The following is a 110,144-nucleotide window of genomic DNA, read 5'->3' as shown; positions in this document are numbered from 1 at the left end:
GAGAGCGGCAGATGGCCGACCAGGGGGATGACACGTTCGATCGCTGGCATACTCAATCTTCGCGCTTCGCGATTAACCCAGGGTTTCGACCAGGCGATGCATCGCCTCGGCCGTCGATTCACTGTCGGAGACGAGCGCAAGGCGGACATAGCCCGCGCCCGGATTGGAACCGTCGGTCTGCTGGCGCGCCAGATAGCTGCCGGGAATCACGCGCACGCCGGCGTCGCGATAGAGCCTGACCGCCGCAGCCTCGTCGCCGCCGCGCCCGGAGACGTCGAGCCAGACGCAGAACCCGCCGGCGGGACGCTTGTAGCCGTAGCGGTTGCCGAGGATCTGGTCGGCGAAATCGAACTTGATGCGATAGAGCCTGCGGTTCTCCTCGACATGCGCCTCGTCGCTATAGGCGGCGACCGCGACATGCTGCAGCGGCACCGGCACCTGCGGTGCGGCGACATTGCGCAGCTCGTGGAATGCGGCCAGAAACTTCCTGTCGCCCGCGGCGAAGCCGACCCGCATGCCCGGCAGGTTCGAGCGCTTCGACAGCGACTGGAACGCCACGACATTGCTGAAGTCGGGACCGGCGCATTCGAGAACGCTGCCCGGCGCCTCGCGGGTGTAGATTTCCGAGTAGCACTCGTCGCTCAGGATGATGAAGCCATAGCGATCGGCGAGCTCTTTCAGCCGTGTGAAGTAGGCGCGCGAGGCGACCGAGCCCTGCGGATTGGCGGGCGAGGCGATGAAGAACGCGACGGTGCGCGCCAGCGTCGCCTCGTCGATCGAATCGAGGTCGGGCAGGAAACCGTTAGCGAGCGTGGTCGGCAGGTAGATCTGCTCGCAGCCGGCCGCGCGGGCGCCGGCGCCATAGGCCGGATAGAACGGGTTCGGCATCAGGATCGCCGGCCGGCCCTTGCGCGGCGCGACGTAGCGCGAGGCTGATATCGCGGCAAAGAACAGCCCCTCGCGGCTGCCGTTCAGCACCATCACCTCGCTCTCGGGATCGACCGGCCGCGGCAATTGGAACCGGCTTCCCAGCCAGGTCGCGACGGCGCGGCGGAATGGTTCGATGCCCTTGGCGATCGGGTAGCGGCCGAACTCGGCGGTATGCTTTGCCAGCACCGGTCCGACGAAATCGGGCACCGGGTGCTGCGGCTCGCCTAATGACAGCGTAATCAAGGGCTTGGCAGGCTGATACGGCGCCAGCAGCTCGGTCGTGCGCAGGAAAGGGGAACGCTCGGCCTGGCCGGCGGATGCGACATCGCCGGCGCCCTGCGCCAAGCCGGATGAGGCGGTCATTGCCATGATTGAAATGCCAGCACTTTCACTGCGGTCGGAGGGTAGGGGCGCCGACCGTAAACCGATCAAGTCACCATAGATAGGGCGAGGTTAAGACGCGATTAACCATCGGCGGTGCGGCACGATCGGCCGACGCGTGATATCCGCGCTGATCCCAAGGCACCGCATCGAAATTGCTCCGAGACATGATCCACCGCCGCGCCGTCCGGGCGCTCCTCATCACCGGCGAGCGCGAAGTCCTGCTGATGCGGATTCGCTCGCCGCACGGCGGCGACTGCTTCTGGATCGCGCCGGGCGGCGGCGTCGAGGGCGACGAGACGGCTGAAGCGACGTTGCAGCGGGAACTGGCCGAGGAGTTGGGGCTGATCATTTCGAGCCCGGGCCCGCAATATGGCGGCGGCACCACACCTTCAACTGGGGCGGCAGGCGGATTTCCCAGAAAGAGGAATACCGGATCGTTCACGCGGATCGCTTCACGCCGGTGATGGCCGACGAGGCCGAGGCGCGCGTGCTCGATTGCTTCCGCTGGTGGCCGATCGCCGACCTATCCGGTGCGAGCGAGCGCCTCACGCCGCTGTCGCTTGCCGACATCCTGGAGCGCTATTTGTGCAACGGCGCGCCAAGCGAGCTGCCGGATGAGGAAGTTTTGATCGACTGACGCGGCTCCATGGCGTGACCCACAACTTGTCATGCCCGGGCTTGACCCGGGCATCCATCGACTAAGCCAGAGTCTTGCGAAGCGGGATGGATGGCCGGGGCAAGTGTTTAGCCCGGACAGATCACTGACGGGTGTTCGGAGACATAGCTGACACATCAACATTGGCTGGATTGGTCCGATTCGGGAGGCCGTCCATGCCGTGGAGTGAGGTGTCAGTAATGGATCAGCGCCACGAGTTCGTGCGGCTGGCATTGCAGGAAGGCGCCAACCGGCGCGAGCTGTGTCAACGGTTCAACATCAGCCCTGACGTTGGCTACAAATGGCTGCGGCGCTGGCAGGCTGGTGATCGGGAACTGGCTGACCGCTCCCGGCGTCCGCATGCGATGCCCAAGCGCAGTGAGGCTGCCATCGAGGAGCAGGTGCTTGCGGTGCGCGACAAGCATCCGGTCTGGGGCGCGCGCAAGATCGCCCACTGCCTGAAGCGGGACGGCAAGACGGTGCCTGTGCCCTCGACGGTGCACCGGATCCTGTGCCGGAACGGCCGCGTCAAGCCGAGCGAGAACGCGCCGCCAAATCCAGGGCACCGCTTCGAGAAGGAAGCTCCCAATCTACTGTGGCAGATGGACTTCAAGGGCCACCTGCCGCTCGCCGACGGAACGCGGTGTCATCCGCTAACGATCGTCGACGATCACTCGCGCTATGTCCTGTGCCTGAAGGCCTGCGCCGACGAGCAGCGTTTCACCGTGCAGGATCACTTGACGACGACGTTCCGCTGCTATGGTTTGCCGGAGGCCTTCTACACCGACAACGGCTCACCATGGGGCGATACGTCCGGCATTCGCTGGACCGGATTGAAGGTCTGGCTGCTCAAGCTTGGCGTCAGGGTGGTGCATGCCAGGCCTTGCCACCCGCAGGCCCGCGGCAAGAACGAACGCTTCCATCGCACCCTGAAGGCCGAGGTCTTTGCGATGCGCCGCTTCCGCACCCTACCGGAAGTCCAGCGTGCCTTGGATGCCTGGCGGCCGATCTACAATCTGCAGCGCCCTCACCAAGGCCTTGATATGCACGTTCCCGCCGATCGCTTCCGACCCAGTGCCCGCGCTATGCCGGCCCGCGTCCCGAAAATCGAGTACGACAGCGGCGAGACCGTGCGCAGGGTCTCATCGACGAGGCCCTACATCTCCTTCAAGGGACGCTTCTGGAAGGTTCCACAGGCCTTCGCGCGCGAACGGCTTGCCATCAGGCCGCTGGATCGCGACGGCCATTACGGCGTCTTCTTCGCCAGCTGGCAGGTCGCATCAATCGACTTGACCAACCGCCAACCTGTCAGTGATGTGTCCGAACAGGTGTCAGCCATGTCCCCGGACTAAACAGCAAGCCCGGCCATGACGATTCCAATTTTCCGGTCCATCCGGGCTACGCGCGCGATGGGTGACCTCTACCGCGCCGGCAGCTTCTCGAACGACGGCTTGCCATCGGGCACATGGTGGAAGGTCTGCTTGTCGCAGGTGTAGATCGTCATCTGCGGGGTGAACACCGAGGGGTCGTCGAAGGTGCCGACCTTCAGGATGGTGGCGGGCAGGCCCGGCACCTTGGTCACGAGATGCGTGCCGCATTCCGGGCAGAACTCGCGGGTCACGGCGCGGTCGAGATCCTTGCGGGTGAACTGCTTGGGCTCGCTGGCGGTGTATTTGAAGCCGGTGGTCGGCATCGCCATGAACATGTTCGGTCCGCCGCCCGTGATGTACTGGCATTCGCGGCACAGGCACTGCGCCGCGATCATCGGCTCGCCCTCGGCCTCATAGCGCACGTTGCCGCAATAGCACCTGCCTTGCACCTTCATGACGTCCTCCCGTTTTCGTTGTTTGTAGCCTGTCATTCCACAATGGCAGGCAATTCCGACAATATTTTCTCAAGCCGCGGAAAAAAGAAAGGGGCCCCAGCTTGCGCTGGAGCCCCTCAACGGCCCGGACATTGCCGGGTATGTGTCCGGACCGTAGTTCTGGACCCGGCCCCGGAGGGAGCCAGAGTCCCGGGAGAACTCACATGTTGTAGGCGCGCTCCGTATGCTCGGTGATGTCGAGGCCTTCACGCTCGGTCTCGACGTTGGCGCGCAGGCCGACGATCACGTCGACGATCTTGTAGAGGATCGCCGAACCGATGCCCGACCACACCAGCGTGGTGCAGACGCCCCAGACCTGCGAGATCATCTGCGCTGCGAAGTCGTAATCGGCGACCTTCGGCGGGATCGCGGTGTAGTCGATGATGCCTGCACCGCCGAGCGCCGGGTTGACCAGGATGCCGGTGCCGAGCGCGCCGACGATGCCGCCGACGCAGTGGACGCCGAACACGTCGAGCGAGTCGTCATAGCCGAGCGCGTTCTTCACGACCGTGCAGAAGAACAGGCAGACCACGCCGACCACGAGGCCGAGCACGATGGCGCCCATTGGGCCGGCATAGCCGGCCGCCGGGGTCACCGCGACGAGGCCCGCGACCGCGCCCGAGAGCGCGCCGAGCAGCGAGGGATGGCCCTTGATGATCCATTCCGCGAACATCCAGGCCAGCGCCGCCGCGGCAGTGGCCACGAACGAGTTGGTCATGGCGAGCGCAGCGCCGCCATTGGCTTCGAGGTTGGAGCCGGCGTTGAAACCGAACCAGCCGACCCAGAGCAGCGAGGCGCCGATCATGGTCATGGTCAGCGAGTGCGGAGCCATCAGCTCCTTGCCGTAGCCGGTCCGCTTGCCGATCAGCAGCGCGCCGACCAGGCCGGCGATACCCGCGTTGATGTGCACGACGGTGCCGCCCGCGAAGTCGATCGCGCCCTTCTTGAAGATCCAGCCGGCATCGGCGTTGATCTCGTCGAGCTTGGCCTGCGCCGCGGTCTTGGCCGCGCCGTCAGCCGCGGCGGCGAGCGCCTTGGCGGCATCCTGGATCGCGTCCGGGCCCGGCCAGTACCAGACCATGTGCGCGATCGGGAAATAGATCAGCGTCACCCAGAGCGGGATGAACAGCGCGATCGCCGCGAACTTCATGCGTTCGGCGAAGGCGCCGACGATGAGGGCCGGCGTGATCGCCGCGAACGTCATCTGGAAGCACATATAGATGAGTTCCGAGATGTTGGCGTCGACCGAGAAGGTCGCCGCCTTCGAGTCCGGCGTGACGCCCATCAGGAAGGCCTTGGAGAAGCCGCCGATGAAGTCGGAGCCGCCGGTGAAAGCGAGGCTGTAGCCGTAGAGGGCCCAGAGCACGGTGACGAGGCAGACCGTGTAGAACACCTGCGCCAGCACCGAGAGCATGTTCTTGGAGCGGACCAGGCCGCCATAGAACAGCGCGAGGCCCGGGATGGTCATCAGCAGCACCAGCACCGTCGAGGTCAGCATCCAGGCGTTGTCGCCCTTGTTGACGGTCGGCTCGGCGTAGGCGGCGGTCGCGGCGAACAGGCCGACTGCAAGGGCCGCCAGTCCCGCGCCATAGGGACGCTTGAACGTCATGTTATTTCACTCCTGAGGTCTTAAGGTTTGAGCGCGAAATCAGAGGGCCGCTGCATCGGCCTCGCCGGTGCGGATGCGCACGGCGTGTTCGAGGCTGATGACGAAGATCTTGCCGTCGCCGATCTGGCCGGTCTTGGCGGCGGAGGTGATGGCGTCGATGGTCTTGTCGACCTGATCGGAGTTGACCGCGACCTCGATCTTGATCTTCGGCAGGAAGCTCACGGCATATTCGGCGCCGCGATAGATTTCCGTGTGACCCTTCTGACGGCCGTACCCCTTGACTTCCGTCACCGTGAGACCGTGAACGCCAATGGCGGTCAGGGCGTCACGGACCTCTTCCAGCTTGAATGGCTTAATGATCGCCATAACAATTTTCATGAGTCCTATCCCCGCTTGGGCCCGGTGCGAATGAACACCGGGAGTTTCGACTGAGGTTCACCACGCGGAGGACATCCACTACGCGGGCACAGCCTGGAGCCTTAGAATCAAATGCCGTGCCAAACGGCCGGAGCTCGCTAATGGATTATGAATCCGGACCTTTTCCCGCTTTACGGGTGGGAGGTGCCCCTGCGCTATTCCGCCGCGCCTAAAATATGGTCAGACCTGTCTAGAACGCAGGCACGGCTAACTCCGGACACAATTCTGCTCAGCCGCGGGGCAGCAGGCGGTATCCGGCGAGGGCTTCCGGGCCCGCCCCGCGGTCCGCGAACACCCTCTCGATCATTTCGCCATTGGCGTCTGTCGGACGATTGCGCGATGGGAATTTGATGTTGGGCTTCATCGGCTTGTTTGGGTTCCCACCCGAAACGGGACCGGCGCGAAGACAGTTGCGGGCATCCTCGCCGCGTCGTTCTGCGCGAAGCGGACAAGGGCTCGCATCAGGTACGCCCGCCCGGACAGCAATGCTGGACTTTTGCCGGCGCTCGTTACCGATCGTTAGCTGTCTGTAACATTGTCGTTCCGGCGTTAACGCCGCGGTTGCCGTCGTTGCGCTATTGCCGCCGCATAAGAACTTCAATGACAGGTGGGGCAACCAATGATTGATCGTATCCGCGCGCTGCTCGAGCAGCAGCCGATGATTTCGCTGGATTTCAACACAATCACCGACGACACGAATCTCTATGACGCAGGGCTGACATCCTTCGCCACGGTGCAGGTGATGCTGGCGCTCGAGGAAGAGTTCAACATCGAATTTCCCGAAGCGATGCTCACGCGACGGACCTTCTCGTCGCTCGCCAACGTCGCGGACGCCGTTTCACGGCTGACACAGCGGGCGGCGTAAGACCATGAGCGTGGTGAGAAAGATAGAGCCCGTGCCGGCCTCTGCCGCCACGCCGGCCGAGCGCATGCGTCGGGTCGCCAAGGTCGCGGCGCAGCAGGTCGATGCGGTAGACCGTGAGGGCCGCTTCCCGGCCGATACCATCGAAGCATTGAAGCGCGAGCGCCTGCTCGGCGTCGCGATTCCCGTCGAGCATGGCGGGGAGGAATTGGGCACGATGGAGATCGCGGAGCTGATCGTTCAGCTCGCCCAGGCGTGCGGCTCGAGCGCCATGATCTACGCCATGCACCAGATCAAGACGTCGAGCTTCGTCAGCCATGGCGGCGCCAGCGACTGGCATCTGGCCTATATGCGCCGCATTGCGGCGGAGCAGTTGCTGATGGCCTCGGCGACCACGGAAGCCGGCATCGGTGGCAATCTGCGCAATTCGATCTGTGCGGTCGAAGTGGCAGACGGCCGCTTCTCGCTGACAAAGGAAGCAACCGTTATTTCCTACGGCCGCCACGCCGACGCGATTCTTGCCACGGCGCGGCGCGCTCCCGACGCGGCAAGCTCCGATCAGGTGATGGTCGTCATTCCCGCGGACCTGAACCGCACGCTGGAGCGCACCTCCGTATGGGATACGCTCGGAATGCGCGGCACCTGTTCGGACGGTTTTCATCTCGTCGCGCACGGTGACGCGGCGCAGATTTTCCCCAAGCCGTTCTCGGAGATCGCGGCACAGTCGATGCTGGCGAGCTCGCATATCTTCTGGGCAGCGACCTGGTTCGGTATCGCCACCGATGCCTTCAATCGCGCGCAAGCATTCGTCAGGGCTGCGGCGCGCAAGCAGGCGGATGGAAGTCTGCCGCCGGGTGCGCTTCGGCTCGCCGAGGCAGCCGCCCTGCTTCAGGAGATGAAGGGTCATCTCACGGCCGCCATTGACCGCTTCGATGCGGCCAAGGGCAATGACGACGCGCTCTCCTCGATTGGCTTTACCGCCGAGATCAACGCGCTGAAGGTCGCTGCGAGCGAGAAGGCTGGGGCGATCGTGCGGCTCGCCATGCTGATCAACGGCATCGTCGGCTACAAGAACGGCACGCCGTTCAGCGTCGGCAGGCATCTGCGCGATGTGAGCTCAGCGCCGCTGATGATTTCGAACGACCGTATTCTTTCCAACACCGCGACGCTCCTGCTGATGAGCCGCTTTGACACCAGCCTGAGAGGTTGAGATGGACGCCAAGACGTTCGATGCCAAGAGCCTGCTCGACACCCTGTTCGACAAGAGCATCCTGTTCAAGACCGGAGTAGACGGGCTTTATGGCCGCTCCGGCGTTTTCGAAGACGTGATCGAGCGCTTTGAGCGGCTCGTGACCAGCATCGGAGCGCCAGACAAGGCAACCCGCATCCACTTCCCGCCGGGCATGAGCCGCGCCACGCTTGAAGGCAGTGGCTATATGAAAAGCTTCCCCCAGCTTGCAGGCTGCGTGCATTCCTTCATGGGCGGCGAGCGCGAGCATGCGCAGCTTCTCGGCATGATGGCTGCGGGAGAGGACTGGACCGAACTGCAGCAAGCGACCAACGTCGTGCTGACGCCAGCCGCCTGCTATCCGCTCTATCCGACCGTTGCCGCGCGCGGTCCGGTGCCCGATGACGGTGTGCTGTTCGAGCTTTCCTCTTACTGCTTCCGTCATGAGCCTTCCCAGGATCCCGCGCGCATGCAGCTGTTCCGTATGCGCGAATTCGTCCGCATCGGTACGGCCGAGCAGGTGTGCGCCTTCCGGGAAAGCTGGCTGGAGCGCGGCAAGGCGATGATCGAATCCCTCGACCTGCCCTGCGAGGTTGATCTCGCCAACGATCCGTTCTTCGGTCGCGGCGGCAAGATGATGGCCAACAACCAGCGCGACGAGGGACTCAAGTTCGAGCTGCTGATCCCGGTGACCAGCATCGAGAAACCGACGGCCTGCTTGTCCTTCAACTATCATCGCGACCATTTTGGCCAGACCTGGGGCCTCAAATTCGCGGATGGCAGCCTGTGCCACTCGGCCTGCGTCGGCTTCGGGCTGGAGCGCGTGGCGCTCGCGCTGTTCCGCCATCACGGCCCTGACGTCGAGGCATGGCCGGCTTCCGTGCGTGACACGCTTTGGGGCAACTGAAATGCAGAGTGCCATCGCCGGGCTCGATCCGGCCGACTACAAGCCGCACCGGCTACACGATCCGGAGCGGCGATGGCCGCAGACCAACTGCTATGTCGATCTTCTGATCGAAGTCATGCATGCGAACGGGAATGACCCGGTCGCTGCGCTCGGCTTCACCGTGGCGCAGGATTTCGAAGGCGACCAGTTCACGTTCTTCAAATTCCCGACGGCCGACCTGCAGCGATTGGCCGGCCTGGATATCCAGGAACTGTCCGTGTTCGATCGTCTGGAGGCGCACGTTCTCAATCAGATCGAGCGCGGGCGGCTGCCGCTGGTCGAGGTCGATGCCTTCTACCTGCCCGACACGAAGGGCATCACCTATCGCAGCGGCCATTCCAAGACGACGATCGGCGTCAACGTGCTCGATCCCGGGCGCCGCCACATGGCCTACTTCCACAACGACGGCTACTTCGCCCTGGACGGCGAGGACTATGACGGCATTTTCGGGCAGCGCAACGGCGCGCAGGCCGGCGGCCTGCCGCTGTTTCCCTATGCCGAGTTCGTCAAGTTCGATACCACGCGCCCCTCGCGCGATCCGGTCAGTGCGGCCACGGAAATCCTCGCGCAGCATCTGCGGCGCAGGCCGAAGCGCAATCCGCTCGATGCCTATGCGGCCGTGTTCGGCGGCCATGCCGAGGCACTGGCCGCCCGGTCACCGGAGTATTTTCACATCTACGCCTTCAACACGTTGCGGCAGGTGGGCGCCAATTTCGAACTCCTCTCCAGTCATCTGGAATGGCTGGGACGGCACGGCGAGACCGGTCTGGCCGAGGCGATCGAAGCCGCCGCGGCAATCGCCGAGGGCGCCAAGGTCATGCAATTCAAGCTCGCCCGCGCCATGGCCCGGCATCGGTTCGATGGGCTCGCGGACGCCATCGGGCCGATGGCCAAGGCCTGGCAAACGGTGATGGACGCTCTGAACAGTCGCATGGCGGATCTCGCCAGCAAGGCAGCGTAGGACCGGCCTGCCGGTCATGGGAATGCATGGGTATGGACGCTTTGGTGTCGACGACCGACACGGCCGAGCCTCTGGACAGCGGCTGGTGCATGGTCGTCTCGCCGGCCGGCGCGTGGGCGTCTCCGGCGGCGATCGACGGCAGCGCCGAATGGCTGGAGGCGGCGTGCCCCGGCACGGCCGCTGCTGCGCTGGAACGGCTTGGCCGCTGGGACCGCAACCATCCCACTCCGCTGCACGACCAGGACGTCTGGTATCGTCGCCGGCTCGATGTCGCCGGCCCGGCCCGTCTCGTATTTGACGGCTTGGCGACGGTTGCAGAGGTCTGGCTCGACGATCGCCTCGTGCTGTCCTCGACCTCGATGTTCGAGCGCCATGATGTGGCCCTGACGCTTGCCGGCGGCGAGCAACTGGCCATCGCATTCCGCAGCCTCGACCGCCATCTGGAAACCCTGACCGGTCCGCGCGCGCGCTGGCGGCCGCGCATGATCGACGATCAGCGGCTGAGGCTCGTACGGACCACGCTGATCGGCCATATGCCGGGTTGGTGCCCTGGCTTCGACATCGTCGGACCATGGCGACCGATCAAGCTGATCCGCGATACCAACCGGCAAGGCGTGCGCGATGTGCAAATGCAGGCCGACCTCGACGGCACAACAGGGCATCTTTCCATCGCGATCACGCTGGTCGAGCCGTTTGATGACGCGCCGGCCACGGTCGCCTGTGCGGGCGCTGTCGCCGCATTGACCTCGGAGACAGCGACGCGGCTGACGGCGAAACTGGATATTGCGAACGTTGCGCCATGGTGGCCGAGCAGCCATGGCGATCCGGCGCTGCACGAGGTTGTCGTCACGCTAGGCTCGATGCGAGTAGCGCTCGGCCGCGTCGGTTTCCGGCATATCGAGATCGATCGCGGCACCGACGGACGCGGCTTTCGGCTGGTCGTCAACGGCGTATCCGTCTTTTGTCGTGGCGCGGTGTGGACGCCGTCCGACCTGGTGCGGCTGCCGTCCTCACGCGAAGAGATCGCGCGCGACCTCGATCTTGCACGACGGGCGGGCGTCAACATGCTCAGGGTCGGCGGCACGTTCGTCTATGAGAGCGACGCATTTCACGAGCTCTGCGACGAGATGGGCATCCTGGTCTGGCAGGATCTGATGCTCGCCAATTTCGACTATCCGGCGAAGGACGAAGCCTGGCAGGCGTCGCTCTCGCGCGAGGTCGGGAATTTGCTCGGGCGGCTCAGGCATTCGCCGTCACTCGCCGTTCTGTGCGGCGGCAGCGAGGTGGCACAGCAGGCGGCGATGATGGGCATGCCGATGTCGATGGATCCGACGCCCTGGTTCGACAAGGTGGTGCGCCCCATCGCTGAAGCGAAGCGTCCCGACCTGGTGCTTGTGACGTCATCGCCATCCGGCGGCAACCTGCCTTTCACGGCTGATGGCGGGCCGATGCATTATTACGGGGTCGGCGCCTATTGCCGGCCGCTGGATGACGCGCGCCGGGCCGAAGTGCGCTTCGCGAGCGAATGTCTTGCCTTTGCCAATGTGCCTGACCAGGCAACGCTGGATGCGCATCTGCCGGTGCCGCCGGTGCACGATCCGCGCTGGAAGGCGGGTGTGCCGCGCGACGTCGGCGCGTCGTGGGACTTCGAGGATGTGCGCGAGCACTATCTGGAAACGCTTTTTTCCGTCGACGCGCGCCGGCTGCGCATCGAAAATACCAGACGCTACCTCGAGCTCTCCCGTGCGGTGACGACCGAGATAGTGGAGCGCACCATCGACGAATGGCGCAGACCCTGTTCGCCGACGGCTGGAGCGCTGCTGTTCTTCTGGAAGGACTTGCGGCCGGGCGCGGGTTGGGGCGTGGTCGATTCGACCGGCCGGCCTAAGCCCGTCTGGCATGGGCTGAGGCGGGCATTTGCCCCGCTACGGCTGATCCTGAGCGACGAGGGCGTCAACGGGCTGACCGTCCATGCCGTCAACGATACCGCGCAGACCGTTCGGGCGACATTATCGCTGACCTGTCTGCGGGACGGCGTCACGCCGGTGGTGTCGGCGCGCCAACCGATCAGCGTGCCGGCGCACGGCGGCCTGTCGCTTTCGGCCTTCTCGGTACTCGGCGCCTTTTTCGATATTTCCTACGCCTATCGCTTCGGGCCGCCCGGCCATGAAGTCACCGTTGCAAGGCTGGAAGGCGACGACGGGAAGGTCTTTGCCGAGGCCTTCCATGTGCTGCCAGGTGTCATGACCGCGCAGCGCGACGTCGGCCTGACTGTGAGTTTGGTGCGTCGGAAGGACGCGTGGCGGCTGCGGCTGGCCTGCAAACGCGCGGCCTACCACGTCTCCATCCAGGATGATCGGTTCGTTCCAACGGAGAACAATTTCCACCTGATGCCGGGCATCGAGCGGGAGGTCGGCCTTGACGGTCCGTCCCTGGCGACGCCTGGCGGCGCGGTGACAGCGCTCAATGCCGATCGCGACGCGAGCTACGAGGTGCCGAGAGCGGAAGAATTGGAAGTCGTGCGGACAAGGGAGTCCGCCGGGAGCATGACATGAAACCAGTTGTCTTTGCCGATACCATCGGCTGGCTGAACGTAGCGAAGGGGCGGCGGGGCGTTGTCATCGCCGGCGCGCATGGTCATGAGGATCTGTGCAGTCGCCGATTCCTGAAGCTGTTGTCCGACAGGGCGGCCGCGGCGGGCCTGCCTGTCCTGCTGTTTGACTATCCCGGCTGCGGCGACGCCGCCGGCGACCATTCGGCGCCGGGCCGGGTGATGGCCTGGACCGCCAGCATCGGCGCGGCGATCGACCGGTTGAAGCGGGATTGCGGCGTGGAGGATGTCATCCTCGCCGGCTTCCGTCTCGGCGCGCTGCTGGCCCCGCTCGCTGCGGCGGGGCGGGACGACGTGGCAGGCCTTGCGCTGCTTGCGCCACCGAGTTCCGGCAAAACCTATGTGCGCGAAATCACCGCAATGTCGCGCGTAATCGATGGGTCGCTCGCCAACAGCGCCGCAAGCGACGCGACGTTCGCCGAGGGCCGCGAGGTCGTCGGCTTCCGGCTTTCGCATGAGACGCTCGCCGATCTGTCGAGGCTGGATTGGCGGCGGGCCGTCGCGGCCCTTCCGCCCCTGCCGATGCTTTTGATCGCGAACGGAAAGCCGTTGGCAGGCTCTGAAATCCGCGACGGTCGAACTTCTTTCGAAGGCGCGACAATCGCGGAGTTCAAGGACTATCACCTGCTCATGTGCGACCCGACCGCGAACCGGATCCCGGCCGACGTTGTCGATTGCTGGGCGGATTGGTTGTCCGACCGGGCCGTCGCCGGCGTAGCTCAGGGCGTCGAGTCCCTGACCGGCCGCGAGTTATTGGAGGGATCGCGCTACACGGAAGAGCCGGTTGTGATCAGGCAGGCGCCATTGATCTGTGGCGTGCTGACCCGGCCACGTGACGGCCATGCTGCGGCCGATCCGGTCATCTTCCTCAACTCTGGCGGCGTGCCGCATGTCGGTTGGGCGCGCGGCACGGTCGAGGCGGCGCGCGAGCTTGCCGCCGCCGGCGTGGCGTCGCTACGCATTGACCTGCCGGGCCTCGGCTTGAGCGACGATGCCGGGAGCAATCGTCTGTTCCTCTATGATTCCCGCACCCGCTTCGACGTCAGCGCGGCGATTGACTGGATGCAGCGGGCGGGCTTTGCCAAAGTCGAGCTTGTGGGCACATGCTCGGGCGCCTTCCAGGCCTTTCACACTGCGCGCGCGGACCGCCGCGTCCGCGCCCTCACCATGATCAACCCGCTCTGCTTTGCCTGGAACAGTTCCTACGCGCTGGAGCTTACGGCCTGGAAAGCATACGAAACCTCCAAGGCGAATCGCGGGAGCCAGCAGCAGATCGGTCCGGCGGACAGGCCTGCGATGACGACCAGGTCCGCCTGGAAGCTGTCAGTGTCAGATAGCGCCAGGCGGCTGGTGCGGCGCGGATTGGAAGCCGTCAAGTCGACGCTGTCGGCGATGCATCCGTCCGCCTTGCTTGGTCGTAACCGCGTCGAGCGCTGGATGCGCGAGCTTTGTAGCCGCGGCGTGCGCGTCCTCATGGTCACCTCGGACGGCGATCTCAGCCTGCAGGAGATCGCACGGCATTTCGGTCAGGACGGCAAACGGCTCACAAGTATACCTGGAGTGACGCGGTTGACGCTGCCGAACGCCGACCATTCGCTGACGCCTCGTCATGCGCGGCGCGCTGTCGTCGCGCGCCTGATCGACCACCGCGGCGGCGGCAGGCGCGGAGGATCGAGCCGTCCCGATGCCGTGCGGGTCACGGTGCAGCATGCCGAGGTGAAGCCTAAATCGATGGCGCTGTCATAAAACGGTTTGGCCGCTCCGCGACGAAGATCAACGCGGCACCGGATCATGTTTTTCGGCGGCGTCGCGTGCCGCAAAGACCTTGTCGATCAATCCCCATTCGAGCGCCTGCTGCGCGGACATGAAGTGATCCCGATCCAGGGTCCGTTCCACGTCGGCTTCGGTGCGCCCGCAGTGCTGCGCATAGAGTCGGATGATGCGCCGCTTGGTCTCCTGCATCTCGGTGGCATGGATCAGGATGTCGGACGCCTGGCCCTGGAAGCCACCGAGCGGCTGATGCACGTGGAGGCTCGCATTCGGCAGCGCGGCGCGGTGACCGGGCTCGCCGGCCATCAAAAGGAACGACCCCATCGAGCGCGCCGTGCCCATGCACAGCGTGTGCACCGGCGCCTTGATGAACTGCATGGTGTCGTACATCGCAAGCCCGCTGGTGATCACGCCGCCATAGGAGTTGATGTAGAGGTTGATCGGCTTGTTGGGGTTGTCGGCTTCGAGGAACAGCAGCTGCGCGCAGACCAGGCCGGACATCGCATCATTGACCTCGCCGTTCAGGAAGATGATGCGCTCGCGCAGCAGCCTGGAATAGATGTCGAAGGAACGTTCGCCGCGGCTCGACTGTTCAACGACCATAGGGACGAGTTGCATCATGTCGCGCATCGGCGACCTCCATTGCTGCAGGTGATGAAGTTTCAGCGGGTGACGAGGTTTGTGATCAGGCCGCGCGCATCATTGTGCGGTTGTTGCTGTTGGCCGGTTGCGGCTGTTTTGTCCTGATGTCGCAGGCTTGCTGGATGATGCGAAACCTTGTGCCGCCGGCCTCGTTCGGCTCGATCCGGAAGGTGACATGGCTTTCGCGAAACGGCGGCTCGGACTCGCGCAGCCGGAAGCGCACCTCTTCGCCAGCGATCGATGACAGGGGTTCAGCGTCCGCGAGATCGCAATCCGGGAGCCAGCGTTCGCGCAGAGCCGGAATGGTCACCGCACGCCATACTTTTTCAGGCGGTGCATCGAGCTCGTATTCGAGCATCAGGTCGGCGTCGGCATGATCAGGCTCAACTGTGTCGCTCATTGATCCATGTCCTTCAGCAGATCGGAGAGCGCTTCGATGCGCTTCGGCCAATAGGCGCGGTAGCGGGCAAGCCAGGTCCCGATGCTGGCGATGCCGTCCGGGTCGACCTCATAATTCACGAAGCGGCCCTGTCGCTGCTCGCGCACCAGCCCTGCCGCGCGCAGCACCGCCAGATGCTGCGACATCGCCGGCTGGCTGATCTCAAGTCCGTCGCGCAAGGCGCTGGCGTTCAGGCTGCCGCCGGCCAGCTTCTCAAAGACCTTGCGGCGGGTCGGATCGGCCAGCGCCTTGAAGATGTCGGTGTCGACCATGACGACACATAAGCATACACTTATGTGTCGTGCAAGCCCGAACCTTGCTCGCGCAGTACTTCGTGACGTCGCGGCGCTCGGGTCCTTTGCATGGGGTTGTTTTACAAATTCGCCCTCGCGGTGGCCGGTGTCGTCGTCCTGGCCCCGTGAGTCCGGCTGCCACCGCCGCCTCGGCTACTTACTGCAGCGCCTCGCCATGCTGGGAGATGTCGAGACCTTCGAGCTCCTGCTGCATCGAGACGCGCAGCGGGACGAAGGCGCTGACCAGCTTGAGCAGCACGAAGGTGACGCCGCCGCACCAGACAAAGGTGACCGCGACGCCGTAGAGCTGGATCAGCAGCTGCTTCGGATTGCCCTCGAGCAGGCCGGACGTGCCGCCGATCGCCGAGGCCGCGAACACGCCGGCAAGCAGCGTGCCGGTCAGGCCGCCGATGCCGTGCACGCCGAACACGTCGAGCGAGTCGTCATACTTGAAGCGATGCTTCAGCCAGGTGCAGGCCCAGAAGCAGACCAGGCCGGCAATGATGCCGATGACGACGCCGTGCCACGGCGCGACGAAGCCGGATGCCGGGGTGATGGTGCCGAGTCCCGCGACTGCACCCGAGATCATGCCGAGCACCGACGGCTTGCGGCGCGTCGCCCATTCGATCGCGCCCCAGGTCAGCGCGCCGGCGCAGGCCGCAAGATGGGTGGCGGTGATCGCCATCACCGCGCGCGAATTGGCCGCGAGTGCCGAACCGCCGTTGAAGCCGAACCAGCCGACCCAGAGCAGGCCGGTGCCGACCACCGCGAGCGACAGATCGAACGGTGAAAGATTGTCATGGCCATAGCCGTGGCGGGTGCCCATCACCTTGGCCGCGACCAGGCCGCTGATGCCGGCGGAGAGATGCACCACAAGACCGCCGGCGAAATCCAGCACGCCCGCTGATGCGAGGAAGCCGCCGCCCCACACCCAATGCGCCAGCGGCACATAGGCGAAGATGAACCAGCCGATCGAGAACAGCACATAGGCGGAGAACCGCATGCGGTCGGCGACCGAGCCTGCGACCAGCGCCACCGTGATGATCGCGAACGTCATCTGGTACAGCATGAACAGCGCTTCGGGGATGGTCTTCGCCGCCGGATTGATGCTGTCCATGGTGATGCCGGTCAGGAACCAGCGATCGAGCGAGCCGAGCCAAGGACCGTCGCCGACGAAGCTCAGCGAATAGCCGAAGGTGACCCAGAGGATCGAGACGAGCGCAACGGCGGTGAGGCTCTGCGCCATCGTCGCCAGCACGTTCTTCTTGCGCACCATGCCGGAGTAGAACAGCGCCAGTCCGGGGATCGTCATCATCAGCACCAGCGCGGTGGCGACGATCATCCAGGCGGTGTCGGCGGCGTTGACGCCGGCGCTGGATGCCGAGTCTTGCGCGAAGGCCGGCGTGGCTTGCGCGAACAGGATTGCAGCAGTGATCGGCGCAGCTGATATCGCTGCACGAAGAGCTCGTGCCCCCATCATCATTCCCCGGCGGTCGTCGTTTCTTGGTGTGCGGTTGTGGCGTGCGCCGGCGTCGTTGCCGGCGATGATCTCGATCGTTTTGTTTGGGCATGATATCCGCGCAAACGCTTTCCGCGTTTGTCGCGAGGGATCAGGCTCCAGGGTTCAGAGCGCGTCGTTGTCGGTCTCGCCGGTGCGGATGCGCAGCGCATGATCGATCGGCGTCACGAAGATCTTGCCGTCGCCGATCTGGCCGGTGCGGGCGTGCTCGGTGATGACGCTGACCGCCTTGTCGGCGAGCTCGGTATCGACGGCGATCTCGATCCGAAGCTTGGGCAGGAAGTTCACGACATATTCGGCGCCGCGATAGATCTCGGTGTGGCCCTTCTGGCGGCCATAGCCCTTCACCTCGGTCACAGTCATGCCGTGGACGCCGATCGCGGTCAGCGCCTGGCGCACCTCATCGAGCTTGAACGGTTTGATGATCGCGACGACGAGTTTCATGGTTCAGGCCTTCATTCCCTTGAGGTTTTCCGTGTGCGCCCGTCCCGGAGCGGCACTTGCCGTCCCGCGAGCCGGCACCTGCTGCCTCCCGGAGCGGCAATTTGCCATCCCCGAGCGGCACTTCGCGTCCGCCAAATCTGGCAGCTTTCTGGGCAAATGGCATAAAAAACTTGCAGGTTGAAGCGGAAAACATGCGCAGCGCGTGTGCTCCCTCACTGTACGGAATGGAAACGCTCGGCCACAATGTGGCTTTCCCGCCCCGGCCAGCGCTCTTGCTGGTTCGTTTCGCCTATCGCGTGTCCCTGTGCGCGCGCCCCGAGGAAACAAGAAATGTCGAACCGAAACTGGTTTTATGCATCCGAAGGCCAGCAAAAGGGCCCCCTGCCTGAAACCCAGCTCCGCGACTTGATCACCCGGGGCACGGTGGGGGCCGACACCCTGGTGTGGACCGAGGGCATGGCCGGCTGGCAGAAGGCCGGGGAGATTCCGGGCCTCGTCCCGAGCGCCGGCGCGCCGCCGGTATTTCCGCAAGCCGGCGGACCGCCGCCGGTGGTGGCGTCCGGAAGCTATAGCGGCGGCACGCTGTCCGCCGACTTCCCGATCTGGGGCCTGTTCGGCCGCAGCCTCCTGATGTTCATCGGCCAGATTCTCGTCATCCCGGCGCCGTGGACCGCGACCGGCCTGTACCGCTTTGCGATCCCCTATATCCGCGTGCCGGGCCGGCCGCATTTCGCCTTCACCGGGCAGCCGCTCGACATCTGGTGGGTCTTCATCGTGCTCGGCCTTCTGACCTATGCCGGCGTGGCCGACAGCAACATCGTGACGCTGCTCTCGCTGCTGTTGCAGGGCTTCCTGAGCTGGATGATCGTGCGCTGGATCATCGGCCATCTCAGCTCGAGCGGCCAGGACCTGCCGATCTCGTTCAAGGGCAGCCCGGTCGCCTATGTCGGCTGGTACGTGGCGATGGTGGTCTCGGCCATCACCATCATCGGCTGGGCCTGGGTGCTGACCGCCTGGATGCGCTGGATCTGCCGCAACATCGACGGCACGCGCCGCGAGGTCAGCTTCAATGCGTCCGGCATCGAGGTGCTGTGGCGAACCATCGTGTTCACCATCGCCTGCGGCTTCCTGATCCCGATTCCGTGGGTGCTGCGCTGGTACGGCAACTGGTTCGTCTCCCAATTCGCGCTGACCGAGCGCGGCGCCTACGCCGGCCAGTAAGCGCGATCTCATCGTGCCCACCGGCTCCGTTCGAGCGTGAGGCCTCCGGAAACCGCTCCGCGCTTTTTCCGGATCGCGCTGTGAGCGCTACGCCTTTCGCTCGCGCACCGATCCTTCCTGCGCGACGGACGCCACCAGCGTGCCGTCGGGCTTGAAGATCAGGCCGCGTGTCAGGCCGCGGCCCGACTGCGCGCTCGGCGAATCCTGCGCGTAGAGCAGCCATTCGTCGGCGCGGAACGGGCGATGAAACCACATCGCGTGATCGAGGCTCGCAGGCATCATGCGCTTGTCGAACAGCGTGCGGCCGTAGCGCGCCATCACGGCATCGAGCAGCGAGAAATCCGACGCATAGGCGAGCGCGCACAGATGCAGCGCGGGATCGTCGGGCAGCTTGGCGGCGGTGCGGATCCAGACATGGATGCGGCCGTCGTCGATCTTCTGGCCGAAATAACGGCCGAGCTCGACCGGGCGCAGCTCGATCGGCCGGTCGCTCTCGTAATAGCGGCGGATGAACTCCGGCATCTCCTTGAACATCGGCTGCTTCGACACTTCCTCCGCGGTCAGCTTCTCCGGCGGCGGCACGTCGGGCATCTTCTCCTGATGATTGAAGTTGCTCTCCTCCTCGGCATGGAACGACACCATGATGGAGAAGATCGCGTTGCCGTGCTGGATCGCGGTGACGCGGCGGGTGGTGTAGCTCTTGCCGTCGCGCAGCCGCTCGACCTGGTAGATGATCGGGATCTGCGGATCGCCGGGCAGAATGAAGTAGCAATGGATCGAGTGCGGCAGCCGGCCCTCGACGGTGCGGCAGGCCGCCACCATTGCCTGGCCGATCACCTGGCCGCCGAACACGCGCTGCCAGCTCGTCTTCGGGCTGTTGCCGCGGAACAAATTCACCTCGAGCTGCTCGAGATCGAGGATGGACAGCAGGTCGATCAGGCTCTTGGACATCGGCGGCTTTCGGTTTGACTTGAACGGTCATTCCGGGGCACGGGCAAGCGTGAACCCGGAATCTCGAGATTCCGGGTTCGATGCTGACGCATCGCCCCGGAATGACGTCCGTTAGGTTCGTGACCTTGTTTCTGGCCCCTGTTTCGCCCAGCTATTATCAGGTAGCAAGCATAGTCTGAGAGCGTGAGGCGCGTAAGGGAAGGGCAATGCCGGCACAGCGAAGTATTGTCATCTGCGGGGGCGCATTTGCAGGGTTGGCGCTGGCCGTGGCGCTGCGCCAGGGGCTCGGGCCCGACATCCCGGTCATCGTGGCCGATCCGGCGCTGAGCCAGCGCCCGAGCCGCGATCCGCGCGCGACCGCGATCGTGGCGGCCTGCCGGCGGCTGTTCGAGACCCTCGGCGTCTGGGGCCAGGTGGCGCCGACGGCGCAGCCGATCACGGATATGGTCGTGACCGACTCCAAGCTGGAGGACGCGACGCGCCCGGTATTCCTGACCTTCGCCGGCAATGTCGCGCCCGGCGAGCCGTTCGCCCATATGGTCGAGAACCGCTATTTGATCGATGCGCTCGCGAGCCGTGCCGAAGCCGAGGGCGTCGAGCTGCGCGCCGCCGCGGTGTCGAGCTTCGCGTCGCGGCCCGACGGCGTCAGCGTTACGCTGGCCGACGGCACCGTGATCGATGCGAGCCTGCTGGTTGCCGCCGACGGCGCCCGCTCGAAGCTGCGCGAGCGCGCCGGGATTGCGACCCATGGCTGGGACTACGACCAGTCCGGCATCGTGGTCACGGTCGGGCACGAGCGCGAACATCACGGCCGCGCCGAGGAGCATTTCCTGCCCGCCGGGCCGTTCGCGATCCTGCCGCTGACCGGTAATCGCTCGTCGCTGGTGTGGACCGAGACGCGCAACGATGCCGCGCGCATTGTCGCGTTGAACGAAGAGCAATTCCACGCCGAGCTCGAGCAGCGCTTCGGTCTGCATCTCGGCGAGATCAAGCCGCTCGACAAGCCGCGCGCCTTCCCGCTCGGCTATTTCGTCGCGCGCTCGTTCATCGCCGAACGGCTGGCGCTGATCGGCGACGCCGCGCATGTGATCCATCCGATCGCGGGGCAGGGGCTCAACATGGGCCTGAAGGATGTCGCTGCGCTCGCCGAGGTCGTGGTCGATGCGGCGCGGCTCGGCATGGACCTCGGCCAGGCCGACGTGCTCGAGCGCTACCAGCGCTGGCGCCGCTTCGATACGATGGCGATGGGCGTCGCCACCAACTCGCTGAACTTCCTGTTCTCCAACGAATCGACGCTGCTGCGCACCGTGCGCGACATTGGCCTCGGGCTCGTCGATCGCGCGCCGCCGCTGAAGGAGATGTTCATCCGCCAGGCGGCGGGACTGTCAGGCGAGGTGCCGCGGCTGCTGAAGGGCGAGGCGCTTTAGCCCTCGTAACCCGGATGAAGCGAAGCGAAATCCGGGGCCGGCCTTTCAGCGGTGCGACTTCCCCGGATTTCGCTGCGCTCCATCCGGGCTGCGCGCTGACATCAATCGATCTTCCTCGCCTCTTCCGGCAGCATGATCGGAATGCCGTCGCGGATCGGATAGGCGAGCTTGGCGGAGCGCGAGATCAGCTCCTGCCGCGCGGCGTCGAATTCCAGCGGCCCCTTGGTGATCGGGCACACCAGGATTTCGAGCAGTTTTGGGTCGGCAGTGCTCTCGAGATGGTCGGTCGTGGAATTCATGGGAGTCTCCGGCTCGCCGTGATGTAGCACATCCAAATAAGCGCTGTCAGCGTTTGGCAATCCGCAGCAATTCGTCGATCGCGGCCTGCTGACGCGGCTTCGGCAGCGCCTGCTCGGACAGCGCGTAGCCGATGAACGCCCAGTAGAAGATCTGCGCGCGGCCGCGCGCCACGTCGTCCGGGAATCCGGCCTGCCGTAGCAGGGTTTCGATATAGCCGATCCGGCGCTCGTCGACCTCGAGCACGGCGGCGCGCGCCACGGCATCGGCGGTGGCCCAGCTGCGCACCGCGCGTTCCAGCGCCAGCCGCGCCGAGAAGGCACGGCGCAGCAACAGCGCCAGCGCGTCGCCGCCCTCCGGAATGGTCTCGAGCTCGGCGATCACCTGCTCGGCCGCGACCTCGCGCCAATGGGTCAGGATCGCGGCGCGGTAGGCGCCGATGTCGGCGAAATGCCAGTAGAAGCTGCCGCGCGAGACGCCCATGGCCTTGGCCAGCGGCTCGGCCTTGAGCGCCGTGAAGCCGCGTCGCGCCAGCGTCTTCAGGCCCTGATCGAGCCAGTCCTTGACCGAGAGCTGTTCCGTCATGGTTCCCCGTCCCGCCGCCACCATACACAAGTGTATTGACAGGCGCCAGCGGCCGGTATCATATCCATACAGTAGTGTATGGAGGCATCGCGATGCGTGATCTTTTGCTGCAGGGCGCCGGCGTCGTCGCCATTCTGGTCAGCCTGATCCATGGCGTGCTCGGCGAGACCAGGATATTCGCGCGCGCCACCGTCGAGCCGCCGCGGCTGCGGCTCTTGCTCCGCCTGGTCTATCAGGCCGGTACCATCGCCTGGATCGGCGGCGGCGTGCTGCTGATCGCCGCGCCCGCGATGGCCTCCGATGCCGCGCGGCACTGGATCGTGGCGACGCTCGGCGTCGTGTTCGGCATCGCGGCGCTCGCCAACGCGGTGGCGACCCGCGGCCGCCACTTCGGCTGGATGGCGATGAGCGCCGTGGTGGCGCTCGCCGCCGCCGGCTATTAGCGAGGACGACCATGACGACTGATCGCATTAGCCTCAACATCGCCGATGGCGTCGCGGACGTCAGGCTCAACCGCCCCGACAAGCTCAATGCGCTCGATCCGCCGATGTTCGCCGCGATCGCCGAAATCGGTGCGCAGCTCGCGGACAACCGCAGGCTCCGCGCCGTGGTGCTCTCGGGCGAAGGGCAGGCCTTCTGCGCAGGCCTCGACATGGAGCGTCTGGTCGCAACGACGACGGGCGAATCCATCCTGCCCTTCGCGGATCTCGGCCAGCGGACCCACGGCATTGCCAACTTTGCGCAGCATCTGGCGTGGCTCTGGCGCGAGTTGCCGGTGCCGGTCATCGCTGCCGTCCACGGCATCGCCTTCGGCGGCGGCTTTCAGCTGATGCTTGGTGCCGACATCAGATATCTCGCACCCGGCACGCGCCTTGCGATCATCGAAGCCAAATGGGGGTTGGTGCCCGACATGGCCGGCACGCAGCTGATGCGTCATCTCGCGCGCGAGGATGTGGTCCGTGAACTCACCTACACCGCGCGCATCTTCTCCGCGGAGGATGCGCTTGGTCATGGCTTCGCCACCCGCATCGTCGAACAGCCGCGCGAGGCCGCGCTGGAGACGGCGCGCGCGATCGCGGACCGCAGCCCGGATGCGATCCGCGCGGCCAAGCGGCTGCTCAATCTTGCAGCCGATCGCGATGCGGCGACCGGACTCGCGGCCGAAACGGCCGAACAGGCGCTTCTGCTCGGCTCGCCCAATCACATCGAGGCCGTCAGAGCGAATCTCGAACGGCGCCCCCCGCAATGGAGTTTTACATGACGACTGGCCCGGGCTTCGATCTCGAACGTCTCGTTGCGACCAATGCGTCGGCGGCCTTCAATCGGCTTGCCGGCTTTGAGATCGTCTCCACCGGCACCGGCACGGTGGAACTGCGGATGCCCTGGCGCGACGATCTCACCCAATATGCGGGTCACCTCCATGCCGGCGTGATCGCGGCGCTGCTCGACACCGCCTGCGGCTTTGCCGCGGCGTCGATCGCAGGTTCCGTCACGGCATCGCATTTCTCGATGAATTGCCTGAAGCCCGCGCTGGGCCGCTGCTTCATCGCCAGAGGAACCACATTGCGTGCCGGACGCAGGCAGGTCTTCGCGCGCGCGGAACTTTTTGCGGAGAACGAGCAAGGTGAGACCTCGCTGGTTGCAACCAGTGAAACCGTGCTCGTTCCGCTGCCAGGCTGAGCCGCGCGGATCGCGCATGACTGTGAAATTTATGGAGCCATCAATTTCGGTGCGGAATCGGCTTACGCGCGGATAACCATGCCACTGAAAGTTGCAGAATATTATCGAGAAGACAATTCAATCAGCCTAGCCTGTGCGCACGGACAACCATGGACCGACGCATGTTTCGTGTTCTTACGTGCCTTTCAGGTGAGCATGACTGGCGGCTCGTTCTGCTCGCCGGACTGGTCTGCTTCGTTGCCAGTATTGTGGCCGTCAATATTTTTCATCGCGCAATTGCATCGCAGGCGAGGACCCGGCTGATCTGGATTGCGATCGCGGGAGCCGCCATCGGCTACGGCATCTGGGCAACGCATTTCATCGCCATGCTGGCCTATGAGCCGGGAATCCCGACCGGCTACGGTATCGTCCTCACCGCGCTGTCGCTCGCCGCGGCGATGATGCTGACATCCGGCGGCCTCGGCCTTGCCGCCAGCGACTCCAGCCGCTGGCGCGCGCCGGTCGGCGGCGCCGTGATCGGAGCCGGGATCGCCAGCATGCACTATCTCGGGATGTGGGCGCTGGAAGTACCGGGCCACGTGGTCTGGTCGTTCGATCTCGTGGCGGCCTCCGTCGTGCTCGGCATGCTGTTCGGCTACGCCGCGCTGGCGATCGCAGTGCGCCGTCAGGACCGCTGGATGTCGCTCGTCGCTGCGCTGCTGCTGACGCTCGCGATCGTGTCGCATCATTTCACCGCGATGGGCGCGGTCGAGATCGTTCCGGATCCGTTGCTGGCTCCGGCGGCCCTGTCGCTCTCGCCTGCCTTCCTCGCCATCGTGATCGCCGGTGTGGCGCTGTCGGTGCTCGGGATGAGCCTGGTCGGCGTGCTCGCGGATCGCCGGCTGGCGCTTCGCACCCGCCGCTTCGAGGAGATCATCAGCCAGCTTTCGTCGGCGCGACAGCAGGTCGAGGCGTCGCAGAAGGCGCTGGAGGAGCAGAGGTTCCGGCTGGATACCGCGATCAACCACATGGGCGAGGGCCTCTGCATGTTCGATGCAGAGAAGCGCCTCGTCGTCTGCAACGATCGCTACGCCAAGATGTACCGGCTGCCGCCGGAGCTGCTGCTGCCCGGCACGGCCCATCGCGAGATCATCAGGCATCGCATCGCCAACGGCATTCTCAAGGGCGAGACCAGCGACAGTGCCGCGACGCAGGTGCTCGCGACACTGAACGCGCTCCCGGCCGGCGAGATCAACAGCCGGGTCGACGAGCTCGCCGACGGCCGGCTGATCTGCGTGACGCGGCAGCCGATGCCCGGCGGCGGCTGGGTGGCGACGCATCGCGACGTCACCGAGCAGCGGCGCTCCGAGGCCAAGATCACCTATATGGCGCAGCATGACGCGCTGACCGATCTGCCGAATCGCGTGCTGCTCAAGGAATGGATGGAGCGCGCGCTCTCCGGTGCCCGGTGCGGCGGACCGAGTCTTGCGGTGCTGATGCTCGATCTCGACCGCTTCAAGGACGTCAACGACACGCTCGGGCATCCGGCGGGCGATGCGCTGCTGAAGTCGGTGGCCGCGCGCTTGCGCAGATCCGTCAGTGATACGACGCTGGTTGCGCGGCTCGGCGGCGACGAGTTCGCGGTGATCGACCATGTCAGCGATCCGGTCACGGAAGCGGGCCTGCTCGCCGAGAAGATCAGGAAGGCGGCTCAGCGAGCCGATCGATCTCGGCGATCATCGGGTGACCACCACGACCAGCATCGGCATTGCGATCGCTCCGCGCGACGGCACCGATTCGGACGAGGTGCTGCGCAGCGCCGATCTCGCGCTTTACTCGGCCAAGAGCGGCGGGCGCGGCTCGTTCCGCTTCTTCGAGCCGGAGCTCGATCGGCTGCTGCAGGCCCGCCGCAGCCTCGAGCGCGACATGCGCAGTGCGCTCGCCAATGGCGAGTTCGAGCTGCACTATCAGCCGTTCATCCACGTCGCGAGCGGGGAGACCTGCGGCTTCGAGGCGCTGCTCCGCTGGCACCATCCGCACCGCGGCATGGTATCTCCGGCGCAGTTCATTCCGCTGGCGGAAGAGACCGGCCTGATCGTGCCGCTGGGGGAATGGGTGCTGCGCACCGCGTGTGCGGAAGCCGCCAAATGGCCGGGCGACCTCAAGATCGCGATCAACCTGTCGCCGGTGCAGTTCAGGAGCCCTGAGTTGGTCCCGGTGATCGTGCGCGCGCTGGCGAGTGCCGGAATTTCGCCGGAGCGCCTCGAGCTCGAGGTCACCGAAACCGCCATCATTCAGGACAGCGAAGCGGTGTTTACCGCGCTGAGCCAACTGCACGATCTCGGGGTGCGGATCGCGCTCGACGACTTCGGCACCGGCTACTCGTCGCTGAGCTTTCTGCAGAAGTTTCCGTTCGACAAGGTCAAGATCGACCGCAGCTTCGTGTCCGAGCTCTCGGGAGCGAGCGACGAGTCGCGCCGGATCGCGCGCGCGATCGTGCGCTTTGCCGTCAGCCTCGGCAAGACCACGACGGCCGAAGGCGTCGAAACCAGGGAGCAGCTCGACATCCTCCGCGCCGATGCCTGCGTGGAAGTGCAGGGCTTCCACTTCAGCCCGCCGGTGCAGAGCGAGAAGGTCGCACAGATGATCGGCGGGCGAACCCCGGCAGCGGCCGAACGGCCTACGGTCCGTCTTGCAATGGCGGGTGCCGCGTCCTGATCGATGGGCTGCGCCGGCGGCCCCGATACGCATGAGGCTTAAGGCCGCAGCACGCCTTCAAAACCGATCTGCGCGTGGAGCGCAAAGCCGTTTTGGCGACCGTTAGAATTCCTCTAAAGCCAGCCGTCGCGGCGCTTCCTTGACTTGGCAATCGCCTCAGCATTCTTCACGCATATGCCCTGCGCGAAGGCGTTGTGGGTATGATTGTCAACGGAGGGGATATGCGCGTGAGAGTGATTTCGAGTGCTGCGCTTGCAGCATGCGTCCTTGGGAGCGTTCTTGGGTTGACCGGATCGGCGGCGTTCGCCGACGGCTACAAGAATTGCACCAAACTCGACAAGGCGTCGTGGAAGCCGGCAAGCGAGGCCGAAGCCAAGGCCAAGGCGCTCGGCTACGAGGTGCGCCGGTCGAAAATCGAGGGCTCCTGCTACGAGGTGTACGGCGTCAAGGAAGGCAAGCTCTACGAGCTGTTCTACAGCCCGGAAGACCTCAGCCTGAAGCACACGATCGCGAAGTGAAGCAGGCGCGATGACGGAGGCGGCGCGGGGCGCCCGCGGCGCGACCAGCGTGCAGGTCTGGGACCTGCCGCTGCGGCTGTGGCACTGGGCGCTCGCCATCCACGTCCTGGTCGCCTGGGTGACGCCCAGCACCTATGACCGGCTGCACCGGCTGGCGGGTTATTCGGTGATCGCCCTGCTGGCGTTCCGGCTGATCTGGGGCTTTGCCGGCACGCGCTACGCGCGTTTCGGCAGGCTCGGCGTCCGCCTGCGCGCCGCGCCGCGCTACATCTGGAATCTCCGGCGCGGCATCACCGGGCGCTACATCGGACTCAATCCGGCGGGCACCGTGATGCTGGTGGCGCTGCTGTTGCTGCTTGCGATCTCGACAATCACGGGCGTGATGGAGGTCACCGTGACCTTCTTCGGAGTCTGGTGGGTCGAGGATACCCACGCCTATGCCTCGGATGCGGTCATGGTGCTGGTCGGGCTGCATGTGCTCGGCGTCGTCGTGGTCGGTTTGCTGCAGCGTCAGAACCTGGTGCGCGCGATGTTCACCGGCCGCAAGCAGCTGCGCAATCGTTCTTAAGCTGAAGCCGCACCGGAAGTTTACCTCTCCCCGACGGGGAGAGGTGGACGATCGCGGGCCGAGCCGATCCAAACAACAAACGTCTGATCCCGGTCGGTAGCTACTGCACCGGCGGGTCGCCCGAGGTGCGCTTCTTGGCGAGGTCCATTTCGGTGACCGCGATCAGGATCTCGGCGCGGGTCTTCAGGTCCGGCGCCTCGAGCATCGCCTGCTTCTCGGCGGGACCATAGGGCGACATCATCGCCAGCGCATTGACCAGCGCCTCGTTGGGCGCGGACTCGATACCTTCCCAGTCGACCTTCAGATTGTTGGCTTCCAGGAAATCGGCCAGCACTTCGAGCAGCGCCTTGCGGTCGACGGCCTCCTCACCCTTGCGCGCGGTGAAGTCGCCGGCGAAGGAGAAGAAGTCGACCTTGCACTGCCGGTACGGCGTCTGCACGGTCAGCTCCTCGACCACCTTGAAGCGCGCGACGCCGGTCAGTTCGAGGATGTAGCGGCCGTCGCCGGATTCGGCGAGCTGGGTGATGCGGCCGACGCAGCCGATCCGGAACAGGACCGGCTTCGCCTCTTTCTGCGAATGCGTCACGTCGGGCTGGATCATGCCGATCAGGCGATGGCCGTCGCGCAGCGCGTCGTCGATCATCGCGAGATATCGCGGCTCGAAGATGTTGAGCGGCATCTGGCCGCGCGGCAGCAGCAACGCGCCGGGCAGCGGGAACACCGGGATCACCTCCGGGAGCTCGCCGGGCCCGCGATATTCGGCATTGATCGGCATCTGCGGTCCCGCTGCTGTGACGGGCGTGCTTTACGAGAACAGGATGGTCGACAACCGCTTGCGCCCCTCGACGGTTGCCTCATCGGTGCCGCCCCACGCCTCGAAGAACTGCACCAGCTGCTTGCGCGCGCCGTCGTCGTTCCACTTGCGGTCACGCCTGACGATGGCGAGCAATTGCTCGGTCGCTTCCGTGCGCTTGCCCATCGCATTGAGCGCGGTGGCGAGATCGAATCGGGCCTGATGATCGAGCGGGTTTGCGGCGACTTTCTGTTCCAGCTCCGCGACCGGGCCGACCGCTTCCGCCTGTTCGGCGAGATCGATCGCCGCCTGCACCGCCTTCACCGCGGCGTCGTTGCGCTTGGATTCCGGAACCATCGCCAGCGTCTGCTTGGCCTGCTCCATCGCACCCGACGTGACGTAGCACTTGGCGAGGCCGGCGAGGGCCGCGATGTTGGTGGCGTCGTGCGCCAGCACCTCGGCATAGATCTGTGCGGCCTGGGCGGCGTCGCCCTCGGCAAGCACGGCGTCGGCCTCGGCCAGGATCTCGGTGAGATTGGGCTCGCCGGCGGCCGGCACGCCCTTGGTGATCTTCTCGATGAAGGCGTTGACCTGGCTCTCCGGCACCGCGCCCATGAAGCCGTCGGCGGGCTGGCCGCCCACGAAGGCGATCACGGCTGGGATCGACTGGATGCCCATCTGGCCGGGGATCTGCGGATGCTCGTCGATGTTCATCTTGACCAGCTTGACCCGGCCCTTGGCGTTGCGAACCGCCTTTTCCAGGATCGGCGTGAGCTGGCGGCAGGGACCGCACCACGGCGCCCAGAAGTCGATCATGACCGGCTGACGGCGCGATTCCTCGATGACGTCCTTGACGAAGGTCTGGGTCGTCGTCTCCTTGATCAGATCGGGCGCTGCCTCGGGCGTGGGGCCGCCCTGCTCCATTATCGTCACGTTGTCCTCGCCTGCTTCTGAGGTCGGAAATCCGGGGGCGTTCTAGCACGCCCGGAACGGCACGTTCAGCCGTTCTGTCAGCTAGAGCATGATCCCGGAAAAGTGGGAACCGGTTTCCGGGATCATGCTCCGTAAATGGCAGTCAGCCAGCAAAATTCAATCGCTTGGCCGCCCGTCCCGTTCCATCGGAGATCGGGTGGGTTGGTGCCGCGGAACGGCCGATGATGGCGATCATTCATGACAGCAGGGGAGCGCCCGTGGCAAAGGCCTATTACAGCACGGTGTTCGAGCAGCCGGCCGGCGAGGTCTGGAAAATCATCCGCGATTTCAACAATTACCCGGTCTGGGTCCATGGCGCGGGGACGAGCGAGATCGAGGACGGCAAATCCGGCGATACCGTCGGGGCCGTGCGCAATGTGCTGTACCGGGAGCGGCGGATCCGGCAGCGGCTGCTCGCGCAGTCCGACGTCGAACGCTTCCAGACCTACGAATTTGTCGACACCCCGACCCTGCCGGTGACGGATTTCAGCGCGACCCTGCGGGTAACCCCGGTGATCGACGGCGACCGGGCCTTTATCGAATGGTGGGCCGTGTTCGATTGCGACCCGACCCGCCGCGTCGAGCTGGCGCAGACGCTGGCCGGCTGGTTCGAGACCTGGCTCGAATCGCTCCGGGACGAGATGGCCCTGAGGCCGGTTCCGGCGGAAATCTAAAAAGAAATCGGCGGCGCAGCCGGTTTCGGCCGATTCGGGGTCAATTTTTAGAGAAACCGTGCGATTTCGTGAGGTTCGGACCGCGCTCTTGTGTTGCATTCACAGACAGCTTTTGGCATAGGTCTGCCGTTGTCGGCGAGCGATCGCCGCCATTTCGGATGCGGGTGTAGCTCAGTGGTAGAGCACGACCTTGCCAAGGTCGGGGTCGAGGGTTCGAGCCCCTTCGCCCGCTCCAAAACTTCTCGCTGACCGAGCTGACAGTCTGATGAAGGCCCGTTGATGAGGCCAGCCCACTGGCGCGGGCTTTTTGCTGTCCGGCCCAAGGTCGCATCTCCAGGCCGCGATCGCGAGGTCAAGATGCCGCGGCCCGCCGTGGCGGTTTCCGGCTTTTGTTAACCGGCAAACGTTGCATTCTCAAAACTGATAGAAATCTGTGGTTGTGTTGCCGTTGGAATGGCCACCGCCGGTTTTGCCGGCGCGGCAAGCGCGTGAACGATGTCGATCAGTTGGAAGCCGGCTCCCGGATTAAATCGCCGCTCGGCTCGCGTAAACATTGCTGCGCTGGTCATGCTCGTCGGCGTCTGGACATGTTCGGGCGCATCAGCGCAGCAATTGCCGAGCGACTCGGCGTATGCCCCGGCGCCCAGCTTCTCTCCCATGCCTGGCTTTGGGCCGGCGCCTGACCTCGAGCCGGCCGAACGGCCGCGAGCGCGGGTCTACATCACGACGCGGTCGCACCGGGGCGGCCAGCAAAATTTCTGCGTCAGGACCCGCGACGGCCGCTTCTTTCCGTTGCCGCGCGTCAGCGAGACGGCCGACGTCAAGGCATGCGAGGCGGCCTGTCCCGCCGCCGAGGTGAAGCTGTACTCCGGCTCCGATATCGACAGCGCCCGAACCGAAGCGGGCGAGACCTACAAGACGCTCGCCAATGCATTCCGCTTCCAGCGCGAGATGGTGCCGCAATGCTCGTGCAGCGCCGGCGCGTCCACCGGCCTGTCGCCGATTGCGATCGAGGACGACATGACGCTTCGCACCGGCGACATCATCGCCGCCGATGACGGCTTCAAGATCGCGGCGATCACGAGCGGGCAGCGGCGCAGCGTGTTGTTCAGGCCGCTGTCGAAGGCCAAGGCGCAAGCGCTCGGTCTGGCGCGCCTGTCGTCGCGATAGAGGCGATCACGAGCGTTAGCTTCATTCGAATATCACGCTGCGGTGCAGAATGCCTTGTTATCAGGCAGGCTGCTCAGGAAAATTTCGTCTCAAATATCGTCTCAACTAGTTTTGACGCAGCGCACACCGGCGGACGCGCTTTTCAGCGTCGATGGATGTGCTACCATTTTGCCGTCTGACCTACCTCACAGACCGCCACCATCATCTCTCAGGGCGTTCAAAATCAATAACAGGCAAGCTGCAACGGCTTGCGTAGGGGAGTGACGCGATGAAATCCGCTTTCAATCGATCAATACTTGCGTTCGCGGCGATCGTGCTGCTGGCGGGGACGACCTTCGCCAGTGCGCAGCAACAGACAGACAAGAATCGTGCGCTGAAGAAGTACGAATCGGGCACCAAGGAATTCTGGACCCATCCGCCGGACGACTGGTTCCTCGGCGACGAGACCGAAGCGCAGAAGGGCCTTGCCCCGCCGTCCGGTCCGCCGACCGGTGCGTCGGATTCCGAGCTCGCGACGATGATGAAGAAGATCAAGCTGCCGCCGGGCTTCAAGATCGAGGTCTATGCCTCGAACGTGCTCGCCGCGCGGCAGATGGCCTGGGGTGACAAGGGCACGCTGTTCGTCGGCTCGTTCGGGCTCGGCAACGTCTATGCGATCAAGGACAACAACGGCAAGAAAGAGGTCAAGACCATTCTCAAGGGCCTCAACATGCCGACCGGCCTCGCCTTCCGCGACGGCGCGCTCTACGTCATCGCGGTCGACAAGCTGATCAAGTACGACAACGCCGAAGCCAATCTCGACAATCTCGGCAGCGGCAAGGTGGTGTATGACGACATGCCGTCCTACGCGGCGCATGGCTGGAAATACATCGCCGTCGACAAGGAAGGCTGGTTCTACATTCCGTTCGGACCGCCCTTCAACATCGGCATTCCGCCGACCTCGGTGTCGCAGATCCGCCGCGTCGATCCGAAGACCGGCAACGCGGAAATCTGGGCGCTCGGCGTGCGCAACTCGGTCGGCGGCGACGTCGATCCACGCACCGGCAAGTACTGGTTCACCGAGAATGCCCGCGACTGGATCAGCGACGATCTGCCGAGCGACAAGCTCAACATGATCTCGAAGATCGGCGAGCACTTCGGCTATCCCTATTGCCACCAGGGCAACCTGCCGGACACCAAGTTCGCGATGGGTCACAAGTGCTCGGAGTTCACCCCGCCGGTGTACAATCTCGGTGCGCACGTCGCGCCGCTCGGCATGAAGTTCTATACCGGCAGCCAATTCCCGGCCGAGTACAAGAACAGCATCCTGATCGCCGAGCACGGCTCCTGGAACCGGCATAAGTACCAGGGCGGCCGCATCGTGAAGATCACCGCGAGCCCTGACGGCAAGAACGCCAAGCAGGAGATCTTCGCCGACGGCTGGATCGAGGGTGACCAGGGCTATCTCGGCCGTCCCGCCGACATCCTGCTCGACAAGGATGGCTCGATTCTCGTCGCTGACGACTGGGCCGGTGCGATCTATCGCATCAGCTACAGCAAGAAGTAACGGTTGAAACAATGCGGGGCTGCGGTGGCCGATCAGGCAGCCGCAGCCCCGTTTACGTGGTTCGGCAAGCCCAACGACGGAACAGACTCGTCATGCCCGGACTTGATCCGGGCATCCATCCAAACAAAAACCCTTCTGCAAGCCAGATGGATTGCCGGGCCAGGCCCGGCAATGACCCGTGGAGAAAACTGGCAATGCGTGTTGCGTCCTTTGCAATCCTGTTCGCGGCGGTGATCGCAGTTGCGTCGTCCGCCAATGCCGCCGATGTCGCCGCCGGCAAGGCGAAGGCCGAAATCTGCGCCGCTTGCCACGGCGACAACGGCATCTCGCAGACCGAGAACATTCCCTCGCTCGCCGGCCAGCTCGACCAGTACGTTCAATGGCAGCTGGTGTTCTTCCGCGCCGGCGCGCGCAAGAACGAGCAGATGCAGCCGATCGTCGAGCAGCTCAACAACGACGACATCCGCAATCTCGGTGCCTATTTCGCGTCGCTGACGCCGTTCAAGGGCGGCAAGGACGACAATCCGGACTTGTCCGAAAAGGGCAAGCAGGCCGCCGCCGGCCGCCGCTGCGCCTCATGCCATGGCGATACGTTTGCCGGTACCAAGGCGGTGGCCCGCATCGCCGGCCAGCGCGAGGAATATCTCGTCAAGGCGCTGCACGATTACAAGTCGGGCCAGCGCTCCGGCGGCGCCCAGGCCGCGATGGCCGATGTTGCCTATCCGCTGAGCGACGAAGAGATCACCGCGCTCGCGCATTATCTGGCGCATTTGTAGGTACGAAAAATGTGCGTAGCCCGGATGGAGCGCAGCGCAATCCGGGGCGCTCTATCTGCCGCGAGATGATTCCCGGATTTCGTTCCGCTCCATCCGGGCTACAAGATCACCCAGCCCGCTGCTTCTCATACGCCTTGAGATGCGTGTAGGCCGTGCGCAGCTTCGGCACCGGGATCTTGGCGGCGTCGGCGCGCACGATCAGGTCGCCGATCACGTGATCGGCCTCGACCGGCAGCCCCGCCTTGATGTCGCGGAACATCGATGCGGTCATCGGCGAGCCCTCGGTGGTCAGGAGCCCGCGGGTGCGCTGGAAGAACGGTCCGCCCGGGCCATGGCCGGCGTCGGCGGCGATCGCGCTGCATTCGTCGAGGATGCCGAGCAGGAAATCCTTGCCGCCGGGCGCGGCCAGGATGTTGCCGACCGAGGTCCGCATCAGGCTGGTGGAGGCGGCGAGCGAGGCCAGGAACACCCACTTCTCCCACATGTCCTGCATCACATGCTCGCTGGCGTTGGCGCCGTTGATCGCCGAGAAAGTTTCAGCGATCGCGCGCACCCGGTCCGACAGGCCTCCGGCGCGCTCGCCGAAGCCGAGCGACTGCATCGGCTGCAGCTGCACCACCTCGCGTTTCTCGTTCAGCGTCGCCGCGATCGCGCACAGGCCGCCGAGCACATGCTGAGCTCCGAACGTCTTGTCGAGCGTATCGAGATGCAGCATGCCGTTGAGCAGCGGGATGATCGCGGTCTTGTTGCCGACGGCGGGCGCAAAGGACTTGATCGCATCCTCGAGATCGAACGCCTTGCAGCTCAACAGCACGACGTCGAACTTGTCCGACAGCTTGTCGGCCTGCACGGAAGGCGGGTTGTTCAGCGTGACATCGCCGTTCGGGCTCTTGATCACGAGCCCGGCGGAGGCGAGCTCGGAAGCGCGGCGAGGGCGCACCAGGAAAGTGACGTCGCGGCCGGCCTGAAGCATCCGGCCACCGAAATAACCGCCGATCGCACCGGCGCCGACCACGAGAACGCGCATGGGAATTTGTCCTTCTTTGTTGTTGCCCGAGGAGGCGAGCGAATAGGGAGTAGCGAATAGATAAGGATACTGTTCGACTATTCGCTACTGGCTATTGGCCATTCGCTCATCTCACTTTCCCGATACCATTTCCTCGACTTCGCGCAGCTGCTCCTTGCCGAAGAAGATCTCGTTGCCGACGAAAAAGGTCGGCGAGCCGAACGCGCCGCGCTCGACGGCGGATGAGGTATATTCGATCAGCTTGGCCTTCACATCCGCGTCCTGTGCGCGGGCGAACAGTTTCGCGGCGTCAAGGCCGGAGGAGGCGATGGCTTTACCGGCGACCTCAGGATCGTCCATCTTCTTGGGCTCGACCCACATGTGGTGGAAGGCGGCCTCGATATACTTCTCGAACACGCCCTCAAACTGGGCGGCGACCGCCGCGCGCATCAGGTTCAGCGTATTGACCGGGAAAAACGGGTTCCAGGTGTAGGGCTTGACGTTGAAGCGCTTGAGAAAGCGTTCGGTCTCGATCTTCTGAAACTCCGGCTTGTTCCTGACGCCCGCCAGCGTCTCGGCCGGCGACTTGTTGTTGGTGGCCTTGAAGATGCCGCCGAGCAGGATCGGGACATATTCGAACTTGACGCCGGTGCGCTTTTCGATTGCCGGGATTGCTTCATGGCTGAGGAAAGCGTTGGGGCTGCCGAAATCGAACAGGAATTGCGGATTTTGGCTCACGGCGGTCTCTCCCTCGGCCTGTCTAGTTTGGGCTTATTTAGCATGGACCTGCTGTCGCAGGCGCCATCTGTAGAATATGATAGTCATCATGTGAGCCGCGGCGCGCGATGTCAAATCAGCCGCTTGATGGTCTGCTTGCGCCATACCAGGGCGTAATAGGCCATCTGCAGCACGAACATGGTTGCGAAGGTGACGGGATAGGCGATCCAGATGCCGCTGACTCCGATGGAGCGGCTGAGCAGGATCGCGACCGGCACCTCGACCACCGCGATCGCCAGCGTCGAGAGCAACAGCGGCATCCACACCGTGCCGCCGGCGCGCATCGCGCCCGAAAACACCGTCGCCATGCCGAACAGCACCATGCTCCACAGCACGATGTACAACAGCTGCTGCGCCAGCCCGAGCACGGCATTGTCGACGATGAAGAAGCCCATCAGCGGCCGCGCGAAGAGATAGCCGAGCACGACCAGCCCGCCGGTCAGCGCGAGATTCATCTCGATCCCGGTCCGGACGATGGCGCCGACCCGGGCGGAATCGCCGCGGCCGATCGCCTGCGCGCCGAAGATCGACACCGATATCGCGATCGAGATCGCCGGAAACTGCACATAGCCGATCACCTGGTTAACCGCGCCATAGGCCGCGGTGGCGTCCGAGCCGAAGCCGTTGACGAGGCCGAGCAGCACCAGTTCGGCGAGCGAGACCACCACCATGCCGATCGCGGTCGGAATGCCGAGCCGCAGCACGATGCGCAGCAGCGCGCCGTTCGGCCGCATCGCGCGCAGAAACGCGGCGTCGAAGGCCAGCGCATGGCGGTGCCGCAGCATATGGACATGCAGCCACAGCAGCGTGACCACGCCCGAGACCGCGGAGGCAACCGCAGCGCTGGCGACGCCGAGCATCGGCAGGCCGAGCCAGCCGCGGATCAGCGCCGGTGTCACCACCAGGCCGATGGCGGTCGAGACCGTCAGCGCAACCAGCGGCGTCACGGTGTCGCCGACGCCGCGCATCATCGCCGTCAGCAGCAGGAATGCGAAGGTGATGGGCATCGTGATCATCATGATCCGCGCATAAGCCGCCGCGGCGTCGAGGACGTCGGATGGCGTCGCGAGCGCGATCAAGAGCGGGCGGGCGAACAGGCCGCCGAGGACCGCGATCGCCAGCGCGAGCAGCAGCGTCACGGTCATGGTGGTGCCGGCGACCGCCTTCACCCGGTCGGGCTCGCCGGCGCCCCAGGCCTGGCCGATCATGACCGAGGCGCCGGCGCTCAGGCCGATCACGAAGGAAATGAAGAAGAACATCACCGGAAAGAACACCGAGACGGCGGCGAGCGCGTCGACGCCGATCATCTGGCCGAGATAGACGCCGTTGATGGTGCCGAACAGCGACTGCAGCACGTTGCTGAGCAGCATCGGCGCGAGGAAGGCGAGGAAGGCTTTGCGCAGGGAGGGAGGGTTGGACACGTTCAACTTCCAAAAATTGCGACGTCAGGGACGGCGGCGGACCAGGGCTGCGGTTCAGTTCGATCAGAACCGAATCGCCGGCAGGCCGGGCCGCCATCCATGTCACTCGAAACCAGTCAGTCCGCTTGATCGCTATAGGCGAGCCGGATCGCGTGATCGCGGATGTCGGCCGGCCAGTCCGCGATCAGCGTCGCAAAGCGGCGCCGGTCGTGGGCGAACAGCGCGCGGATCGCATCTTCATAGTTCGGCCGGTTGCCGGCCATGACAGTCATGAAGCGATAGGCGGCATCCTGCGCGCTGCGCGTGCGGTCCTTGTCGCCGCTTGAGCGCCGCGCCTCGTCGACCAGCTTGCGGATCGCAACCGACGCGCCGCCCTTCTGCTGCGCGAGCCAATCCCAATGCCGTGGCAACAGCGTGATCTCGCGCGCGACGACGCCAAGCTTCGGACGTCCCGGGCCGCGCGGCGCGGTCGGCGTCGGCTCCTCGTCGCGCGCAGGTGCGGGCTGCGGCAGCCGCGCCAGCACGTCGTCGACCGAGCCGCGGAAATCGATATCGACCAGCGCCGAGGTGCGGCCGTTGAACACCAGTATCGCGGCGTCCTTGCGTTGGTCGAGGTGTTGCTTGGCGGCGCGCGCAACCTCCGGGAGGTCGCCGGCCCCGATGCGGTGCTCGCCTTCGAACGCGACATAGGCAGGATTCATGGTAGACCTCTCAGATTGCGCGACATACTGGCCGGATAATTCTTGGCAATCGCGGCGCGTGGATCTCGATTTTCTGGTTTCCCGCTGGCACCAAACGTCGCCCGATTGCGCTGATCTTTCAGAGGATGCCCATGCTGACGGTTCATCACCTCAACAATTCCCGCTCGCAGCGCGTACTGTGGCTGCTCGAGGAATTGGGTGTGCCCTACGAGATCGTGCGCTACCAGCGGCAGCCCGACATGCGGGCGCCGAAGGAGCTGCGCGCGATCCATCCGCTCGGCAAGTCGCCCGTCGTCACCGACAACGGCCACACGATCGCGGAATCCGGCGCGATCCTCGAATACATCATCGCGACCTACGGCAACGGGCGCCTGATCCCGCCGGCCGATACGCCGGAGCGGCTGCGCTACACCTATTGGCTGCACTACGCCGAGGGTTCGGCGATGACGCCGCTGCTGCTGAAGCTCCTGTTCACGCTGATGCCGAAGCGCGCGCCGGCGCTGCTGCGGCCCTTGGTGCGCAAGGTATCCAACACGGCGCTGTCCACGCTGGTCAATCCGCAGCTCAAGCAGCACATGGCCTATTGGGAAGGCGAGCTCGGCAAGAGCGAATGGTTCGCCGGCAGCGAGTTTTCCGGCGCCGACATCCAGATGAGCTTTCCGCTCGAGGCCGCCGCGGCGCGCGGCGGGCTCGAGGACGGCCATCCCAAGTGTGTCGCGTTCTTGGAGCGCATTCACGCCCGCCCGGCCTATGCGCGGGCGCTGGAGAAGGGCGGGCCGTACCAGGTCGGCCGGTAAATACGCGGTCATCGCGGCAGCTCGACCAGCGGCAGCAGTCGCGAATCCGCCAGCGCCGCGGTGCGGTGTCCGATGCCGGCGAGATAGGCCTCCGCCACCGCGAAGGCGAGGAACGCGCCACGGCTCTTCTGCCGGATTAGCATCGCGCGGTCCCAGCGCTCGCCCTCCGGCCCGATCAGGAACGGGCCGCCTTCACCCATGAACAGGATATCGCCGCCGCTCTTCCGCAGATGCGGCAGCGTGTGCGCGACATAGCAGTCGTAGGCCTCCGCCCCCGTGATTGGCTGCGGCGGGGCGAGCTCCGGGCTTTGCGAATAGTCGGCGATCGCGCGGAAGCGCAACAAATTGAGCATCACCAGCTCGCCCGCGATCTCGCGCTGGGCAAAGTCGCGCCCGGCGTTCCAGGTCGGCTCGAGATAGCAGGCGGCGGTGTCCATGTCGGTGTCCCATCGAAGGTTGACGGCACTTTTTACCCGGGCATAATTGCGTTGTCAATAATACCCGGATATAAATAGCCCGACAGAACGACAGGAGTCACCATGAAGACCGAGGACCGCAAGCAAGCCATCGCCGACTACAAGAAGCGCGCGAGCGTCGCCGGCGTGTTCGCGATCCGTTGCCGCGCGACCGGTGAGGTTTGGGTCGGGCAGGCGCTCGACCTCGACAAGATCGAGAACCGCATCTGGTTCACGCTGCGGATGGGCAGTCATCGCAACGCCGAGCTGCAGCGCGCCTGGTCGGGGCATGGCGCGGACAATCTCTCGCTCGAAACGCTGGAGCGGATCGAGGACGAGGAGCTCGCCTATGTGCGCGACACGCTGCTGAAGGAGCGCGTGCAGCATTGGCGCGCGGAGCTGAATGCGTTCGCGGTGTAGCCTAGTGTGACGGCAGCGGCTGCACGGTGACGCCGGGCGGCGGCACGTCGTCGTCGGGCACGAAGAAGTCCGACATCAGCGGCACCGAGGGATCGACGCGGTAGCGCTCGAAGTCGCGGACGCCATTGGCATAGAGCACCTTGTCGTCGATGCAGAAATGCCCGGTGAATTCGCGCGACGGCCGGGTGATGATCGCGTAGGCCGCATCGCCCATGATCTCGGGCGTGCGGCTCGCGCGCATCATGGCGTCGCCGCCGAGCAGATTGCCGACCGCGGCGGTCGCGATCGTGGTGCGCGGCCACAGCGCGTTGACGGCAATGCCGGCCGATTTCAATTCGCCCGCGAGCCCGAGCACGCACATGCTCATGCCGAACTTCGCCATCGTGTAGGCGGTCGAGTGCTCGAACCATTTCGTCTTCATGTCGAGCGGCGGCGACAGCATCAGGATGTGCGGATTCTCCGCCTTCTTCAGGTGCGGGATGCAGTATTTCGACACCATGAAGGTGCCGCGGGTGTTAATCCCCATCATCAGGTCGAACCGCTTCATGTCGGTCGCCTGCGAATTGGTCAGGCTGATGGCGCTGGCATTGTTGACGCAGACGTCGATGCCGCCGAACTCGGCGACGGTCTGCTCGATCGCCGCCATCACCTGCGCCTCGTCCCTGATGTCGCAGAGCACCGGCAGCGCCTTGCCGCCGGCGGCGCGGACCTCGTCGGCGGCGGTGTAGATCGTGCCCTTCAGCTTCGGATGCGGCTCGGCGGTCTTCGCCGCGATCGCGACATTGGCGCCGTCACGCGCGGCGCGCAGCGCGATCGCCAGCCCGATGCCGCGGCTCGCGCCCGAGATGAACAGCGTCTTGCCTTTGAGCGACGTCATGAGAGCCTCCTGTGAGGGACGCACGAGACGATGGCTCCCTCTCCCCTGTGGGAGAGGGCTGGGGTGAGGGGTATCTCTCCACACGGTATACTGCATGGAGAGACCGCAACCCCTCACCCGGATTGCATCTGTCGATGCAATCCGGCCTCTCCCACAGGGGGAGAGGCGAAGCGGCGCAAGTTGACAGGTCAGTGCTCAATTTCAGCCATCCGCATGCAGCACGCGGCCGCGGGTTTCCGGCAGCGCGTAGGCGGCAATGAAGAACACGCCGTAGGCCGCCACCGCGAAGATCGCGATCGCGTTGGCGAGCGTGGTCGTGGTCGACAGCGCGCCGACCAGGAACGGGAACAGCGCGCCGATGCCGCGGCCGAAATTGTAGCAGAAGCCCTGGCCGGAGCCACGCAGCCGGGTCGGATACAGTTCGGTCAGGAACGCGCCCATGCCGGAGAAATAGCCTGAGGCAAAGAAGCCGAGCGGGAAGCCCAGCACCCACAGCACCTCGTTGGACAGCGGCAGCTGGGTGTAGAGCAGCACCACCGCGATCGCGCCGATCGAGAAGATCAGGAACAGATTGCGCCGGCCGATCCGGTCGGCGAGCCAGGCGCCGACCAGATAGCCGATGAAGGAGCCGATGATCAGCGTCGCGAGATAGCCGGTCGAGCCGACCACCGAGAGCTTGCGCTCGGTGGTGAGGAAGCGCGGTACCCAGAAGGTGATGGCGTAATAGCCGCCCTGCATGCCGGTGCCGACCAGGGAGGCCAGCAGCGTGGTCTTCAGGATCGGTCCGTGGAAGATCTCCCACAACGCGGCGGGGCCGCTGCCAGAGGCCTGCGCCTGCGCCATGGTCGCGGCGGAGATTTCCGGCTCGGTGACGTAGCGGCGCAGGTAGAACACGAGCAGCGCCGGCAGTGCGCCGATCACGAACATCCAGCGCCAGGCGTTCTCCGCCGGCAGCACCGAGAACAGGATCGCCTGCGCCAGCACCGCAAGGCCCCAGCCGACCGCCCAGCCCGACTGCACCGAGCCGACCGCACGTCCGCGATACTGCGGCCGGATCGCCTCGCCGATCAGCACCGCACCGGCGGCCCATTCACCGCCGAAGCCGAGCCCGAGCAGCGCGCGGGCGATCAAGAGCTGATCGAAATTCTGCACCAATGCGCAGACCAGCGAGAAGAACGAGAACCAGATGATGGTGAGCTGCAGCGTCTTCACCCGGCCGATCCGGTCGGACAGATAGCCGCCGAGCCAGCCGCCGACGGCCGAGGCCAGCAGCGTCACGGTGCCCGCGAGGCCGGCGGTGCCGGGGTCAACTTTCCACAGCGTGATGATGGTGCCGATCACCAGCGGATAGATCATGAAATCCATGCCGTCGAGCGTCCAGCCCGACGCGCAGGCCCAGAACGTGCGCCGCTCCTGCAGGTTCATGTCGCGATAGAAGGCGAGGAGGCTGGTGTCCTCGATCTCTGCGACTTCCATTGACTTGGATTCGGCCGTGCTCATGCGCGTTCCCCGGAGAAATCTTTCACCGGCTGTTTGCGATCCGCGGCCGGAGGTGCGCGGACCGCCAATCTATCGCGATGTTGCAGGCGGGGCAAAGCCGCGTTTGCACGCCTTAGGTGCGGATCATCCTTTAGTACCCCGCGGCTTCCGAGCCGCGCGTGCGCGGATCCGGCGCGCCGAGCAGACCGTTGGTCGTGACGAGGATCGAGTTCGCGGAGGAGTAGCCGAGCGGCTCGACCAGCTTGTGGCCCCTGGCGCGCAGATCGCCCAGCACCTCGTCGGGAAAGCCGCGCTCGATCCGGACCTCGTCGGGCAGCCATTGATGGTGCATGCGGGGCGCCGCGACCGCGGCCGCGATGTCCATCCTGTAGTCGATCACGTCGACGATGATCTGCGTCACGGCGGAGATGATGCGGCTGCCGCCGGGCGAGCCCGTCACCAGCACCGGCTTGCCGTCCTTCAGCACGATGGTCGGCGACATCGACGACAGCGGACGCTTGCCGGGTCCCGGCAGATTGGCCTCGAAGCCGACCAGGCCGAAGGCGTTGGAGGCGCCGGGCGCTGCGGTGAAATCGTCGAGCTCGTTGTTGAGCAGCACGCCGGTGCCGTCGGCGACGAGGCCGACGCCGTACGGGAAGTTCAGCGTATAGGTGTTGCTGACGGCGTTGCCGCCGGCATCGACGACAGAGTAATGCGTGGTGTTGTCGCCTTCGTGCGGCTGCTTGGCGTTGCGCACATCGGTCCAGGGCGTGGCGCGGGCAAGATCGATGGTGGCGCGCTGTTTGGCGGCATAGTCCTTGTCGATCAGCAATTGCGTCGGCGCGTCAACGAAGGCGGGATCGCCGAGATAGCGCGCGCGATCGGCATAGGCCCGCTTCATCGCCTCGATCATCACATGCAGCGAGGCGGCCGAGCCCTGCTTCATGTCGGACATCGGAAAGCCTTCGAGGATGTTGAGGATCTCCAGCAGCACGACGCCGCCGGAGGAGGGCTGCGGCATCGAGACGATGTCGTAGCCGCGATAGCTGCCGCGGATCGGCGTGCGGATCACCGGCTGGTAGGATTTCAGATCCTCGAGCGTAAAGATGCCGCCGGCATTCTTGATGCCGCTGACAAGCTTCTCGGCAACCGGACCTTCGTAGAAGCCGCGCGGGCCCTGTTCGGCAATATCAGTCAATACGCCGGCGAGATCGCCCTGGATCAGGCGGTCGCCCTCGCGCAGCGGCGTGCCGTCGGCGTGCGAGAATGTTTTGGCCGAATTCGGCCAGCGCGACATGCGGCGATACATGTCGTTCAGCGTGTCCGATGTGTCGTCGGTGACGATGAATCCGTCACGCGCGAGATCGATCGCGGGCTTGAGGATCTGCGCCAGCGTGAACTTGCCGGAGCCGTATTTCTCCAGTGCGAGCGCGAGACCCGCGACCGTACCGGGCACGCCGATCGCGAGCGCGGAGTTGCGCGACTTGTCGGAATCGGGCTTGCCGTCGGCGTTCAGGAACATGTCGCGGGTAGCGGCCTGCGGCGCAGTCTCGCGATAGTCGATCGCGACATCCTCATTGCGCCCGGCGAGATGGATCACCATGAAACCGCCGCCGCCGATATTGCCGGCGCGCGGATAGGTCACCGCCATCGCGAAGCCGGTGGCGACCGCGGCGTCGACCGCGTTGCCGCCCTGTCGCAGGATGTCGGCGCCAACTTGCGCAGCCAGCTTCTCCTGCGCCACCACCATGCCGTTTTCGGCGTGAATGCTGCGAATCGTGTCCGCGGCCGAAGGTTCATAGAAGCGGCGCTGGACCTGGCCGAGGGCAGGCGTCGCGATACCAATCACCAGGAGAGCGGCAAACAGCCGTCGCGACATCGTTGCCGTCAGCGCCATCGAAATGTCCTGCCCTGTTCATCGCCGTATCGGTCAAACCGGCCCATGCTATATGGGAGCGGATTGGAGCGGCAAAAGCCTGCCTGTGGTTCGAGTTGGGGAATATCTTTCGCGATGACGGCAACAATGCAGACGGGCGCCGGTGACGCGAAGGCCACCACCAAGGTTTATCCTGGCCGCGCTGCCGTCATCAGCTGGATCTTCTTCGATTGGGCTGCGCAGCCATATTTCACGCTGATCACGACCTTCGTGTTCGCGCCTTATTTCGCGAGCTTCGTCGCGCCTGATGCCGCGAGCGGCCAGGCGCTGTGGGGCTTTGCCACCGCGGCGGCCGGACTTGCGATCGCGCTGCTGTCCCCGGTGCTGGGTGCGATCGCCGATGCCAGCGGCCGGCGCAAGCCGTGGATCGCGGGCTTCGGCGCGCTGCTCGTGATCGGCGCCAGCGCGATGTGGATCGGCAAGCCCGGCAATCCCGACATCATCCCGGCGCTGCTGCTCGCCTATGCGATTGCGAGCGTCGGCGTCGAGTTCGCGACCGTGTTCAACAATGCCATGATGCCGACCCTGGTGCCGCCCGACAGGATCGGGCGACTGTCGGGCACCGGCTGGGCCACCGGCTATGCCGGGGGCATCCTGAGTCTTGTTCTCGTGCTCGGCTTTCTTGCCGCCAATGCCGAGACCGGCCGCACGCTGTTCGGCTTCACGCCGCTGTTCGGTCTCGATCCCGCCATGCATGAAGGCGACCGCATCACCGGTCCGCTGACCGGGTTGTGGTTCATCATCTTCGTGACGCCGATGTTCCTGTTCACGCCGGACTATCCGACGAAGCGCCCGATGCGCGCGGCGCTCGGCGAAGGCCTGCGCGAGCTCAGGCAATCGTTGTCGAGCCTGCCGAAGCAGACGTCACTGGCGCGCTTCCTGCTGGCGAACATGATCTACACCGACGGGCTGGTCTCGCTGTTTGCGTTCGGCGGCATCTATGCCGCAGGCACGTTCGGCTGGGACACGATCCGGATCGGTACCTTCGGCATCATCCTCGCGGTGGCCGGCACGTTCGGCGGCTGGATCGGTGGCAAGCTCGATGATGCATTCGGACCGAAGCGCGTGATCACCGCCAGCCTGCTGATCCTGCTGCTTGCGATCGTCGTGATCCTCACCGTGAACAAGGATTCCGTCCTGTTCATCCAGGTCGTGCCGCCGGTGCCTGGCGGTCCGTTGTTCGCGGGCGCCGCCGAGCGCGCCTACATCGTGCTGGGCTGCCTGATCGGCGCCACCGGTGCGCCGCTGCAGGCCGCCTCGCGCTCGCTCCTGATCCGCCTCGCGCCGAAGGATCGCATCGCGCAGTATTTTGGCTTGTTCGCGCTTACCGGCAAGGTGACGTCGTTCATCGGCCCGCTCCTGATCGGCGCGATCACCGCGGCGACCGCGAGCCAGAAGGCCGGCATGGCGGTGCTGGTGGCGTTCTTCGTCGCGGGACTGGCGCTATTGGCGAAGGTGCGGGAATAATAAACACTGTCGTCCCGGCCAAGCGAAGCGCGAGCCGGGACCCATAACCACCGCTGCTCGTGTTGCGCGGCGCTGGAGCCTCAGCTCGTTCCAACAAGACACGCTTGTGGTTATGGGTCCCTGCTTTCGCAGGGACGACAGGTTGCTCTAGTGCCGGAAATGCCGCACGCCGGTGAACACCATGGCGATGCCGTGCTCGTCGGCGGCCTTGATCACCTCGTCGTCGCGCATCGAGCCGCCGGGCTGGATCACCGCGGTGGCGCCGGCCTCGATGCAGGCGAGCATGCCGTCGGCGAACGGGAAGAAGGCGTCGGAGGCGACCACCGAACCCTTGGTCAGGGGCTCGGCGAGCTTCAGCTCGGCGGCCGCGTCCAGCGCCTTGCGCGCAGCGATCCGTGCCGAATCGACCCGGCTCATCTGGCCGGCGCCGATGCCGACGGTCGCGAGGTCCTTGGCGTAGATGATGGTGTTCGACTTGACGTGCTTGGCGACGCGGAACGCGAATTTGAGATCGCGCAGCTCGGCGTCGGTCGGCGCACGCTTGGTCGCGACCTTCAGGTTCATGTCCTCGACCACGGCATTGTCGCGGCTCTGCACCAGGAGGCCGCCGGCGACGGTCTTGGCGGTGAGGCCGACCGCGCGCGCGTTCGGCAGGCCGCCGGCGAGCAGCAGGCGCAGATTGCGCCGGCCGGCGATGATCGAGATCGCCTCCTCGGTTGCGTCGGGCGCGATGATCACCTCGGTGAAGATGCCGATGATGGCGCGCGCGGCATCCGCATCGAGCGTGCGATTGACCGCGATGATGCCGCCATAGGCCGAGGTGGAGTCGCAGGCGAGCGCGCGGGCATAGGCGGTGGCGAGATCGGGGCCCTCGGCGACGCCGCAGGGATTGGCGTGCTTGACGATGACGCAGGCCGCGGTGCGCTGCGGGTCGAACTCGCCGACGCATTCATAGGCCGCGTCGGTGTCGTTGATGTTGTTGTAGGACAGTTCCTTGCCCTGCAGCTGGCGCGCGGTCGCGACGCCCGGCCGCTTCTCCGGCGTGGCATAGAACGCCGCGGTCTGGTGCGGGTTCTCGCCATAGCGCAGCGACTGGATCAGCTTGCCGCCAAAGGCGCGGAAGTCCGGCGCCTTGGTGTCGAGCTGTACGGCAAACCAGTTCGAGATCGCGGCGTCATAGGCCGCCGTGCGCGCATAGGCCTTGGCGGCGAGCCGGCGGCGCAACTGAAGCGAGGTTGCGCCCTTGTGCGCGGCGAGCTCGTCGAGCACGGCAGAATAGTCGTTCGCCTCGACCACCACGGCGACGTCGTCATGGTTCTTGGCCGCGGCGCGGATCATCGCGGGACCGCCGATGTCGATGTTCTCGATGCACTCCTCGAAGCCGGCGCCTTTGTCGACGGTGGCCTCGAACGGATAGAGGTTGACGACCAAGAGGTCGATCGGCGCGATGCCGTGCGAAGCCATCGCCGCGGTGTGTTCCTTGTTGTCGCGGATCGCGAGCAGGCCGCCATGCACCTTCGGGTGCAGCGTCTTGACCCGGCCATCCATCATCTCCGGAAAACCGGTGAGCTCGGAGACGTCCTTGACCTTCAGCCCGGCCGCCGCGATCGCCTTGGCGGTGCCGCCGGTCGAGACCAGCTCGACGCCACGGTCGGCCAGCGCCTTGGCGAAATCGATCAGTCCGGTCTTGTCGGAAACGGACAACAGAGCGCGGGTCACGCGGCGAAGCTGCTCGGTCATATCGGAAAATCCCTGGCTGTTAAGGCAGCCGGGTAGCATGGTTTTGTGCCGTACGAAACCGGTACATGCGCCTGATTCCCCGCAAATTGAGGGTGGTCCGGTATTCTTTCCCCGTCACCCTGAGGAGCGCTCCGCGCCTCTCGAAGGGGCGACGGCCACCGGCGGGGCCGTGCATCCTTCGAGACGCCGCTTCGCGGCTCCTCAGGATGACGGGTCGGAGGACTCACCCGTCCTACAGCGGCAGTTCCGGCTCGCGGCGGGCGTTGCGGCGCGCGGTGGTGGCGGAGGCCGAGGTCGAGGAGCGCACGAAGCTCCAGCGGATGGTGCCGGCCTGCCTCGCGTCCTGCCGGATCACGATCTGGGAGGTGCGGCGCGGGCCGTCATTGCCGGCCAGGAACACGCTGTCCTCGAGATCGACCTTGTCGTCCATCGCCTCGAAGGTCCAGACGTCGCGGTTGGGCAGCACCAGCATCACGCCGCGGGCATCCGACAGCCGGCTCGCCTTCACCGAGGGATGCAAATGGAAGCGCAGCGCGAAATCGGCCTCGCTGCCCTTGATGCGGCCGCCCGGCGCCGGCGACAGCGAATCTTCGCCCTCCAGCCGCGTGCCGTCCTGCGAGACCATCAGCACACGGCGGTGGATCACGCCGAAGCGCGAGAGATAGCCGTCATGCGAGGCGGTCAGCACGTCGCCGTCGGGAACGGCTTCGCGGTAGCTCTCCACATTGCTCGGGCCGCTGGTGATGGGCGCGCCGCGCAGCAGCCGCTTCATCGCCGACAGCTCGACGAACTGGCATGACGAGGCGTCGCGATAGGTCAGCGTCGAATGCGCCGCGGTGGAGCGCGCGAACGGCCGCCAATTGTCGCGGCCGGTGCTCGGCATGCCGCAATTGACGACGATGCGGCTCACGCCGGAGGACAGCTCGAACGACAGGCAGCCGGCATGCGCGTCCTGGCTGACGCTGGCCGGCGGCGGCGGGCCGGTATCGATGATCAAGGCGGTGTTGCCGGCATCAAGCCGCTGAAAGCCGGTATGCGGCATGCTCGCCATCGGCACGCCGCGGGTGTCGTCATAGGCGAGCAGCGTCGCGACGAGATCGGACGGCGCGGTGCTCATGCCGTTGAACAGCGCGAAGCTGCCGTCGCCGTGCCGGAAGAAGCGCAGCATCGGCATCATGCGGTCGATGGCGTTGAGCAGCGCCGGCGGCGGCGCGATATTCCGTGCAGCAAAGGTCTGTCGCAGCGGCAGGAGATCGCTGAGCAGTTCGACCAGCGCGCCGGGATTGCGCGAGATGTGGCCGCCATCGGGCAGGATCTGGCGCTGCAATTCGTCGGACAGCTTGCGCGTCGCCGATTTGATGTTGCGCGCCTGGTTGGCGAGACAGAGCGAGGCGTAGCACAGCGCGATCAGCACCTGCAGGCGCGGAACGCCGTCATTGTCGAGCGTCGCGTGGCGCAGATAACGGATCTCGCGCGCCAGCCCGCGCAGATATTTGCGGTAGAATTTTCCGTCGGTGTCGCCGAGCACCAATGGAGCCTGCGACAACAGCGAGATCACCCGCCGCGCGCGCACATCGGCGCGGCGCTCCAGCGGCCGCTTGCGCGCCTGGTTGGAGATCCAGTCGTCGACCAGCGAACGGGCGTTGGCGCGGGTCAGTGCGGTGTCGGCGGCGCGCAGGTGGCGCAGCCAGCCAAAGCCGAGCAGGGCGGCTTCCCAATCCTCCGACGGTGGCTCGAGATCGAAGATCGAGCGGCCGTGGCAGGTGACGATCTTGCCGGCGAAGACGAATCGTCCGGCATAGATCTCGGCCGCGCGGGTGGCGTCGGCGGTCCGCAGATCGTGCGGGGCGATGACCAGCCGGTCGGTGCGGCCGGGCCAGAGCCGCGACAGCGCAATCGTGCTCCCGCTGGCGCGTGCGAGCATGCTGCGGGCAAAGCGGCCAGCAATCAGCGTCGAGATGCGTCTGCTTTGAGCGACCGACACGCCTTACCTTGCGGGGAGGGAATTTTCAACGAATCCTTATTTAGTCCGGAAACGCGGCCAAGACACCTGCCAAGACACCTGCCCAGGCACCCTCTTGATACCGCACGAATCACTTCGAGCTTAGAGGACTGAAGTTTAAAATCAGGATTTAACCAGCCGGGCCGCGTAAAATCCATCCAGCCCGCCGAGCCGCGGGTCGGCATTGGGCAAATGGCTCGGCAAAGTGCGCAGATCGCCGTCGGCGGTGATGATGTCGTCGAGGCCGGCGACCTCGCTTGTCTCGACCGGCGCACGGCGCAGGCCTGATTCGCTCGCCAGCAGCGCGGCGATCGCGTGCTCGCCTTCCTCCGGCTCCAGCGAGCAGGTGCAGTAGACCAGCGTGCCGCCGGGCTTCAGCAGATTGGCGGCTTTTTGCAGCAGCCGCTTCTGCAGCGCCGACAGCGCGGCGATGTCGCCTTCCTGCCGCAGCCAGGCGACGTCGGGGTGGCGGCGGATGGTTCCCGTCGAGCTGCAGGGCGCATCGACCAGGATACCGTCGAAGCTTGCGGCCTCGGCGGGCCATTCGGCGGCGTCGGCAACGACGGTCTCGGCCTGCAAGGCCAAACGCGTGAGATTGTCGCGCAGCCGCGCCACGCGCGCCGGCGAGCGGTCGACCGCGGTGACGTGCGCGCCGGCCAGCGCGAGCTGGGCGGTCTTGCCGCCGGGCGCGGCGCAGAGATCCGCGACCGCCTTGTCCTTGATGTCGCCGAACAGCCGCACCGGCAGCGCGGCGGCGGCGTCCTGCACCCACCACTGTCCTTCGGCAAAGCCGGGCAGCATCGTGACGGAACCCTGCAGCAGCGTGCGCACGGTTCCCGTCGGCAGCGTCTCGCCGTGCAGGCGGGTCGCCCATTGCGCCGCGTCCGACTTCACCGTCAGATCGAGCGACGGCTCGTGGCCGAGCGCAAGCGCCATGTCGCGCGCGGTAGCTTCGCCGTAATGCGCGTTCCAGCGCGCCAGCATCCATGGCGGCAGGTCCAGGGTCTGCATGCTGATCTCGTCGATCAGGCCCTGGCCCTCGCGCGCGCAGCGGCGCAGCACGGCGTTGACGAGCCCGGCATATTTCGCGGCGCGCCGGTCGGACTGCACCAGCCGCACCGAGAGATCGACCGCGGCATGGTCGGGCACGTCCATCCAGAGAATCTGTGCCGCGCCGATCAGGAGCGCGCTCTGCGCGCGCGGCGCATCGGTCGGGATGCCGCGATCGAGCAGGCGCGACAGCAGATGGCCGAGCGTGCCGAGCTTGCGCAAGATGGTCGACACCAGCCGGCGCATCAGCGCACGGTCGCGATCGGCGAGCGATTTCAGGCCGGGATGCGCGCCGGCGCCGTCGAGCTGGTCGTCGAGCGTGCGGTGCTTGTGCAGCACGCCATCGAGGATGTCGGCCGCGATGCGGCGAGCCGCGAGACCGGGGACTTCGGCAGGTACTGCAAATCTTGAAGGAGGCATGAAGCGGAGATATCTCGAAGGTGCTGAGTTACATTCGGCTCATGCCCATCAACTCCATACCACCTCTGGCATGCGAATATGCCAAATGTAAGAATCGCCTTGCGGGATTTCGTGATCGTGATGTCGTCACTGAGCCAGTACAGAGATACGGAATCCGCAGGCAGAAAGTTTTGCCATGTCTGATAAATCGCCGTTGTCATCGCCGCTGGAGGCCGCGCCGCGCAAGCCGCTGACGCCAGCCGCGCAACGCGCGCTCGCCGAGGCCGCGGCGCGGCGCAGGGCTGCCGAGGAGGCGGCCGCGCAGAACGCGGCGGCGCGGCCGAAGGAGTTCCAGGGTCCGAAGGGGCCGGAACCGACGCGTTACGGCGATTGGGAGACCAAGGGCATCGCCTCGGACTTCTGAGAGCCTTGCCTGACGGCTCGACTCGCGCCAGTCTGGGAAAATGTCCCCATACGAAAGAATAAATGCTTATCGTGGGACGGGACGTCCGCCCTTCCGAAGATCACCTTGGGGCCGCCGCGTCTCGGCGGCGCTGCCATGGGTGTTCGTGCTCGGCATTGCCGTCGGCAGCACGCTGCCGATCCGACAATGGGTGCATCTGCCGCCGCATTGGTCGCTCGGCAGGTCGCGCGACACCGACGTGATCTGGCAGCGGGCCGGCGCGCCCGACATCAGGCACAACGTTGATGTGATCAGGACGATCGACGGCGACACGTTCGAGGCGCGGGTGCATTTCTCGCCGGGCCCGGATCTGTACACGCGAGTCCGGCTGCGCGGCATCGATGCGCCGGAGCTGAAGGCGTCCTGTGCGCGCGAACTGCAGATGGCGCAAGCGGCGACGGTGGCGCTGCGTGACCTGCTCGGCCAGGGCGACGTCGCGATCTACAATGTCGGTCCCGACAAATATCAGGGCCGTGTCGTCGCCGACGTCGCGACCAGGAAGACCGACAACGTCTCGGCCGCGCTGCTCGCGGCCGGTCATGCGCGGGCCTACAATGGCGGGCACCGGTTCGGCTGGTGCGGATATTTCGCGCGCTAGGCGACAGCGTCAAACCAGGCTGGGCAAACAAAAGCCGCGCATCTGCGCGGCCTTGCTTTGGACGAGGCGCTGTGCCTGATCAGCGGGTGACGACGACCGTCGTGCCAATCTCGACGCGCGAATAGAGGTCGGTGATGTCGGTGTTGAGCATGCGGATGCAGCCGTAGGAGACGAAACCGCCGACCGAGCCCGGCACGTTGGTGCCGTGGATCGCATATTCACCGCCGGCCAGCGTCATCGCAGCGACGCCCATCGGGTTATGCGGCGAGCCGCCGGCGATCACGTTCGGGATGCTGGGCTTGTCGCGCTTGACCTCGGCGGGCGGCGACCAGGCTGGGTTGCGATATTTGCCGTCGATCTTCGTGGTGCCGGCCCACTGCTTGCCGGACTTGCCGACACCGACCGGATAACGCATCGCGTGGCCGGAATCGAGAATGAGGTAGAGCCGCCGTTCGTTGGTCTTCACTACGATGGTGCCTGGCTCATAGTTGTCGGCGTGTATTCCCACCATTTCCGGCCGGGCTTCGGCCGCCTGCGATATCAAAGCAACCGCACCAAGGGTGGCAGCCAGCGCCACCGCAAACTTCCTCGACATCAACCTCTCCACTTCCCAACAGCTCCCGCAAGGAAGCCAAAAACGAAGATGCAGAGCCCTTGAAAAACCGGGCCTGCCGGTCTCACGCACGCAACATTAACTGCGTGTGTTAACCGGGTGGTTTCACACCGGCCGCGAGACACGTCTTGATGGCGGGAGAGAATGAAAAGTTCGGATTAAAGTAAATGACCTGGAAACAACACTTGGCCACAAACGCGCCTCAATCGCGCCTTGCCTATGACAATCCCGTGAAGCGCCCGTTGCAGGAAACGGGAAGGGCCGCGGCGGTGATCGCGCGCGGCCCTTCTTTGGTCTTCTGATCCTTGCTGCTGCTGGCCTTACGCCGGCGCGCCCTTCTTGTTCTGACGGTTCTGCACGAGGTCGTCGACCACGGCCGGATCGGCCAGGGTCGAGGTGTCGCCGAGGCTCGACGACTCGTCCTCGGCGATCTTGCGCAGGATGCGGCGCATGATCTTGCCGGAGCGCGTCTTGGGCAGGCCGGGCGCGAACTGGATCAGGTCCGGCGAGGCGATCGGCCCGATGTCCTTGCGGACCCAGGCGACCAGCTCCTTGCGCAGCGCTTCCGTCGGCTCGGTGCCCTTCATCAGCGTGACATAGGCGTAGATGCCCTGGCCCTTGATGTCGTGCGGATAGCCGACGACCGCGGCCTCCGAGACCGCCTCATGCGCGACCAGCGAGCTCTCGACCTCGGCGGTGCCCATGCGGTGGCCGGAGACGTTGATGACGTCGTCGACGCGGCCGGTGATCCAGTAATAGCCGTCGGCATCGCGCCGGCAGCCGTCGCCGGTGAAATACTTGTTCTTGTAGGTCGAGAAATAGGTCTGCTCGAACCGCGCGTGGTCGCCATAGACCGTGCGCATCTGGCCTGGCCATGACCTGGTCAGGCAGAGATTGCCCGAGGTCTCGCCGTCGAGCGTCTTGCCGTCGGCATCGACGATCTCCGGCACCACGCCGAAGAACGGCCGTGTCGCCGAACCGGGCTTCAGCTTGGTCGCGCCGGGCAGCGGCGTGATCAGGATGCCGCCGGTCTCGGTCTGCCACCAGGTGTCGACGATCGGGCAGCGGTCGTCGCCGACCACGCGGTAATACCACTCCCAGGCTTCCGGATTGATCGGCTCGCCGACCGAGCCGAGCAGGCGCAGCGATTTGCGCGAGGTCTTCTTCACCGGTTCGTCGCCACCCTGCATCAGCGCGCGGATCGCGGTCGGCGCGGTGTAGAAGATGTTGACCTTGTGCTTGTCGACCACGTTCCAGAAGCGCGAATTGTCCGGATAGTTCGGCACGCCCTCGAACATCAGCGTGGTCGCGCCGTTACAGAGCGGCCCGTAGAGAATGTAGCTGTGGCCCGTGACCCAGCCGACGTCGGCGGTGCACCAATAGATGTCGCCGTCGTGATAATCGAACACATATTGATGCGTCATCGACGCAAACACGAGGTAGCCGGCCGAGGTGTGCAGCACGCCCTTCGGCGTTCCGGTCGAGCCCGAGGTGTAGAGGATGAACAGCGGGTCCTCGGCGTGCATATGCTCGGCCGGGCATTCCGTCGTCACCATGGCAGCGGCCTCGTGATACCAGAGGTCGCGGGTCGGGTTCATGTCGATCTTGCCGCCGGTGCGCTTCACCACTACGACCCAATCGACGCCGCCGGTCTTGGCGATGGCGGCATCGACATTGGCCTTCAGCGGCACTTTCCTGCCGCCGCGCAGGCCCTCGTCGGCGGTGATCACCACCTTCGAGTCGCAGTCCTTGATGCGCTGCGCGAGGCTGTCCGGCGAGAAACCGCCGAACACCACCGAATGAATGGCGCCGATCCGCGCGCAGGCCAGCATGGCGTAGGCCGCTTCCGGAATCATCGGCAGATAGATCGTGACGCGATCGCCCTTCTTGACGTTCCGCGTGCGCAGGATGTTGGCCATCTTGCAGACTTCGTCGTGCAGCTGGCGGTAGGTGATGTGTTTGGATTCGGAGGGATCGTCGCCCTCCCAGATGATCGCGGTCTGGTCGCCGCGCTTGTCGAGATGGCGGTCGATGCAGTTCCAGGCGACGTTCAGCACGCCATCCTCGAACCATTTGATCGAGATGTTGCCCGGTGCGAAGGAGACGTTCTCGACCTTGGTGAAGGGCTTGATCCAGTCGATCCGCTTGCCGTGCTCGGCCCAGAAGCCGTTCGGGTCCTTGACCGAGTGCGCATACATCTCGCGATATTTGGCGTCATCGATATAGGCGCGCTTGGCCCAGTCGGCCGACACGTCATAGATCTTCTCGGACATCATTTTCCTCCACTCATTGCCGATCGCGCACGACGCGACGGCAAGCCGTCTTGATCATTGCCGCGATTATGCGTTGCCGCATTCCGGCCCGGCAAGGAAAAAGGACTGTCACTTTCGTCGCGTGGAAGCCGTCGGATAGTCCGCCGGCTTCCGCTTGTGACAAGACGGCTTACCGCAACGCATCGACGAGAGAAACCTATGCGCCATCGCTTGCTCGGGGTCACTGGTCTCTTGGTCGTAGTGGTATCGTTCTCTGCGCCGTTCGCCACCACCGCAGCAGTGCCGCGTGCGATGACGATGCGCTGACGCTGAATTTGATGGACGGCTTCAGGTACAATTGAACGAATTGTCGGACGCCGCCACGATGAGCTGCGTCAACACGTTCGTGACCGCATAATCCTTGATTGCGGCCAGCGGTTGGACCGTCCCGTGGCTGCCGAGCTCGAGCCGCGCCCCGGCGAGAGCGGCGCGCGAAAGGGCAAGGTCGCTGACCTGATCTGGGGGACCGCGGTGGACCTCCGGGCGTTCAAACGCCGGTTTCCGGCACCGCGCTCGCGTCATTTTGTCCGATCCCGGGCAGCCCAAAATCAACGCTAGCGGGCGAATGGCACCCATGAAAGGTAATTTAATACAGGCAATAACTGATTCGCGACTCGCAATGTCGGCCCCGACGCCCTAAATCGCGTTTCCGAGGTCAGACGGCCCACCGGAACGAAGCCCGAAGCAACGGCATTACCGGGAGAACAGCGGAACAAGGCGTCTTGCGAGAGTAATGATGGATCAGCAGAATATCGCGGCTGTGCGGCCCGTTTCCGCCGATCCCGCTGTCGCCTTGGCAAAGGCACTGGGCCAGTGGCCGTCCAAGCCGCCGCGGGCCAGGCTGCAGCCGCCGGCAAAACTCAAGCTCGACGCGCCGGCTGCCATCAGAACGACGGTTGAAGAACTGGCGCGCGATCTGGGCCTGCGGCTCGGCGACCAGAACGAATTGACCATCCGCCGCATCAAGCGAGGCAAGACCTATTCATTCGTCCGTGCCAATGGCTCGCGGGTCCGCGATGCGCGCACCATCCGCCGGCTGCACGCGATGGCGGTCCCGCCGGCCTATCGCCAGGTGCGCTATTCCAGCGATCCGAGCTCGCATCTGCAGGCGGTCGGCCGCGATGCCGCGGGCCGGCTGCAATATCGCTATCACGCCGACTGGGAGAAGGTTCGCGAGCAGCGCAAGGCGCATCGCCTGGCCAAGCTGGTGGCCGCGCTGCCGAAGATCCGGCGCAAGGTCTCGGCGTTTCTGTCCGGCGACGAGCCGACGCGCGAGTTCGCGCTGTCGGCGGTGATCGAGCTGATCGCGCGCACCGCGATCCGGCCTGGCAACGAATCCTATGCGCGCCTCAACGGCACCCGTGGCGCCACCACGCTCTTGAAGTCCAACGTCACGCTGGAAGACGACTCCCTGGTGCTGACCTTCAAGGCGAAGGGCGGCAAGGCCGTGCGCAAGGAATGCGATGCGGCCAAGCTGGTGCGTGCGATCAGCATCCTGCGCGGCGTCCCGGGCAAGCGCATGTTTCAGTATTACGACCGCTCCGGCGTGGTACGGGCCGCCTCGACCACGGCGGTGAACGCGTTCCTGCGCGAGATCGCCGGCATCAAGATCTCGCTGAAGGATTTCCGCACCCTGATGGCGTCGGCCGTCGTCGTGGAATCGCTGTCCCGGATCACGCCGGCCACCAGCCAGCGCGGCCGCAAGCGCCAGGTGCTGGATGCGATCCGTGCCGCCGCCGACCAGCTGTCCAACACGCCGGCGATCTGCCGCAAGAGCTATGTCCACGACACCATCGTCACCGCCTTCGAGGACGGCATCCTCGAGCGCTTCGCCGCGACGATGGGAGGCTACCGCACCCAGTCCAAGCGCGAGCAACTGCTGGCGCAGGTGGTGATGGCGGCCGGGGCGTAGGTCCCGCAAGCCGTCGTCCCGGCGAAAGCCGGGACCCGTTACCACAGCCGCCTGTGATTAGAATTCGCTGTGGCCCCAGCTCGTTTCAGCAATCGACATTTGGGGTAATGGGTCCCGGCCTTCGCCGGGACGACAGTAGAGTTGGACGAGACATCACAGCCCGCCCATCTTGCAGACGTATTTCCACTCCTCCGCGGTGACCGGCTGCACTGAAAGCCGCGAATACTTTACCAGCGCCATGTCGGCGAGCTTCTTGTCCGCCTTGATCGCGGCCATCGTCACCGGCGTCTTCAGCGGCTTGTCGGCCTTGATGTCGACGCAGACGAACTTGCCGGTCTTGTCGGTCGGGTCGGGATAGGCTTCCTTGATGATTTCGGCGATGCCGACGATCTCCTTGCCCTCGTTGGAATGATAGAAGAACGCCTTGTCGCCCTTCTTCATGTTGACGAGATTCTGCCGTGCCGTGAAGTTGCGCACGCCGGTCCAGGCTTCGCCCTTCGCGCCCTTGGCGACCTGATGGTCCCACGACCAGACCGACGGTTCGGATTTCACCAGCCAGTAATTCATCGCAACTCACCCCGTTCGATTGCGCTGCAATCTACAGCGACGCGGATGCCCGCGACAAGCACGGGCATCTGATCCCGGCGCGGCACCTACTGCTTCAAATATCGATCGAAGAACCTGGCGATGTCGGCCAACGCCTCCTTCGTCTCGGGCGCGTCGGCGTTGAACTGGTACTGGGCGTGCGACTGCCCCTCATAGACATTGAGATCGGCGATCACGCCGGCGCGGCGCAATTTGCGATGCGTGCGAACCGTGTTGCTGAGGAACAGATCGCGCGTGCCCGATGTCAGGATGGTCGGCGGGAAGCCCTTGAAGTCACCATAGATCGGTGAAATGTAGGGATTCTTCAGGCTGGTGCCGTTTGCATAAAGCTTCGCCGCGCGGCCGAGCCAGCCGTCCCAGGTCACCAGCACATTGTCGACCCATTCATTGCTCGCGTAGCTGTCGCCGATCCTGTCGATATCGGACCACGGCGTGCCCGGCGCGATGGCGGCGGGCAGCGGCAGCTTCTCATCCTTCGCCCGCAACACCATCGCAAGCGTCATCGCCCCGCCCGTCGAGGTGCCGAAGATCGCCAGCCGGCGGTGTTCGTGCGATTTCAGAACTTCCTTCCAGACCGCCATCGCGTCGTCCATCGCGGCCGGATAGGGGAAGTCCGGCGGCATCCGGTAGTCGACCGAGAGGACCTTGAAGCCGCCAAAGCCCGCCATCATGATGGCTTCCGGCAGCGCGGCTTCGCCGGGACCGAACACGTAACCACCGCCATGGACGTGGATCAGCAGGCGTCGCCTGTTCTCGAGCGCGATCTTGTTCGGGGTGACGATGTAGCAGTGCACGCCGGCAAGCTTGGTTTCCTCGACCTTGACGCCGAGCTTCGCCTTCAGCGCCGGAATACCCGCGATCAGAAGCTTGGCGCGGCGATCGATCAACTCCTTCCATTCCGCCGGGGTTTTGGGGTCGGCATTGAAATGCGGCGGATAGGGCGCGCCGATCATTGCCTGCATCTCGGCAGACACGTCGGCGGTTGGATTGCCGATCGATTTGAGCGGCGCGACCCGCTTGCCGTTGTCCGCATTGGCGGCGGCCTCGCTCTTGGCAAGGTCGTCGTAGGTCGTGGCCGTTTGGGCGTGGGCTATGGCGGATGAGGCGGTGAATGCGACGGCGAGGCTGATCGAAAGGATGGCGCGATGCGGTTGACGCATGGGTTTTCCCTTGGGATCCGTTTTTCGATTTGTTGGACCGGGATCCGACGGTTCGCCGCCACGCTATTACGATGTGCGCGGATGGTGAAGCTCCGCCACGCGCGACCGTGACGTGCGTTACTCCGCCTTGAACGGCCGCGTCAGCAGGCCTTCGATCGCTGCGTCAATGGTCAGCCGGTCGCCCAGGATCGCGGCGACCGCGTTTGACACCGGCATGTCGACCTTCTGCGCGGCGGCGAGCTCGCACAGCACCGGCGCGGTGAACGCGCCTTCGGCGAGCTTGCCGATCGGCTCGGCTTCGCCGCGGCCGAGCGCGAGGCCGAGTGCGAAATTGCGCGATTGCGCGGTCGAGCAACTCAGCAGCAGATCGCCCAATCCCGACAGGCCGGCGAGCGTCTCGGCGCGGGCGCCGCAGGCGCGGCCCAAGCGCGCGAGCTCGCTGAAGCCGCGCGTGGTCAGCGCTGCGAGCGCGGAGGCGCCGAGATTCTTGCCGACCACGATGCCGGCGGCGATCGCCAGCACGTTCTTGGCCGCGCCGCCGATCTCGACGCCGCGCACATCGGTGGTGTGATAGGGCCGGAAGGTCGCCGAGCCGAGCGCCTGGACGAGCGCGCGTGCCAGCGCTTCGTCCCCGGTGGCCAGCGTTACGGCGGTGGGCAGTCCGCGCGCGACGTCGTCGGCAAAGCTCGGCCCCGACAGGATCGCGGGGACCGCGCGCGGCGCGGCTTCCGCGATCACCTCGGTCATGAATTTATGCGTGCCGTGCTCGATGCCCTTGGCGCAGGCGATGACAGGCGTGTCGGGTTTGAGATGCGGCGCAAGATGCCCGACCGCCGCGCGCAGATGCTGCGCCGGTGTCACGGCCAGGATGATGTCGGCGAGTGCCGCGACGGCGATATCCGACGTCACAGCGATGCCGGGATGAAGCTGGACACCAGCCAGCCGCGGATTGACCCGCGTCGCCTGGATCTGCGCGGCATGCTCGGCATTGCGCGCAAACAGCGTCACCTTGCGCCCGGCGCGCGCCGCGACATCGGCCAATGCCGTGCCCCAGGCGCCGGCTCCGATCACGCTCACTGACATATGCGCCGGCATCAGGCGGGCCTGCCTTCGCTCCCTCTCCCCGCTCTTGCGGGGAGAGGGTTGGGGTGAGGGGCTTTATCCGCGAGCGAGCCGAGTGTTGAGACCTGTACCCCCTCACCCGGATTGCTGCGCAATCCGACCTCTCCCCGCAAGCGGGGCGAGATGCGACGGTGCCTGATGCGCGCCCCGTCGTACATTGTTCAATATCCGGCGCGGCTGTTGGCGTGGCCGGCCGGCGCCTTGGCGTTGGCGTCGAGCAGCCAGCGCGCGCGCGGCGGCGCCTCCATCGTGTCGGTGAGGCCAAGCGCCATCCGCTCGGCGCCGGCCCAGGCGATCATCGCGCCATTGTCGGTGCAGAGCGCCGGCGGCGGGATGATCAGCGTGGTCTGCGCCTTCGCCGCGACCTCCTGCAGCGCGCTTCGAATCGCATGGTTGGCGGCGACGCCCCCGGCCGCGACCAGCGCGCGCGGCGTGCCGAACCGCTCCTGAAACAGCTTCAGGCCGACGCTCAGGCGGTCCGCGGTCGATTCCAGCACCGCGGCCTGGAAACTCGCGCAGAGATCGCTGACGTCCTGCGGCTCGAGCGGCTCCAGCCGGCTGGCTGCATTGCGCACCGCCGTCTTCAGTCCCGACAGCGAGAAATTCGCATCGGCGCGGCCGAGCATCGGACGTGGAAAGCCAAACCGCGTCGGGTCGCCGCCGGCGGCCGCGCGCTCGACCTCCGGTCCGCCGGGATAGGGCAGCGACAGCATCTTCGCCACCTTGTCGAACGCCTCGCCCATCGCGTCGTCGACCGTGGTGCCAAGCCGCACATATTCACCGACGCCGACCACGGCGACGATCTGGGTGTGTCCGCCCGAGGCCAGGAACAGGCAATAGGGAAATGCCAGCGCGCAGGTCAGCCGCGGCGTCAGCGCGTGCGCCTCGAGATGGTTCACCGCGATAAGCGGCGTATCGTGCACCATCGCGATCGCCTTCGCGGTGGTGAGGCCGACGATCACGCCGCCGATCAGGCCGGGGCCCGCGGCTGCCGCGACCGCCGACAATTGTCCGTAGCCGACGCCGGCCTCCTTCATTGCAGTGGCGACGATGCCGTCGAGCAGGTCGACATGGGCGCGCGCCGCGATCTCCGGCACCACGCCGCCGAAGCGGGCGTGCTCGTCGGTCTGCGAGCGCACCACGTTGGAGAGGATTTTCGCCTGCCCGTCAGCCTGACGCTCGACCACGGCGGCCGCGGTTTCATCGCAGGTGGTTTCGATCCCCAGCACCAGCATCGGTGGTTCGTGTCCCAATTTCGGTCCTTGTGCTACGAGCATAATCCGGACAGGCCGGAACCGGTGTCCGGCAAGATGATGCTCATCAAAACGTCCGCTCCGGGGTAGCATTGCGAGGTCTTAAAGTGCAATCGGTCGCCAACGTCCAATTTATACGGCTGGAGGCCTGAAATCCTGACAATCCTTGTCACACGACCGCATCCGGATAATGACGCGACGCTCGCGACGCTGCGCCAGCGCGGCTTTGACGCCCTGTCGGCGCCGGTGCTGCGCTTCGAGCCGGTGCCGTTCCGCGGCGACGACGATGCGGATTATGATGCTGTCATCCTGACCAGCGCCAATGCGCTGCGCGCGGTCGATCTCGCGACCAGCCCGCTGTTGCGGCTGCCGCTGTTTGCGGTCGGGGTACACACCGCCGATGCGGCGCGTGCCGCCGGCTTCGACAAGGTGATCGTGGCGAAGGGCGATGCGGTCTCGCTGCGCAAGCTCGTGCTCGCACGGGTCGAGGCCGGCGAGCTGCCGGCGTCTGCGACGCTGCTCTATCTCGCCGGCGCCGACCTGTCGCGCGATCTCGCCGGCGAGCTCGGCGAGCGCGGGCTCAGCGTCGTCACCCACACCACCTACCGGATGGCGCCGGTGGCCGGCTTCCCGAGGGAAGTCAGCGACGCCTTCATGGCGAACCGGATCACCGCGGTGCTGCACTATTCCCGCCGCAGCGCGCGGGCGTTTCTGGACACGGTGCGCGCCGACGGGATCGAGATTTCGGCGCTCGCTCTGCCGCAATGTTGCATCTCGGCGGCCGTCGCCGCGGTGCTCCATGACGCCGGCGCGACCAAGGTGGTGGTGGCGGCGCGGCCGGACGAAAATGCCCTGCTGGAGGCGCTCAGCCGCACCCTGCGACCGAGACCGGAATAATTCTTTCGTCTGACCATGATGTTAGGCAATGCTCGGTTATTCGGATCGTGCTCTAAGAACCTGGGCCGATTCTGGCGAGCGTTTTCAAGCGAAGTGGGGACCGGTTCGCGTTAAGAAAACGCGACCAAACAAAAGGATAAGAGCATGATCCAATTCAATCGGATCGCATCATGCTCTACAGTATGCGGCCAGTAGTTTTGAGGACCCCCGCGATGGCTGAAGAAAGGCCAGACGACCCAGGATCTTCGCCGGATTCCCGGCCCAAGCGCGCGCCGCCGACCATCGATCTTCAGGCGACCGAAATCTCCAGCGAACCGTCGAAGGCGGAGGGGGCCGAGGAAGCCGCCAGGGAGGCTGACCAGGATGCCGGCAAGGATGCTGCCAAGGCGTCCGCGGACGCGGCGACGCCTGAGGCCGAGCCCCAAGGCGACGCCGCACCGCAAGCGGAGCCGCAGCCCGAGACCGCCTCCGCGGCGCCGGACGCCGAACCGGCGCGGCCGGTGTCGCCCTGGGTGGTGGCTCCGATATCCGGCGCCGTCGCGGCGGCGCTGGTGATCGGGGTTGGCTGGCTGCTCGGCTGGCCCGTCGTGCAGCCGGTCCCGGCGCCGCAACCCAGTGCCGCCATCGACGAACTCGGCACGCGCCTGAGTGCGCTGGAATCGAAAGCCGGCAGGCCGGTCGCGGCGGCCGCCGATCCCGCGGCGACGGCGCGGCTGGAGGCGCTCGACAAATCGATCGCCGCACTGCGCACCGAACTCGCCGCGACGCGGGCGCAATCCGACAAGCTTGCGGCGGCGGTCAATGACGCGAAAGCCGCGCCGCGCGATGGCGCGGCTGCGCTTGATCTCTCCGGCATCATGGCGCGCATCGACAAGGTCGAGAACGCAGTGAAGGCGCAGGGTGCGGCGATCGCGAGGCAGGACGGCAAGATCGCCGACACCAAAGCCGAGGCGAAGGCCGACGACGTGCCGCTGCGCCGCGTCGTCGCGGCATCGCTGCTCGACGTCGCGGTGCGTCACGGCGATCCCTATGCCTCCGCGCTCGAGGCCGCGAAGGCGCTGTCGGACGATGCCGAGGTGCTGAAGCCGCTCGAGACGTTTGCGAGGTCAGGCGTGCCGAGCCCGAACGCGCTGTGCCGCGAGCTGATCGAGATCGTGCCGAAACTTGCGCCGCCTCCGCCTGAGGCTGCGGCGGCCAGTGCCGGGCTGGTCGATCGTCTGAAGGCCGGTGCCTCCACGCTGATCCAGATCGAGCGGACCGACGGCACGGGGACCGATCGCGGCAGCATCGTCGCGCGCGTGACATCGGCTGCCTTGCATAATGACCTCGCATTGACCGAGCGTGAACTGAAGTCGCTGCCGCCGGCGGATCGCACTGCGGCACAAGCCTGGCTCGCCAAGGTGGACGCGCGTCGCGCCGCGCTCGACGCGTCGCGTAAATTTGCCGACAACGCCATGGCGGCGCTCGCCACGGTCAACCAGTAAGTCTTCGCAATAGGTCTTTGATGATCCGGATCATTCTGTTCCTGCTGCTGATCGCGCTCGCTGCAGCGGGTGCGGCCTGGATGGCCGATCAGCCCGGCGATCTCGTGCTGAACTGGGGCGGCTTGCGCTTCACGTCCAAGCAGCCGATGTACCTGCTCGGCCTCGTCGTCGTCGTCGCGATGGTCGCCGGCGTGATCCTGCGCGGGCTCTGGAAGATCCCCTCGCACATCCGTCGCGGCCGGCGCGAGCGCCGTCACGCCCGCGGCCGCCACGCCATCACGCAAGGCCTGCTTGCGATCGGGCATGGCGATTCTTCGGCGGCGCGCGCGCACGCCGAAGTGGCGCGGCGCCACGCCGGAGGCGATCCGCTGGCACTGCTGCTTCACGCGCAATCGGCGCAGCTCGACGGCGATCGCGACGGCGCGCAGCGCGCCTTCCGTGCCATGGCCGAGCGCGAGGACACGCGGCTGCTTGGATTGCGCGGTCTGTTCATCGAGGCGCAGCGCGCCGACGATCCGGTGGCGGCCGTGATGATCGCCGAGGAAGCGCTGAAGATGTCGCCGTCGTCGTCATGGGCCTCGCATGCGGTGCTCGGCTTCTGCTGCGCCAAGGGCGATTGGGCCGGCGCGCTGTCGATCATCGACAACAACCAGAGCGCCGGATTGATCGACAAGGCGACCTATCGGCGGCAGCGCGGCGTGCTGCTGACGGCGCGGGCGCTGGAGTTCGAGACCGTCGATCGCGACCTGTCGCGTTCGAGCGCGATGGAGGCGGTCAAGCTGGCGCCGACGCTGATCCCGGCCGCCGTGCTCGCAGCGAAGTTCGAGAGCGAGGCGCATCAGGTGCGCCGCGCGATGCGCATCGTCGAGACCGCGTGGCTGGCGCAGCCGCATCCCGATCTCGCCGACGCCTATTCCCATGTGCGGCTCGGCGATTCCGCGCGCCAGCGCCTGGTGCGGGTCGAGACGCTGGCGGCGAAAACGCCGGGCCATATCGAGGGCGCGCTGGCGATCGCGCGCGCCGCGATCGACGCCGCCGAGTTCGCCAGGGCGCGCGCGGCGCTGGAGCCGTTTGTCGCGGCGCCGACGCAACGCGTCGCGCTGTTGATGGCCGAGATCGAGCGCACCGAGCATGGCGACAGCGGCCGGGCGCGGGCCTGGACCCTGCGCGCCGTGCGCGCGCTGCACGATCCGGTCTGGACCGCCGACGGTTATGTGTCGGACCGCTGGCGTCCGGTCTCGCCGGTCACCGGCCGGCTCGACGCCTTCCAGTGGCAGACCCCGGTGGCGGCGCTGCCGTCCGACAAGGGCCATGCGATCGAGCCGTCGCCCTTCGAGGAGGCGATGCTGGCGCCGCGCCGGGTCGAGCCGCCAAAGGAAGTCGCCAGTGAGCCTGAAGTGGCCAGGCCGGTTGAGCCGGTCGAGGTCAAGCCGGCCGAGGTCAAGCCAGTCGAGGTCAAGCCCTTGGAGCCGGCCGCGCCGACGGTGCAGGATAACGCCCCGCTGCCGGCGGCCATCGAGGCCGAGCCCGCCCCGGCCCCGGCCGAGCCCGCCGCGCCGGAACCAGCTCCCCCTCCGGACGCCGAATCGGCGCCCCCGGCGCCGGCCCCCTTGTTCCGGTCGAGGGCCGACCTGCCCAAGGCCGCACCGGCGCCCATTCCGGCCGTGATCCCGATCATCCGGGCTCCCGACGATCCCGGCGTCGACGAGGATGGCCCGGTGGACGAATTTGCGGAACAAATCGGCCCGCCCAAGGCCCAGGCGGGCGGTTGGCGCGGATTTCTGTCACGTTTGGGAAGCTAATTCGCGGTTAGGTAACGGGTGTATGGTTCGATAACCGCGTTGTCCTTGCCAATCGGGGTCATGCCCGATATCAGGTGGCCGCGTGATCCGGCCGTTGCCGAACGGTTCGCCGCAATAGCTCAGTTGGTAGAGCACGTCATTCGTAATGACGGGGTCGGGGGTTCGAGTCCCTCTTGCGGCACCATTTCCCAGCCAGAAGTGAAGCTTGCTCCCAGCGCGCATCAAGGCGCCCGGATACGACTTGCTCAGAGCGTCGAACCCCTCGCTCGCGCCGGTAGACCAAGTTCTAGAGGCGCTATTTCAAGGGGTTGGGCAGATGCTTCCGAAAATCGCCCACGTGATAATCATAGGGCTCTCTGAAGAAGAGCGCGGCAAGCTCGATGAAAGCACCCGCAAGATACTTCACTTCAGCGATCCTTCCTGGGAATACAAATCGTACGGCTGCGACACCTTGCAGGAAGCCGCGGCGATCGCGAAAGACATGGCGCGAGTCGATATCGTTTATGTTGCGGGGGGAGCTGAGTCCGAATCCATACCGTACGAAAAGTTCGGTCTCGAACTTGACTACGAGATACTAGGGGAGCTGATGGAAAATCATTCCAGCAAGCCGGTGGTCAGCTATGCGAGGCCTGATCGGCCGAACAAGCTCGCAACAGCGATCTTTGCGCTTTGGCGTGACCGCAGCAAGTCAACCTCAGCTTGACGGCATCGATGTTCTTCTCAACCGGGCTCGCTCGGGCCGCCCGCTGAAGCCTAGATCCGCACCCCACACAATCCGCTCATGATCGCGATCGCGACCAGCCCGCCTATCGCGAGCCCGGTTGCCCAGATCCGGTTGGCAACCGCCGTGGCAACGCCGTGCGCGATCAGAACGCCGCGTAATCCCGACGTGAGATGCGCGAGGACGAAGAAGACGCCGAGCGCGTAGTGCGGCACCAGGCGAATGCTCCAGGCGTCGTGGATCAGGCCGGTCGGTGCGCCCGACGCCCAGGCCCAGTTGGTGTCGATGTGGTGCACGGCGCGCGCCGAGACCAATGCGGAATTCAGATGGGTGACGATGAACGCCGCGAGGTAGACGCCGGAGCCGATCTGAAACACGCGGTATGCATCCGCAGGCGCCGAGCTCCAGCGCCAGGCGAGCCGCATCCCGACGGCGACCTGGAACAGCATCAGGCCGATGAGGATGGGCTCGACGAGGGACGATCGATAGACCGAGCGCCCCATCTTCATCACGGCGGCATGAACCTCGGGTCCGAGCCAACCCAGCAGATGATTGGTGAGGTGAAACGCGACGTAGAGCAGGATGACCGCTGCGGCGACGCCGTGCGTCACGCGCCATTTGGCGATGGATGGCGCAATCGCGGCTGATCTTGCCGGGCGCTCCTGCTCGCTGCCGAGCAGAACAAAGAGGCATGCGGCCAACCAGCCCGCGACCCAGACAAGCTCGTCGCTGACGGGGATGTGCAGCAAGCCGAGACCGACGCCGGTCAGCACGAACAAGGGCGGCGCGGCGATGCTGAGATAGGCGAGCCGCCGGGCGCGCAGATCGAACGACGAAGACTCGTCCTTGGTCATCCGGTACGCGCAGGCAAGACCCGGCAAGGGCGCGGCGGTCGCGGCCAACAGGCAAAGCGCCGCCAGGGCCAGTCGCCCAAACGACATCGGACCAGCAGCGGGAGAGACCGCGAGGTGAAATGCATCGAGCAGGAACGGATAGGCCATCGCTCCAGCCGCCGGGACCATCGAACGCAGCTTTTCGGCGGCCGTATTCGCCAAGCCATCGCCGCCGGGCCGTACGCGGCCTTGTTCGAGTGCACTCACTGAGCTCTCCAAGGTTCGGGCATCGTGAAAGAGAGGGCCAAACCGACGAATCTATTCCCGGATCATCGTCGAAGGCGCGGCACACAGGCTGGTGCTGCAGATGCCGGCGTGCACGGGCAAGCGGCGTTGCGCCGAGACCATGTCTCAAGGCGCAAAAACTACAGCGATACGGGCCCACCGATAGGACCGAGTTTCAACAATCCGACTGGACCACGCCAACCCGTCGGCAACTGCTGTGCTGACAGCGTGATGCATCTCACAAAATGGGCTCGACGTGGCTGGTCTCCCCCACCAACGGGCGAGGGATGCGTGATTTCGGAATATTGGAAATGTATCCCTGATTTGCCCGACGGGTCAAGTTGCCTTGTCGAGCGCCGGCATCCGCCAGCTCCTTTGCATGGGGTTGTTTTCGATATTTTGGTGGAGCCGCAGCCGCCGGGCGCGATGGTGCCACTCTCGAAGGCGCACAGGCGCAGAAGGTGGCTGCGATCAGAAAGCGAAAGCGCCCCTGGATCGGATCCAGGGGCGCTTTGAGTTGAGAGTGTGTTGGCTGCGTTACTCGGCGACCGTCTGCACGACGTTGCCGATCGGCCGGCCCGTTGCGATCGGCTTCTCGGTCTTCGCCATCATCGCGTCGTATTCGGGCAGCGTCTCGAGCTGGGTCTTGGCCTTCATCCAGACCACCTTGTAGCCGCCGGCCTTGAGCTTGCGGAGCAGCGTCGGCAGCGCCTGCGCGGTGTGCTTTTGCAGGTCGTGCATCAGGATGATGCCCTTGTGCTCCTTGTCGAGCTTGGTCATCACGTTGTTGATCACCTCGTCCGCGCTCTTGGACTTGAAGTCGTTGGAGTCGACGTCGACCGAGAACATCGCGATGTTGCGGGTGCCGAGATAGGCGGTTGTCGCCGGGGTGTGCGCCAGCGCCGGGAAGCGGAAGAACGGAGCAGGGTTGGCACCCAGCGCCAGCTTCACCGCGCTAAAACCCTTTTCGATCTCGTCCTTGGCCTGCTGCTCGGTCAGCTTCTTGCTGGCGAGATGCGCATGCGACCAGGTATGGGCGCCGATGGTGTGGCCGGCGGCGGCGACCTGGCGCAGGATGTCCGGGTGATAGGTAGTGTGCAGGCCGATCGGGAAGAACACCGCCTTGGTGCATTCGTCGGCCAGCGCCTTGAGCACGGCCGGCGTGGTCGGCCACGGACCGTCGTCGAAGGTCAGCACGACCTCCTTGTCGGTCAGGAAGTCATACTGCTTGTACTGCAGGAAGCCGAAGCCCGGGCCGCCATTGGTGTCGACCACGACGGTGCGGCTGATGCCGAGCGCGTCGGGGTTGGCGCATTTGGCCGCGGCCGCGACGGGGGCCGGCGCCGGCGCAGGAGTGGCGGCCGGGGCCGCGGCCTGAGTGGCATCGGCGCGCTTCGACAGCGCTGCGGTCGTCTCGACATCGTCCCTGGCGGCCTGTTTTGCCGCCGCGGGAAGCGGATCGGCCTTGGCCGCAGCCGTGGTTTGCGGAGGAGCCGCGTCGGCACGCGGCGAGGAGGTCCAGAACCACACGCCGGCGATCACGATCGCCGTTACAACACTGGCCAGCATCAGGCCCAACGCACTACGCATCGCTACACACTCTCTCGGAACTTAAGGATACGCCACAGCCGTAACGAGCGATTAATGCCAACAAGGTCTTAACGCGATCCCAACAAGGCGCCGGAAGGACAAGAAAAAGCGGGCGTTACCATGCGTGATGACCGTCACAGTCGGTTTCAAGCTTCTTCGCGGCACGGAAACGCTATAAAACCGGCGTCGCATTCCCTGGAGCCGTTTCCGCTCCGATGATTCGGAACGGGGCTCCGGATTCCTTATTTGACGCGTTGTCTTCACGCGAACCGCACCCCTTCGCGCGAAAACGCTTGAGAGGCTTTGAGAGATGACCCGATTTCTGCTTGCCGTCGTTCCGCTGGTTCTGTTGACGTCGGCCGCCTCGGCGCAGCAGCAGGGGCGCGATGCCTGCTCACGCGATGCCTCGCGGTTCTGCCGCGCCCATCTCAGCGAGGGCGATCAGGTCGTGCTGGCGTGCCTGAAGGAGCATCGCAGCCGCCTCAGCAAGGCCTGCCAGCAGACGCTCGCCGATCACGGGCAGTAGACCCATCAGCTGTCATTCCGGGGCATCGCGGAGCGATGAACCTCAGATGCGCAACTGCGCATCGGGGAATCTCGAGCTGATAATCTCCAGATTCCGGGTTCGTGCTATTCGCGCGCCCCGGAATGACAATGGAGAGACTATGTACTGCTGCCCGCTGCGGTCGCGACCACCGGGATCACCTCCTTGGCGGCGCGGTCCGGGGTCTCGTCCTTCCAGCGAACCGATCCGAACGGACGCTCCAGCATCCGGCGCACGCGGATCGGCTCGGCGCCGATGTGGAAGTCGGCCGCCTTCTGATGCAGTTCGCGCTCGATCTGCGTGGCGCGGTTGCGCTGGCGCAGGAAATCGAGCCAGGTCGGACAATGGTAGCGCTCGGTCCACAATTCGGGATCGGCGATGTCGCGGGCGATCGACCAGCCATAGGCGCCGTTGCGCTGGCGGCTGAGCTGCACGTCCTGCATCACATTGTGGAAGGCGCGGGCATTGTCCTGCGCCACCCGGTATTCGATCTCGACCACCAGCGGCCCGCTGCGCCCGCTCAGTTGCAGCCGCACCTCGGGATCGGCCAGCGCATCGGTCGCGTCCTCGTTGCGTGCGCCGATCGGCGGCATCCTGAGCCAGATGCCGAGCAGCGGCGACAGCAGCATCAGACCGGCGGAGATCAACAGCGCCATCTCGACGCCGCCGACATCCGTGATGCGGCCCCAGCACCAGCTGCCGATCGCGATGCCGCCGGCGATCGCGGCCTGGAAGGCCGCCAGCGAACGTCCCGCGACCCAGCGCGGTGCGGAGAGCTGCACGCCGATATTGAACAGCGCGATCGCCAGCATCCACACCGCTCCGGCAACGACCAGCGCGGCGGCGGTGATCACCGGCTGCTTGCTCACGGCAACCGCGGCGATCGCCGCGCCCATCGTCAACGCACAGACGCGGATGGCGGCTTCGCCGCTGAGCCGGCTGCGAATCTCGCTGATGTTGAGCGCGCCGATCACCGCGCCCATGCCGAAGGCACCGAGCATGATGCCGTAGGTCTGCGCGCCGCCGTGCAACAGGTCGCGCGCCACCAGCGGCATCAGCGCCGAGACCGAGCCACCGATGATGCCGGTCACCATGGTGCGGGTTAGCACGATCTTGATCGACGGCGAATTGGTGATGTAGCGCACGCCGGAGACGATGGCGCGGTTCAGCCGCTCGCGCGGCAGCCGCGACGGCTCGCTGACGCGATTCCACAGGAACAGCACGACGAGCAGCGGCAGATACAGCACGGCATTGGCGGCGAAGGCGGCCACGGCGCCCGCGGACGCTACCACGATGCCGCCGATCGCCGGACCGAAGCTGCGCGCGATGTTGTAGCTGATGCCGTTCAGCGCGACCGCGGCGGGCAGCGTCTCCGGCGGCACCTGTTCGCTGACCGAGGACTGCCAGGCCGGGCCGAACAGCGCCATGCCGCTGCCGACGACGAAGCACAGCGCGAGCAGGATGTTCGGCGTTACCAGATTGAGCCAGGCCAGCACGGTCAGGCTGGTGGCGCCGGTCAGCGCGATCGCCAGCGACACCAGCGCGACGATGCGGCGGTCGTGCATGTCGGCGATGGCCCCGGCCGGCATCGAGATCAGCATCACCGGCAACATCAAGGCGGTCTGCACCAGCGCGACCTTGTCGGCCTCCGAGGTCATCTGCGTCATCGCCCAGGCCGCGCCGACGCCCTGGATCAGGATGCCGAGATTGGAGAGCAGGCTCGCGAGCCAGATTCGCCTGAAGATTGAATGCCGCAACGGTGCAGTGATACTGTCGGAGCGATCGCGCGGTTCGGTCATATCCAGTTCCGGTTGGCCTGCTATGGCTTGTTGGACGATTCCGGCTGCACCAACTGATGCCCGCGAAACGCGTGTTCTGTCCAGCGATTACGGCATCCTTGGCGGGGACAGGGCACAGCTAAGGCACTGAAAGAGCTGAGGAAGGCTTGGGGAGGGGGCAATGGCGCTGTCGCGGCGGAGAATATTGCAAGGGGCCGGCGCCCTGTCCCTGCTGGCCGGCCGCCTCGGCGCCCCCGCCTTGGCTCAACCGGTCTTGGCTCAGTCGGCCTTCGCTCAGTCGGCCTTGGCTCAGCCGGCGCCCGCCGGTGACACCCCGCCGATCCTGTTCGTGCACGGCAATGGCGATCACGCCCCGCTCTGGATGACGACGTGCTGGCGGATGGAATCGAACGGCGTGCCGCGCGAGCGCATGGCCGCGATCAATTTCACCGATCCGCTGGCACGCACCGACGACAAGGTCGAACAGGCCAGCCGCTCCTCGACCGAGGATCAGCGCCGCGAGCTCGCCGAGGCGATCAGGGAGCTGAAGCAGAAGACCGGCGCGCCGCGGGTCGCGCTGGTCGGCAGTTCGCGCGGCGGCAACGCGATCCGCAATTACATCAAGAATGGTGGCGGCGGCGACATCAGCCACGCGGTGCTGTGCGGCACGCCCAATCACGGTGTGTATGCGTGGGACGACGGGCTCGGCAACGAGTTCAACGGGCGTGGTCCGTTCCTGCGCGGACTGAACGATGGCGACAGCGAAGTGACTGTCGGCACCCTGTTCCTGACGCTGCGCAGCGACGGCCTCGATAAATATGCGCAGGCCGACGGCCGCTTCGTCGGCAAGCCGGGCACGCCGACCAACGTCACGACGGACGGCCCGGCGCTGAAAGGCGCGACCAATCTGGTGCTTGGCGCGGTCGATCATCGCGAGACCGCCTTTCATCCGCGGGCCTTTCGCGAGATCTACAAATTCATCGCAAGGCACGAGCCGTCGCGGATCGAGATCGTGCCGGAGACCGCGGTGAGGCTGAGCGGCCTCGTCACAGGCATGCCCGGCGGCGTGCCGACCAACCGGCCAGTGCCGGGGGCCACGGTAGATATCTATCATGTCGCGGCGGAGACCGGCGAGCGCATCGGCGGCCCGCTGCACAGCTCGCAGACCGGCGCTGACGGTCGCTGGGGTCCGGCGCAGGTCGATCCGTCGTGGCCGCTCGAATTCGTGCTGACGTCACCTGGTACGGCAACGACGCACATCTATCGCTCGCCGTTTCCGCGCTCGTCCGAGATCGTGCATCTGCGCGCGGCGCGGCCGCTGGGACCGGCCGATGCCGGCGCAGGTGCGGTTGTGCTGATGTCGCGGCCGCGCGGCTATTTCGGCCTGCCGCGCGATATCGTGCTGTTCGACGGCAAGGAGCCGGCCGATGTAAAGCCGGGCGTGCCGACCGATTCGGTGACGACGCTGCGGCTCGCCGCGGACGACGTCGGCCGTCCGGTCGCCGCGATCTTCAACGGGGAGCGCATTATGATGCGGGCCTGGCCGGCATCGGAGAATCGCATTGCGGTCGCCGAGCTGACTTATTAGGTCTGGTGCAGGGTCCGCGCGCCTTCTTGGCGCCGGGATCGCATGGCCGGATCGGCCGTCGCGTGAGGCAGGAAGCGAGGACCATGAGCATAGCCGAGGTCTACGATATCACGGTCACGCGGCGTCCCCTGGTCCCGCCGGCCCCGCCGCGTGCGCCGGACGATATGGGTGCATTCCAGCGCATGCGGGTGATGCGCAACTCGCCGATCGAGACCTGGAGCCAGCGCGCCTATAAGGACGACATTGTCCAGGGCCGTTTTCTCGGCCACTCGAGCTTTATCCTCAACACGCCGGATGCGATCCGCCATGTGCTGGTCGACAATTACGAGAACTACACCCGCACGCCGGCCGGCCTTCGCGTGCTGCGTCCGATGCTCGGCGAGGGGCTATTGATCGCCGAAGGGCGTGCATGGAAACACCAGCGCCGCACGCTGGCGCCGGCGTTCACGCCGCGCGCGGTGACGACGCTGGTGCCTTACATGATTGCGGCGGTCGACGAGACCATCGCAAAGCTGAAGTCGGCCAGCGGCGGCCCGGTCGATCTGCGCGAGGCGATGCAGCGGATGACGCTGGAGATCGCCGGCCGCACCATGTTCTCGTTCGGCATGGATCGCCACGGCGCCGCGCTGCGGGATTTCGTGATGGAGTATGGCAACACGCTGGCGCGGCCGCACATGCTCGATCTGGTGCTGCCGTTGAACTGGCCGACGCCGCAGGATTTCCGCCGCGCCCGTTTCCGCAAGCGCTGGACCGCATTCGTCGGCATGCTGATGGCCGAGCGACGTGCGGCCGGCAAGGATGACAACGCGCCGGCCCGCGACCTGTTCGACCTGATGGGCGCCGCGCGTGATCCTGAAACCGGCGAGGCCTTCACCGATGCCCAACTCGGCGACCAGGTCGCCACCATGATCCTGGCCGGCCACGAGACGACTGCGACCGCGCTGTTCTGGGCGCTCTATCTGCTGGCGCTCGATCCCCTGACCCAGGAACAGCTGGCGGCAGAAGTCGGGAGCGCGGCGACGTCTGGCGCGCTCGACATCGAGCGGCTGAAATTCACCCGCGCGGTGATCGACGAAACCATGCGGCTTTATCCGCCGGCGTTCCTGATCGCGCGTGCGGCAGGCGGTCCCGATACCATCGCGGGCCGTCCGGTCAGGAAGGGTGACGTAATCCTGATCGCACCGTGGCTGTTGCACCGGCATGAGAAGCTGTGGCGCGATCCGAACGCGTTCGTGCCGTCGCGTTTCATGACGGGAACGCCGCCCGATCGGTTCGCCTATCTGCCGTTCGGGGTCGGCGCGCGGGTCTGCATCGGGGCGCATTTTGCGTTGGTCGAGGCGACGCTCGCGCTTGCGAAGATCATCGGCGCGTTCCGCGTCGCGCTGGCGGACAAGGATCCGGTGCTGCCGATCGGCGTGGTGACGACACAGCCGAGCCGCTCGCCGGTGTTTACGATCAAGCCGCGCTGATCTTGCGCGGCGGTGTCCCAATGCTCATCTAGGGGCTCACCATGAGCGATACGCAGGCCCATTTCGCAGTCCTCAGGCAGACGACCGATCCGGCCGTCGTCGATGCCATGCAGCAGCTGATCGCGGACGGTCATGATCGGGATCTCAATCGCATCAATCTGCTGGATTTCTCGAGCCGCACCGGGCTCGACCAGGAAAAGGTGATTTCCGGCTTCCTGCATGCGTCGCGGCTCGGCCTGTTCGACATGAGCTGGAATGTGCTGTGCCCGGGCTGCGGCGGCGTGCTCGACGCGCATTCGACGCTGAAGTCGTTGCGCCATGACGACTACAACTGCGCGCTGTGCGCGGCCGGTTACGAGGCGTCCGTCGACGATCTGGTCGAGGTCGCCTTCACCGTCAGCCCGCGCGTGCGCCGCATCGGCGCGCATGATCCGAACACGCTGCCGATCTGGGAATATGTCCGCCAGATGTTCTGGAGCTCGGGCATCGAGCTCAACGAAGACTCGCTGGAGCGCCTGCTCAAGGAGGTGACGCTGGAATCGCTGGAATTGCCGGCCGGCGAGAAGGCGCTGCTGTCGCTGCAATTGCCGAAGCAGTTCCTGATCGTGTTCGAGCCGGTGACGCACTCGGCGCATTTCTTCGACGTGCAGGGCGAGCCGACCACTGAGCGCCAGCAATTCTCGATCGTGTTCAACAAACTGCAGGCGCCGACCGGCACCACGGTGCTGCGGCCGGGGCCGCTCCGGCTGTCGCTGGACAACCAAACCGACACCCGCGTGCTGCCCGCTGTTTGGGTAGCGGCCGATGCGCTGCATGAGCTGCTCGGCAAGCGCAAGCCGATCCTCACCGCGAAGCGGATGCTGTCGAACCAGACCTTCCGCGATGTGTTCAAGGCCGACAACCTCACGGTCGACCAGCGGCTGAAGATCACCGCGCTCACCTTCCTGTTCACCGACCTCAAAGGCTCGACTGCGCTCTATGAACGGGTCGGAGATCTCGCCGCGTTCGATCTGGTGCGCGCGCATTTCCACGCGCTGCTCGAGATCATCGCTTCCGAGCACGGCGCCGTGGTGAAGACGATCGGCGATGCCGTGATGGCGACCTTCATCCGGCCAGAGCATGCATTGTCGGCGGGCCTGCGCATGCGGGCGGCGATGAAGCAGCTCAACACCGAGCGCGGCAAGGAAGATCTGATCGTCAAGATCGGCATCCATGAGGGGCCGTGCCTCGCGGTGACACTCAACGAGCGGCAGGATTATTTCGGCCAGACCGTGAATATCGCAGCCAGGGTGCAGAGCCTGTCGACGTCGCAGGAAATCCATTTGACCCAGCCGGTGATGGAATCGGCTGAGGTCGCGGGCATCCTCGATCGCGCCGCGATCAAGCCGATCCAGAAGGAAGCGGCACTGCGTGGCATTGCCGACAAGCTCGTGGTGTACGAGATACCGTAGTTGAGCACATCGTCATTCCGGGATGGTCCGTCAGGACCAGACCTCAGATGCGCAATTGCGCATCGGGGAATCTCGAGATTCCGGGTTCGATGCTTCGCATCGCCCCGGAATGACTCAATCCATGTTGCCGAAACGTAATGTCGCAGCGGGAACCTGCGCGGATTGCACCGGTTCTGTTTCCACGCCATATAGATTTCAACGGAGCGGGATCCGGAAAAACTTGATAGCCGGATAGATCGCGCTCAAATCAGGCAGACTTCATTCCACAGAGAGAACGATGCTCGACGGACTTCGCCAATTCATTGCCGATATCGTTTCCCCCGACGCCCAGGCCGACCGCACCTTCGATGACGGCGACTATCGCCTGGCGGCGACCGCGCTGCTGGTCCATGTCGTCTCGCTGGACGGCGAGCCGACGCCGGCCGAGACGCGCAAGCTGCACGGCCTGATCGAGAGCCGTTTCCAGCTTGACCGCGGCGCGGCCGACAAGCTGATCGCCTCTGCCATGCGCGTCGAGGGTGAGGCCGTGGATCTCTATCACTTTACCAGTGTGATCATGCGCTCGGTGAACGAGGAGGGACGCCTGCGCATCGTCGAGATGATGTGGGAGCTGGTCTATGCCGACGGTCAGGTCAGCGAGTTCGAGGACAATGTGGTCTGGCGCGCCGCCGATCTGCTCGGCATTTCCTCGCGCGACCGCATCGATCTCAAGCATCGGGTTGCCGAGAAGCAGGCGGCGCTGCCAAAGGGCCCCTGGGGCACGGCGGACGCCGCAATCTGACGCGATTGCCCGCGCCGGCGGACGCATCGTCACCGGTATCAGGGATGACGAAATTTTAATGTCCGCCGCGATTGTGGGCGATCCGACTGAAAATCTGGCGTTTCATCACAAAACTGGTGCCTCGCCACTGTCCACAAGCTTACACACGGCTTGCGTCCCACCGCATGCCTATGCTCTCGTCGGCTTGTTGGGGACCTCACTAGAATTTGCAGTAAGAGTTTGAAACGTGACCGAGCGTGTGACGCTGATAACCGGGGCATCGGCGGGCATAGGCACCGAACTGGCGCGCGTGTTTGCATCGAATGGTCACCGTGTGGCGCTCGTGGCGCGGCGCGCCGACCGCCTGAAGGCGCTCGCCGACGAACTCGGGGCCAAGGGCGGCGCAGCGCCGATTGTGATCCCCTGTGATCTCCAGCACGCCGATGCGGGCGACCGGATCGCGCAGGCCCTGACCGACGCTGGGGTCGAGGTCGAATTTCTCGTCAATAATGCCGGCTTCGGCCTGTTCGGCCGCGCCATCGAGCGCGACCGCGCCGAGCAGCTCAACATCATCAATGTCAATATCCGCGCGCTGACCGATCTGACGCTGCGCTTTGCCGACCAGCTGATCCGCAACCGCGGCGGCATCCTCAATCTCGGCTCGATCGCCGGATTTCTGCCGGGCCCCGGCATGGCCGTGTACTACGCCAGCAAGGCCTATGTGCTGTCGTTTACCGAGGCGTTGCGCTGTGAGCTGGCGCCGCAGGGCGTGCGTGTCACCGTGTGTTGCCCGGGCCCGGTACCATCGGAGTTTCAGGATCGCGCCGGATTTGCCCCCGGATTCGATTCCGCCATCCTCAACGTTTCACCGGAAGAGGTGGCCCGTCAGGCCTATCGCGGACTGATGGCCAACAAGCGCGCGGTGCTGCCCGGCGCCTTCATCAAGCTGGTGCCGTTCCTGCTCCGGCTGTTTCCGCGCGCCTTCATCCTGACAGCGGTCGGCGGATTTCAGCTCCGCAAGCGCTAACCTTCCCTGTAAAGCCACTCGTCGCCGTTAAGGCTGTTTCTGGCCCGCGATTTGCTTCGCCTGGGGTGTGCGCAAACTCACACGATGTTAACGACCACTTAGCTATGATCGCGCCTTACGTGCCGAAACTTTAAGCAGAGGCAATGTCGTTCCGGACTGACCAGAGCCGTGTCGTGGTGCCCTTCGCCAGCCGAAGGCCGGCCGCGGTCACGCCCAGGGATCAGGTCTTGGATCAGATCTCGTTGCGGCCGGTGCTGATCGTGCTGCATCAGGAGACATCGACTCCCGGCCGGATCGGCAACGCCCTGCGCGCGCTGGGTTACCGCCTCGACATCCGCCGCCCGCGCTTCGGCGACGCGCTGCCCGAAACGCTCGATGCGCATGCCGGCGCGGTGATCTTCGGCGGTCCGATGAGCGCCAATGATGGCGACGACTATGTGCGGCGCGAGATCGACTGGATCGCCGTTCCGCTGCGCGAGCAGCGTCCGTTTCTGGGCATCTGCCTCGGCGCGCAGATGCTGGCGCGGCAGCTCGGCGCCGAGGTCGCGCCGCATCCGCAAGGCCGTGTCGAGGTCGGCTATTATCTGGTCAGGCCGACCGAGGCGGGCCGCGCGCTCTGCCCGGACTGGCCGGCGCGGGTCTATCACTGGCACGGCGAGGGATTTCAATTGCCCGCCGGCGCCGACCTGCTCGCGGCGGGCGACGATTTCCCGGTGCAGGCGTTCCAGTTCGGCAACGCCTTCGGCCTGCAATTCCATCCCGACGTGACCTACGCGATGATGCATCGCTGGACCACACGCGGTTGCGCACGGATGGATTCGCCGGGCGCACAACCGGGCCATCTGCACTTCGCCGAGCGTGCCGTGCACGATGCCGCCGAGCGCGCGTGGCTGAAGCATTTCATCGACGGCTGGATCGCGCGCGTGCCGCAGCGGCAGCTGCTGCAGGCCGCTGAATAGCCGCCACGCGGAATTTCGCGCCGGCTTTTCATTCTCGTGAATGTGCTACTGTCGGCCGCCGCGCGCAGGCCGCATCGCCGCGCGTATCGATAACAACAAGGCACAGGGAGATCGCCGTGAGCTACGAGCACATCCTCTATGAGGTCAGCGACAGGATCGCGACCATCACGCTCAATCGCCCCGATCGCATGAATGCGTGGACCGCGATCATGGAGCGCGACGTGCGCCACGCCATGGAGGCGGCGGCCAACGACGAGAACGTTCGCGTCATCGTGCTGACCGGCGCGGGCCGCGGCTTCTGCGCCGGCGCCGACATGGACGCGCTGAAGGGGATCGATCCCAACGAGGTCAGGCGCGGCGAGAACATCCCGTTCGACATGAACCGCCGCGCCGACTGGCAGACGCGCTACGCCTACTATCCCGCGATCCGGAAGCCCGTGATCGCGATGCTCAACGGCGCCACCGCCGGCATCGGCCTGGTTCACGCGCTCTATTGCGATTTGCGCTTCGCCGCCGACACTGCGGTGTTCACCACCGCCTTCGCGCGGCGCGGCCTGATCGCCGAACACGGCATCAGCTGGATGCTGCCGCGGATCGTCGGCCACGCCAACGCGCTCGATCTGTTGATGTCGGCGCGGCGGGTGTCGGCCGAGGAGGCGCTGCGCATCGGCCTCGTCAACCGGCTCTCCTCACCGGAGAAGCTGCGCGAGGAGACCTATGCCTATGCCCGCGACCTCGCCGATTTCGTCTCGCCGAGCGCGATCGCGGTGATCAAGCGCCAGATCTACGACGTGCCGTTCCAGACGCTCGCCGAAGCCACCATCGATGCCAACCGCGAGATGCAGATCGCGCTGAAGGGCAATGATTTCCGGGAAGGCGTCGCGAGCTTTGTGGAGAAGCGGCCGCCACGGTTTACGGGGACGTGAGGGGCTAACGGACAAAGTCCATCTTCGCCCTGCGGGCAGATTGCCTCGGCCCGGCTTCGCCCTTCGGGCTACGCCGCGGTAGCCTTCGCTCGCATCGCTGCGATGGACTATCCGGGCTTGCCGAGCCGAAGCCCGCGAAGGCTGGTGGAGCCAGGCGGGATCGAACCGCCGACCTCGTCATTGCGAACGACGCGCTCTCCCAGCTGAGCTATGGCCCCATCGCGGCCGGGTGTTGCTGAGTATCCCGGCCGTCAGTCGGGCGCCATTTACAGTCCCGCCCAAGGTCAAGTCAAGAACGGTGAAAGCGCGGTTTTCGGCCCGTCCCGCCGGGAACTTCCCTTGTTTGCGGGGGGATGAACCGATATCTAGGGCGTGATCCCGACCCGGTGGACCGCCCGAGCGCCCAGTGCATAGCGGTTTTCCGAAACGATCCTGCTCAAACAAGAAGCGCGATGGCGGCTCAGTCCGGTCTCGTTGCGCTTCAATCGGTTGTCTTACCCGCGAGCCCCCCTCATATGCGCGCTGTTCTCGACATCGTCATCATCATCCTCGACCTCTATGTCTGGCTGCTGATCGCCTCCGCCATCCTGTCCTGGCTGGTCGCCTTCAATGTGGTCAACACGCGCAACCAGTTCGTTTCCGCGGTGGCCGAGTTCCTCTACCGGATCACCGAGCCGGTGCTGCGGCCGATCCGCAACGTGATGCCGAATCTGGGCGGGCTCGATATCTCGCCGATCATCGTGATCCTGATCATCATGTTCATCCAGCGGGTGATCGCCTATTACATCTATCCCAACGTGATCTGACCCTTTCTCGACGTGGCCTTGATGGATCCGTGGCGCTATTCCACCGAGGGCATCAGCATCGCGCTGCGCGTGACGCCGCGCGGCGGCCGCGACGACATCGACGGGATCGAAACGCTGGCCAACGGCCGTTCGGTGGTGAAGGTGCGGGTGCGCGCCATCGCCGAGGGCGGCGAGGCCAACCGTGCGGTGACTGAGCTGCTGGCCAAGGCGCTCGGCGTGCCGAAAGCCAGGGTGAAGCTGCTGTCCGGCGCCACCTCGCGGCTCAAGCAGGTCGCGGTGGACGGCGATCCGAAAGGGCTCGGCGATACATTGAGGAAGCTGACTGCGGCCAAGCCGAACCAGCAGACAAGGGACTGACATGACTGCCCGCATCATCGACGGAAAAGCCATCGCCGCCGAGCTTCGCGCCCGCGTCGCCGACGAGGTCGCCCGCGTCAAGCGCGACCACCAGCTCACGCCGGGGCTCGCCGTCGTGCTGGTCGGCCATGATCCCGCGAGCGAGGTCTATGTCCGCAGCAAGCACACCCAGACCCAGGCCGCCGGCATGGCCTCGTTCGAGCACAAGCTGCCGGAGGATGTGTCGCAGGCCGATCTGCTGGCGCTGATCGCGCGGCTCAACCGCGATCCCATGGTGCATGGCATCCTGGTGCAGCTGCCGCTGCCGAAGTCGCTGCACACCGAGACCATCATCAACGCGATCGATCCGGCCAAGGACGTCGATGGCCTGCACCCCAACAATGCCGGCCGGCTCGCCGGAGGCCTGGCCGCGCTGTCGCCCTGCACGCCGCTCGGCTGCATCATCCTGACCAAGAGCGTGCACGCCTCGCTCGAAGGCATGAACGCGATCGTGATCGGCCGCTCCAATCTGGTCGGCCGTCCGCTGGTGCAATTGCTGCTGAACGAGAATGCGACGGTGACGATCGCGCATTCGCGCTCGCGCGATCTGCCAAAGCTCTGCGCCCAGGCCGATCTGGTCTATGCCGCGGTCGGCCGGCCCGAGATGGTGCGGGGCGACTGGCTGAAGCCGGGCGCGACGGTGATCGATGTCGGCATCAACCGCATCCCGGTGCCCGGCGGCAAGCCGAAACTGGTCGGCGATGTCGCGTTCCAGGAAGCCCTCAATGTCGCCGGCGCAATCACGCCGGTGCCCGGCGGCGTCGGGCAGATGACGGTGGCGTGCCTCCTGGTCAACACGCTGCGCGCCGCCTGCGCGATTGCCGGCCTGCCGGCGCCGGCGGTGTGAAATGCTCCCTCGCCCCGCTCTTGCGGGGAGAGGGTTGGGGTGAGGGGCCCCTCTCCGAGATGGGACTGTCGAAAGACCTGTACCCCCTCACCCGGATCGCATTCCGCTCCGCTACATGCGATCCGACCTCTCCCCGCAAGCGGGGCGAGGTTAGTCACTTCTTCTTCGCGCGCTCGATGCCTTCGAGGATCAGCCTGCGGGCTTCGTCGGCGTCGCCCCAGCGCAGCACCTTCACCCACTTGCCCTTCTCGAGGTCCTTGTAGTGCTCGAAGAAGTGCTGGATCTGCTGCAGCGTGATGTCGGGCAGGTCGCTGTAGTTCTGCACCTTGTCGTAGCGCTGGGTCAGCTTCGATGACGGCACCGCGATGATCTTCTCGTCGCCGCCGGCCTCGTCCTCCATCAGGAGCACGCCGACCACGCGGACGCTCATCACCGCGCCCGGCACGATCGCGCGGGTGTTGACGATCAGCACGTCGCAGGGATCGCCGTCGCCGGACAGCGTGTGCGGGATGAAGCCGTAATTGCCGGGATAGCGCATCGGCGTGTAGAGGAAGCGGTCCACCACGAGCGTGCCGGCTTCCTTGTCCATTTCGTACTTGATTGGCTCGCCGCCGACGGCAACCTCGATGATGACGTTGACGTCGTGGGGCGGATTTTTTCCGATCGATATGGCGTCGATACGCATGGATTGCTCCGCGTGGCCTCTGGAAGTTGAGAACGATGTGATTTTTTGGTTGGCGCCGCCGGGCCGCGAAACGGCTCCCGGCCCGGCCTTGGGGCCGGGCTGGCCGACGCGCGCAGCGCTGGAGGCTGGTTTAGCCTTGCTGCAGCTGCGAGAGAAGCAGGATTTTCAGTTGGCCCAGGCGAAAGCGACCTTGTCGAGCGACTTGGGCCCGAACCGCTCCGAGGAGCGCGCCACCATCCGGCCGCCCAGCGCACGGTAAAACTCGGTTGCCGGCTCGTTGTCGGAGAGCGCCCAGATCACCATGCTCTTGAGGCCGCTCTGCATCAGGTCGCGGCGAGCGGAGGCGAACAGGCGCCGGCCGAAGCCAAGCCCCTGGAATTCCGGCCGCAGATAGAGCTCGTAGATCTCGCCTTCGAAATGCAGGCTGCGGGCGCGGTTGCGGCCGTAATTGGCGTAGCCTGCGACCCGGTCGCCGAACACCAGCACGCTGACGCGGCTGCCCTTGCGGATGGCGCTGTCCCACCACTGCGGGCCGCGGCGATTGATCAGCTTTTCGAGTTCGGCGCCGGGGATGATTCCCTGATACGCCGAGCGCCAGGCTTCGTCATGGGTAGACGCCACCGCCGCCGCGTCTGCAGCTTTGGCCGGCCGGACCTCGATTAGCGTTGTGCTCATGGGTGTAATCAAAGCAAGTCGGCGGGCCGCCTTCAAGGTCCATCGTTAATTATCGGTTAATCTGTGGATTTTTTGCATCAGTGTCGTGAGAACTTGTTCCGAAAGAGGACACTTGCCGGAGTTCAAGCGGCCAACCGCCGATCCGGAGCTGTGCAAAGCGTGGATCGCGAGCGCAGTATGACACTGCCATAGTTGGAAAAAGCTCATTCGGGGGCTGATTCGCGGCCAGGATTCTGCGGGCGAATCCAGACGCGATGTGGGTACTCCGACCGCGCCACGCCTGCCCCGCCGCAGTGGATTTTCGCGCCCGACCGGCCTATGGCAGCGGCGGTATTTGTGCGCGCCGAAGTTGGCCTGATCACGAGCGGACTGCGATGACGCTCTACCTCCTGATCAAATATCTGCACGTACTCGGCGCCATCGTGATCCTGGGCACCGGGACCGGCATCGCCTTCTTCATGCTGGCGGCGCATCGCACGCAGGATGCGGCGTTCATCGCGCGCACGGCGGCGACCGTCGTGATCGCGGACATGATCTTTACGCTGAGTGCCGTGCTGCTTCAGCCGGTGAGCGGTGGACTGCTGATGCTGCAGTCGGAAACCAGCATCACCGAGCGCTGGCTGGCGGTTTCGCTTGCGCTCTACGCGCTGGCCGGCGTGTTCTGGGTTCCCGTCGTCTTCATGCAGATGGAGATGCGCAATCTCGCGCAGGCGGCCGTCGAAAAAGGTCTTCCGCTGCCGCCGCGTTATTTTGCGCTGTTTCGCCGCTGGTTCCTGTTCGGTATTCCCGGCTTCGGCTCCGTGATGATCATCCTCTGGCTGATGATCGCGAAACCATTTTAGCGCAGTGTCGTCATTCCGGGGCGATGCGAAGCATCGAACCGCAGATGCGCAATTGCGCATCGGGGAATCTCGAGATTCCGGGTTCGCTTCGCACCCCGGAATGACGCCAAATAGTCTGGGGCCTCATGAGTGACGACGCATCACACAACATCCTCGTGCTCGGCGCCTCAGGCCTGATCGGGCGCACCATCACCGACGATCTGCGGGCGCGCGGCTTTCACGTGATCGGGGTCGCGCGGCATCTCACGCCGGCGCAGAAAATGAGCGCAGCCGACATCGAGCTAACCGTCATGTCGATGGATGCCGCGGCGCTGACGCAGCTGCTTCGCACGCACGAGGTCAACATCGTCGTGAACTGCCTCGGCGTGCTGCAGGATGGTCCGGGCAGCGACACCCGCGCGGTGCATTGCGACCTCGTCGCGCGGCTGTTGCAGGCGATCCGTGACAGCCACCGCGTCATCCGTCTCGTCCACATCTCGATTCCCGGCACGGCCGAGGCGGACCGCACCGCCTTCAGCACCACCAAGCGCGAGGCCGAGCGGCTGATCGCGGCGTCCGGGATTCCCCATGCGATCCTGCGTCCGGGCTTCGTCATCGCGCCGTCGGCTTATGGCGGCAGCGCCATGCTGCGCGCGCTGGCGGCGCTGCCGGTCGATCTGCCGGCCGAGGAGGCTGCGACGCCGTTCCAGCCGGTCGCAGTCGAGGATATCGCCGCCACCATCGCCTGGCTTGCGGCGCGCGATGTCGCCGATGAAGCGGTGCGATCGGTGACATGGGACCTGATGCAGGAGCAGCCGATTTCGCTCGGCGGCGTCATCGCCCAGTTCCGCCGGTCGTTCGGCACGGCAAAGCATGTCCGCATCGCGACGCCGCCAGTCCTGATCGATCTCGGCGCCCGCCTCGGCGATCTCGCGAGCCGGCTCGGCTGGATGCCGCCGCTGCGCTCCACCGCGATCGCCGAACTGCGCCGCGGCGTCACCGGCGATCCCGCAGGCTGGATGCAAGCGACCGGCATCGTGCCGACGACAATCGCGCAAGCGGTCGGCGGCCGCCCCGCGACCATTCAGGATAAATGGTTCGCGCGGCTGTTCCTGATCAAGGCGCTGATCTTCGCAAGCCTCGTGCTGTTCTGGGTCGCATCCGGCTTCATCGCGCTGGTGATCTCCTATGACGCCGCGGCGGGCATTTTGCGTGCGCACCATTTCCCGGCGGCGCTGGTCGGGCCGGTGACGGTGTTGACCAGCCTGATGGACATGAGCATCGGGGTGCTGATCGCGATCCGTCGCACCGCGGCGTTCGGTCTGATCGCAGGCATCGTCGCCTCGCTCGGCTACATGGCGGGATCGGCGATACTGACGCCGGATCTCTGGATCGAGCCGCTCGGCGCGCTGGTGAAGACGGGACCTGCGATCGTGCTGATGCTGGTCGCGCTGTTGATCCTGGATAACCGGTAGCGTTTTCGAGCGAAGTGGGAACCGGTTCGCGTGAAGAAAACGCGTTGAGGGAATCGAGATGAGCAGTTGGCCCGACGACGACGTGATCCTCTATGACGGCGTCTGCATCTTCTGCTCGCGCTGGGTCCGCTTCGTCATCGCCCGCGACACGGCACGCCGCTTTCGCTTCACGCCGATCCAGTCCGGCTACGGCACGCGGCTGGCGAAGAGCTTCGGCATCGATCCTGACGACCCCGACACCAACGCCGTCGTCCATGGCGGCGTCGCCTACATGAAGTCCGACGCGGCGCTGACGGTGCTGAGCCATCTGCCCGGCTGGCGCTGGACCCGCACACTGTTCGCGGTCCCCAAGCCGCTGCGCGATGCCGTCTACAGCCTGATCGCCCGCAACCGCTATCGCATCTTCGGGAAGTACGAGACGTGCTTCGTGCCCGACGCCGACATGCGGGCGAGGGTGCTGGAGTAAATGCGTTCAATCGCGGCGATTGAACGAAGCCTCATACGAGAGAGGTTCGAGCGAAACTAGTTTTTCCAGCGGAGGCGCCAACTCGAACATTTTTGGGGCCTTCAAGAAATCATACAAGCGGCAAATCCGAAACTCTTTCGGTCGTTCCCTTGAGAACGAAAGCTCGTTGCGGGTCATATAGAAAGGCGCAGTCTGCGAACCGACAGTAGTCTTTACCTCCAGAAATCTCTCCTTGCCTTGAGCATCGAACGACAAGACATCGTAGCCGGCACCATCGCCATCCTCCATCGAAACCCACCTCACCTTTTTGGCAAGGTCAGATCGGTCGAGCGCCCGGAGCCGCTGTCGTTCAAAATGAAAGACAATTTGCTCGCCGTCATGCCCTAACTTGCGATTCAAAAAATCACGTTCGGCGGGATTGAACTTACGGATAAGGCGTTGAGCCGCGTCAGGACGGGGCGCCTTATTCGCGAGCTCAGGCGGCGGCTCCAGGAAGAGCTGTGGTCGCTCGCCGATCTCGTTCGACAGCAGCAGCTCCGGATGAAGGGCGGCGGGATGATTGGTAATGTATCGTTCGACTGCGCCCACAATTGATTTCTGAAAATGAGCCCTGGGATCTCGAGCAGCTGAAGGACCGCTGAAATGTTATGGTGTTTGAATTCGATGGAGCTGTTGCTTCGGCCGATCTGACCCATCAATACCCGTCGGTGCTGGGTCTTGTCGTAAGGTGCACGACGCAACTCGTCGTTCAGCATCGAGAAGTAGTCGGCGACGATGAGGTCGAGCTCGTCGTCCGTCCAATCTTTTCGCTCCCCTGCTGCCATGCCCGAAAAATGGACTAATCCTCTATCGGCGTCCAGTCTTCGTCAGGTCTTCGGGCCAGCCGCACCCACCACTTCCTTCGCCGTCCGCTCGCCGCTGTCCCGCGCGCCGTGCGCGGTCGAGAAAAACTCCGGCGAAGTCGCTTCGCCGGCGAAGAACAGCCGGCCGTCGACCGGCGCGGCCAGCACGGCGCGCTTGTCGGCGTGGCCGGGCAGTGCGTGCGAGTAGGAGCCGCGGGCGAACGGGTCGTGGGCCCAGCGGGATTCGCTGAGCGGCTTCAGCTTGCGGCGGAAATCGCTGCCGAGAAAGGAGACGATCTCGTCGATGCTGTGCGCGGCGATGGCGCCGTCGCCGGCATCTTCAAGCTGTCGCGCAAAACGGCCGCCGAAGAAACCTTCGATGCAGGGCTGGCCGAACGGGCGGATGTGATAGGTGCCCATCTCGGTGCGCATGGTGGCGCCGCGCAGATTGCCTTCCTTCGGCAGCGCCTCGGGCTCGGCGAGCGCCAGCGTCACCTTGTCGGCGAGGCCGAGCGGCAGGCCGCGCGCGGCGTCGAGCTTGTCCGGCAGCGCAGGCGAAAAGCGGATCGCCTCGTCGGCGATCAGGTTGGTCGGCACGGTGACGATCACCTTGTCCGCCTCAAGCGCGCCGCGCGAGGTCTCGATGCGGATGCGCTTGCCGGAGTGATCGATCAGCCTGACCTCGCAGTTCAGCGCCACCGGCACCTGCGCGCCATAGGCCGCGACCAGCGCGCCATAGCCGCGCCGCACCCGCCAATTGATGTCGGTGTCCTCATAGGCGTCGACGTCGAGGATCGAGACCTGGTCGAGCTCGCAACCGTTCACATAGGTGGAGATCGCATCGATCATCGGGTTCCAGCGGTTGCCGGGCTCGAGGTACAGGCTGGCCGGGCAGTCCTTGCCGTGCCGCGCGGCCTGCTCGATGCGGTCGTAGAATTGGTCGAGTGCGTGCGTGAAGTCGTCGCGAGCGGCCTGCGGGAACGCCTCGTCGTAGGCGCGCTCGCGCCACGGCGGCAAGTCCTTGTTGAGCTCGAAGTTGAGTTGCCGGGCGATGCCGACAAAGCTGTTCCGGTCGGCCGAGTGCAGCCAGCCGCAGCCGACGTCGAACACCACGTCAGGCGCGGCCTGAATCGTATGCGCGCGGCCGCCGAGGCGGTCGCGGGCTTCCAGCACGATCGTGGAGAGGCCGGAGTCCTTCAGCGCATTCGCGGCACCGAGGCCGGCGGCGCCGGCGCCGATGATGGCAACATCGACCGTGGAGGGAAGGGAAGTCATGTCCCGGCTCTAGCACGTCCGCCGCCGGGCCTGAAGCCGCCACATGCATGACTGTCATCACCCGCGCAGGCGAAGGCGGGTGATCCGTATTCCAGAGACAGAGGAGCTCAAGCCGACAGGTCGCGGCGTACTGGATGCCCCGGACAAGCCGGGGCACGACAGGCTACTACGCCACCGCTTAAGCTACAGCTTCCTTGGCCTTTTCGGCGCGCTTGCGGTCGTTCGGGTCGAGGTGCTTCTTGCGCAGCCGGATCGACTTCGGCGTCACCTCGACGAGCTCGTCGTCCTCGATATAGGCGAGCGCCTTTTCCAGCGTCATCCGGATCGGCGGCGTCAGGCGCACCGCCTCGTCCTTCGAGGTGGTGCGGATGTTGGTGAGCTGCTTGCCCTTCAGCACGTTGATCTCGAGGTCGTTGTCGCGGGTGTGCTCGCCGACGATCATGCCCCTGTAGACCTTCCAGCCCGGCTCGATCATCATCGGGCCGCGGTCTTCCAGCTTGAACATCGCATAGGCCACCGCTTCGCCCTGGTCGTTGGAGATCAGCACGCCGTTGCGGCGGCCCTGGATCTCGCCCTTGTAAGGGGCATAGCCGTGGAAGATGCGGTTCATGATCGCGGTGCCGCGGGTGTCGGTCAGCAGTTCGCCCTGGTAGCCGATCAGGCCGCGGGTCGGCGCGTAGAACACCAGCCGCAGGCGGTTGCCGCCGGACGGGCGCATCTCGATCATCTCGGCCTTGCGCTCGCTCATCTTCTGCACGACGACGCCGGAATGCTCCTCGTCGACGTCGATCACGACTTCCTCGATCGGCTCCTGCCAGGCGCCGGTCGCCTCGTCCTTCTGCAGCACGACGCGCGGGCGCGACACCGAGAGCTCAAAGCCCTCGCGGCGCATGGTCTCGATCAGGATCGCGAGCTGCAATTCGCCGCGTCCGGAGACTTCCATGGAATCCTTGTCGGCGGCCTCGACGACGCGCAGCGCGACATTGCCCTCGGCCTCGCGCATCAGGCGGTCGCGGATCATGCGCGAGGTCACCTTGTCGCCTTCGGTGCCGGCGAGCGGCGAGTTGTTGACGATGAACGACATCGACACCGTCGGCGGATCGATCGGCTGCGCCGGCAGCGGCGTCTCGACGGTGGGATCGCAGAAGGTGTCGGCAACGGTGCCCTTGGTGAGGCCCGCGATCGCGACGATGTCGCCGGCCTCGGCCTCCTCGAGCGGGGTGCGCTCAAGGCCGCGGAAGGCCAGGATCTTGGTCAGGCGGCCGCTCTCGATCAGCTTGCCGTCGGCGGACAGCACCTTGACCTGCTGGTTCGGCTTGATCGAGCCCGAGGAGATGCGGCCGGTGATGATGCGGCCGAGATAGGGGTTGGCCTCGAGGATGGTGCCGATCATGCGGAACGGACCTTCCTCGACCTTCGGCGGCTCGACATGGCGCACGATCAGGTCGAACAGCGGCTGCATGCCGAGGTCCTTCGGACCCTCCGGGCTTTCCGCCATCCAGCCCTGCTTGGCCGATCCGTACAAAATCGGGAAGTCCAGCTGCTCCTCGCTGGCGTCGAGCGCCGCGAACAGGTCGAACACCTCGTTGATGACTTCAGTCGGGCGCGCGTCGGGACGGTCGACCTTGTTGATCACGACGATCGGCTTCAGCCCGATCTTGAGCGCCTTCGACACCACGAACTTGGTCTGCGGCAGCGGGCCCTCGGCGGCGTCGACCAGCACCAGCGCGCCGTCCACCATGTTGAGGATGCGCTCGACCTCACCGCCGAAGTCGGCGTGGCCGGGGGTGTCGACGATGTTGACGCGGATGTCCTTCCACTGCACCGAGGCGGCCTTGGCCAGAATGGTGATGCCGCGCTCGCGCTCCAGGTCGTTGGAGTCCATGGCGCGCTCGGTGACCTTCTGGTTCTCGCGGAAGGTGCCGGATTGCTGCAGCAGGCGGTCGACGAGGGTGGTCTTGCCGTGGTCGACGTGGGCGATGATGGCGACGTTGCGAAGGTTCATGGCTCTTCTTCTGGTCGTGCAATGGTCGATGCGCGATCTCGCCGGACCAGTTTGGCCGGCCGCTCGCTCGCGTGGCCCATTCGGGCCCGGATCACGCTCATACCCAAGAAATTTGACGGGGACGCATCACCCCAAAAAGGAAGCCCGGTCAGAGGACCGGGCACCTTGCGCGTTGCGGCGCAATATAGTCAGAAAACGCCAAAAAACAATGATTTATTGGCTGTTTGGAGGGCTGATTTTGGTTCCAAGGGCGGGTTTTGGGGGGCTTTCAGGTCTTACTTCCGGGTAATCGCGAACACAATCAGGCCAAGCCCTCCCAGCGCCACCATCATCACGAACATGGTGATGGGGTCGCCGCCGGCCCCGGCGCCCATCTTGGCGTTGAGAATGGCGCACAGGACGCCAGGGATCAGCAGGATCACCCCTACCACCAGCATGAGGGCGGTCAGGCAGCCGTTGCGCTGTCTCTGTTCCGGGTTTTGCTGAAAACTGCTCACGATACCCCGGACTAGCGTCCCTTAATCGCGGCGCGGATCAGCATCACGCCGGCGAAGCAGACCGCGAGCCCGAGCAGGATCAGGAAGAGAATGGAGGGATCGGTTTTCGACTCGCTCAGGACGCCGAACCCGAACAGCAGGGCGCAGAGCCCCGGCAGCAGCAGGACCAGCCCGAACAGCACCATGAACGCGGTGGCGCAACCGCTGCGTGGTGACGGTGGCGGCGGGACGTATTGGTAGGGTGGCTCCGGTGGTGCAGGCGGGATGGGCGGTGGATTGGTCTCGCTCATCGCGGCGCCTCCTCGCCTTGCCGGGCTTCACGATAGGTCTGGCCGGCCAGCGCGGCGCGGATGCCGTCGATCTTTCCGTCACGGTAGAACAGATTGTAGGTGTCGAATGGGATGATCGCGCCGCTTTCGGTGACGAAGTGGATGCAGCTTCGCTTGACGTTGCCGACACAGAAATTGAAGCGGTCGAGAAACTGCACGATGGTGACGCGGAACACGTTCTCGTAGGTAAGCCCCTCCGGCACCTCGAAGCTCGGCAGGCAGCACAGCAATTCGCAGACCCGCTCCGATGTGTTCAGCGGCCCCGACGACAGCGAGAACAGGTCGACAAACTTCTCCCGCAACACCGGATACTTCTCCGGGCTGATGGTGTTGGGCATCACGGCGATGAGCTGCTCCTGCGGGATCAGCGAGGTCAATGGCAGCACCTTGTCGCCGTTGCGCAGGCCGTAGCCGATCGAGATGCTCTCGGGATTGCAGGGCAACGGGATCATGTCGTCAGCGCCGAACACCCCGGTCTCGATCACGCGCCGGCGGATCTCCGACAGCATGATGCGGTCGGTGTCCTTGTTGAAATGCTCGTTGCGGCCGGCATCCTGCACCGGCTGCAGCGTGACGCCGCGGACGCACTTCCAGGTCAGCGCGTGACGGACGATGTCGCCGATCTCGCCGTCGTTGACGCTGCGCTTAATGGTCGCGACCAGCGTGGTCGAGACGCCGTGGCGCTCGAGATTCTCCAGTGCCTGTTGGCGGATCTTGCGTAAGTCCGCGCCGCGCAGATTGACCAGCGCCTCGCGCTGCAGCGAATCGAACTGCAGATAGACCTCAAGCCCGCGCTTGTTCTCGGCGAGCTTCGCCACGAAGTCGGGCTCGCGCGCGATCCTGAGGCCATTGGTGTTGATCATGACATGGCGGATCGGGCGGGCGCGCACCGCATCCAGAATGGCGAAGAAATCCGGATGCAGCGTCGGCTCGCCGCCGGAGATCTGCACCAGGTCGGGCTCGCCCTCGCTCGCGACCAGCGCGTCCAGCATCTTCTCGATTTTCGCCAGCGGCGTGAAGCTGGTGCGCGCCGGCGAGGAATCCGCAAAGCATACCGGGCAGGTCAAATTGCAATGCTCGGTAATCTCGATCAGCGCCAGGCAGGAGTGCTGCTCGTGGTCGGGGCACAGTCCGCAATCATAGGGGCAGCCGAATTCGGTGTGGCGCTGGAACGCGAGCGGCCGGTCGCCGGGCTTGATGAAATCCTTGCACAGCCGCCAATAGGCCGCATCCGTCGAGACCAGCGTCGACTGCACGCCATGCTGCTTGCAGCGCTTCTCGTACCAGACCTCGTTGCCTGATATCTGGATCTTGGTCGGCACCAGGGTGAGGCAAGTTTCGCATAGCGACTGGGTCTGGCCCCAGAAGATGTAAGGGCGTGCGTTACGCAGCGGCGCGTTCATGCTTCAAGCTCACATTCGGCGCCGTCGCCAGCATGACGGCGGCGTAAATCATGACAAACAGCGACAGCAGGTGAAACAGCGAGAATGGTCCGATCAGCGCGCCATAGGGCTTGATGAATTCCCACAGGAAGCGCTGCAGCCCGTAGTAGAACAGCACGAGGTAGAATCCGTTGGTGATGACGGCGGCATTTCGGTTCAATACGGCCCAGGCATAGAATGCCGCGAACCCCGCCATCGCCAAGCTTTCATAGAGCTGCACCGGATGGCGCAGCACGCCGTCGCCGAAATCATGGCCCCAGGGCAGCGTGGTCGGTGTGCCATAGGTGAAGTCCTCGAGCCCCGCGAAATAGCAGCCGAGACGGCCGACCGCGACGCCGATCGCAAGCGGCAGCGCGAACCGCGCGCCGGTGCGCAACGAAATCCCGTGTCGCCATTTGTAGAGCTCGATCGCGACGATGCCGCCGGCCAGCGCGCCCTCGACCGAGCGGGCGATGCCGGACATGCCGGAGAACCACAGGTTCAGCGTGCCGAAGATGTAGGCGCCGATGCCGGCGCCGAATACCAGCGCGGCGATGTAGGTGAGCTCGAAGGATTGCCGCGGGAATTGCAGCCCCCGCACCCGGGACAGCCACCACATCGCGATGGCCGCCGCGCCCCATGCTGCGACGTCGAAAACGGCGTGAAGTTCAGCCCCACTCATGAGGCGAGTGTAGCGCGGTTTTCGCGGTCCGCGATAGCGGCTTCCCGATTGCAATGGCGGAACGAGGTTATAACCCGTCCGCCTGGGAGCGGCGGGCTGATGGACCACACCGGCGACGCGAGCCCGCGCAAAACGACAAAGGCTGTAACCGCGCCAGAACGGATATAGCCGATGTTACGGCGTCCATCCGAAGCGCTATATCCGAACTGACGGCTGGGCTTTCGACCTTACCAAGATGACATTCTGTCCGGAGTGCAAAACCCGTCCCGATTGCGCGGAGCGATTGCGATGAGGAAGGCTACGATGGATTTTTCGCGGATGTCGGACGGGATCCGGCTGCATCACGCCTTTCATCGCGACGATGGGCACGATGGTGACGACGAGTCGGGTCCGGCACCGAGCAGCCCGTTTGCAGGGCTCGATGCGCATCCCGCGACGTCGAATTCCCCGCCCTATGACTCTGGCCCAGGCCAATCCGACCATCCCACCGCGTCGGGGGTCGACACGTACGGCCACGTCGGCAACCACACTGCGGCGAGCCTGGATGCTTCGGCAACGAAGCCTGCTGCCGGCGCATCCCATTCCGCGACGGGCATCGTTTCGATCGAGAGCGGGGCGAACACCGCCGGGAACGGCGGAGACGGTTACTTTTACGGAGGTATCATTCACGCGTCCCTGTTGATCTATGAACCGATCAACATTTCGGTGAGTTTGGGATACGGCTCGGCCGCCTTGGCCAACCAGTCCAACGATTTGAATGTCGATCAATCCGCCTTTCAGATCGCCGGCGTCGGCGGACATGGTGGGAATGACAACCTTGCATCGGGGGGCAGCATCAGTGCTTCCCTGGGCCCCGGCGTGATCGGGAGCGGCGACAACGGCGCCGGAAATGGCGGCAGCGGCCATTTCTCGGGTGCGTTGGTGGACGCTCCCATGGTGATCTATCATCCGATCAATATTGCGGTGGCGAGCTCAGGCGGCACGGCCCATGCAAGTCAATCGAACACAGTCGACATCGATCAATCGGCTACGCAGGTCGCGGGCGTCGGCGGCAGTGGCGGAAATGGCAATGTGGCCGTCGGCGGCAGCATCATCACGCTCGACCCCAGCTGGGGATCAAGCAACGGAGGGAGTGTCTGGGACGTTCAAACGGGCGGGAGTCAGGCCGGCAATGGCGGCGACGGCGCGTTCCACGGGAGTCTCGTGCATTCCTCGATCTTGGTGTACGACCCGATCAACATCGCAGTCGCGGGCTATGGCTCCAACGTTCATTCAGTCCAGACGAATGACGCCAACGTGGATCAATCCGTAGTTCAGATCGCCGCTATGGGCGGGCACGGCGGCAATGGCAACGCCGCGACGGGCGGCCATGCAAGCCTTCTTTCCCACGGCTTGTGGGGCGGCTCCGACACCATTGCGACCGGCTCGAACGGCGCAGGCAACGGCGGCAACGGCTATTTTGCCGGCAGCCTGATCGATGTCAGCGTCGCGATCTATGCACCCATCAATATCGCAATCGCGGGGCCCCATTCGACGGCCGTGGCCGATCAGGTCAACAATGTGCACATCGACCAGAGTGCGGTCCAGATTGCCGGACTTGGTGGGGACGGCGGCTACGGCAATCTCGCGCTGGGTGGCGATCTTTCCGCCCATCTTCTGTCCGATCTTCACCTGTTGGCATAGCGAAACATCGCACCGCTCGCGCAGGCCGGTCGCAAGGTAGCGGACTCCCTGCGCATGCAAATCTCGCGCAGGGGCGCCTCCCGATGTTTCGAGCTCCGATGTTGCGCGACGAATGTCATACTTTCGTACGTAGGTCGACCAAGCCGGATGGTGTCCGATTTGACATCTATCGGCAGCGCGCATCGCCGGATCAGACTCGCCCGTGCGCGTCCGCCTGATCGGGATGGATGATGCACGACAGCCAACACAAGGACGGAGGCTCAAATGTTGCCCAAGGCGATCAGCATCTCGGATTCGATCGAATTCAAATCGATCAACACCGGTGGTCAAAGTGTCGGAAATGGCGGCGACGGTACCTTCAAGGGAGCTATCATCAGCAAGCCGACCCTCAACTTCGATCCAACCAACAAGGCAGAAGGCGCCGATGTGCATGTGAACACCGGCGACCACGTCACTCAGACCGCAGATTGGGACGCCGGCGGCGCAAACGCGACGGCCTCGGTGTTTGCGAAGGCCCATGGCGGAAGCGCCGAGTCGAACGGAAGCCAGAAATCCTACAGCGGCCACGATACCTCCAAGGTATATGCCAATACGGATGCCACTCAGATCAACAAGCTCGCGGTGGACCAGCACCAGGAGGTCCTGGCCGGCATCGGCGGCAATGGCGGAGACGGCAACGCCGCGCTGGGTGGAGAAGTGAGCTTCCACCTCGATACATTCTGACCATCGGCTCGTCCGACCACGGCGGGACCGGCGGCCATTGCTGCCGGTCCCGCAGTTCAAGCCGATGCCCGCCGATGCCCTGCCGATGCGCTTCTTGGCAGATCGCGTTGGCCGTCGGGCAAGTGCGCCGGACTCCGATTTCAGGCGGTGACGATCATGCTGATGCCGCCCATTCGGTTGCCTGTCCTGCCGCAGATCTCGACGCCACTGCACGCGGCCCTTTGGTCCTGTGCGGGACCGCTTGGTCTCGTATTCGCGTATAGCTGCAGCTACAACCTGCTTTTGTTTGCGCCCTCCATCTACCTTCTTCAGATCTACGACAGGGTGTTGTCGAGCCGGAGCGGCGACACGCTGCTCCTGCTCACGCTCATTGTCGCGATCACGGTCGTGGTCGGCGGCGTGTTCGATGCCTTGCGGCGCGCTGTCCTGGGTCGCCTTGGCGCCTGGCTCGACGATCGGCTCCGTCCCTGCGTGCTTTCGGCCAGCCTCGAATCCGCGTTTCGCAGCGATTGGACGCGGGCGTCGGACGCATATCGGGATCTCACCGCGCTGCGCCAGTTCATCGATTCCGGCGCATGTCCGATGCTGTTCGACGCACTCTGGGCGCCCCTGTTCCTCCTGGTCCTCTTTCTCATCCATCCCCTGCTTGGCGTGGTAGGCGCCTGCTGTGTGGCTTTCCTCTTCGCTCTCACGGTTGCCGGAGATCTGGTTACAGAGGACGTTCTGCTCAGATCCGGCGCCGCGCTGTCCAGAAGCTACGGCCGCCTCCAGGCCGCCGCAGGCAACATCCATATGATCCGCGCCATGGGAATGCTCGATAGCGCTGCGCGCGCGATCTATCATGACGCGCAGCAGGCACGCAGAGAGCACGATGTGGCAGTCCGGCGAAGCGAGATCGTGATGCTGGTCACCAAGCCGGTCCGCGCGCTGTCGCAGGTGTTGATAATGGGGGCTGCCGCGTGGCTTGTCCTCGAGCACGGAAAGAGTCCGGCGATCATTTTTGCTTCGACACTGATGTTCAGCCGCGCGCTCGCGCCGGTCGAAAGTGCGATCGCAGGCTGGAAGTCACTCAGGACGGCCGTGCGTGCCTGTCAGCGGCTCGGTGCGGTTCTCGCCGCGTCCCCCGCCGCCGCCGGACGGCAGGATCCGGAGGTTTCGCAGCGGCAGGCGTCGAGCGGTCTCGTTGTCGACAACGTCGGCGTGAGGCTATCGGGGACCAACCACGTTCTGCTGAATGGTGTATCGTTCACGCTCGCGAGCGGAGAATGCCTTGGCATTATCGGTGCGTCCGGGTCAGGCAAGTCGCTGCTTGGCCAGGTGATTGCCGGGCTGTCGACGCCAACCCATGGCTGTGTCCTGCTCGACAATACCGACGTCTCGCTGCTTCGCGAGGGCCTAAGCGGTCACCGTCTCGGTTATCTCCCCCAGGACATCGACCTGCTCGGCGATACGATAAGCGATATCATCGCACGGCTTGATGATGCCGATCGGCGGAAGGTCGTGGAAGCGGCCAAGCTGGTCGGAATTCATGAGGCGATCATGCGCCTGCCGAACGGGTACGACACGGTGATTCACCGTGAAAAATCCTTCTCGCGCGGATATCGGCAGCGCCTCGGTCTTGCCCGGGCCTTTTTCGGCGGTCCACGCCTGATCGTTCTCGACGAACCGAATGCCAGTCTCGATTACGGGGGCGAGCGAATGCTGCTGGACGCTATCGAGCGCATGAAGCTCGCCGGTGTCATCCTGGTCGTCGTCACTCATCGTATGGGTCTCCTCGCAGCCACAGACAAGATTGCCATTATGGAAGAGGGGGCGGTCGTCGCTTTCGGCGACAGCGAGGAAATCTTTGAGCGGCACCTGAACCGACCCCAGGTTACATCGCGGATTGCGCCATGATCCGGAACCCTCTCACCATCTGGAAGCTTCCCACGATATCGAGGCTACCCGCGATCTGGGACCAGCTCGTGCGAACGCCGGCAAGCCCCCCGCTCGCCGGACGGCTCGGAGTCGTGGTTACCGCGATCGACGATTTCGAGCCGCTCGAATATCCATGGTGTGCGACCCCGACACCCATCTCTCCGCGTAGACGGCTTCGCGGTATCACGCTGGCGGGCAACCTGCTGGTGCTCTGCTTCATGCTGGGGCTTGGCACATGGGCGTGCCTCGCGCCTCTCGAGAGCGCCGCGATCGCTTCCGGCGTCGTGGAATCAGAATCGAGCCGCAAGACGATTCAGCACCTGGAAGGCGGGATCGTCAGGAAGATCCTGGTTGCGGACGGCGATATCGTGCGAAGCGGACAGACGCTGATCGCGCTGGACGACACACGGCCCGGTTCGGAGGTGCAAAGCCTTCAAGGCCAGTTGTGGGATGCAATTGCTCGTGCCGCACGGCTTCAGGCCGAGCAGCAGAACTTTGAGAGCATCGCAATCCCGAGCGCGCTGGAACAGGACAGCAAGCGAAATGGGGTGGCCGCCGCCGCGGTATCGGCGCAGCAGTTCATTTTTCAGGCGCGCCGGCAGGTTCATGAGTCGCAGCTTGCGGTCATTCGCGAACGGAGGCTTCAAGTCGAGAGGGAGATCGAAGGTCTCAAGGCTCAGCAGAACGCCACCGGGCAGCGGGTCGACATCGTCCGGGAAGAACTGGATATGGTCACGACGCTCGTGAACAAGGGACTCGAACGGCGGCCGCGGCTTCTGAACCTGCAACGTGAACTGGCCGACGTTGAGGGTCGCCGCGGCGAGATCACCGCGCAGATTTCTCGCGCCGGGCAGGTCATCAGCGAGCAGCAGGCCACATTGTTCAAGCTCGAGAGCGATAGGCAGAGCGAGATCGCACAGTCGCTTCGTGAAGCACAGAACCAGATGTTCCAGCTCCGCGAGCGGTTGCTTGCGGCCAGGGACCAGCTATCGCGAACGGAGGTGAAGGCGCCTGAGGACGGCGTGATAACCGACTTGCGGATTCACACAGCGGGCGGCGTCATCGGGGCGGGTGCTCCGCTCATGGATCTGGTGCCTCGGCAAGACCGCCTCATCGTGACCGCCCGCCTGAGGCCCGAGGACATTGATGTGGTTCATCCCGGCCTCAATGCCGAGGTGCATCTCGTGCCGTACAATCAGCGTCGCGTACCGCGCCTGAAGGGAAGCGTCGTGCACGTATCGGCAGACCGGCTACTCGACAAGCGTACCGACCAGCCATACTACGCGACCAAGATCCGGATCGACGACGCGCAGATCGCCGCAAACGACTTCCAGATCGTCCCCGGTATGCCGGTTCAAGTGTTCATCACCACGGGGCGCGGTACCGTCGCACTTTACGCGCTCAGGCCCCTGCTCGACAGCTTCCGCGGTGCATTCAGAGAGGATTGATCCCGCTCAGTGTGACTAGGTCTCCGGCATTGGGGCTGTGCCCGGGTCGTGATCGCGATTCTGCGCGAGCGACCGGCCGCGCCAGCGGAGGACCGCTTCCGTGCGATTGTGAGCGGCACATTTCCTCATGATGTGCTGAATGTGCATTTTGACGGTGCTTTCCGAGAGCTTCAATTTGGCTGCGATCAGCTTGTTGGGCAGGCCGAGCTCCAATTCCGCCAGAACGTGCTGCTCTCGAGGCGTGAGACCGCTCCTGTCGATGGCCGCCCTGGCTGCCTCGTTCATCAGATATGCGGACGCAAGCCCGCGCGCGTCCGGCGGATCGAAACCCGGCATCCTGTTCATCTCGGCGACCGGCAACGGCCTGTAGACGCCGCCGACAAGAACAAGGCGCAGGCCGGCTATGACGACCTCGATTGGTAGCGAGGTGGGAAGAAAGCCGCGAACACCCCGCTGCATCGCGGCTTGCGCGGTCGGCTCGTCGTCATGGTTTGACAGGATTGCGACGGCGGCATTGGGACAGTGCTCGGCCACGAAGGCGAGATCGTCCTCGACCGAGGGATCGCCGATGGGCTTGTCCGCGATGCTCAGCAGCACCAGACGAACGTCGCGGGTTGACATGCAGTCCAGGCCTCGGACCGTTGCCATGTCGAGGATCTCGAAGTCGGCCAATTCCCGCCTGAGGACGTTAAGAATACATGTGCGGGGCAACAGGTGCGGCTCGATGATCACCAGAACCGGTACGTGAAGCGCTCCATTGAGCCGTTTTGAGGTTATGTCGTCCATGATTTCCTCGGAATGAAAAGAATTTCTGCGACAGTCCCATCGATCCGTATTGCGCATTTACCGTTGCGGCATTCATCCTGAATGCATCATCACGCGCAGCCCCGACATCAGGATCGCATCCATTGCGGGATAGCCTGGCGCCTCGGTGGGAAATTCTTTCCGCTCAAATCATTTGGACGCGCGCCGTGGCGCGGTCGACGCATCCCCTATTTGCAGATATTTCGATACGCCGTTGACGCCGCCGACCCCGACTTGCCGTCGACGACATACGCTTCATCCTCCTTCACAAGATACAGAAACGGCCTCCCTCCAGTCTCTCCGCCCGACGCACTTCTTCCTTTCACGCGCCCGCAAATCGTATCCACGGCGCGTCCGAACGTGTTCTTTCGCATGGCGCGCTTCATGTCGCTGAATTCGGCCGATCCCGGATCCTCTATCTGCGCTGCAATCGTGACCTTCGCTTTGGTGAGGACAGGATCTGCCATGTCCGCGGCGTGTTCGGGTGTCGGGACGTTGATCCTCGTCCGCGGGGACGCCGCCTTGGCGAGGTCGGGCGGTCCGTGTTTCTTCGATGATGGTCTCCTGCCGGATCTTGCCGGGGTTGCAGAATTCGATTTGACGATCGCAGGCGCAGGCGCTAACGCCGCCGGCACTGGTTCTGTGGGTCGGGCGACTGCAACCTTGTCGAAACAGGGTCTTGACTCACACCCAAGGAAATCCCCTCGGGAAGGCGCGAACCAGCCAAAGCCGATCAGGATTCCTGCCAGCGCTCCGACAAAAAGCAGTCCCATCCGATTCCCCTCCTCGGGAGCTCGGCTCGCACTCATAACTAGGACTAATTCCGCGCTGGTAATCCTATCTGTTGCGCAAAAGCGTTAAGCGCTCATTAAGCGCGCGGGGTTGGGGCGATAGGACGAATCCCTAAGGCGATGTCGGGTTCAGCGTCGGCTTCCGGAAGCATGGCGGATGCGACGAATAATGAGTACACACCCTAGTTCTGCGGGTTGTCCTCGCTTGGATACACGCCGCGCAGCACTTCCTCGAAATGATCCTTGACGGCGTCGTTGCACAGGCAAGAGCGCTGCCGCAGCTTGTCCGCGTCGCGGATCACGATCGCGCCGCGACGCGTCTCGAGCACGCCTTCCGCCTTGAAGTTCTGGATCACGCGGCTGGTGTAGCTGCGGCCGACGCCGAGCAAAGTCGAGAGCTGTTCATGGGTGAGTGGCACCATGCCGTTGCCATTGGTGCGCTCCATCGCCGAGATGATCCATTTCGCCGCGCGCTGCTCGATCGAGTGGATCGCATTGCAGGCGGTCGACTGAAAGATCTGCGCCAGCATACAATCGGCATAGCGCGCGAAGATGTTGCGCACGGAGATCGACGTCAGCTTGGCGGCGTCGAGCTTGCTGACCGGCAGCCGCGCGAACGGGCCGCCGAACTTGACGGTGATGCGGGTGTAGGCCGGCAGGAAGCCCTGGCTGACGATGCCGCCGACCGCGCCCTCGCGACCGACCAGGATGGTCTCGACATCGCGGCCGTCCTCATTGGGCACCATGTAGGACGCAAGGCTTGGCCCGCATGGAAAATGCACGGTCTGGACGTCGTCGCCGGGATTGTAGAGCAGATCGCCGGCCGCGGCCTCGACCAAGGCAAGGTGCGGCGCGATCAGTTCGTAATCGGCGGCGTTCAGCCGGCGCAAAAGATTGTTGAACGGCCGGTCACTCGTCCCGGCCAACTCGGTCCGTTTCGTGATCATTGGAAATCCTGAGAACCCAACGCGGACCATAATCGGAAAGTTCCCGGATTTATGTTCACTAGTGAACAGACGCGGCAGCCCGCGATGTGATGGGTTTCACCTCGGGAACAGCCGGCGTGCTTTCAGGCGCCGGTCGCGGGCCAATCCGGCCGGACTGATCCGGTCTTTCATCCATGCTTTAAAAACGGAAACTGGCACGCCATGGACTTCACCCCCAATGCCGGCACGCCCGGTGACGTCCTCGTGGTTGAGGACGATCCGATCATCTCGCTCTATTTCGAGGACACCATCCTCGGCTTCGGCGCTCGGACGGTGCGCACCGCCACGAACGTCGCCCGGGCGCTCGAGCTGATCGCCGAACGCGCGCCGGATTTCGCGCTGCTCGACGTCGGCCTCGTCAGGGGCGAGAAGACGTTCGCCATCGCCGAGCGGCTGGATGCGCTGAAGGTGCCGTTCGCGTTCGTCACGGGCTATGGTGCGGACATCCGGCTGCCGGCATCGCTCGCCGACAAACCGCGGCTGACCAAGCCGTGCTCGAGCGAGGCGCTGGAGGCGGCGCTGCGAAACGGACGTTGACGCATTGCCGGCTTCGGCCTCGCCGTCGGCGCGTTCGTCGTCTACCATCCAGCCTGTCGGATTCGGTGACGCAAGGGCTTCGGGAAAGCGTCATGGTGGTCAGGATATTTGCCGCGCTCGCTCTCGGGCTGCTGCCAGCGCCGCCGTTCGGCTCGGCCGTCGTCGGTCGCTTCGTGTCGCCAGCTCTCGCTACGCCGGCCGCACTTTCCAGCGAGCAATCGGCCGCGCTTGAGACCTATGACAATGCCCTGAAGGGCTTCGAGTCAATCCTGCGCCAGCGCCGCGCGCAGGTCGATTCGAAGCAGCCGCTGCCCGACTTGCCGGGCCAGGCGATCTATCTGGCCCGTGTCGAGATGATGAGCGCCTACAAGGACCTCACCGATGCGCTTCCGTCCAGGATTGGAAGACCCAACAGATTCGGAATCCCCCCGGCCTATTTCGACGCCGACAATGAGCCGCTGCTCGATGAGTACAGGAAGCTCTTCGACGTCATGGAGGCGCCGCCCGCCGGTGCGCAAACATCCGATACGCCATTCAAGGACGTGGTCGATCTGGCGACGGTGATCGCGCGCGCCAAGGGTCTGGATGCCGCCGACGCCGCCGTCGCGGGCCGTATCAGCCTCGGCCTCTTCTTTGCCGAGACGAACGGCAAGCAGAATGCGGGCAATGCACGATCGAACACCTATAAAGGAAGCCTGCAGACCGGCCCGTCCGAGGATCGCGACGGCCGAAGGAAATGGGCCGCCATCAAGGGGTCGATCGCGACGCTCGATCCTGCGCTGAGCCGTCGCGACGACCGGGAAGAGGCGCGGGTCGGCAACCTCGACCACAGGTTCAATCACTGGACCGCCGTGCGGGACGGCCTCATGAACGCACACGCCGAACTTTTCCCGCAGGTCGCGGCGATCCAGAAAGCGCTGCCGGACCCGATCGATCAGATGAAGGTCTTTGAGCTGATCCAGATCATTCCCACGCCGACCAGGGCAGCGCTCAAATCGGGCAACCTCGTCGGCTACAGAATTTCCGATCCCAGGATCATGCGATATCTGCGCAACAACAGCGTCTTCGCGTTCGGCCGGGCCGACCGGGTAAGAACATCCGCGACCTTCCGCGAGATCCTCGATGCGATGTGGCTGTTCAACGCCAAGTTTGAGCAGGCGCTTGCCAAGTTCAAGGAGATCAAGTCGGGCAAGCCGGGCTGAGGAGGAGTCGATCGCTCGGCCGTCAGGGTGGACCGAGCAGCGCCCATCGCGGCTCGCAGAATTCCTTCACGGCGGAAGCAACGCTGCTGCTGATGAGGTTTTGGCGCTCGGGCGAGTCCATCTCGCGTTCCTCGTCCCGGTTGATGATCGAGCCCGCCTCCAGCAGGATCGCGGGCATCGCGGTCTTTCTCAGCACGATGAGTTCATCATTGCTGTAGACGCCGGTATCCTTGTTCAGCAACGGGTGCTGGTAACGACCCATGATGGCCTGGCTGTATTGCTCGGCATAATGCAGGCCCTGGGCCTTCATTTCCCCGGCGACCAGTTCGGCGAACCGGAGGCTGGTCTTGAAGTCCGGATTGTCCCGGGAGACGAACACGGAGTAGCCGCTGAAGCGGTCGCTGAAGTGGCTTTTCTTGCCCTCGAACTCCCAGTCCTCGAGCATCTTGTTGGGCACGGAGTCATGGTGGATCGACATCAGCAGATCCGCGTGCAGATTGTTGGCGGCGGCGACCCGCTTGAAGAGGCTCGGTCTCGCTTTGCCTTCGGTCAGCAGCAGCCTGGTTTCGGTAAAGCCTTCGGCCTTCAACCTCTCCTCGATCAGCCGCGCAAGGCGCAGGTTGAAGGTGAACTCGGCGACATTCCGCGCGCTGATCGCGCCTTCCGATTGCGCGGTATGTCCGACATCCAGCACGATCCGGAACGTCGCGGGATCGCATTTGGCAGCGGCCGGCTTGAGAGCCGAAAGCGGCAGGGTGACTGGCCCAAGGGCGGCCAGCCGCATGGCGCGGTGCCTGGGCGGAGCGCGGTGCCTTGCCAATTTGGCAGCCCTTGTCGCCTTCGCGCGCTTCGGCGACTTGGCATGCTTGGGTGAGCTCCTGAAGAGATCGGGCAGCCAGCCGGCATCGCTGACTTCGATCGGCAGCAGCGCGAACACTGCGATCGCGACGACCAACAAGCGGCGAGGCCGAAACCTCGCAACGCTACCACTGAGCACGCGAAAGAATTCGCAGCGCCTCATGCTCCGCCCCTCCGGGCCCCCAGCATAACGGCTCTGACATCGGTACCGGAAGATGCCGGGGAGGTCCATCCCCGGCAATCGCGTTGCCTCGCCTTGGCGGCAAGGCCGTCAAGACCAAGAGTCCGGTTCCGTCGTGGCTGTGACCGAACTAGTGTCCCGAATCCGAAGTTCGCATCATTTGCCGCACCTTCGGAGCGAACTTCGGATTCGATAAGGACACTAGCAAGCTTATGATTCTAGTGTGCTTTATGAATGCGAAGTTCGTGAAAGTGGCAGCCGCGAAATCGCACGAACTTCGCATTCAGCACACTAGACCGGCTTCGGGTCGAGCGTGATCGCCCACAGCTCGGCGTCGACGCGGTCGCGCAGGCTTACCGTCATCTGCCCGCTCTTGCCGTCGATCTTGACGTGGCCGAAGAACTGCATGCCGGCCGACGGCGGCAGGTTCTGGTTGCCTTCGCCCGGCGCCTTGATGAACTTCACCTCGGGGCCGAAGGTGTTGTCGAGCTCGTTCGGACCGAACGTGCCGGCATGCAGCGGGCCGGAGACGAATTCCCAGAACGGATCGAACTCCTGGAACTGGGCCTTGTTCGGGTTGTAGTAGTGCGCGGCGGCGTAATGCACGTCGGCGGTCAGCCACACCGTGTTGACGATTCCCGCGGTCTTGATGAAACGCAGGATGTCGGCGATTTCGAGCTCGCGGCCGCGCGCCGGGCCATCGACCTGCGCAAAGGCTTCCGAGCCCTTCTTGTTGGCGGCATCGTCATAGACGATCAGCGAGAGCGGCATGTCGGAGGCGATCACCTTCCAGGTGGCGCGCGAGTTGAGCAGCGCGCGCTTCAGCCAGGCCATCTGGTCCGGGCCGATGAAATAGGCGTCGGGGCCGTACTGCTCCTGCAGGTTCGGGCCGTTGGGGCCGCGATAGCTGCGCTCATCGAGCATGAAGACGTCGAGATGCGGACCGTAGCTCAGCGTGCGATAGACGCGGCCCGGCTCGACGATGCTCTCGCGCATCGGATACATCTCGTGGAAGGCCTTTGCCGCGCGCGCCGCGAGCACGGTGATGTCGCGCTCCTTGTAGGCCGCCGGCAGCTGTTTCGACAGCGACCAATTGTTGGTCACCTCGTGATCGTCCCACTGCACGAAGATCGGCACCTCGGCATTGAAGGCGCGGACGTTGTTGTCGAGGAAGTTATACTTGTGGGCGGCCCGGTATTCGTCGAGCGTCTCGGCCACCTTCGCCTTCTCGGGTATAGTGACGTTCTTCCAGATCTTGCCGTCGGGAAGCTTCACCTCGGACGGGATCACGCCGTCGGCGTAGATCGTGTCGCCGGAGTGCAGAAGGAAATCCGGAGCGTGCTTCTTCATCGCGGCGAAGGTGATCATGCCGCCGTCGTCGGGATTGATGCCCCAGCCCTGGCCGGCGACATCGCCGCCCCACACGAAGAAGACGTCGCGGCGGTCGCTCGGCGCGGTGCGGAAGCGTCCGACCACCGGCTCGCCGACGATGTCGATATGGGCGAGGTCGCGGAAGCGGACGCGGTAGAAGATGTCCTGGCCGGAGGGCAGGTTCTCCAGCAGCATCTTGGCGGTGAAGTCGCTCTCGGGCAGCGCCGTGATCGGCGGCAGTGTATGGGCGTCCTTGAACGATTCAGTGGTCGCGACCTCGACCATCATCTGCGCCGGCCGGTCCGCACGCGCCCACACCACGCCGCCGTCGACGCCGACATCGCCGGACTGCACGCCATGGGTGATCACGGGACGGTCGGCGGCGCGCGACAGATAGGGCATCGCAATCACGCCGGCGCCGGCCGCAGCCGCCGTGGAGAGAAAGCGTCGGCGGGTGAGATTTCGCGAGAACCGGATCGTCATGGGGAGCCTCCTCAGGTCACAGCGACAATGCGCCGCAGGCGCGCCAAGACCTAGAAAAATTCCATGACGGAGAGATTACAGCGGCGGGAGTGCGGGACGTAAGGGAAGCGCATCTGTCAGGCTCCCTCTCCCGAGTGCGGGGGAGGCAAGGGGGATTTGCGGATAAAGATTGGCGGCGCCCCTACGCCGTGCCCGCCGCCCTGAACTGTGTCGCAGCCCGTTGCAAATTCTGCGGCATGCTGAACAACAGCGCCTTGCGGTCGGCGACGGCGTTATGAAGCTGCTCGAGCGCGATGTTGAACGCGGTCAGCGTGCCTTCCTCGATCGCGCCGTGCTCGAAGCAGTCCAGCGTGTGGCGCAGGATGTCGTCGGCCTCCGCCTGCATCTGGTCGAGTTCCTCGATCGAATCGCTGTGCCGCGCGGCTTTCAGCATCTCCAGCAGGCGTTCGCGCTGCGAGGTGTTGGTGTTGCGCTCGTCCTGCTTGAGATAGCCGGCGAACCACGCACCGGCCGAGCCCATCGCCGAGAACGCCATCAGACTCCACCAGATGTAGTCGCTGTAGCGGTCGAGGAAGGTTTTTTCCTCGCCGTCGACAAACGCGGCGGCGCCCGGATGCACCGGAATGGTGGCATCCTTGTCGGTGTCCGGCGTCTCGATCTTGGCGGCGAGCGGGAAATCGGTCTTGAGCGACTGCCGGATCGCGAACAATTGCCGCGTGAATGCCGCGACCGTCGAGTCCGACAGGCCCTTCCGCGCAACGATGTGGTGCGAGAAGCTGATCGTCTTCACCTCATCATCGGGCCGGTCAGCGGAGCCGAGCGAGCCGGCGGGGATTTCCGCGGCCTCATAGGCCGGATGGTTCTGCGCGATCGCCTCGGAGGCGTCGATCGCAAGGAAGCTGGGCTCGCCGCCGTCGCGGACCGACGCCGTGATCGCATCGATCGTGATCTTGCTGTTGGCCGGGCCGACGGCGAGATAGGCGTCGGCCTTGAGGTTCTTGATCGCTTCCGCCGCCTCATTGGCCGGGAATTGAACGATCTCGACCTTCATCGGGTCGACGCCGTATTGCGTCAGGATCAGCTTCAGCAGATTGACATTGGCCGGGGTGCGGCCGACGACGCCGATCTTGCGGCCGGCAAGCTGCGCGATCTTGGTGATCCGCGCGGATTTCCGAACCTTGCCCTTGGCGGGCGGAACCCACATCACCACGACATTCTTGCGCAGGGTCGCGACCGCCTGGGCATTCTTTGGCACCTCGAGATCGCCGCGGATGATGGCGAGATCGGCCTTGCTGTCGGCCAGCGTCTGGGCGCTGGCAGTGGCGCCCTCGGTCTGCACCGGCCTCAGCTTGACCTGGGTGTTCTGCTGGTTGTTGAAGGCCTGCGCCAGCGCCTGCACGACCTTGACGTCATCGCTGTTGGCAGGACCGACCGCGATCCGCAGCGTCACCGGACGCACGGCGAAATAATAGCCGGCCAGCAACGTGCCGATGATGGCCAGCGCGCCCGCGATCAAAACGAACATCAGCCGCCGCTTTGCCGAACGCAGCGGCTTGGGCGACATGCTGGCGGAGCCGTCTGTCATCGATCTCGCAAACAATCGTCGGGGCTCAATCTCGCAAAACTACCAACGCGCAAACATCCTCTATGTGTAGCAAATTACTGAACGGACAGATGTTACAACTCCGTCATGGTTACCAGCGGCGATAGGACGCGATTTCGGCCTTAATTTGGGCGTGGATCCCATCCCGGAGGCCGGTTGTTAGGCTAAAGTCGGCGTCAAACGGGAGGGTTACCATGGTCGAACGGCTGTCAGCGGAAGCAAAGAAGGCCGCCCTTTGGGAACTGGCCGGCTGGTCGGAGATGTCCGGTCGCGAGGCGATCGCCAAGACTTTCGTGTTCAAGGACTTCAACGAGGCCTTCGGGTTCATGGCCCGCGCCGCCCTGGTCGCCGAGAAGAGCGACCATCACCCCGAGTGGAAAAACGTCTACAAGACCGTCGAGGTGGTGCTGTCGACCCACGATGTCGGCGGGGTGACCAAGCGCGATATCGACCTCGCCAAGGCCATGAACGCGATCGCAAGGCAGCTTGGGGTCAATTGACTCCGGCGCGTGGAACCTTGCGCGGGTCCGCCGATGTCCCCAGATTCGCATCGTCCGCCGCCGAACTGGCGCGGCGTCGAGGAACCTTGCGATGACATCGAGCGAACCCGGCGTGGGATTTGGGCCTGCCGATCGGCTGGCGCAGGACCCCGAAAGCGTGCGCCGCCGTTTCTGGATCAAGTTCAAGAAGGTGGTGGCGAGCCTGCCCTTCGCGGAGGACCTGCTGGCCGCCTATTACTGCGCCTTTGACCGGCAGACGCCGCGCCATGTCCAGGCGGCGCTGCTCGGGGCAATCGCCTATTTCATCCTGCCGTTCGATTTCGTGCCCGACATGCTGCCGATCCTCGGCTTCACCGATGACGCCGCAGTGCTCGCAACTGCGCTCCGCATGGTGGCAAGCCACATCACGCCGGAGCATCGCGATGCCGCCCGCGCCGCGCTGAAGCGCGGGGTGCCTGAAGAGGAGTGAGATCTGCCTTCTCCTTCCCCCTGAAAGGGGGAAGGTCGGGAAGGGGGTCAGCCACAGGCGACGCTGCAAGCCGGCAGATTTGATCCCCACCCACTTTGCTCTCGCGAGCAAAGCGACCTCCTCTTTTCAAGGGAAGGTTATGATGCATCCCGGATTTCGCTGCGCTCCATCCGGGCTACGAAACTTTCGATCCGTCATCCTGAGAGTCTGACTCATAAATCACCCAACCTTAGCTGCAGCCGCGAGTCTGCGGGTCAGGAGCCTGATGTGTGCAATCAGCAGCCAGGCAGCTTCGGTTGCCACCGTCGCCTCGAAGTCCTTGGCGAGGCGGCGGCATCTGCCGAACCAAGCGAATGTGCGTTCAACCACCCACCGCCTCGGCAGAAGCTGGAAGCCTTTGACGCCTTGAGGCCGCTCGACGATCTCGACAGTCCATGGACCGCAGTCTGAGAGCGCGTCGAGGAGTTGATTTCCGCGGTAGATCCGGTCGGCAAAGACGTGGCGCAGCCGGGGGAAGTTCATCCGCACGTTCTTCAGCAGCGGTACGGCGCCATGGCAGTCCTGAACGTTGGCCGGATGAACATGAACCCCAAGGAGGAGGCCATTGGTATCCGTCACGATATGCCGCTTGCGGCCGTAGATGCGCTTGCCTGCATCGTAGCCGCGCGGTCCGCCAGCTTGCGTGGTTGGCGCACTTTGACTGTCGATCACGGCTGCCGTCGGCTTCGGTGTCCGTCCAAGCTTTTTTCGCGCCCGTCGGACAAGCACGCTGACAATCCTCTGCCACCGGCCTGTATCCCGCCATCTATAAAAATAGCCCTGCACCGTCGAATAGGGCGGGAACTCCTGCGGCAACGCCCGCCACTGGCAGCCGGTCGAAACGATATAGAGGATCGCTTCGATCACACGACGCAGCTCCGTCTTACGCGGCCGGCCGCGCCGGTTCGCTCGCGGCAACAGGCGTCTGATCACCGCCCACTCCGCATCGGTCATATCGCTTGCATAACGCAGATCGTCCCGCCGATATTGCTCCCGAGTGATCTTGGTCCAGGGCATCGTGCTCTCCCTCGAATCTTTGCAAATCCGATGGAATCACACCCCACTGAGATCACTCACCCATTTTTCAGTCAGGCTCTGAGGAGCGCGAAGCGCGTCTCGAAGGATGTACGGCCACCAGCGGGGCCGTCGACCCTTCGAGACGCGCGCAAGAGCGCGCTCCTCAGGGTGACGGAGACGGTAGGGAGTGCCATGGTAGTCCGTTCGGCTCCTTCCGGGCTGCGCAATCTCGGTTCAGCTTCCCGGGTGCAGGATCACCTTGCCCATCGCCTTGCGGCCGGCGAGCACCTTCAGGGCTTCTGATGTCTGCGACAGCGGGAAGGTGCGGTCGACATGCGAGGAGATCTTCCCTTCCGCGGTCCACTGCACGAGCTTCTCGAGGTTCTTGCGGTTCTTGTCCGGATTCTGCCGCGCCCAGGCGCCCCAGAACACGCCGCGGATATCGCAGCCCTTCAGCAGTGCGAGGTTGAGCGGGATCTTCGGAATCTCGCCGGCGGCAAAGCCGATGACCAGGAAGCGGCCTTCCCACGCGGTCGAGCGCAACGCGGCTTCGGCATAGGCGCCGCCGACCGGATCGAACACGATGTCGGCGCCCTTGCCGTTGGTCAGCTTGCGCAGGCCCTCTTTGAGATCTTCCTTCGCATAGTTCAGCGTCAGCTCGGCGCCGTGTTGCTTGGCGAATGCCAGCTTCTCGTCCGACGAGGCGCAGGCAATCACCTTCAACCCCATCAGTTTGCCGAGCTCGCACGCAGCAAGGCCGGTGCCACCGGCGGCCCCCAGCACCGCGAGCGTCTCGCCCGGCTTCGGGTTCGCGCGATCTTCCAGCGCATGCAGCGCGGTGCCGTAGATGATGATGATGCCGGCGGCGCGGTCGTAGTCGAGATTGTCGGGAATCTTCACGATCGAATTCGCCGGCAGCGCGATCTTGTCGCGCGCGCCGTTGTGGCCGCAGGACGCGACGACGCGATCGCCGACCTTCAGGTCAGTGACGCCGGCGCCGACGCTTTCGATCACGCCGGCAACTTCGGCAGCCGGCGAGAACGGGAACGGCGGCTTGATCTGGTACTTGCCCTGGATCATCAGGATGTCGAAGAAATTCAGCGCCGCCGCCTTGATCGCGATCACGGCTTCGCCGGGAGCCGCCACCGGATCGGGCACATCAGCCAGCACGAGATCGTCAGGTTGACAGTATTGCGAGCAGAGGATGGCTTTCATGGACACACCTGAGTTTCGGACGCAGAAAGAGCTGCAAGATCTTGGACTACAAGCTTCATGCCGGATTTGCGGCGGAGCGACAATACAAAGCGGAGGGATCAAACTATGTTTGAAAAAGGCCTGCTAGCAAAAAAGCGCATCCTGATCACCGGCGGCGGCTCCGGCCTTGGTGCTGCGATGGGCTACCGCTTCGCCGAACTCGGCGCCGAATTGATCATCTGCGGGCGGCGCGAGGGGCTGCTGGAGGAAACCGCAGCAAAATTCCGTAGCGAGCTCGACGCCAAGGTTTCCATCGCGCGCTGCGATATCCGCGACGGCGCAGCGGTCGAAGCGATGATGGATCAGGTCTGGCAGGACGCGCCGATCGACGTGCTCGTCAACAATGCTGCCGCAACCTTTATTGCGCAGAGCGAACATTTGTCGTTCCGTGCGGCGGACGCGATCCTCGCGCCGACACTGCATGGCACGATGTACTGCACGCTCGCCGCCGGCCGCCGCTGGATCGACGGCAAGCACAAGGGCGTGGTGCTCTCGATCCTGTCGACCTCGACCATCACCGGCCGCGCGTTCACGGTGCCGTCCGCGATGGCGAAGACCGCCGTGCTGGCGATGACCAAGAGCCTGGCGGTGGAGTGGGGCCCGAAGGGCATCCGCACCGTCGCGATCGCGCCCGGCGCGTTCCCGACCGCAGGCGCGACCGGACAGTTGCGCCCCGAAGGGCGCGGCGAGAGCTGGGCGCATCGCAATCCGCTCGGCCGCGCCGGCGAGCATTCGGAGCTCGCCAATCTCGCGACCTTTCTGATCTCGGATCAGGCCGGCTACATCAACGGCGAGATGGTGGTGCAGGATGGCGGCTCGCACTTACGCAGTTCCGGTGCCGAGGACCTGCTGCAATGGACCGATGCGCAGTGGGAGAAGCAGCGCGCTGCGCGCGCCAAGTGATAACGCGTCGCGATTACGCGCCCG

General features: G+C 65.0%; 108 protein-coding genes, 3 tRNA genes and 1 pseudogene (1 of these 112 only partly in view). 58 read left to right on the top strand and 54 right to left on the bottom strand.

Annotation, left to right across the window (positions count from 1 at the left end; translation table 11 throughout):
- Both ACVI1L_RS13370 and ACVI1L_RS13365 read right to left on the bottom strand, forming a co-directional pair.
- Positions 1-56: the beginning of a DNA translocase FtsK gene (locus tag ACVI1L_RS13370; protein WP_456783079.1), read on the bottom strand. It extends 2,425 nt beyond the left edge of the window; the window shows 56 of its 2,481 coding nt (coding positions 1-56); the start codon lies at positions 54-56; its stop codon lies beyond the left edge, outside the window.
- A gap of 16 nt (positions 57-72) precedes the next feature.
- Entirely contained in the window at positions 73-1,299 is a 1,227-nt protein-coding gene (locus tag ACVI1L_RS13365) for an aminotransferase class I/II-fold pyridoxal phosphate-dependent enzyme (RefSeq protein ID WP_456783078.1), read from the bottom strand.
- A gap of 179 nt (positions 1,300-1,478) precedes the next feature.
- On the opposite strand from ACVI1L_RS13365, the gene ACVI1L_RS13360 reads away from it, so the two are divergent.
- The 3 genes from ACVI1L_RS13360 to ACVI1L_RS13350 all read left to right on the top strand — a co-directional run bounded on the left by ACVI1L_RS13360 (position 1,479) and on the right by ACVI1L_RS13350 (position 3,321).
- The gene (locus tag ACVI1L_RS13360) at positions 1,479-1,778 is read left to right on the top strand and encodes an NUDIX domain-containing protein (protein WP_245311768.1); all 300 of its coding nucleotides are present in this window, start codon (positions 1,479-1,481) and stop codon (positions 1,776-1,778) included.
- A complete protein-coding gene (locus ACVI1L_RS13355; RefSeq protein WP_245311767.1) occupies positions 1,778-1,951 on the top strand; it encodes an NUDIX hydrolase in 174 nt (57 codons plus the stop codon). The genes ACVI1L_RS13360 and ACVI1L_RS13355 overlap by 1 nt, the downstream gene beginning before the upstream one ends.
- A 194-nt stretch (positions 1,952-2,145) precedes the next feature.
- Complete coding sequence (locus tag ACVI1L_RS13350) at positions 2,146-3,321, top strand: IS481 family transposase (protein ID WP_057015551.1); 1,176 nt, start codon at positions 2,146-2,148, stop codon at positions 3,319-3,321.
- Between the two features lie 68 nt (positions 3,322-3,389).
- Here the strand turns inward: ACVI1L_RS13350 and ACVI1L_RS13345 are convergent, their stop codons facing one another.
- The 3 genes from ACVI1L_RS13345 to ACVI1L_RS13335 all read right to left on the bottom strand — a co-directional run bounded on the left by ACVI1L_RS13345 (position 3,390) and on the right by ACVI1L_RS13335 (position 5,820).
- Positions 3,390-3,794 (bottom strand): GFA family protein, encoded by a 405-nt coding sequence (locus ACVI1L_RS13345; protein ID WP_057020317.1) that lies wholly within the window; start codon positions 3,792-3,794, stop codon positions 3,390-3,392.
- A gap of 199 nt (positions 3,795-3,993) precedes the next feature.
- On the bottom strand, positions 3,994-5,442 hold the full coding sequence (locus ACVI1L_RS13340) for an ammonium transporter (RefSeq protein ID WP_057020316.1): 1,449 nt from the start codon (positions 5,440-5,442) through the stop codon (positions 3,994-3,996).
- A 39-nt stretch (positions 5,443-5,481) separates the two neighbouring features.
- The gene (locus tag ACVI1L_RS13335; protein WP_024583097.1) at positions 5,482-5,820 is read right to left on the bottom strand and encodes a P-II family nitrogen regulator; all 339 of its coding nucleotides are present in this window, start codon (positions 5,818-5,820) and stop codon (positions 5,482-5,484) included.
- A 658-nt stretch (positions 5,821-6,478) separates the two neighbouring features.
- Between ACVI1L_RS13335 and ACVI1L_RS13330 the strand changes: the two genes are divergently transcribed.
- The 6 genes from ACVI1L_RS13330 to ACVI1L_RS13305 are packed head-to-tail and all read left to right on the top strand — an operon-like array spanning position 6,479 to position 14,213.
- Positions 6,479-6,724 (top strand): acyl carrier protein, encoded by a 246-nt coding sequence (locus tag ACVI1L_RS13330; protein WP_057020315.1) that lies wholly within the window; start codon positions 6,479-6,481, stop codon positions 6,722-6,724.
- A 4-nt stretch (positions 6,725-6,728) separates the two neighbouring features.
- The gene (locus tag ACVI1L_RS13325; protein WP_456783077.1) at positions 6,729-7,931 is read left to right on the top strand and encodes an acyl-CoA dehydrogenase family protein; all 1,203 of its coding nucleotides are present in this window, start codon (positions 6,729-6,731) and stop codon (positions 7,929-7,931) included.
- Position 7,932: 1 nt separating this feature from the next.
- Positions 7,933-8,856 (top strand): amino acid--[acyl-carrier-protein] ligase, encoded by a 924-nt coding sequence (locus ACVI1L_RS13320; RefSeq protein ID WP_168856128.1) that lies wholly within the window; start codon positions 7,933-7,935, stop codon positions 8,854-8,856.
- A gap of 1 nt (position 8,857) precedes the next feature.
- Positions 8,858-9,856 carry a DUF1839 family protein gene (locus ACVI1L_RS13315; RefSeq protein WP_456783076.1) on the top strand — a complete coding sequence of 333 codons (999 nt, stop codon included), beginning with the start codon at positions 8,858-8,860 and terminating at the stop codon, positions 9,854-9,856.
- Between the two features lie 26 nt (positions 9,857-9,882).
- A complete protein-coding gene (locus ACVI1L_RS13310; protein ID WP_456785550.1) occupies positions 9,883-12,411 on the top strand; it encodes a glycoside hydrolase family 2 protein in 2,529 nt (842 codons plus the stop codon).
- Positions 12,408-14,213, top strand: a complete 1,806-nt coding sequence (locus ACVI1L_RS13305) for an alpha/beta fold hydrolase (RefSeq protein ID WP_456783075.1) — start codon at positions 12,408-12,410, stop codon at positions 14,211-14,213. Before ACVI1L_RS13310 ends, ACVI1L_RS13305 begins: the two co-directional genes overlap by 4 nt.
- Positions 14,214-14,240: 27 nt before the next feature.
- On the opposite strand, the gene ACVI1L_RS13300 is transcribed toward ACVI1L_RS13305, so the two are convergent.
- The 5 genes from ACVI1L_RS13300 to ACVI1L_RS13280 all read right to left on the bottom strand — a co-directional run bounded on the left by ACVI1L_RS13300 (position 14,241) and on the right by ACVI1L_RS13280 (position 17,574).
- Entirely contained in the window at positions 14,241-14,867 is a 627-nt protein-coding gene (locus ACVI1L_RS13300) for an ATP-dependent Clp protease proteolytic subunit (RefSeq protein WP_316395421.1), read from the bottom strand.
- Positions 14,868-14,922: 55 nt separating this feature from the next.
- Positions 14,923-15,279, bottom strand: coding sequence for an SRPBCC family protein (locus ACVI1L_RS13295; RefSeq protein WP_456783074.1), 357 nt, complete (start codon positions 15,277-15,279; stop codon positions 14,923-14,925).
- Positions 15,276-15,590: an ArsR/SmtB family transcription factor gene (locus ACVI1L_RS13290; protein ID WP_016841428.1), complete on the bottom strand. Its 315-nt coding sequence runs from the start codon at positions 15,588-15,590 to the stop codon at positions 15,276-15,278. Before ACVI1L_RS13290 ends, ACVI1L_RS13295 begins: the two co-directional genes overlap by 4 nt.
- 178 nt (positions 15,591-15,768) lie before the next feature.
- Positions 15,769-17,088 carry an ammonium transporter gene (locus tag ACVI1L_RS13285; RefSeq protein WP_456783073.1) on the bottom strand — a complete coding sequence of 440 codons (1,320 nt, stop codon included), beginning with the start codon at positions 17,086-17,088 and terminating at the stop codon, positions 15,769-15,771.
- Positions 17,089-17,235: 147 nt separating this feature from the next.
- A complete protein-coding gene (locus ACVI1L_RS13280) occupies positions 17,236-17,574 on the bottom strand; it encodes a P-II family nitrogen regulator (RefSeq protein WP_028335836.1) in 339 nt (112 codons plus the stop codon).
- 330 nt (positions 17,575-17,904) lie between these two features.
- On the opposite strand from ACVI1L_RS13280, the gene ACVI1L_RS13275 reads away from it, so the two are divergent.
- On the top strand, positions 17,905-18,795 hold the full coding sequence (locus ACVI1L_RS13275; protein WP_316395419.1) for a DUF4339 domain-containing protein: 891 nt from the start codon (positions 17,905-17,907) through the stop codon (positions 18,793-18,795).
- Between the two features lie 87 nt (positions 18,796-18,882).
- Here the strand turns inward: ACVI1L_RS13275 and tesB are convergent, their stop codons facing one another.
- Complete coding sequence (gene tesB / locus ACVI1L_RS13270; protein ID WP_016841424.1) at positions 18,883-19,746, bottom strand: acyl-CoA thioesterase II; 864 nt, start codon at positions 19,744-19,746, stop codon at positions 18,883-18,885.
- Positions 19,747-19,952: 206 nt separating this feature from the next.
- On the opposite strand from tesB, the gene ACVI1L_RS13265 reads away from it, so the two are divergent.
- Positions 19,953-21,173, top strand: a complete 1,221-nt coding sequence (locus tag ACVI1L_RS13265) for a ubiquinone biosynthesis hydroxylase (RefSeq protein ID WP_076833641.1) — start codon at positions 19,953-19,955, stop codon at positions 21,171-21,173.
- Positions 21,174-21,274: 101 nt separating this feature from the next.
- Here ACVI1L_RS13265 and ACVI1L_RS13260 read toward each other — a convergent pair whose 3' ends face one another.
- Together ACVI1L_RS13260 and ACVI1L_RS13255 are read right to left on the bottom strand one after the other, a co-directional pair.
- Positions 21,275-21,472 (bottom strand): Trm112 family protein, encoded by a 198-nt coding sequence (locus ACVI1L_RS13260; protein ID WP_018269337.1) that lies wholly within the window; start codon positions 21,470-21,472, stop codon positions 21,275-21,277.
- Positions 21,473-21,518: 46 nt separating this feature from the next.
- Positions 21,519-22,055 (bottom strand): TetR/AcrR family transcriptional regulator, encoded by a 537-nt coding sequence (locus tag ACVI1L_RS13255; RefSeq protein ID WP_253638238.1) that lies wholly within the window; start codon positions 22,053-22,055, stop codon positions 21,519-21,521.
- Positions 22,056-22,147: 92 nt separating this feature from the next.
- Here ACVI1L_RS13255 and ACVI1L_RS13250 point away from each other — a divergent pair, with 92 nt between their 5' ends.
- The 7 genes and pseudogenes from ACVI1L_RS13250 (at position 22,148) to ACVI1L_RS13220 (ending at position 27,518) form a co-directional block, all read left to right on the top strand.
- Positions 22,148-22,498: a hypothetical protein gene (locus ACVI1L_RS13250; RefSeq protein WP_253588408.1), complete on the top strand. Its 351-nt coding sequence runs from the start codon at positions 22,148-22,150 to the stop codon at positions 22,496-22,498.
- A gap of 11 nt (positions 22,499-22,509) precedes the next feature.
- Positions 22,510-23,316 carry a crotonase/enoyl-CoA hydratase family protein gene (locus ACVI1L_RS13245; RefSeq protein ID WP_456783072.1) on the top strand — a complete coding sequence of 269 codons (807 nt, stop codon included), beginning with the start codon at positions 22,510-22,512 and terminating at the stop codon, positions 23,314-23,316.
- Positions 23,313-23,735, top strand: a complete 423-nt coding sequence (locus tag ACVI1L_RS13240; protein ID WP_456783071.1) for a PaaI family thioesterase — start codon at positions 23,313-23,315, stop codon at positions 23,733-23,735. Before ACVI1L_RS13245 ends, ACVI1L_RS13240 begins: the two co-directional genes overlap by 4 nt.
- Before the next feature lie 149 nt (positions 23,736-23,884).
- A pseudogene (locus ACVI1L_RS13235) lies at positions 23,885-25,514 on the top strand (sensor domain-containing diguanylate cyclase); the annotation flags it as partial.
- A 126-nt stretch (positions 25,515-25,640) separates the two neighbouring features.
- Positions 25,641-26,432 (top strand): putative bifunctional diguanylate cyclase/phosphodiesterase, encoded by a 792-nt coding sequence (locus ACVI1L_RS13230; protein WP_456785549.1) that lies wholly within the window; start codon positions 25,641-25,643, stop codon positions 26,430-26,432.
- Between the two features lie 221 nt (positions 26,433-26,653).
- The gene (locus tag ACVI1L_RS13225; protein WP_092081268.1) at positions 26,654-26,950 is read left to right on the top strand and encodes a PepSY domain-containing protein; all 297 of its coding nucleotides are present in this window, start codon (positions 26,654-26,656) and stop codon (positions 26,948-26,950) included.
- A gap of 10 nt (positions 26,951-26,960) precedes the next feature.
- Entirely contained in the window at positions 26,961-27,518 is a 558-nt protein-coding gene (locus ACVI1L_RS13220; RefSeq protein ID WP_456783070.1) for a cytochrome b/b6 domain-containing protein, read from the top strand.
- A gap of 100 nt (positions 27,519-27,618) precedes the next feature.
- Here ACVI1L_RS13220 and ACVI1L_RS13215 read toward each other — a convergent pair whose 3' ends face one another.
- A complete protein-coding gene (locus ACVI1L_RS13215; RefSeq protein ID WP_028335846.1) occupies positions 27,619-28,293 on the bottom strand; it encodes an LON peptidase substrate-binding domain-containing protein in 675 nt (224 codons plus the stop codon).
- A gap of 30 nt (positions 28,294-28,323) precedes the next feature.
- Entirely contained in the window at positions 28,324-29,244 is a 921-nt protein-coding gene (gene trxA / locus ACVI1L_RS13210; protein WP_026192069.1) for a thioredoxin, read from the bottom strand.
- Between the two features lie 221 nt (positions 29,245-29,465).
- On the opposite strand from trxA, the gene ACVI1L_RS13205 reads away from it, so the two are divergent.
- Positions 29,466-29,957 (top strand): SRPBCC family protein, encoded by a 492-nt coding sequence (locus ACVI1L_RS13205; RefSeq protein WP_253638243.1) that lies wholly within the window; start codon positions 29,466-29,468, stop codon positions 29,955-29,957.
- Between the two features lie 160 nt (positions 29,958-30,117).
- Positions 30,118-30,192: transfer RNA gene (locus ACVI1L_RS13200), tRNA-Gly, on the top strand.
- A gap of 157 nt (positions 30,193-30,349) precedes the next feature.
- Here ACVI1L_RS13200 and ACVI1L_RS13195 read toward each other — a convergent pair.
- Positions 30,350-30,616 (bottom strand): hypothetical protein, encoded by a 267-nt coding sequence (locus ACVI1L_RS13195; protein WP_456783069.1) that lies wholly within the window; start codon positions 30,614-30,616, stop codon positions 30,350-30,352.
- On the opposite strand from ACVI1L_RS13195, the gene ACVI1L_RS13190 reads away from it, so the two are divergent.
- The 3 genes from ACVI1L_RS13190 (at position 30,615) to ACVI1L_RS13180 (ending at position 33,449) form a co-directional block, all read left to right on the top strand.
- Positions 30,615-31,127 (top strand): DUF2865 domain-containing protein, encoded by a 513-nt coding sequence (locus tag ACVI1L_RS13190; protein ID WP_253638245.1) that lies wholly within the window; start codon positions 30,615-30,617, stop codon positions 31,125-31,127. The genes ACVI1L_RS13195 and ACVI1L_RS13190 overlap by 2 nt on opposite strands.
- Before the next feature lie 268 nt (positions 31,128-31,395).
- Positions 31,396-32,673, top strand: a complete 1,278-nt coding sequence (locus tag ACVI1L_RS13185; RefSeq protein WP_076833625.1) for a PQQ-dependent sugar dehydrogenase — start codon at positions 31,396-31,398, stop codon at positions 32,671-32,673.
- A gap of 194 nt (positions 32,674-32,867) precedes the next feature.
- Positions 32,868-33,449: a c-type cytochrome gene (locus ACVI1L_RS13180; protein WP_076833623.1), complete on the top strand. Its 582-nt coding sequence runs from the start codon at positions 32,868-32,870 to the stop codon at positions 33,447-33,449.
- A 106-nt stretch (positions 33,450-33,555) separates the two neighbouring features.
- Here the strand turns inward: ACVI1L_RS13180 and panE are convergent, their stop codons facing one another.
- From panE to ACVI1L_RS13160, 4 genes are all read right to left on the bottom strand, one after another.
- Entirely contained in the window at positions 33,556-34,476 is a 921-nt protein-coding gene (gene panE, locus ACVI1L_RS13175; RefSeq protein WP_456783068.1) for a 2-dehydropantoate 2-reductase, read from the bottom strand.
- A 111-nt stretch (positions 34,477-34,587) separates the two neighbouring features.
- Complete coding sequence (locus ACVI1L_RS13170) at positions 34,588-35,193, bottom strand: 2-hydroxychromene-2-carboxylate isomerase (RefSeq protein ID WP_057021342.1); 606 nt, start codon at positions 35,191-35,193, stop codon at positions 34,588-34,590.
- 110 nt (positions 35,194-35,303) lie between these two features.
- Positions 35,304-36,653 (bottom strand): MATE family efflux transporter, encoded by a 1,350-nt coding sequence (locus ACVI1L_RS13165; protein WP_433994863.1) that lies wholly within the window; start codon positions 36,651-36,653, stop codon positions 35,304-35,306.
- Positions 36,654-36,769: 116 nt separating this feature from the next.
- Positions 36,770-37,354, bottom strand: coding sequence for a DUF2239 family protein (locus ACVI1L_RS13160; RefSeq protein WP_168856115.1), 585 nt, complete (start codon positions 37,352-37,354; stop codon positions 36,770-36,772).
- Positions 37,355-37,485: 131 nt separating this feature from the next.
- Between ACVI1L_RS13160 and ACVI1L_RS13155 the strand changes: the two genes are divergently transcribed.
- Complete coding sequence (locus ACVI1L_RS13155; protein WP_076833619.1) at positions 37,486-38,151, top strand: glutathione S-transferase family protein; 666 nt, start codon at positions 37,486-37,488, stop codon at positions 38,149-38,151.
- Between the two features lie 8 nt (positions 38,152-38,159).
- On the opposite strand, the gene ACVI1L_RS13150 is transcribed toward ACVI1L_RS13155, so the two are convergent.
- A complete protein-coding gene (locus ACVI1L_RS13150) occupies positions 38,160-38,588 on the bottom strand; it encodes a DUF1330 domain-containing protein (protein WP_253605651.1) in 429 nt (142 codons plus the stop codon).
- A gap of 102 nt (positions 38,589-38,690) precedes the next feature.
- Between ACVI1L_RS13150 and ACVI1L_RS13145 the strand changes: the two genes are divergently transcribed.
- Complete coding sequence (locus ACVI1L_RS13145) at positions 38,691-39,026, top strand: GIY-YIG nuclease family protein (RefSeq protein WP_057021339.1); 336 nt, start codon at positions 38,691-38,693, stop codon at positions 39,024-39,026.
- A gap of 1 nt (position 39,027) precedes the next feature.
- Here the strand turns inward: ACVI1L_RS13145 and ACVI1L_RS13140 are convergent, their stop codons facing one another.
- The 3 genes from ACVI1L_RS13140 to ggt form a co-directional block, all read right to left on the bottom strand.
- Complete coding sequence (locus ACVI1L_RS13140; RefSeq protein ID WP_076833615.1) at positions 39,028-39,903, bottom strand: SDR family oxidoreductase; 876 nt, start codon at positions 39,901-39,903, stop codon at positions 39,028-39,030.
- A 201-nt stretch (positions 39,904-40,104) separates the two neighbouring features.
- Positions 40,105-41,403 carry an MFS transporter gene (locus ACVI1L_RS13135; RefSeq protein WP_057021337.1) on the bottom strand — a complete coding sequence of 433 codons (1,299 nt, stop codon included), beginning with the start codon at positions 41,401-41,403 and terminating at the stop codon, positions 40,105-40,107.
- Between the two features lie 130 nt (positions 41,404-41,533).
- Positions 41,534-43,279: a gamma-glutamyltransferase gene (ggt, locus tag ACVI1L_RS13130; RefSeq protein WP_456783067.1), complete on the bottom strand. Its 1,746-nt coding sequence runs from the start codon at positions 43,277-43,279 to the stop codon at positions 41,534-41,536.
- A 126-nt stretch (positions 43,280-43,405) separates the two neighbouring features.
- Between ggt and ACVI1L_RS13125 the strand changes: the two genes are divergently transcribed.
- Complete coding sequence (locus ACVI1L_RS13125) at positions 43,406-44,785, top strand: MFS transporter (protein ID WP_253638249.1); 1,380 nt, start codon at positions 43,406-43,408, stop codon at positions 44,783-44,785.
- A 147-nt stretch (positions 44,786-44,932) separates the two neighbouring features.
- On the opposite strand, the gene purH is transcribed toward ACVI1L_RS13125, so the two are convergent.
- From purH to ACVI1L_RS13110, 3 genes are all read right to left on the bottom strand, one after another.
- Positions 44,933-46,525, bottom strand: a complete 1,593-nt coding sequence (gene purH, locus ACVI1L_RS13120; RefSeq protein ID WP_456783066.1) for a bifunctional phosphoribosylaminoimidazolecarboxamide formyltransferase/IMP cyclohydrolase — start codon at positions 46,523-46,525, stop codon at positions 44,933-44,935.
- Between the two features lie 232 nt (positions 46,526-46,757).
- Complete coding sequence (locus ACVI1L_RS13115) at positions 46,758-48,509, bottom strand: heparinase II/III family protein (protein WP_076835003.1); 1,752 nt, start codon at positions 48,507-48,509, stop codon at positions 46,758-46,760.
- Between the two features lie 141 nt (positions 48,510-48,650).
- Positions 48,651-49,997 (bottom strand): RsmB/NOP family class I SAM-dependent RNA methyltransferase, encoded by a 1,347-nt coding sequence (locus tag ACVI1L_RS13110; protein WP_057021332.1) that lies wholly within the window; start codon positions 49,995-49,997, stop codon positions 48,651-48,653.
- 175 nt (positions 49,998-50,172) lie between these two features.
- Between ACVI1L_RS13110 and ACVI1L_RS13105 the strand changes: the two genes are divergently transcribed.
- Positions 50,173-50,400, top strand: coding sequence for a DUF1674 domain-containing protein (locus ACVI1L_RS13105; RefSeq protein ID WP_057021331.1), 228 nt, complete (start codon positions 50,173-50,175; stop codon positions 50,398-50,400).
- Between the two features lie 40 nt (positions 50,401-50,440).
- Positions 50,441-51,037 carry a thermonuclease family protein gene (locus ACVI1L_RS13100; protein WP_210262897.1) on the top strand — a complete coding sequence of 199 codons (597 nt, stop codon included), beginning with the start codon at positions 50,441-50,443 and terminating at the stop codon, positions 51,035-51,037.
- Positions 51,038-51,116: 79 nt separating this feature from the next.
- Here the strand turns inward: ACVI1L_RS13100 and ACVI1L_RS13095 are convergent, their stop codons facing one another.
- A complete protein-coding gene (locus ACVI1L_RS13095; protein ID WP_253638255.1) occupies positions 51,117-51,632 on the bottom strand; it encodes a L,D-transpeptidase in 516 nt (171 codons plus the stop codon).
- A gap of 185 nt (positions 51,633-51,817) precedes the next feature.
- On the opposite strand from ACVI1L_RS13095, the gene ACVI1L_RS13090 reads away from it, so the two are divergent.
- On the top strand, positions 51,818-51,952 hold the full coding sequence (locus ACVI1L_RS13090; protein WP_256527816.1) for a hypothetical protein: 135 nt from the start codon (positions 51,818-51,820) through the stop codon (positions 51,950-51,952).
- A gap of 18 nt (positions 51,953-51,970) precedes the next feature.
- Here ACVI1L_RS13090 and acs read toward each other — a convergent pair whose 3' ends face one another.
- The gene (gene acs, locus ACVI1L_RS13085; protein ID WP_057021358.1) at positions 51,971-53,923 is read right to left on the bottom strand and encodes an acetate--CoA ligase; all 1,953 of its coding nucleotides are present in this window, start codon (positions 53,921-53,923) and stop codon (positions 51,971-51,973) included.
- A 772-nt stretch (positions 53,924-54,695) separates the two neighbouring features.
- Here acs and ACVI1L_RS13080 point away from each other — a divergent pair.
- Positions 54,696-55,874, top strand: coding sequence for a DNA topoisomerase IB (locus ACVI1L_RS13080; protein ID WP_456783065.1), 1,179 nt, complete (start codon positions 54,696-54,698; stop codon positions 55,872-55,874).
- 153 nt (positions 55,875-56,027) lie between these two features.
- Here the strand turns inward: ACVI1L_RS13080 and ACVI1L_RS13075 are convergent, their stop codons facing one another.
- From ACVI1L_RS13075 to tsaD, 4 genes are all read right to left on the bottom strand, one after another.
- Positions 56,028-56,441 carry an EVE domain-containing protein gene (locus tag ACVI1L_RS13075; protein ID WP_057021328.1) on the bottom strand — a complete coding sequence of 138 codons (414 nt, stop codon included), beginning with the start codon at positions 56,439-56,441 and terminating at the stop codon, positions 56,028-56,030.
- Positions 56,442-56,527: 86 nt separating this feature from the next.
- The gene (locus tag ACVI1L_RS13070; protein WP_456783064.1) at positions 56,528-57,640 is read right to left on the bottom strand and encodes an alpha/beta hydrolase; all 1,113 of its coding nucleotides are present in this window, start codon (positions 57,638-57,640) and stop codon (positions 56,528-56,530) included.
- Positions 57,641-57,757: 117 nt separating this feature from the next.
- Complete coding sequence (locus tag ACVI1L_RS13065; RefSeq protein ID WP_456783063.1) at positions 57,758-58,735, bottom strand: NAD(P)H-dependent glycerol-3-phosphate dehydrogenase; 978 nt, start codon at positions 58,733-58,735, stop codon at positions 57,758-57,760.
- 188 nt (positions 58,736-58,923) lie between these two features.
- Complete coding sequence (tsaD, locus tag ACVI1L_RS13060; RefSeq protein ID WP_057021325.1) at positions 58,924-59,997, bottom strand: tRNA (adenosine(37)-N6)-threonylcarbamoyltransferase complex transferase subunit TsaD; 1,074 nt, start codon at positions 59,995-59,997, stop codon at positions 58,924-58,926.
- Positions 59,998-60,171: 174 nt separating this feature from the next.
- Between tsaD and ACVI1L_RS13055 the strand changes: the two genes are divergently transcribed.
- The 5 genes from ACVI1L_RS13055 to ACVI1L_RS13035 all read left to right on the top strand — a co-directional run bounded on the left by ACVI1L_RS13055 (position 60,172) and on the right by ACVI1L_RS13035 (position 64,901).
- Positions 60,172-60,912, top strand: coding sequence for a uroporphyrinogen-III synthase (locus tag ACVI1L_RS13055; RefSeq protein WP_456785548.1), 741 nt, complete (start codon positions 60,172-60,174; stop codon positions 60,910-60,912).
- A 212-nt stretch (positions 60,913-61,124) separates the two neighbouring features.
- Positions 61,125-62,396, top strand: a complete 1,272-nt coding sequence (locus tag ACVI1L_RS13050; RefSeq protein WP_456783062.1) for a COG4223 family protein — start codon at positions 61,125-61,127, stop codon at positions 62,394-62,396.
- Between the two features lie 20 nt (positions 62,397-62,416).
- Positions 62,417-64,198 carry a heme biosynthesis HemY N-terminal domain-containing protein gene (locus ACVI1L_RS13045; RefSeq protein ID WP_456783061.1) on the top strand — a complete coding sequence of 594 codons (1,782 nt, stop codon included), beginning with the start codon at positions 62,417-62,419 and terminating at the stop codon, positions 64,196-64,198.
- Between the two features lie 108 nt (positions 64,199-64,306).
- Positions 64,307-64,382, top strand: a tRNA-Thr gene (locus ACVI1L_RS13040).
- A 132-nt stretch (positions 64,383-64,514) separates the two neighbouring features.
- Positions 64,515-64,901 carry a hypothetical protein gene (locus ACVI1L_RS13035; protein WP_156436600.1) on the top strand — a complete coding sequence of 129 codons (387 nt, stop codon included), beginning with the start codon at positions 64,515-64,517 and terminating at the stop codon, positions 64,899-64,901.
- A 50-nt stretch (positions 64,902-64,951) separates the two neighbouring features.
- Here the strand turns inward: ACVI1L_RS13035 and ACVI1L_RS13030 are convergent, their stop codons facing one another.
- Together ACVI1L_RS13030 and ACVI1L_RS13025 are read right to left on the bottom strand one after the other, a co-directional pair.
- Positions 64,952-66,019, bottom strand: coding sequence for a hypothetical protein (locus tag ACVI1L_RS13030; RefSeq protein ID WP_456783060.1), 1,068 nt, complete (start codon positions 66,017-66,019; stop codon positions 64,952-64,954).
- A gap of 555 nt (positions 66,020-66,574) precedes the next feature.
- Positions 66,575-67,627, bottom strand: coding sequence for a polysaccharide deacetylase family protein (locus ACVI1L_RS13025; protein ID WP_057021319.1), 1,053 nt, complete (start codon positions 67,625-67,627; stop codon positions 66,575-66,577).
- Between the two features lie 310 nt (positions 67,628-67,937).
- Between ACVI1L_RS13025 and ACVI1L_RS13020 the strand changes: the two genes are divergently transcribed.
- Positions 67,938-68,153: a hypothetical protein gene (locus ACVI1L_RS13020; protein ID WP_456783059.1), complete on the top strand. Its 216-nt coding sequence runs from the start codon at positions 67,938-67,940 to the stop codon at positions 68,151-68,153.
- 137 nt (positions 68,154-68,290) lie between these two features.
- Here the strand turns inward: ACVI1L_RS13020 and ACVI1L_RS13015 are convergent, their stop codons facing one another.
- Positions 68,291-69,970 (bottom strand): MFS transporter, encoded by a 1,680-nt coding sequence (locus ACVI1L_RS13015; protein WP_316395398.1) that lies wholly within the window; start codon positions 69,968-69,970, stop codon positions 68,291-68,293.
- A gap of 160 nt (positions 69,971-70,130) precedes the next feature.
- Here ACVI1L_RS13015 and ACVI1L_RS13010 point away from each other — a divergent pair, with 160 nt between their 5' ends.
- From ACVI1L_RS13010 to ACVI1L_RS12980, 7 genes are all read left to right on the top strand, one after another.
- Entirely contained in the window at positions 70,131-71,537 is a 1,407-nt protein-coding gene (locus tag ACVI1L_RS13010; protein WP_456783058.1) for a hydrolase, read from the top strand.
- An 83-nt stretch (positions 71,538-71,620) separates the two neighbouring features.
- The gene (locus ACVI1L_RS13005) at positions 71,621-73,006 is read left to right on the top strand and encodes a cytochrome P450 (RefSeq protein ID WP_456783057.1); all 1,386 of its coding nucleotides are present in this window, start codon (positions 71,621-71,623) and stop codon (positions 73,004-73,006) included.
- A gap of 41 nt (positions 73,007-73,047) precedes the next feature.
- A complete protein-coding gene (locus ACVI1L_RS13000; RefSeq protein ID WP_028337387.1) occupies positions 73,048-74,457 on the top strand; it encodes an adenylate/guanylate cyclase domain-containing protein in 1,410 nt (469 codons plus the stop codon).
- Positions 74,458-74,734: 277 nt separating this feature from the next.
- A complete protein-coding gene (locus ACVI1L_RS12995) occupies positions 74,735-75,238 on the top strand; it encodes a tellurite resistance TerB family protein (RefSeq protein WP_016847256.1) in 504 nt (167 codons plus the stop codon).
- A 226-nt stretch (positions 75,239-75,464) separates the two neighbouring features.
- Positions 75,465-76,244, top strand: coding sequence for an SDR family NAD(P)-dependent oxidoreductase (locus ACVI1L_RS12990; RefSeq protein ID WP_456783056.1), 780 nt, complete (start codon positions 75,465-75,467; stop codon positions 76,242-76,244).
- A gap of 143 nt (positions 76,245-76,387) precedes the next feature.
- On the top strand, positions 76,388-77,203 hold the full coding sequence (locus ACVI1L_RS12985) for a glutamine amidotransferase (RefSeq protein WP_456783055.1): 816 nt from the start codon (positions 76,388-76,390) through the stop codon (positions 77,201-77,203).
- A 116-nt stretch (positions 77,204-77,319) separates the two neighbouring features.
- A complete protein-coding gene (locus tag ACVI1L_RS12980) occupies positions 77,320-78,129 on the top strand; it encodes an enoyl-CoA hydratase (protein ID WP_253588455.1) in 810 nt (269 codons plus the stop codon).
- Between the two features lie 142 nt (positions 78,130-78,271).
- On the opposite strand, the gene ACVI1L_RS12975 is transcribed toward ACVI1L_RS12980, so the two are convergent.
- A tRNA-Ala gene (locus ACVI1L_RS12975) sits at positions 78,272-78,347 on the bottom strand.
- A 297-nt stretch (positions 78,348-78,644) separates the two neighbouring features.
- Between ACVI1L_RS12975 and ACVI1L_RS12970 the strand changes: the two genes are divergently transcribed.
- Genes ACVI1L_RS12970 through folD form a run of 3 tightly spaced genes read left to right on the top strand, consistent with a single transcriptional unit; the run spans position 78,645 to position 80,178 of the window.
- Positions 78,645-78,935, top strand: coding sequence for a YggT family protein (locus ACVI1L_RS12970; protein WP_016847252.1), 291 nt, complete (start codon positions 78,645-78,647; stop codon positions 78,933-78,935).
- 21 nt (positions 78,936-78,956) lie between these two features.
- Positions 78,957-79,292 (top strand): DUF167 domain-containing protein, encoded by a 336-nt coding sequence (locus tag ACVI1L_RS12965; protein ID WP_016847251.1) that lies wholly within the window; start codon positions 78,957-78,959, stop codon positions 79,290-79,292.
- Between the two features lies 1 nt (position 79,293).
- Positions 79,294-80,178, top strand: coding sequence for a bifunctional methylenetetrahydrofolate dehydrogenase/methenyltetrahydrofolate cyclohydrolase FolD (gene folD, locus ACVI1L_RS12960; RefSeq protein ID WP_028337383.1), 885 nt, complete (start codon positions 79,294-79,296; stop codon positions 80,176-80,178).
- 154 nt (positions 80,179-80,332) lie between these two features.
- On the opposite strand, the gene ppa is transcribed toward folD, so the two are convergent.
- Positions 80,333-80,863: an inorganic diphosphatase gene (gene ppa, locus ACVI1L_RS12955; RefSeq protein WP_028337382.1), complete on the bottom strand. Its 531-nt coding sequence runs from the start codon at positions 80,861-80,863 to the stop codon at positions 80,333-80,335.
- Between the two features lie 165 nt (positions 80,864-81,028).
- Complete coding sequence (locus tag ACVI1L_RS12950; RefSeq protein ID WP_028343770.1) at positions 81,029-81,538, bottom strand: GNAT family N-acetyltransferase; 510 nt, start codon at positions 81,536-81,538, stop codon at positions 81,029-81,031.
- 374 nt (positions 81,539-81,912) lie between these two features.
- Between ACVI1L_RS12950 and ACVI1L_RS12945 the strand changes: the two genes are divergently transcribed.
- The 3 genes from ACVI1L_RS12945 (at position 81,913) to ACVI1L_RS12935 (ending at position 84,300) form a co-directional block, all read left to right on the top strand.
- Complete coding sequence (locus tag ACVI1L_RS12945; protein ID WP_456783054.1) at positions 81,913-82,380, top strand: DUF2269 family protein; 468 nt, start codon at positions 81,913-81,915, stop codon at positions 82,378-82,380.
- A gap of 125 nt (positions 82,381-82,505) precedes the next feature.
- A complete protein-coding gene (locus tag ACVI1L_RS12940) occupies positions 82,506-83,834 on the top strand; it encodes an SDR family oxidoreductase (RefSeq protein WP_456783053.1) in 1,329 nt (442 codons plus the stop codon).
- A gap of 58 nt (positions 83,835-83,892) precedes the next feature.
- The gene (locus ACVI1L_RS12935; RefSeq protein WP_076834976.1) at positions 83,893-84,300 is read left to right on the top strand and encodes a thiol-disulfide oxidoreductase DCC family protein; all 408 of its coding nucleotides are present in this window, start codon (positions 83,893-83,895) and stop codon (positions 84,298-84,300) included.
- Positions 84,301-84,306: 6 nt separating this feature from the next.
- Here the strand turns inward: ACVI1L_RS12935 and ACVI1L_RS12930 are convergent, their stop codons facing one another.
- The 7 genes from ACVI1L_RS12930 to ACVI1L_RS12900 all read right to left on the bottom strand — a co-directional run bounded on the left by ACVI1L_RS12930 (position 84,307) and on the right by ACVI1L_RS12900 (position 91,351).
- On the bottom strand, positions 84,307-84,888 hold the full coding sequence (locus tag ACVI1L_RS12930; protein WP_456783052.1) for a DUF3883 domain-containing protein: 582 nt from the start codon (positions 84,886-84,888) through the stop codon (positions 84,307-84,309).
- Between the two features lie 278 nt (positions 84,889-85,166).
- On the bottom strand, positions 85,167-86,417 hold the full coding sequence (locus ACVI1L_RS12925) for a flavin monoamine oxidase family protein (protein ID WP_456783051.1): 1,251 nt from the start codon (positions 86,415-86,417) through the stop codon (positions 85,167-85,169).
- Between the two features lie 178 nt (positions 86,418-86,595).
- Positions 86,596-88,422 carry a translational GTPase TypA gene (gene typA / locus ACVI1L_RS12920; RefSeq protein WP_456783050.1) on the bottom strand — a complete coding sequence of 609 codons (1,827 nt, stop codon included), beginning with the start codon at positions 88,420-88,422 and terminating at the stop codon, positions 86,596-86,598.
- A 275-nt stretch (positions 88,423-88,697) separates the two neighbouring features.
- Entirely contained in the window at positions 88,698-88,919 is a 222-nt protein-coding gene (locus ACVI1L_RS12915; RefSeq protein WP_057021309.1) for a hypothetical protein, read from the bottom strand.
- A gap of 11 nt (positions 88,920-88,930) precedes the next feature.
- Positions 88,931-89,209, bottom strand: a complete 279-nt coding sequence (locus ACVI1L_RS12910) for a hypothetical protein (RefSeq protein ID WP_076834973.1) — start codon at positions 89,207-89,209, stop codon at positions 88,931-88,933.
- The gene (locus ACVI1L_RS12905; protein ID WP_456783049.1) at positions 89,206-90,651 is read right to left on the bottom strand and encodes a radical SAM protein; all 1,446 of its coding nucleotides are present in this window, start codon (positions 90,649-90,651) and stop codon (positions 89,206-89,208) included. The genes ACVI1L_RS12910 and ACVI1L_RS12905 overlap by 4 nt, the downstream gene beginning before the upstream one ends.
- A complete protein-coding gene (locus tag ACVI1L_RS12900) occupies positions 90,632-91,351 on the bottom strand; it encodes a prolipoprotein diacylglyceryl transferase (RefSeq protein WP_057021306.1) in 720 nt (239 codons plus the stop codon). The genes ACVI1L_RS12905 and ACVI1L_RS12900 overlap by 20 nt, the downstream gene beginning before the upstream one ends.
- A gap of 303 nt (positions 91,352-91,654) precedes the next feature.
- On the opposite strand from ACVI1L_RS12900, the gene ACVI1L_RS12895 reads away from it, so the two are divergent.
- The 4 genes from ACVI1L_RS12895 to ACVI1L_RS12880 all read left to right on the top strand — a co-directional run bounded on the left by ACVI1L_RS12895 (position 91,655) and on the right by ACVI1L_RS12880 (position 97,122).
- Positions 91,655-93,034, top strand: a complete 1,380-nt coding sequence (locus ACVI1L_RS12895; protein WP_456783048.1) for a hypothetical protein — start codon at positions 91,655-91,657, stop codon at positions 93,032-93,034.
- A gap of 264 nt (positions 93,035-93,298) precedes the next feature.
- On the top strand, positions 93,299-93,757 hold the full coding sequence (locus ACVI1L_RS12890) for a hypothetical protein (RefSeq protein ID WP_028343759.1): 459 nt from the start codon (positions 93,299-93,301) through the stop codon (positions 93,755-93,757).
- A 156-nt stretch (positions 93,758-93,913) separates the two neighbouring features.
- The gene (locus ACVI1L_RS12885; RefSeq protein ID WP_456785547.1) at positions 93,914-95,653 is read left to right on the top strand and encodes a type I secretion system permease/ATPase; all 1,740 of its coding nucleotides are present in this window, start codon (positions 93,914-93,916) and stop codon (positions 95,651-95,653) included.
- On the top strand, positions 95,650-97,122 hold the full coding sequence (locus tag ACVI1L_RS12880; protein WP_456783047.1) for an HlyD family type I secretion periplasmic adaptor subunit: 1,473 nt from the start codon (positions 95,650-95,652) through the stop codon (positions 97,120-97,122). The genes ACVI1L_RS12885 and ACVI1L_RS12880 overlap by 4 nt, the downstream gene beginning before the upstream one ends.
- Positions 97,123-97,137: 15 nt before the next feature.
- Here ACVI1L_RS12880 and ACVI1L_RS12875 read toward each other — a convergent pair whose 3' ends face one another.
- The 3 genes from ACVI1L_RS12875 to ACVI1L_RS12865 form a co-directional block, all read right to left on the bottom strand.
- The gene (locus ACVI1L_RS12875; protein ID WP_057021302.1) at positions 97,138-97,908 is read right to left on the bottom strand and encodes a response regulator transcription factor; all 771 of its coding nucleotides are present in this window, start codon (positions 97,906-97,908) and stop codon (positions 97,138-97,140) included.
- A gap of 206 nt (positions 97,909-98,114) precedes the next feature.
- Positions 98,115-98,699, bottom strand: a complete 585-nt coding sequence (locus ACVI1L_RS12870; protein WP_456783046.1) for a hypothetical protein — start codon at positions 98,697-98,699, stop codon at positions 98,115-98,117.
- A 200-nt stretch (positions 98,700-98,899) separates the two neighbouring features.
- On the bottom strand, positions 98,900-99,664 hold the full coding sequence (locus tag ACVI1L_RS12865; RefSeq protein WP_057021301.1) for a Crp/Fnr family transcriptional regulator: 765 nt from the start codon (positions 99,662-99,664) through the stop codon (positions 98,900-98,902).
- Positions 99,665-99,865: 201 nt separating this feature from the next.
- On the opposite strand from ACVI1L_RS12865, the gene ACVI1L_RS12860 reads away from it, so the two are divergent.
- Positions 99,866-100,240, top strand: a complete 375-nt coding sequence (locus tag ACVI1L_RS12860) for a response regulator (RefSeq protein ID WP_229191914.1) — start codon at positions 99,866-99,868, stop codon at positions 100,238-100,240.
- Positions 100,241-100,332: 92 nt separating this feature from the next.
- Positions 100,333-101,442 carry a hypothetical protein gene (locus tag ACVI1L_RS12855; protein ID WP_456783045.1) on the top strand — a complete coding sequence of 370 codons (1,110 nt, stop codon included), beginning with the start codon at positions 100,333-100,335 and terminating at the stop codon, positions 101,440-101,442.
- A 22-nt stretch (positions 101,443-101,464) separates the two neighbouring features.
- Here ACVI1L_RS12855 and ACVI1L_RS12850 read toward each other — a convergent pair whose 3' ends face one another.
- From ACVI1L_RS12850 to ACVI1L_RS12840, 3 genes are all read right to left on the bottom strand, one after another.
- Entirely contained in the window at positions 101,465-102,397 is a 933-nt protein-coding gene (locus ACVI1L_RS12850; RefSeq protein WP_076835004.1) for an N-acetylmuramoyl-L-alanine amidase family protein, read from the bottom strand.
- 375 nt (positions 102,398-102,772) lie between these two features.
- Entirely contained in the window at positions 102,773-104,335 is a 1,563-nt protein-coding gene (locus ACVI1L_RS12845; RefSeq protein ID WP_456783044.1) for an alkaline phosphatase D family protein, read from the bottom strand.
- 181 nt (positions 104,336-104,516) lie between these two features.
- Complete coding sequence (locus ACVI1L_RS12840; protein ID WP_456783043.1) at positions 104,517-105,920, bottom strand: TAXI family TRAP transporter solute-binding subunit; 1,404 nt, start codon at positions 105,918-105,920, stop codon at positions 104,517-104,519.
- Between the two features lie 212 nt (positions 105,921-106,132).
- Between ACVI1L_RS12840 and ACVI1L_RS12835 the strand changes: the two genes are divergently transcribed.
- The gene (locus ACVI1L_RS12835) at positions 106,133-106,438 is read left to right on the top strand and encodes a 4a-hydroxytetrahydrobiopterin dehydratase (RefSeq protein WP_168858057.1); all 306 of its coding nucleotides are present in this window, start codon (positions 106,133-106,135) and stop codon (positions 106,436-106,438) included.
- A gap of 91 nt (positions 106,439-106,529) precedes the next feature.
- On the top strand, positions 106,530-106,907 hold the full coding sequence (locus ACVI1L_RS12830; protein ID WP_057021296.1) for a YkvA family protein: 378 nt from the start codon (positions 106,530-106,532) through the stop codon (positions 106,905-106,907).
- Between the two features lie 219 nt (positions 106,908-107,126).
- Here ACVI1L_RS12830 and ACVI1L_RS12825 read toward each other — a convergent pair whose 3' ends face one another.
- Together ACVI1L_RS12825 and ACVI1L_RS12820 are read right to left on the bottom strand one after the other, a co-directional pair.
- The gene (locus ACVI1L_RS12825) at positions 107,127-107,963 is read right to left on the bottom strand and encodes an IS5 family transposase (RefSeq protein WP_076824982.1); all 837 of its coding nucleotides are present in this window, start codon (positions 107,961-107,963) and stop codon (positions 107,127-107,129) included.
- A gap of 234 nt (positions 107,964-108,197) precedes the next feature.
- On the bottom strand, positions 108,198-109,178 hold the full coding sequence (locus ACVI1L_RS12820; protein ID WP_456783042.1) for an NADPH:quinone oxidoreductase family protein: 981 nt from the start codon (positions 109,176-109,178) through the stop codon (positions 108,198-108,200).
- Between the two features lie 105 nt (positions 109,179-109,283).
- Here ACVI1L_RS12820 and ACVI1L_RS12815 point away from each other — a divergent pair, with 105 nt between their 5' ends.
- The gene (locus ACVI1L_RS12815; protein ID WP_057021294.1) at positions 109,284-110,120 is read left to right on the top strand and encodes an SDR family oxidoreductase; all 837 of its coding nucleotides are present in this window, start codon (positions 109,284-109,286) and stop codon (positions 110,118-110,120) included.
- Positions 110,121-110,144 lie beyond the last annotated feature (24 nt).

It is taken from the genome of Bradyrhizobium sp. USDA 4516 (genome assembly GCF_054055915.1).
The sequence above is the reverse complement of the archived record's forward strand: the minus strand, read 5'-3'. Positions and strand labels throughout refer to the sequence as shown.

Bases quoted from the DNA above. Each gene is read 5' to 3' on its own strand.
- ACVI1L_RS13365 (WP_456783078.1), bottom strand. From the start codon at position 1,299: ATGGCAATGACCGCCTCATCCGGCTTGGCGCAGGGCGCCGGCGATGTC.
- ACVI1L_RS13360 (WP_245311768.1), top strand. From the start codon at position 1,479: ATGATCCACCGCCGCGCCGTCCGGGCGCTCCTCATCACCGGCGAGCGC.
- ACVI1L_RS13355 (WP_245311767.1), top strand. From the start codon at position 1,778: ATGGCCGACGAGGCCGAGGCGCGCGTGCTCGATTGCTTCCGCTGGTGG.
- ACVI1L_RS13350 (WP_057015551.1), top strand. From the start codon at position 2,146: ATGCCGTGGAGTGAGGTGTCAGTAATGGATCAGCGCCACGAGTTCGTG.
- ACVI1L_RS13345 (WP_057020317.1), bottom strand. From the start codon at position 3,794: ATGAAGGTGCAAGGCAGGTGCTATTGCGGCAACGTGCGCTATGAGGCC.
- ACVI1L_RS13340 (WP_057020316.1), bottom strand. From the start codon at position 5,442: ATGACGTTCAAGCGTCCCTATGGCGCGGGACTGGCGGCCCTTGCAGTC.
- ACVI1L_RS13335 (WP_024583097.1), bottom strand. From the start codon at position 5,820: ATGAAAATTGTTATGGCGATCATTAAGCCATTCAAGCTGGAAGAGGTC.
- ACVI1L_RS13330 (WP_057020315.1), top strand. From the start codon at position 6,479: ATGATTGATCGTATCCGCGCGCTGCTCGAGCAGCAGCCGATGATTTCG.
- ACVI1L_RS13325 (WP_456783077.1), top strand. From the start codon at position 6,729: ATGAGCGTGGTGAGAAAGATAGAGCCCGTGCCGGCCTCTGCCGCCACG.
- ACVI1L_RS13320 (WP_168856128.1), top strand. From the start codon at position 7,933: ATGGACGCCAAGACGTTCGATGCCAAGAGCCTGCTCGACACCCTGTTC.
- ACVI1L_RS13315 (WP_456783076.1), top strand. From the start codon at position 8,858: ATGCAGAGTGCCATCGCCGGGCTCGATCCGGCCGACTACAAGCCGCAC.
- ACVI1L_RS13310 (WP_456785550.1), top strand. From the start codon at position 9,883: ATGGGTATGGACGCTTTGGTGTCGACGACCGACACGGCCGAGCCTCTG.
- ACVI1L_RS13305 (WP_456783075.1), top strand. From the start codon at position 12,408: ATGAAACCAGTTGTCTTTGCCGATACCATCGGCTGGCTGAACGTAGCG.
- ACVI1L_RS13300 (WP_316395421.1), bottom strand. From the start codon at position 14,867: ATGCGCGACATGATGCAACTCGTCCCTATGGTCGTTGAACAGTCGAGC.
- ACVI1L_RS13295 (WP_456783074.1), bottom strand. From the start codon at position 15,279: ATGAGCGACACAGTTGAGCCTGATCATGCCGACGCCGACCTGATGCTC.
- ACVI1L_RS13290 (WP_016841428.1), bottom strand. From the start codon at position 15,590: ATGGTCGACACCGACATCTTCAAGGCGCTGGCCGATCCGACCCGCCGC.
- ACVI1L_RS13285 (WP_456783073.1), bottom strand. From the start codon at position 17,088: ATGGGGGCACGAGCTCTTCGTGCAGCGATATCAGCTGCGCCGATCACT.
- ACVI1L_RS13280 (WP_028335836.1), bottom strand. From the start codon at position 17,574: ATGAAACTCGTCGTCGCGATCATCAAACCGTTCAAGCTCGATGAGGTG.
- ACVI1L_RS13275 (WP_316395419.1), top strand. From the start codon at position 17,905: ATGTCGAACCGAAACTGGTTTTATGCATCCGAAGGCCAGCAAAAGGGC.
- tesB (WP_016841424.1), bottom strand. From the start codon at position 19,746: ATGTCCAAGAGCCTGATCGACCTGCTGTCCATCCTCGATCTCGAGCAG.
- ACVI1L_RS13265 (WP_076833641.1), top strand. From the start codon at position 19,953: ATGCCGGCACAGCGAAGTATTGTCATCTGCGGGGGCGCATTTGCAGGG.
- ACVI1L_RS13260 (WP_018269337.1), bottom strand. From the start codon at position 21,472: ATGAATTCCACGACCGACCATCTCGAGAGCACTGCCGACCCAAAACTG.
- ACVI1L_RS13255 (WP_253638238.1), bottom strand. From the start codon at position 22,055: ATGACGGAACAGCTCTCGGTCAAGGACTGGCTCGATCAGGGCCTGAAG.
- ACVI1L_RS13250 (WP_253588408.1), top strand. From the start codon at position 22,148: ATGCGTGATCTTTTGCTGCAGGGCGCCGGCGTCGTCGCCATTCTGGTC.
- ACVI1L_RS13245 (WP_456783072.1), top strand. From the start codon at position 22,510: ATGACGACTGATCGCATTAGCCTCAACATCGCCGATGGCGTCGCGGAC.
- ACVI1L_RS13240 (WP_456783071.1), top strand. From the start codon at position 23,313: ATGACGACTGGCCCGGGCTTCGATCTCGAACGTCTCGTTGCGACCAAT.
- ACVI1L_RS13230 (WP_456785549.1), top strand. From the start codon at position 25,641: ATGCGCAGTGCGCTCGCCAATGGCGAGTTCGAGCTGCACTATCAGCCG.
- ACVI1L_RS13225 (WP_092081268.1), top strand. From the start codon at position 26,654: ATGCGCGTGAGAGTGATTTCGAGTGCTGCGCTTGCAGCATGCGTCCTT.
- ACVI1L_RS13220 (WP_456783070.1), top strand. From the start codon at position 26,961: ATGACGGAGGCGGCGCGGGGCGCCCGCGGCGCGACCAGCGTGCAGGTC.
- ACVI1L_RS13215 (WP_028335846.1), bottom strand. From the start codon at position 28,293: ATGCCGATCAATGCCGAATATCGCGGGCCCGGCGAGCTCCCGGAGGTG.
- ACVI1L_RS13205 (WP_253638243.1), top strand. From the start codon at position 29,466: ATGATGGCGATCATTCATGACAGCAGGGGAGCGCCCGTGGCAAAGGCC.
- ACVI1L_RS13190 (WP_253638245.1), top strand. From the start codon at position 30,615: ATGCCTGGCTTTGGGCCGGCGCCTGACCTCGAGCCGGCCGAACGGCCG.
- ACVI1L_RS13195 (WP_456783069.1), bottom strand. From the start codon at position 30,616: ATGGGAGAGAAGCTGGGCGCCGGGGCATACGCCGAGTCGCTCGGCAAT.
- ACVI1L_RS13185 (WP_076833625.1), top strand. From the start codon at position 31,396: ATGAAATCCGCTTTCAATCGATCAATACTTGCGTTCGCGGCGATCGTG.
- ACVI1L_RS13180 (WP_076833623.1), top strand. From the start codon at position 32,868: ATGCGTGTTGCGTCCTTTGCAATCCTGTTCGCGGCGGTGATCGCAGTT.
- panE (WP_456783068.1), bottom strand. From the start codon at position 34,476: ATGCGCGTTCTCGTGGTCGGCGCCGGTGCGATCGGCGGTTATTTCGGT.
- ACVI1L_RS13160 (WP_168856115.1), bottom strand. From the start codon at position 37,354: ATGAATCCTGCCTATGTCGCGTTCGAAGGCGAGCACCGCATCGGGGCC.
- ACVI1L_RS13155 (WP_076833619.1), top strand. From the start codon at position 37,486: ATGCTGACGGTTCATCACCTCAACAATTCCCGCTCGCAGCGCGTACTG.
- ACVI1L_RS13150 (WP_253605651.1), bottom strand. From the start codon at position 38,588: ATGGACACCGCCGCCTGCTATCTCGAGCCGACCTGGAACGCCGGGCGC.
- ACVI1L_RS13145 (WP_057021339.1), top strand. From the start codon at position 38,691: ATGAAGACCGAGGACCGCAAGCAAGCCATCGCCGACTACAAGAAGCGC.
- ACVI1L_RS13140 (WP_076833615.1), bottom strand. From the start codon at position 39,903: ATGACGTCGCTCAAAGGCAAGACGCTGTTCATCTCGGGCGCGAGCCGC.
- ACVI1L_RS13135 (WP_057021337.1), bottom strand. From the start codon at position 41,403: ATGAGCACGGCCGAATCCAAGTCAATGGAAGTCGCAGAGATCGAGGAC.
- ggt (WP_456783067.1), bottom strand. From the start codon at position 43,279: ATGGCGCTGACGGCAACGATGTCGCGACGGCTGTTTGCCGCTCTCCTG.
- ACVI1L_RS13125 (WP_253638249.1), top strand. From the start codon at position 43,406: ATGCAGACGGGCGCCGGTGACGCGAAGGCCACCACCAAGGTTTATCCT.
- purH (WP_456783066.1), bottom strand. From the start codon at position 46,525: ATGACCGAGCAGCTTCGCCGCGTGACCCGCGCTCTGTTGTCCGTTTCC.
- ACVI1L_RS13110 (WP_057021332.1), bottom strand. From the start codon at position 49,997: ATGCCTCCTTCAAGATTTGCAGTACCTGCCGAAGTCCCCGGTCTCGCG.
- ACVI1L_RS13105 (WP_057021331.1), top strand. From the start codon at position 50,173: ATGTCTGATAAATCGCCGTTGTCATCGCCGCTGGAGGCCGCGCCGCGC.
- ACVI1L_RS13100 (WP_210262897.1), top strand. From the start codon at position 50,441: ATGTCCCCATACGAAAGAATAAATGCTTATCGTGGGACGGGACGTCCG.
- ACVI1L_RS13095 (WP_253638255.1), bottom strand. From the start codon at position 51,632: ATGTCGAGGAAGTTTGCGGTGGCGCTGGCTGCCACCCTTGGTGCGGTT.
- ACVI1L_RS13090 (WP_256527816.1), top strand. From the start codon at position 51,818: ATGACCTGGAAACAACACTTGGCCACAAACGCGCCTCAATCGCGCCTT.
- acs (WP_057021358.1), bottom strand. From the start codon at position 53,923: ATGTCCGAGAAGATCTATGACGTGTCGGCCGACTGGGCCAAGCGCGCC.
- ACVI1L_RS13080 (WP_456783065.1), top strand. From the start codon at position 54,696: ATGATGGATCAGCAGAATATCGCGGCTGTGCGGCCCGTTTCCGCCGAT.
- ACVI1L_RS13075 (WP_057021328.1), bottom strand. From the start codon at position 56,441: ATGAATTACTGGCTGGTGAAATCCGAACCGTCGGTCTGGTCGTGGGAC.
- ACVI1L_RS13070 (WP_456783064.1), bottom strand. From the start codon at position 57,640: ATGCGTCAACCGCATCGCGCCATCCTTTCGATCAGCCTCGCCGTCGCA.
- ACVI1L_RS13065 (WP_456783063.1), bottom strand. From the start codon at position 58,735: ATGCCGGCGCATATGTCAGTGAGCGTGATCGGAGCCGGCGCCTGGGGC.
- tsaD (WP_057021325.1), bottom strand. From the start codon at position 59,997: ATGCTGGTGCTGGGGATCGAAACCACCTGCGATGAAACCGCGGCCGCC.
- ACVI1L_RS13050 (WP_456783062.1), top strand. From the start codon at position 61,125: ATGGCTGAAGAAAGGCCAGACGACCCAGGATCTTCGCCGGATTCCCGG.
- ACVI1L_RS13045 (WP_456783061.1), top strand. From the start codon at position 62,417: ATGATCCGGATCATTCTGTTCCTGCTGCTGATCGCGCTCGCTGCAGCG.
- ACVI1L_RS13035 (WP_156436600.1), top strand. From the start codon at position 64,515: ATGCTTCCGAAAATCGCCCACGTGATAATCATAGGGCTCTCTGAAGAA.
- ACVI1L_RS13025 (WP_057021319.1), bottom strand. From the start codon at position 67,627: ATGCGTAGTGCGTTGGGCCTGATGCTGGCCAGTGTTGTAACGGCGATC.
- ACVI1L_RS13020 (WP_456783059.1), top strand. From the start codon at position 67,938: ATGACCCGATTTCTGCTTGCCGTCGTTCCGCTGGTTCTGTTGACGTCG.
- ACVI1L_RS13015 (WP_316395398.1), bottom strand. From the start codon at position 69,970: ATGACCGAACCGCGCGATCGCTCCGACAGTATCACTGCACCGTTGCGG.
- ACVI1L_RS13010 (WP_456783058.1), top strand. From the start codon at position 70,131: ATGGCGCTGTCGCGGCGGAGAATATTGCAAGGGGCCGGCGCCCTGTCC.
- ACVI1L_RS13005 (WP_456783057.1), top strand. From the start codon at position 71,621: ATGAGCATAGCCGAGGTCTACGATATCACGGTCACGCGGCGTCCCCTG.
- ACVI1L_RS13000 (WP_028337387.1), top strand. From the start codon at position 73,048: ATGAGCGATACGCAGGCCCATTTCGCAGTCCTCAGGCAGACGACCGAT.
- ACVI1L_RS12995 (WP_016847256.1), top strand. From the start codon at position 74,735: ATGCTCGACGGACTTCGCCAATTCATTGCCGATATCGTTTCCCCCGAC.
- ACVI1L_RS12985 (WP_456783055.1), top strand. From the start codon at position 76,388: ATGTCGTTCCGGACTGACCAGAGCCGTGTCGTGGTGCCCTTCGCCAGC.
- ACVI1L_RS12970 (WP_016847252.1), top strand. From the start codon at position 78,645: ATGCGCGCTGTTCTCGACATCGTCATCATCATCCTCGACCTCTATGTC.
- ACVI1L_RS12965 (WP_016847251.1), top strand. From the start codon at position 78,957: ATGGATCCGTGGCGCTATTCCACCGAGGGCATCAGCATCGCGCTGCGC.
- folD (WP_028337383.1), top strand. From the start codon at position 79,294: ATGACTGCCCGCATCATCGACGGAAAAGCCATCGCCGCCGAGCTTCGC.
- ppa (WP_028337382.1), bottom strand. From the start codon at position 80,863: ATGCGTATCGACGCCATATCGATCGGAAAAAATCCGCCCCACGACGTC.
- ACVI1L_RS12950 (WP_028343770.1), bottom strand. From the start codon at position 81,538: ATGAGCACAACGCTAATCGAGGTCCGGCCGGCCAAAGCTGCAGACGCG.
- ACVI1L_RS12945 (WP_456783054.1), top strand. From the start codon at position 81,913: ATGACGCTCTACCTCCTGATCAAATATCTGCACGTACTCGGCGCCATC.
- ACVI1L_RS12940 (WP_456783053.1), top strand. From the start codon at position 82,506: ATGAGTGACGACGCATCACACAACATCCTCGTGCTCGGCGCCTCAGGC.
- ACVI1L_RS12935 (WP_076834976.1), top strand. From the start codon at position 83,893: ATGAGCAGTTGGCCCGACGACGACGTGATCCTCTATGACGGCGTCTGC.
- ACVI1L_RS12925 (WP_456783051.1), bottom strand. From the start codon at position 86,417: ATGACTTCCCTTCCCTCCACGGTCGATGTTGCCATCATCGGCGCCGGC.
- typA (WP_456783050.1), bottom strand. From the start codon at position 88,422: ATGAACCTTCGCAACGTCGCCATCATCGCCCACGTCGACCACGGCAAG.
- ACVI1L_RS12910 (WP_076834973.1), bottom strand. From the start codon at position 89,209: ATGAGCGAGACCAATCCACCGCCCATCCCGCCTGCACCACCGGAGCCA.
- ACVI1L_RS12905 (WP_456783049.1), bottom strand. From the start codon at position 90,651: ATGAACGCGCCGCTGCGTAACGCACGCCCTTACATCTTCTGGGGCCAG.
- ACVI1L_RS12900 (WP_057021306.1), bottom strand. From the start codon at position 91,351: ATGAGTGGGGCTGAACTTCACGCCGTTTTCGACGTCGCAGCATGGGGC.
- ACVI1L_RS12895 (WP_456783048.1), top strand. From the start codon at position 91,655: ATGGATTTTTCGCGGATGTCGGACGGGATCCGGCTGCATCACGCCTTT.
- ACVI1L_RS12890 (WP_028343759.1), top strand. From the start codon at position 93,299: ATGTTGCCCAAGGCGATCAGCATCTCGGATTCGATCGAATTCAAATCG.
- ACVI1L_RS12885 (WP_456785547.1), top strand. From the start codon at position 93,914: ATGCTGATGCCGCCCATTCGGTTGCCTGTCCTGCCGCAGATCTCGACG.
- ACVI1L_RS12880 (WP_456783047.1), top strand. From the start codon at position 95,650: ATGATCCGGAACCCTCTCACCATCTGGAAGCTTCCCACGATATCGAGG.
- ACVI1L_RS12875 (WP_057021302.1), bottom strand. From the start codon at position 97,908: ATGGACGACATAACCTCAAAACGGCTCAATGGAGCGCTTCACGTACCG.
- ACVI1L_RS12870 (WP_456783046.1), bottom strand. From the start codon at position 98,699: ATGGGACTGCTTTTTGTCGGAGCGCTGGCAGGAATCCTGATCGGCTTT.
- ACVI1L_RS12865 (WP_057021301.1), bottom strand. From the start codon at position 99,664: ATGATCACGAAACGGACCGAGTTGGCCGGGACGAGTGACCGGCCGTTC.
- ACVI1L_RS12860 (WP_229191914.1), top strand. From the start codon at position 99,866: ATGGACTTCACCCCCAATGCCGGCACGCCCGGTGACGTCCTCGTGGTT.
- ACVI1L_RS12855 (WP_456783045.1), top strand. From the start codon at position 100,333: ATGGTGGTCAGGATATTTGCCGCGCTCGCTCTCGGGCTGCTGCCAGCG.
- ACVI1L_RS12845 (WP_456783044.1), bottom strand. From the start codon at position 104,335: ATGACGATCCGGTTCTCGCGAAATCTCACCCGCCGACGCTTTCTCTCC.
- ACVI1L_RS12840 (WP_456783043.1), bottom strand. From the start codon at position 105,920: ATGACAGACGGCTCCGCCAGCATGTCGCCCAAGCCGCTGCGTTCGGCA.
- ACVI1L_RS12835 (WP_168858057.1), top strand. From the start codon at position 106,133: ATGGTCGAACGGCTGTCAGCGGAAGCAAAGAAGGCCGCCCTTTGGGAA.
- ACVI1L_RS12830 (WP_057021296.1), top strand. From the start codon at position 106,530: ATGACATCGAGCGAACCCGGCGTGGGATTTGGGCCTGCCGATCGGCTG.
- ACVI1L_RS12825 (WP_076824982.1), bottom strand. From the start codon at position 107,963: ATGCCCTGGACCAAGATCACTCGGGAGCAATATCGGCGGGACGATCTG.
- ACVI1L_RS12820 (WP_456783042.1), bottom strand. From the start codon at position 109,178: ATGAAAGCCATCCTCTGCTCGCAATACTGTCAACCTGACGATCTCGTG.
- ACVI1L_RS12815 (WP_057021294.1), top strand. From the start codon at position 109,284: ATGTTTGAAAAAGGCCTGCTAGCAAAAAAGCGCATCCTGATCACCGGC.